110 protein-coding genes, 1 tRNA gene and 1 other RNA gene are annotated in these 105,393 nt (G+C 62.1%); 86 read left to right on the forward strand and 26 right to left on the reverse strand.

What is annotated here, in order from left to right:
* Positions 1-141: 141 nt before the first annotated feature.
* From ACYVRZ_RS09335 to ACYVRZ_RS09345, 3 genes are all read right to left on the reverse strand, one after another.
* Positions 142-1,185 carry a MucBP domain-containing protein gene (locus tag ACYVRZ_RS09335; RefSeq protein WP_461226350.1) on the reverse strand — a complete coding sequence of 348 codons (1,044 nt, stop codon included), beginning with the start codon at positions 1,183-1,185 and terminating at the stop codon, positions 142-144.
* Positions 1,186-1,230: 45 nt separating this feature from the next.
* The gene (locus tag ACYVRZ_RS09340; protein ID WP_262316121.1) at positions 1,231-1,512 is read right to left on the reverse strand and encodes a DUF1827 family protein; all 282 of its coding nucleotides are present in this window, start codon (positions 1,510-1,512) and stop codon (positions 1,231-1,233) included.
* A gap of 145 nt (positions 1,513-1,657) precedes the next feature.
* Positions 1,658-2,233, reverse strand: coding sequence for a sugar O-acetyltransferase (locus ACYVRZ_RS09345; protein WP_461226351.1), 576 nt, complete (start codon positions 2,231-2,233; stop codon positions 1,658-1,660).
* 174 nt (positions 2,234-2,407) lie between these two features.
* Between ACYVRZ_RS09345 and ACYVRZ_RS09350 the strand changes: the two genes are divergently transcribed.
* Positions 2,408-2,755 (forward strand): PadR family transcriptional regulator, encoded by a 348-nt coding sequence (locus ACYVRZ_RS09350; RefSeq protein ID WP_461226352.1) that lies wholly within the window; start codon positions 2,408-2,410, stop codon positions 2,753-2,755.
* Positions 2,752-3,537, forward strand: coding sequence for a hypothetical protein (locus tag ACYVRZ_RS09355; RefSeq protein WP_461226353.1), 786 nt, complete (start codon positions 2,752-2,754; stop codon positions 3,535-3,537). Before ACYVRZ_RS09350 ends, ACYVRZ_RS09355 begins: the two co-directional genes overlap by 4 nt.
* Positions 3,538-3,685: 148 nt before the next feature.
* Here the strand turns inward: ACYVRZ_RS09355 and ACYVRZ_RS09360 are convergent, their stop codons facing one another.
* Positions 3,686-5,881, reverse strand: coding sequence for an ATP-dependent Clp protease ATP-binding subunit (locus ACYVRZ_RS09360; protein ID WP_461226354.1), 2,196 nt, complete (start codon positions 5,879-5,881; stop codon positions 3,686-3,688).
* Positions 5,882-6,130: 249 nt separating this feature from the next.
* On the opposite strand from ACYVRZ_RS09360, the gene ACYVRZ_RS09365 reads away from it, so the two are divergent.
* The 17 genes from ACYVRZ_RS09365 to nrdG all read left to right on the forward strand — a co-directional run bounded on the left by ACYVRZ_RS09365 (position 6,131) and on the right by nrdG (position 22,819).
* A complete protein-coding gene (locus ACYVRZ_RS09365) occupies positions 6,131-6,322 on the forward strand; it encodes a hypothetical protein (RefSeq protein ID WP_262316116.1) in 192 nt (63 codons plus the stop codon).
* Positions 6,323-6,431: 109 nt separating this feature from the next.
* Positions 6,432-6,698, forward strand: a complete 267-nt coding sequence (locus ACYVRZ_RS09370) for a phosphocarrier protein HPr (RefSeq protein ID WP_262316115.1) — start codon at positions 6,432-6,434, stop codon at positions 6,696-6,698.
* Complete coding sequence (gene ptsP, locus ACYVRZ_RS09375; protein WP_461226355.1) at positions 6,698-8,419, forward strand: phosphoenolpyruvate--protein phosphotransferase; 1,722 nt, start codon at positions 6,698-6,700, stop codon at positions 8,417-8,419. The genes ACYVRZ_RS09370 and ptsP overlap by 1 nt, the downstream gene beginning before the upstream one ends.
* A gap of 630 nt (positions 8,420-9,049) precedes the next feature.
* Complete coding sequence (locus ACYVRZ_RS09380; RefSeq protein ID WP_461226356.1) at positions 9,050-9,682, forward strand: hypothetical protein; 633 nt, start codon at positions 9,050-9,052, stop codon at positions 9,680-9,682.
* Positions 9,683-9,802: 120 nt separating this feature from the next.
* Positions 9,803-10,669 carry an ROK family protein gene (locus tag ACYVRZ_RS09385; RefSeq protein ID WP_461226357.1) on the forward strand — a complete coding sequence of 289 codons (867 nt, stop codon included), beginning with the start codon at positions 9,803-9,805 and terminating at the stop codon, positions 10,667-10,669.
* 192 nt (positions 10,670-10,861) lie between these two features.
* A complete protein-coding gene (gene purE / locus ACYVRZ_RS09390) occupies positions 10,862-11,347 on the forward strand; it encodes a 5-(carboxyamino)imidazole ribonucleotide mutase (protein ID WP_461226358.1) in 486 nt (161 codons plus the stop codon).
* Positions 11,340-12,467 carry a 5-(carboxyamino)imidazole ribonucleotide synthase gene (gene purK, locus ACYVRZ_RS09395; protein ID WP_461226359.1) on the forward strand — a complete coding sequence of 376 codons (1,128 nt, stop codon included), beginning with the start codon at positions 11,340-11,342 and terminating at the stop codon, positions 12,465-12,467. The genes purE and purK overlap by 8 nt, the downstream gene beginning before the upstream one ends.
* On the forward strand, positions 12,454-13,173 hold the full coding sequence (gene purC, locus ACYVRZ_RS09400) for a phosphoribosylaminoimidazolesuccinocarboxamide synthase (RefSeq protein WP_461226486.1): 720 nt from the start codon (positions 12,454-12,456) through the stop codon (positions 13,171-13,173). Before purK ends, purC begins: the two co-directional genes overlap by 14 nt.
* Complete coding sequence (gene purS / locus ACYVRZ_RS09405; RefSeq protein WP_262314885.1) at positions 13,166-13,420, forward strand: phosphoribosylformylglycinamidine synthase subunit PurS; 255 nt, start codon at positions 13,166-13,168, stop codon at positions 13,418-13,420. Before purC ends, purS begins: the two co-directional genes overlap by 8 nt.
* Positions 13,417-14,103: a phosphoribosylformylglycinamidine synthase subunit PurQ gene (purQ, locus tag ACYVRZ_RS09410; RefSeq protein WP_461226360.1), complete on the forward strand. Its 687-nt coding sequence runs from the start codon at positions 13,417-13,419 to the stop codon at positions 14,101-14,103. Before purS ends, purQ begins: the two co-directional genes overlap by 4 nt.
* On the forward strand, positions 14,087-16,291 hold the full coding sequence (purL, locus tag ACYVRZ_RS09415) for a phosphoribosylformylglycinamidine synthase subunit PurL (RefSeq protein WP_461226361.1): 2,205 nt from the start codon (positions 14,087-14,089) through the stop codon (positions 16,289-16,291). Before purQ ends, purL begins: the two co-directional genes overlap by 17 nt.
* A complete protein-coding gene (purF, locus tag ACYVRZ_RS09420) occupies positions 16,276-17,739 on the forward strand; it encodes an amidophosphoribosyltransferase (RefSeq protein WP_461226362.1) in 1,464 nt (487 codons plus the stop codon). Before purL ends, purF begins: the two co-directional genes overlap by 16 nt.
* Positions 17,736-18,740, forward strand: a complete 1,005-nt coding sequence (purM, locus tag ACYVRZ_RS09425; RefSeq protein ID WP_461226363.1) for a phosphoribosylformylglycinamidine cyclo-ligase — start codon at positions 17,736-17,738, stop codon at positions 18,738-18,740. The genes purF and purM overlap by 4 nt, the downstream gene beginning before the upstream one ends.
* Positions 18,737-19,303 carry a phosphoribosylglycinamide formyltransferase gene (gene purN, locus ACYVRZ_RS09430; protein ID WP_461226364.1) on the forward strand — a complete coding sequence of 189 codons (567 nt, stop codon included), beginning with the start codon at positions 18,737-18,739 and terminating at the stop codon, positions 19,301-19,303. Before purM ends, purN begins: the two co-directional genes overlap by 4 nt.
* 1 nt (position 19,304) lies before the next feature.
* Positions 19,305-20,825, forward strand: coding sequence for a bifunctional phosphoribosylaminoimidazolecarboxamide formyltransferase/IMP cyclohydrolase (gene purH, locus ACYVRZ_RS09435; RefSeq protein ID WP_461226365.1), 1,521 nt, complete (start codon positions 19,305-19,307; stop codon positions 20,823-20,825).
* Between the two features lie 18 nt (positions 20,826-20,843).
* Positions 20,844-22,094: a phosphoribosylamine--glycine ligase gene (purD, locus tag ACYVRZ_RS09440; protein ID WP_461226366.1), complete on the forward strand. Its 1,251-nt coding sequence runs from the start codon at positions 20,844-20,846 to the stop codon at positions 22,092-22,094.
* Between the two features lie 182 nt (positions 22,095-22,276).
* Positions 22,277-22,819 carry an anaerobic ribonucleoside-triphosphate reductase activating protein gene (gene nrdG / locus ACYVRZ_RS09445; protein WP_461226487.1) on the forward strand — a complete coding sequence of 181 codons (543 nt, stop codon included), beginning with the start codon at positions 22,277-22,279 and terminating at the stop codon, positions 22,817-22,819.
* 130 nt (positions 22,820-22,949) lie between these two features.
* On the opposite strand, the gene ACYVRZ_RS09450 is transcribed toward nrdG, so the two are convergent.
* A complete protein-coding gene (locus ACYVRZ_RS09450; protein WP_461226367.1) occupies positions 22,950-24,002 on the reverse strand; it encodes a sensor histidine kinase in 1,053 nt (350 codons plus the stop codon).
* A 13-nt stretch (positions 24,003-24,015) separates the two neighbouring features.
* Positions 24,016-24,690 carry a response regulator transcription factor gene (locus ACYVRZ_RS09455; RefSeq protein WP_461226368.1) on the reverse strand — a complete coding sequence of 225 codons (675 nt, stop codon included), beginning with the start codon at positions 24,688-24,690 and terminating at the stop codon, positions 24,016-24,018.
* A 106-nt stretch (positions 24,691-24,796) separates the two neighbouring features.
* Between ACYVRZ_RS09455 and ACYVRZ_RS09460 the strand changes: the two genes are divergently transcribed.
* Together ACYVRZ_RS09460 and ACYVRZ_RS09465 are read left to right on the forward strand one after the other, a co-directional pair.
* Positions 24,797-25,573: an ABC transporter ATP-binding protein gene (locus ACYVRZ_RS09460; protein WP_461226369.1), complete on the forward strand. Its 777-nt coding sequence runs from the start codon at positions 24,797-24,799 to the stop codon at positions 25,571-25,573.
* A complete protein-coding gene (locus ACYVRZ_RS09465) occupies positions 25,551-27,563 on the forward strand; it encodes an FtsX-like permease family protein (RefSeq protein WP_461226370.1) in 2,013 nt (670 codons plus the stop codon). The genes ACYVRZ_RS09460 and ACYVRZ_RS09465 overlap by 23 nt, the downstream gene beginning before the upstream one ends.
* On the opposite strand, the gene ACYVRZ_RS09470 is transcribed toward ACYVRZ_RS09465, so the two are convergent.
* Positions 27,564-28,142 carry a hypothetical protein gene (locus ACYVRZ_RS09470; protein ID WP_461226371.1) on the reverse strand — a complete coding sequence of 193 codons (579 nt, stop codon included), beginning with the start codon at positions 28,140-28,142 and terminating at the stop codon, positions 27,564-27,566.
* Between the two features lie 59 nt (positions 28,143-28,201).
* On the opposite strand from ACYVRZ_RS09470, the gene ACYVRZ_RS09475 reads away from it, so the two are divergent.
* The 5 genes from ACYVRZ_RS09475 to sdaAA all read left to right on the forward strand — a co-directional run bounded on the left by ACYVRZ_RS09475 (position 28,202) and on the right by sdaAA (position 32,143).
* Entirely contained in the window at positions 28,202-28,939 is a 738-nt protein-coding gene (locus tag ACYVRZ_RS09475) for an MBL fold metallo-hydrolase (RefSeq protein ID WP_461226372.1), read from the forward strand.
* Between the two features lie 240 nt (positions 28,940-29,179).
* Positions 29,180-29,578, forward strand: a complete 399-nt coding sequence (gene spx / locus ACYVRZ_RS09480; protein ID WP_262314871.1) for a transcriptional regulator Spx — start codon at positions 29,180-29,182, stop codon at positions 29,576-29,578.
* A 188-nt stretch (positions 29,579-29,766) separates the two neighbouring features.
* Complete coding sequence (locus tag ACYVRZ_RS09485) at positions 29,767-30,453, forward strand: adaptor protein MecA (RefSeq protein ID WP_461226373.1); 687 nt, start codon at positions 29,767-29,769, stop codon at positions 30,451-30,453.
* Positions 30,454-30,598: 145 nt separating this feature from the next.
* Positions 30,599-31,267, forward strand: a complete 669-nt coding sequence (gene sdaAB, locus ACYVRZ_RS09490) for an L-serine ammonia-lyase, iron-sulfur-dependent subunit beta (protein ID WP_461226374.1) — start codon at positions 30,599-30,601, stop codon at positions 31,265-31,267.
* Between the two features lie 9 nt (positions 31,268-31,276).
* On the forward strand, positions 31,277-32,143 hold the full coding sequence (gene sdaAA, locus ACYVRZ_RS09495) for an L-serine ammonia-lyase, iron-sulfur-dependent, subunit alpha (protein ID WP_461226375.1): 867 nt from the start codon (positions 31,277-31,279) through the stop codon (positions 32,141-32,143).
* Between the two features lie 563 nt (positions 32,144-32,706).
* Here sdaAA and ACYVRZ_RS09500 read toward each other — a convergent pair.
* Positions 32,707-33,645: a dihydroorotate oxidase gene (locus ACYVRZ_RS09500; protein WP_461226376.1), complete on the reverse strand. Its 939-nt coding sequence runs from the start codon at positions 33,643-33,645 to the stop codon at positions 32,707-32,709.
* A 166-nt stretch (positions 33,646-33,811) separates the two neighbouring features.
* Positions 33,812-34,198: a hypothetical protein gene (locus tag ACYVRZ_RS09505; protein ID WP_262314866.1), complete on the reverse strand. Its 387-nt coding sequence runs from the start codon at positions 34,196-34,198 to the stop codon at positions 33,812-33,814.
* 154 nt (positions 34,199-34,352) lie between these two features.
* On the opposite strand from ACYVRZ_RS09505, the gene ACYVRZ_RS09510 reads away from it, so the two are divergent.
* From ACYVRZ_RS09510 to ACYVRZ_RS09520, 3 genes are all read left to right on the forward strand, one after another.
* Positions 34,353-34,423, forward strand: a tRNA-Gly gene (locus tag ACYVRZ_RS09510).
* A gap of 248 nt (positions 34,424-34,671) precedes the next feature.
* Positions 34,672-36,354: an arginine--tRNA ligase gene (argS, locus tag ACYVRZ_RS09515; RefSeq protein WP_461226377.1), complete on the forward strand. Its 1,683-nt coding sequence runs from the start codon at positions 34,672-34,674 to the stop codon at positions 36,352-36,354.
* A 12-nt stretch (positions 36,355-36,366) separates the two neighbouring features.
* Complete coding sequence (locus ACYVRZ_RS09520) at positions 36,367-36,819, forward strand: arginine repressor (RefSeq protein WP_262314864.1); 453 nt, start codon at positions 36,367-36,369, stop codon at positions 36,817-36,819.
* Between the two features lie 54 nt (positions 36,820-36,873).
* Here the strand turns inward: ACYVRZ_RS09520 and ACYVRZ_RS09525 are convergent, their stop codons facing one another.
* The gene (locus ACYVRZ_RS09525) at positions 36,874-37,713 is read right to left on the reverse strand and encodes an RluA family pseudouridine synthase (protein WP_461226378.1); all 840 of its coding nucleotides are present in this window, start codon (positions 37,711-37,713) and stop codon (positions 36,874-36,876) included.
* 102 nt (positions 37,714-37,815) lie between these two features.
* Here ACYVRZ_RS09525 and ACYVRZ_RS09530 point away from each other — a divergent pair, with 102 nt between their 5' ends.
* The 3 genes from ACYVRZ_RS09530 to ACYVRZ_RS09540 all read left to right on the forward strand — a co-directional run bounded on the left by ACYVRZ_RS09530 (position 37,816) and on the right by ACYVRZ_RS09540 (position 41,356).
* Positions 37,816-39,894, forward strand: coding sequence for a PBP1A family penicillin-binding protein (locus tag ACYVRZ_RS09530; RefSeq protein ID WP_461226379.1), 2,079 nt, complete (start codon positions 37,816-37,818; stop codon positions 39,892-39,894).
* 36 nt (positions 39,895-39,930) lie between these two features.
* Positions 39,931-40,278, forward strand: coding sequence for a YlbF family regulator (locus ACYVRZ_RS09535; RefSeq protein ID WP_262314862.1), 348 nt, complete (start codon positions 39,931-39,933; stop codon positions 40,276-40,278).
* A gap of 109 nt (positions 40,279-40,387) precedes the next feature.
* The gene (locus ACYVRZ_RS09540) at positions 40,388-41,356 is read left to right on the forward strand and encodes a 3'-5' exoribonuclease YhaM family protein (RefSeq protein WP_461226381.1); all 969 of its coding nucleotides are present in this window, start codon (positions 40,388-40,390) and stop codon (positions 41,354-41,356) included.
* Positions 41,357-41,452: 96 nt separating this feature from the next.
* Here the strand turns inward: ACYVRZ_RS09540 and ACYVRZ_RS09545 are convergent, their stop codons facing one another.
* The 3 genes from ACYVRZ_RS09545 to ACYVRZ_RS09555 form a co-directional block, all read right to left on the reverse strand.
* On the reverse strand, positions 41,453-42,370 hold the full coding sequence (locus ACYVRZ_RS09545; RefSeq protein ID WP_262314860.1) for a peptidylprolyl isomerase: 918 nt from the start codon (positions 42,368-42,370) through the stop codon (positions 41,453-41,455).
* An 84-nt stretch (positions 42,371-42,454) separates the two neighbouring features.
* Entirely contained in the window at positions 42,455-42,811 is a 357-nt protein-coding gene (locus ACYVRZ_RS09550) for a YtxH domain-containing protein (RefSeq protein WP_461226383.1), read from the reverse strand.
* A 1-nt stretch (position 42,812) separates the two neighbouring features.
* Entirely contained in the window at positions 42,813-43,241 is a 429-nt protein-coding gene (locus tag ACYVRZ_RS09555) for an HIT family protein (protein ID WP_461226385.1), read from the reverse strand.
* 102 nt (positions 43,242-43,343) lie between these two features.
* Here ACYVRZ_RS09555 and ACYVRZ_RS09560 point away from each other — a divergent pair, with 102 nt between their 5' ends.
* The 4 genes from ACYVRZ_RS09560 (at position 43,344) to trmB (ending at position 46,904) form a co-directional block, all read left to right on the forward strand.
* Positions 43,344-44,081 (forward strand): ABC transporter ATP-binding protein, encoded by a 738-nt coding sequence (locus ACYVRZ_RS09560; RefSeq protein WP_461226387.1) that lies wholly within the window; start codon positions 43,344-43,346, stop codon positions 44,079-44,081.
* The gene (locus ACYVRZ_RS09565; RefSeq protein WP_461226389.1) at positions 44,074-45,282 is read left to right on the forward strand and encodes an ABC transporter permease; all 1,209 of its coding nucleotides are present in this window, start codon (positions 44,074-44,076) and stop codon (positions 45,280-45,282) included. The genes ACYVRZ_RS09560 and ACYVRZ_RS09565 overlap by 8 nt, the downstream gene beginning before the upstream one ends.
* 140 nt (positions 45,283-45,422) lie before the next feature.
* Positions 45,423-46,196, forward strand: coding sequence for a phosphotransferase family protein (locus ACYVRZ_RS09570; RefSeq protein WP_461226391.1), 774 nt, complete (start codon positions 45,423-45,425; stop codon positions 46,194-46,196).
* Positions 46,197-46,256: 60 nt separating this feature from the next.
* Positions 46,257-46,904 carry a tRNA (guanosine(46)-N7)-methyltransferase TrmB gene (gene trmB / locus ACYVRZ_RS09575; protein WP_262314854.1) on the forward strand — a complete coding sequence of 216 codons (648 nt, stop codon included), beginning with the start codon at positions 46,257-46,259 and terminating at the stop codon, positions 46,902-46,904.
* Here the strand turns inward: trmB and ACYVRZ_RS09580 are convergent.
* Positions 46,891-47,196 (reverse strand): hypothetical protein, encoded by a 306-nt coding sequence (locus ACYVRZ_RS09580; protein WP_461226393.1) that lies wholly within the window; start codon positions 47,194-47,196, stop codon positions 46,891-46,893. The genes trmB and ACYVRZ_RS09580 overlap by 14 nt on opposite strands.
* A 120-nt stretch (positions 47,197-47,316) precedes the next feature.
* Here ACYVRZ_RS09580 and ACYVRZ_RS09585 point away from each other — a divergent pair, with 120 nt between their 5' ends.
* The 12 genes from ACYVRZ_RS09585 to thrS all read left to right on the forward strand — a co-directional run bounded on the left by ACYVRZ_RS09585 (position 47,317) and on the right by thrS (position 62,790).
* A complete protein-coding gene (locus tag ACYVRZ_RS09585) occupies positions 47,317-47,637 on the forward strand; it encodes a thioredoxin family protein (protein WP_225047006.1) in 321 nt (106 codons plus the stop codon).
* A 20-nt stretch (positions 47,638-47,657) separates the two neighbouring features.
* Entirely contained in the window at positions 47,658-48,296 is a 639-nt protein-coding gene (ytpR, locus tag ACYVRZ_RS09590) for a YtpR family tRNA-binding protein (RefSeq protein ID WP_461226395.1), read from the forward strand.
* 96 nt (positions 48,297-48,392) lie between these two features.
* On the forward strand, positions 48,393-51,005 hold the full coding sequence (locus ACYVRZ_RS09595; protein WP_461226397.1) for a DNA translocase FtsK: 2,613 nt from the start codon (positions 48,393-48,395) through the stop codon (positions 51,003-51,005).
* 26 nt (positions 51,006-51,031) lie between these two features.
* A complete protein-coding gene (murC, locus tag ACYVRZ_RS09600) occupies positions 51,032-52,357 on the forward strand; it encodes a UDP-N-acetylmuramate--L-alanine ligase (RefSeq protein ID WP_461226399.1) in 1,326 nt (441 codons plus the stop codon).
* Positions 52,358-52,561: 204 nt separating this feature from the next.
* On the forward strand, positions 52,562-53,272 hold the full coding sequence (locus tag ACYVRZ_RS09605; protein ID WP_461226401.1) for a Bax inhibitor-1/YccA family protein: 711 nt from the start codon (positions 52,562-52,564) through the stop codon (positions 53,270-53,272).
* A gap of 192 nt (positions 53,273-53,464) precedes the next feature.
* Positions 53,465-56,107: a DNA polymerase I gene (gene polA, locus ACYVRZ_RS09610; RefSeq protein WP_461226402.1), complete on the forward strand. Its 2,643-nt coding sequence runs from the start codon at positions 53,465-53,467 to the stop codon at positions 56,105-56,107.
* An 11-nt stretch (positions 56,108-56,118) separates the two neighbouring features.
* On the forward strand, positions 56,119-56,967 hold the full coding sequence (gene mutM / locus ACYVRZ_RS09615) for a DNA-formamidopyrimidine glycosylase (protein ID WP_461226404.1): 849 nt from the start codon (positions 56,119-56,121) through the stop codon (positions 56,965-56,967).
* Entirely contained in the window at positions 56,964-57,569 is a 606-nt protein-coding gene (gene coaE, locus ACYVRZ_RS09620) for a dephospho-CoA kinase (RefSeq protein ID WP_461226406.1), read from the forward strand. Before mutM ends, coaE begins: the two co-directional genes overlap by 4 nt.
* A gap of 93 nt (positions 57,570-57,662) precedes the next feature.
* Entirely contained in the window at positions 57,663-58,133 is a 471-nt protein-coding gene (gene nrdR / locus ACYVRZ_RS09625) for a transcriptional regulator NrdR (protein WP_262314844.1), read from the forward strand.
* 62 nt (positions 58,134-58,195) lie between these two features.
* A complete protein-coding gene (locus ACYVRZ_RS09630; RefSeq protein ID WP_461226407.1) occupies positions 58,196-59,563 on the forward strand; it encodes a replication initiation and membrane attachment family protein in 1,368 nt (455 codons plus the stop codon).
* Positions 59,560-60,477: a primosomal protein DnaI gene (gene dnaI, locus ACYVRZ_RS09635; RefSeq protein ID WP_461226409.1), complete on the forward strand. Its 918-nt coding sequence runs from the start codon at positions 59,560-59,562 to the stop codon at positions 60,475-60,477. The genes ACYVRZ_RS09630 and dnaI overlap by 4 nt, the downstream gene beginning before the upstream one ends.
* 342 nt (positions 60,478-60,819) lie before the next feature.
* Entirely contained in the window at positions 60,820-62,790 is a 1,971-nt protein-coding gene (gene thrS / locus ACYVRZ_RS09640) for a threonine--tRNA ligase (RefSeq protein ID WP_461226411.1), read from the forward strand.
* 78 nt (positions 62,791-62,868) lie between these two features.
* Here the strand turns inward: thrS and ACYVRZ_RS09645 are convergent, their stop codons facing one another.
* The gene (locus tag ACYVRZ_RS09645) at positions 62,869-63,402 is read right to left on the reverse strand and encodes a histidine phosphatase family protein (RefSeq protein ID WP_461226413.1); all 534 of its coding nucleotides are present in this window, start codon (positions 63,400-63,402) and stop codon (positions 62,869-62,871) included.
* Positions 63,403-63,520: 118 nt separating this feature from the next.
* On the opposite strand from ACYVRZ_RS09645, the gene ACYVRZ_RS09650 reads away from it, so the two are divergent.
* The 4 genes from ACYVRZ_RS09650 (at position 63,521) to rplT (ending at position 65,244) form a co-directional block, all read left to right on the forward strand.
* Positions 63,521-63,889: a hypothetical protein gene (locus tag ACYVRZ_RS09650; RefSeq protein WP_461226415.1), complete on the forward strand. Its 369-nt coding sequence runs from the start codon at positions 63,521-63,523 to the stop codon at positions 63,887-63,889.
* Between the two features lie 205 nt (positions 63,890-64,094).
* Positions 64,095-64,601: a translation initiation factor IF-3 gene (gene infC / locus ACYVRZ_RS09655; RefSeq protein WP_262314838.1), complete on the forward strand. Its 507-nt coding sequence runs from the start codon at positions 64,095-64,097 to the stop codon at positions 64,599-64,601.
* Positions 64,602-64,632: 31 nt separating this feature from the next.
* Positions 64,633-64,833 carry a 50S ribosomal protein L35 gene (gene rpmI / locus ACYVRZ_RS09660; protein ID WP_003565872.1) on the forward strand — a complete coding sequence of 67 codons (201 nt, stop codon included), beginning with the start codon at positions 64,633-64,635 and terminating at the stop codon, positions 64,831-64,833.
* Between the two features lie 54 nt (positions 64,834-64,887).
* Positions 64,888-65,244 (forward strand): 50S ribosomal protein L20, encoded by a 357-nt coding sequence (rplT, locus tag ACYVRZ_RS09665; protein ID WP_225047021.1) that lies wholly within the window; start codon positions 64,888-64,890, stop codon positions 65,242-65,244.
* A gap of 95 nt (positions 65,245-65,339) precedes the next feature.
* On the opposite strand, the gene ACYVRZ_RS09670 is transcribed toward rplT, so the two are convergent.
* Positions 65,340-66,050 carry a hypothetical protein gene (locus tag ACYVRZ_RS09670; RefSeq protein WP_461226417.1) on the reverse strand — a complete coding sequence of 237 codons (711 nt, stop codon included), beginning with the start codon at positions 66,048-66,050 and terminating at the stop codon, positions 65,340-65,342.
* Between the two features lie 642 nt (positions 66,051-66,692).
* On the opposite strand from ACYVRZ_RS09670, the gene ACYVRZ_RS09675 reads away from it, so the two are divergent.
* On the forward strand, positions 66,693-68,390 hold the full coding sequence (locus ACYVRZ_RS09675) for a M3 family oligoendopeptidase (RefSeq protein WP_461226419.1): 1,698 nt from the start codon (positions 66,693-66,695) through the stop codon (positions 68,388-68,390).
* A gap of 60 nt (positions 68,391-68,450) precedes the next feature.
* Here the strand turns inward: ACYVRZ_RS09675 and ACYVRZ_RS09680 are convergent, their stop codons facing one another.
* Positions 68,451-69,389, reverse strand: a complete 939-nt coding sequence (locus ACYVRZ_RS09680) for an NADP-dependent oxidoreductase (RefSeq protein WP_461226421.1) — start codon at positions 69,387-69,389, stop codon at positions 68,451-68,453.
* A 261-nt stretch (positions 69,390-69,650) separates the two neighbouring features.
* Here ACYVRZ_RS09680 and ACYVRZ_RS09685 point away from each other — a divergent pair, with 261 nt between their 5' ends.
* From ACYVRZ_RS09685 to ACYVRZ_RS09800, 24 genes are all read left to right on the forward strand, one after another.
* Positions 69,651-70,172 (forward strand): YqeG family HAD IIIA-type phosphatase, encoded by a 522-nt coding sequence (locus tag ACYVRZ_RS09685; protein ID WP_461226423.1) that lies wholly within the window; start codon positions 69,651-69,653, stop codon positions 70,170-70,172.
* Entirely contained in the window at positions 70,159-71,265 is a 1,107-nt protein-coding gene (gene yqeH / locus ACYVRZ_RS09690; protein ID WP_461226425.1) for a ribosome biogenesis GTPase YqeH, read from the forward strand. The genes ACYVRZ_RS09685 and yqeH overlap by 14 nt, the downstream gene beginning before the upstream one ends.
* A gap of 10 nt (positions 71,266-71,275) precedes the next feature.
* Positions 71,276-71,587, forward strand: coding sequence for a YhbY family RNA-binding protein (locus ACYVRZ_RS09695; RefSeq protein WP_461226427.1), 312 nt, complete (start codon positions 71,276-71,278; stop codon positions 71,585-71,587).
* A 20-nt stretch (positions 71,588-71,607) separates the two neighbouring features.
* Positions 71,608-72,249 (forward strand): nicotinate-nucleotide adenylyltransferase, encoded by a 642-nt coding sequence (locus tag ACYVRZ_RS09700; protein ID WP_461226429.1) that lies wholly within the window; start codon positions 71,608-71,610, stop codon positions 72,247-72,249.
* Positions 72,242-72,844 (forward strand): bis(5'-nucleosyl)-tetraphosphatase (symmetrical) YqeK, encoded by a 603-nt coding sequence (gene yqeK, locus ACYVRZ_RS09705; RefSeq protein WP_461226431.1) that lies wholly within the window; start codon positions 72,242-72,244, stop codon positions 72,842-72,844. Before ACYVRZ_RS09700 ends, yqeK begins: the two co-directional genes overlap by 8 nt.
* Before the next feature lie 16 nt (positions 72,845-72,860).
* Complete coding sequence (rsfS, locus tag ACYVRZ_RS09710) at positions 72,861-73,220, forward strand: ribosome silencing factor (RefSeq protein ID WP_461226489.1); 360 nt, start codon at positions 72,861-72,863, stop codon at positions 73,218-73,220.
* A complete protein-coding gene (locus ACYVRZ_RS09715; RefSeq protein WP_461226433.1) occupies positions 73,217-73,969 on the forward strand; it encodes a class I SAM-dependent DNA methyltransferase in 753 nt (250 codons plus the stop codon). Before rsfS ends, ACYVRZ_RS09715 begins: the two co-directional genes overlap by 4 nt.
* Positions 73,966-75,129, forward strand: a complete 1,164-nt coding sequence (locus ACYVRZ_RS09720; RefSeq protein WP_461226435.1) for a nucleotidyltransferase — start codon at positions 73,966-73,968, stop codon at positions 75,127-75,129. The genes ACYVRZ_RS09715 and ACYVRZ_RS09720 overlap by 4 nt, the downstream gene beginning before the upstream one ends.
* A complete protein-coding gene (locus tag ACYVRZ_RS09725) occupies positions 75,122-75,667 on the forward strand; it encodes a YceD family protein (RefSeq protein WP_461226437.1) in 546 nt (181 codons plus the stop codon). Before ACYVRZ_RS09720 ends, ACYVRZ_RS09725 begins: the two co-directional genes overlap by 8 nt.
* Positions 75,668-75,747: 80 nt before the next feature.
* Positions 75,748-77,172 carry an NADP-dependent phosphogluconate dehydrogenase gene (gene gndA, locus ACYVRZ_RS09730; RefSeq protein WP_262314827.1) on the forward strand — a complete coding sequence of 475 codons (1,425 nt, stop codon included), beginning with the start codon at positions 75,748-75,750 and terminating at the stop codon, positions 77,170-77,172.
* Between the two features lie 364 nt (positions 77,173-77,536).
* Positions 77,537-78,223: a response regulator transcription factor gene (locus tag ACYVRZ_RS09735; protein ID WP_262314826.1), complete on the forward strand. Its 687-nt coding sequence runs from the start codon at positions 77,537-77,539 to the stop codon at positions 78,221-78,223.
* Positions 78,223-79,797 carry a HAMP domain-containing sensor histidine kinase gene (locus ACYVRZ_RS09740; protein WP_262314825.1) on the forward strand — a complete coding sequence of 525 codons (1,575 nt, stop codon included), beginning with the start codon at positions 78,223-78,225 and terminating at the stop codon, positions 79,795-79,797. The genes ACYVRZ_RS09735 and ACYVRZ_RS09740 overlap by 1 nt, the downstream gene beginning before the upstream one ends.
* Positions 79,798-79,812: 15 nt before the next feature.
* On the forward strand, positions 79,813-80,244 hold the full coding sequence (locus ACYVRZ_RS09745; RefSeq protein WP_262314824.1) for a MarR family winged helix-turn-helix transcriptional regulator: 432 nt from the start codon (positions 79,813-79,815) through the stop codon (positions 80,242-80,244).
* Between the two features lie 107 nt (positions 80,245-80,351).
* A complete protein-coding gene (locus tag ACYVRZ_RS09750; protein ID WP_461226441.1) occupies positions 80,352-81,200 on the forward strand; it encodes an ATPase, T2SS/T4P/T4SS family in 849 nt (282 codons plus the stop codon).
* Positions 81,197-82,174: a type II secretion system F family protein gene (locus ACYVRZ_RS09755; protein WP_461226443.1), complete on the forward strand. Its 978-nt coding sequence runs from the start codon at positions 81,197-81,199 to the stop codon at positions 82,172-82,174. Before ACYVRZ_RS09750 ends, ACYVRZ_RS09755 begins: the two co-directional genes overlap by 4 nt.
* Complete coding sequence (locus tag ACYVRZ_RS09760) at positions 82,171-82,488, forward strand: prepilin-type N-terminal cleavage/methylation domain-containing protein (RefSeq protein WP_461226445.1); 318 nt, start codon at positions 82,171-82,173, stop codon at positions 82,486-82,488. Before ACYVRZ_RS09755 ends, ACYVRZ_RS09760 begins: the two co-directional genes overlap by 4 nt.
* Positions 82,485-82,934, forward strand: coding sequence for a prepilin-type N-terminal cleavage/methylation domain-containing protein (locus ACYVRZ_RS09765; RefSeq protein WP_461226447.1), 450 nt, complete (start codon positions 82,485-82,487; stop codon positions 82,932-82,934). The genes ACYVRZ_RS09760 and ACYVRZ_RS09765 overlap by 4 nt, the downstream gene beginning before the upstream one ends.
* Positions 82,935-82,972: 38 nt before the next feature.
* Positions 82,973-83,212 (forward strand): hypothetical protein, encoded by a 240-nt coding sequence (locus tag ACYVRZ_RS09770; RefSeq protein ID WP_461226449.1) that lies wholly within the window; start codon positions 82,973-82,975, stop codon positions 83,210-83,212.
* Positions 83,184-83,651: a hypothetical protein gene (locus ACYVRZ_RS09775; RefSeq protein WP_461226451.1), complete on the forward strand. Its 468-nt coding sequence runs from the start codon at positions 83,184-83,186 to the stop codon at positions 83,649-83,651. Before ACYVRZ_RS09770 ends, ACYVRZ_RS09775 begins: the two co-directional genes overlap by 29 nt.
* Complete coding sequence (locus ACYVRZ_RS09780) at positions 83,638-83,847, forward strand: hypothetical protein (protein WP_461226452.1); 210 nt, start codon at positions 83,638-83,640, stop codon at positions 83,845-83,847. Before ACYVRZ_RS09775 ends, ACYVRZ_RS09780 begins: the two co-directional genes overlap by 14 nt.
* A gap of 70 nt (positions 83,848-83,917) precedes the next feature.
* Positions 83,918-84,934: a class I SAM-dependent methyltransferase gene (locus ACYVRZ_RS09785; RefSeq protein WP_461226454.1), complete on the forward strand. Its 1,017-nt coding sequence runs from the start codon at positions 83,918-83,920 to the stop codon at positions 84,932-84,934.
* 2 nt (positions 84,935-84,936) lie between these two features.
* Positions 84,937-86,127 (forward strand): acetate/propionate family kinase, encoded by a 1,191-nt coding sequence (locus ACYVRZ_RS09790; RefSeq protein ID WP_262314815.1) that lies wholly within the window; start codon positions 84,937-84,939, stop codon positions 86,125-86,127.
* A gap of 97 nt (positions 86,128-86,224) precedes the next feature.
* Positions 86,225-86,680 (forward strand): hypothetical protein, encoded by a 456-nt coding sequence (locus ACYVRZ_RS09795; protein ID WP_461226457.1) that lies wholly within the window; start codon positions 86,225-86,227, stop codon positions 86,678-86,680.
* A 146-nt stretch (positions 86,681-86,826) separates the two neighbouring features.
* Positions 86,827-88,188 (forward strand): amino acid permease, encoded by a 1,362-nt coding sequence (locus tag ACYVRZ_RS09800; RefSeq protein ID WP_461226458.1) that lies wholly within the window; start codon positions 86,827-86,829, stop codon positions 88,186-88,188.
* 43 nt (positions 88,189-88,231) lie between these two features.
* Here the strand turns inward: ACYVRZ_RS09800 and ACYVRZ_RS09805 are convergent, their stop codons facing one another.
* Together ACYVRZ_RS09805 and ssrA are read right to left on the reverse strand one after the other, a co-directional pair.
* On the reverse strand, positions 88,232-88,570 hold the full coding sequence (locus ACYVRZ_RS09805; RefSeq protein WP_262314812.1) for a hypothetical protein: 339 nt from the start codon (positions 88,568-88,570) through the stop codon (positions 88,232-88,234).
* Between the two features lie 256 nt (positions 88,571-88,826).
* Positions 88,827-89,192: a transfer-messenger RNA gene (ssrA, locus tag ACYVRZ_RS09810) on the reverse strand.
* Positions 89,193-89,352: 160 nt separating this feature from the next.
* Between ssrA and ACYVRZ_RS09815 the strand changes: the two genes are divergently transcribed.
* From ACYVRZ_RS09815 to ACYVRZ_RS09835, 5 genes are all read left to right on the forward strand, one after another.
* The gene (locus ACYVRZ_RS09815; protein ID WP_461226461.1) at positions 89,353-90,081 is read left to right on the forward strand and encodes a response regulator transcription factor; all 729 of its coding nucleotides are present in this window, start codon (positions 89,353-89,355) and stop codon (positions 90,079-90,081) included.
* Positions 90,078-91,553: a sensor histidine kinase gene (locus ACYVRZ_RS09820; RefSeq protein ID WP_461226463.1), complete on the forward strand. Its 1,476-nt coding sequence runs from the start codon at positions 90,078-90,080 to the stop codon at positions 91,551-91,553. The genes ACYVRZ_RS09815 and ACYVRZ_RS09820 overlap by 4 nt, the downstream gene beginning before the upstream one ends.
* Positions 91,554-91,666: 113 nt before the next feature.
* Positions 91,667-92,011: a hypothetical protein gene (locus ACYVRZ_RS09825; protein WP_461226465.1), complete on the forward strand. Its 345-nt coding sequence runs from the start codon at positions 91,667-91,669 to the stop codon at positions 92,009-92,011.
* Positions 92,012-92,080: 69 nt separating this feature from the next.
* The gene (locus ACYVRZ_RS09830; protein ID WP_461226467.1) at positions 92,081-92,515 is read left to right on the forward strand and encodes an ACT domain-containing protein; all 435 of its coding nucleotides are present in this window, start codon (positions 92,081-92,083) and stop codon (positions 92,513-92,515) included.
* Between the two features lie 104 nt (positions 92,516-92,619).
* Positions 92,620-93,120: a hypothetical protein gene (locus ACYVRZ_RS09835; RefSeq protein ID WP_461226469.1), complete on the forward strand. Its 501-nt coding sequence runs from the start codon at positions 92,620-92,622 to the stop codon at positions 93,118-93,120.
* On the opposite strand, the gene ACYVRZ_RS09840 is transcribed toward ACYVRZ_RS09835, so the two are convergent.
* The 4 genes from ACYVRZ_RS09840 to ACYVRZ_RS09855 form a co-directional block, all read right to left on the reverse strand.
* A complete protein-coding gene (locus tag ACYVRZ_RS09840) occupies positions 93,121-94,419 on the reverse strand; it encodes a Y-family DNA polymerase (protein WP_461226491.1) in 1,299 nt (432 codons plus the stop codon).
* 148 nt (positions 94,420-94,567) lie between these two features.
* Positions 94,568-95,140: a hypothetical protein gene (locus ACYVRZ_RS09845; protein WP_461226471.1), complete on the reverse strand. Its 573-nt coding sequence runs from the start codon at positions 95,138-95,140 to the stop codon at positions 94,568-94,570.
* 30 nt (positions 95,141-95,170) lie between these two features.
* Positions 95,171-95,932, reverse strand: coding sequence for a hypothetical protein (locus ACYVRZ_RS09850; RefSeq protein WP_461226472.1), 762 nt, complete (start codon positions 95,930-95,932; stop codon positions 95,171-95,173).
* Between the two features lie 194 nt (positions 95,933-96,126).
* A complete protein-coding gene (locus ACYVRZ_RS09855) occupies positions 96,127-98,322 on the reverse strand; it encodes an LTA synthase family protein (RefSeq protein WP_461226493.1) in 2,196 nt (731 codons plus the stop codon).
* A gap of 178 nt (positions 98,323-98,500) precedes the next feature.
* Here ACYVRZ_RS09855 and ACYVRZ_RS09860 point away from each other — a divergent pair, with 178 nt between their 5' ends.
* From ACYVRZ_RS09860 to ACYVRZ_RS09870, 3 genes are all read left to right on the forward strand, one after another.
* Positions 98,501-99,097, forward strand: coding sequence for a VanZ family protein (locus ACYVRZ_RS09860; RefSeq protein WP_461226474.1), 597 nt, complete (start codon positions 98,501-98,503; stop codon positions 99,095-99,097).
* Between the two features lie 848 nt (positions 99,098-99,945).
* Positions 99,946-100,794, forward strand: a complete 849-nt coding sequence (locus ACYVRZ_RS09865; protein ID WP_461226476.1) for a GRP family sugar transporter — start codon at positions 99,946-99,948, stop codon at positions 100,792-100,794.
* A gap of 135 nt (positions 100,795-100,929) precedes the next feature.
* On the forward strand, positions 100,930-102,270 hold the full coding sequence (locus tag ACYVRZ_RS09870; protein ID WP_262314801.1) for a glucose-6-phosphate isomerase: 1,341 nt from the start codon (positions 100,930-100,932) through the stop codon (positions 102,268-102,270).
* Positions 102,271-102,469: 199 nt separating this feature from the next.
* Here ACYVRZ_RS09870 and ACYVRZ_RS09875 read toward each other — a convergent pair whose 3' ends face one another.
* Complete coding sequence (locus tag ACYVRZ_RS09875) at positions 102,470-103,360, reverse strand: DNA/RNA non-specific endonuclease (protein WP_461226478.1); 891 nt, start codon at positions 103,358-103,360, stop codon at positions 102,470-102,472.
* Positions 103,360-103,989 carry a sunset domain-containing protein gene (locus ACYVRZ_RS09880; protein WP_461226480.1) on the reverse strand — a complete coding sequence of 210 codons (630 nt, stop codon included), beginning with the start codon at positions 103,987-103,989 and terminating at the stop codon, positions 103,360-103,362. The genes ACYVRZ_RS09875 and ACYVRZ_RS09880 overlap by 1 nt, the downstream gene beginning before the upstream one ends.
* A 177-nt stretch (positions 103,990-104,166) precedes the next feature.
* Here ACYVRZ_RS09880 and ACYVRZ_RS09885 point away from each other — a divergent pair, with 177 nt between their 5' ends.
* A complete protein-coding gene (locus ACYVRZ_RS09885; RefSeq protein ID WP_461226482.1) occupies positions 104,167-105,075 on the forward strand; it encodes a Gfo/Idh/MocA family protein in 909 nt (302 codons plus the stop codon).
* Between the two features lie 45 nt (positions 105,076-105,120).
* Here the strand turns inward: ACYVRZ_RS09885 and ACYVRZ_RS09890 are convergent, their stop codons facing one another.
* Positions 105,121-105,249 carry a hypothetical protein gene (locus ACYVRZ_RS09890; protein ID WP_461226484.1) on the reverse strand — a complete coding sequence of 43 codons (129 nt, stop codon included), beginning with the start codon at positions 105,247-105,249 and terminating at the stop codon, positions 105,121-105,123.
* Positions 105,250-105,393: the final 144 nt, after the last annotated feature.

Below are 105,393 nucleotides of genomic sequence, written 5' to 3' on the forward strand. Positions count from 1 at the left end.
TCTTTGGTCGGGACGATGAACAGGAAGCCGTGTGGTGTCCTGTTTGTGTGCTGAAAACTAAATGGTATAGAAAAAGGAGCTGGCAGGCAAGTAGCCTATCAACTCCAAATATCGTAGCGCCTTTTTTGTCGTCTGGGCGGCTCAGTCGGCGTAACGCGCCTGGATGAACAGGTCGCCTTGCAGGCGCAGCCAGCGGCTGCCGTTGGCTGCGGTCACGCTGGCGACGGCCATCACCCGGTCGCCGTCGCTCAGCCGCAGCGGCGCGACGTCACCGTACGGCGCCAGCCACTGGGTGACGCCATGGGGGCCGCAGGTGATGGTCACGCCCTGCCGCGCGGTCGTTTCGGTGTAGGCGAACTTCGCTTCGGGCTGAGGCACCGGGGCCTGGGCCAGGCGGTAGGGGTTGGCGCTTTGCGGCCTGGTGTCAGCGGCGGTCAGCCACTGGGCGCCACCGATGTTGAGCCACACCTGGCCGCTGCTTTCTCTGGCCATCGCGAACACGCGCCAGAAGGTGTGGGCCGGCAGCTTCGTGGCCAGCGGCTGGTTGAAGTCGGGCTGGGCGAAGGTGGCCTTGGCCGACATCAGCTCGATGAAGGCCGCGGCCGGCGGGGTGCCGGGCGTCAGCCGGGCCAGGTCGTAGCCGAAGGTCACCTTCTGGCTGGTTTCGGTGAAGTGGCCGGTTTGGGTCTGGACATCGGCGTGAGCCGCGAGCTCGGGCAGCGCCTGCGTGGTGAAGACCGCGTTCAGCTTGCCAATCAAAATCTCGGGGTTGGCCAAGAGGCGACCGCCTTCGTCGCGGTGATACACCACCACCGGGGCCGCGACGCGAGGGAGGTAGCGGTAGCAGATGACGTGCGGCGCGGCCGGAAACTGGGTGATGAAGCCGTCGATGCCGGTCAGCACGAAGCCTGGAATCAGCGGCACGTCGATGGCGACGGGCTCGCCGCTGGCGCCGTGCAGCACTTGCGGCGGCGCCAGCGTCCGGCCCTCGCGATCTTCAAACCGCACGGTCAGCCGCACCCGCGCCGCGGTAGGGCCGGTCACCGCCGGCACCGCCGACCGTGGCGGTACTGGGGCCGCTGGCGCTGGTGCGGCCGGTTGCCGCCCCGGTAGTTTGGGTTTTTGCGTCGGGGCCAAAACCGGCGTCGGGCGCAGCCAGGCCCGTAACTTGGCGAATAATCCCATGCTTGCCTCCTTGAGAACAAACAACGCCGGCCGAAGCCGACGTCGTTAGTGCTTCGGCCGCAGCGTGACTTCGGCCAGCTTATCGCCGCGAATCACCGTGGCGTCGTTGAACGCGACGCCGCAAAGCTTCTCAAGCGCAAAGGCAATCTCGGCGTCCTTGATGTTGCGGGTGTCGCTGGTGAACAGCAGCTCGTCGTGCGTGGGGGCCTTGGTGAAAATGACCGTCACGTTGCCCAGCGAGTAGACCTTGATGTAGGTCGCATCGGTGTGGGCAAGCTGTTGGGTGACTAAGTGCGGGTAACTGTTGGTGATGTCGATCAAACGCATATCGTGTACCCCCGTTCTTTTATCTACTTTCATTATAAAAGACTTCGCCGCGAAATACTACATCTGCGGCGCCGGCCGGACAGTTTCTGTCACGGTTGGGGGCCAGACGGTGGGGTGTGCCGATCGCGGGCGTTATTTTGGCGGCTCAGGCGCGGTCCTCTGGGGCAACGGCGCGGATCACCTTGCAAGGGACGCCGGCGGCCATCACGTTGGCCGGGACGTCCTTGGTGACCACGCTGCCGGCGCCAATCACCGTGTTGCGGCCGATGGTGACGCCTGGCAGCACCTTGACGCCTGTGGCGATCCACACGTTGTCTTCGATGGTGATCGGGTGGGTAAACTCCAGCCCCTGGATGCGTTCCGGCACGTTTTGCGAGTGGGTCTCGGTAATCAAGGCGACGTCCGGGGCGATGAACACGTTGTCGCCGATGGTAATCTTGCCGCTGTCCATCAGCCGGCCGTTCACATTCATGAAGAAGTTGTCGCCGACTACGGTGTTGGTGCCATAGGTGGTGAACAGCGGCTGCTCGATCACGCAGTTGGCGCCGACGTGGCCCAAAAGCTCCCGCAAGGCCGCGGTGCGTTCGGCCTTTTGCAGCGGGTGGAGGTGGTTGTAATCGTACAACCGGCGGGTCGTCGCCTCGCGTTCGGCCGTCAGCGCGGCATCGTTGGGCTGGTACAGCTCACCGGCAAAGGACTTTTCTTTCTCGGACTTGGTCATGATGGACACTCCTTTGAATTGGCTTTCTTTTCGATTGTCGCACGTCTCAAAGTCAGCGACAAGGGCGTCGGACGGGTTCCTGGCAGGTCGCCGTAAGCCAACCACTATTTAGTTTGACAAACTAGCGGGACGGGCGTATTCTGCACTAGTCAGGCTGACTAACTAGGAGGCAACATGAAACAGACACAACTGCTGCGCGGGGTTTTGGAAGGCTGTGTGTTGGCCATCATCGCCAGGCGGTCGACTTACGGCTACGAGCTGATGCAGGCGCTGCACGACTACGGGTTCACCTCGATTGTCGGCGGGACGCTGTACCCCATGCTGGCCAAGCTCGAGGCCAGTGGGGACTTGCGTGGCGTCCAGCAGGCCTCGCCGGACGGCCCGATGCGCAAGTACTTCACGCTGACGACGCAAGGTGCAAAGACGCTGGCGGCTTTTCAGGCGGATTGGGCTAGCTTTGGGGCCCAGGTGGCCCGGGTGATGGCCGACACCAAGGAGGATCAAGATGACAAGACGAGATGACGAAGCGCAGCTCGATGCGCTGCAAAACGCACTGCACCCGCGACCGGGCCGCGGTGATGGCCCAGCTGCTGGCGCTGGCGCAGGACCTGCAGTCGGCTGAGGCGGCCGGCGAGTCGGCCCAAGCCTACTTCGGCCAGGATCCGCAGGGGATGACCAAGGCAATTTTGCGCGAGTTGCCCCTGCGGCCCTGGCGGTTTTGGCTGCGCGGTGGGGCCGTGGTCACCGGGCTGGGGTGGCTGATGATGCTGCTGGCTGCCGCCGGCCGCCAGCCGGTGCTTGCGCTGCACCTGGGGGCAGCCGGCGGGATGGTTGCCATCACGGTGGCCGTCGTCGCCTTGCTTGCGCGTTGGGCCGCGTCCGTCGCCTTCACCCAAGGCCATGGCTGGTTCGGAACGGGTGCCGCGCTGGCGGCGCTTGGCGGCGGCTGGCTGGGTGTGGCCGTGGCCCTGATGGTGTGGCAGCCAGGGCCAGCGGTGGCCGTCTTAGTGCCTTGGGACCTGGTGCTGATTGCCGTCAGCTGCGCGGTGGCGCTGGGGTGGCTCGGGTGGGTGGCCGTTCACCATCACATGCTGGGGGTGCTTGCGCCGGAGATGCTGTTGCTGGTGATGTTTGCCATCAACGCGCTGGTGCGGCAGTTCAACCAAGACCGCGGCACGGCGTTGACGGCTGGGCAGACGTTGTGGTTGGTGGGGGTGTGGGGGACGCTATTGATCGCCTACCTCGCCGCCAGCGCCTGGGTAGGGCGGCGGTCGCACCAGGCCGCCCGGCACGGCCGCAGGTGACAGACCAGTCGGCCACGCGAGACCGTTAGCGAGACTTGGCGCAACGGCCGAACCCGCTTGCAAGCGGCCGGCAATCGTTGGCCGAGTCTAGCCGAACGCCAAAAAAGCCGGCAGCCGTCTGATGACGGTTGTCGGCTTTCGCGTGGCGCTAGGCGCCGGCCTCTGAAATGGCGATTTCGCCGTTGTTGATGCGGGCCTCCAGTGCCTTGGCCTGCGGGTGGTCGAGGTAGAAATCGGCGACGCGGTCTTCAATCTGCTCCTGGATGACGCGGCGCAACGGCCGGGCCCCCATGGCGGGATCGTAGCCCAAGGTGACCAGCTTCTCCTTGACCGGGTCGGTGACGTGAATCGTCAGGCCCTGATCGTGGATATTGGCGTTGGTCTGGTCGATCATGAGCGACACAATCTTGAGCAGGGACTCCTTGGTCAGCGGCTTGAATTCGATGATATCGTCGAAGCGGTTCAGGAATTCAGGCTTGAAGTAGTTGCCCAGCTGGCCCAAGACGCTCTTGGTGGTGCCGTTCAAAGACGCTCCGAAGCCCACGTTGGCCTCGGCGTCGGTCGAGCCGGCGTTGGAGGTCATGATGATGATGGTGTCCTTGAAGGAAACGGTGCGACCCTGGCTGTCGGTCAGGCGGCCGTCGTCCAGAATCTGCAGGAACATGTTCATCACATCCGGGTGGGCCTTTTCGATTTCGTCCAGCAGAATCAGGCTGTACGGGTTGCGCCGCACCTGCTCGGTCAGCTGGCCGGCTTCTTCGTAGCCGACGTAGCCCGGAGGGGAACCGATCAGCTTAGACACGCTGAACTTTTCCATGTACTCCGACATGTCGAAGCGAATCATCGCTTCCTGGGAGCCGAAGAGTTCCTTGGCCAGCTGCTTGGCCAGCTCGGTCTTGCCGACGCCGGTGGGGCCGACGAACAGGAAGCTGCCGATCGGGCGGCCGGTCTTGTTGAAGCCGATGCGGTTGCGGCGAATGGCACGGGCGACCTTGTCGACGGCGTCGTCTTGGCCGATCACGTTGGCCTCGAGGTGCGGGGCCAGGTCCTTGAGCTGCTGGGCCTCTTGGTTGCGCAGCTCACCGACCGGGATGTTGGTCTTTTGCTCGACAATCTGCTCCATGTCCTTATCGGTCACGGTTGGGGTGTCGGCGTTGGCGTCCTGCTTTTGCTGGTCTTGCATCTTCTGAAGCTTGGTGACCTGGTCGCGGTAAAACGCGGCCTTTTCGTAGTCCTCTTGCTTCAGCGCGGCCTGCTTTTGCTTTTCGGCGTCGTCAATCTTGGCCTGCACGGTCTTGGGATCGGCCACGGTGATGGTCAGGTTCTTGCGCGAGCCGGCCTCATCCAGCAAGTCGATGGCCTTGTCGGGCAAGAAGCGGTCTTGAATGTAGCGGCTGGACAGGGTGACAGCGGCCTGAATCGCGGCCGGCGTGTAGGTGACGTGGTGGTAATCCTCGTAGCGCTTTTGGATGCCTTCGAGGATCTTGACGGTTTCGGCCTCGGTCGGCTCGTCGACGGTGACGGGCTGCAGGCGCCGGGCCAAGGCGCTGTCTTTTTCAATCTGGCGGTACTCGTTGTTGGTGGTGGCGCCGACCAGCTGCATCTCGCCACGCGCCAGCGCCGGCTTGATCACGTTACCGGCGTCCATGCCGCCTTCCGCGTTGCCGGCCCCGACGATTTCGTGAATCTCGTCGATGAACAAAATGACGTTGGGACTCTTCTTCAGCTCGGTCAACAGCTGCTGCATGCGCTGCTCGAACTGGCCGCGAATGCCGGTGCCTTGCACCAGCGACACGACGTCGAGCTGGATGACCTGGCGCTCTTGCAGCTTGGCCGGCACGTCACCGTTGGCGATCTTCAGGGCGAGCCCCTCGACCACCGCGGTCTTACCGACCCCGGCCTCACCGATCAGCACCGGGTTGTTCTTGGTGCGACGGTTCAGGATTTCGATCACCCGGGCGATTTCGGCGTCGCGGCCAATCACGGGATCAATCTCACCGTTTTTGGCCTTGTCGGTCAGGTTGACCCCGAACTGCGCGAGCACGCTGTTGCCGCCGCCGCGGTTGTTGTTGCCGCCGCGGCCGGCCTGCGTCGGCGGGGTCTGTGCGGTTGGGGATTCGGGCTGGCCCGAATTTTGCCCCTGGCTCATCGCCTTGAACAGGTCGTCAAGGCTGTTGAAGCCGAAGGGGTCGTTGCTTGCATTGGTTGGATTCATAGAACCTCCTGCTTGCGCCTTGAGCTGCTGGTAGCAGTTTTGGCACAGGTTGATCTCTTGGCGTTGACCATTCACGCTGGTGTACAGGTGAATGGTCGCTGGATTTTGATGGCAGTTCTCACAGAGCATCGCGATCACGACCTTTCTTTGTGGGGGGAGCCCCCCTTGTCAAAAAAAGCTTTGACCTTTATTGACCAAGGACTAGTATACAACAGCGGGTTAAATTTGCAAGCACTCTAATGCCGAGAGTGCTAAAAAATTTGACGAAACCCTTTTCTTATCGGTTTTGATTGCGGTTTCACTCGCATAATGCTAGCATAATCTTGTACGTCAAAGCGCGTCAACTTCAAAGGCTGGCGCTTTAAAGGAGGCAGGCGAATGGCACCGGACTACCAGCAGCTGATGGACGAGTTACGCGCAGGGTCGCGCAGCGAAATCGAGGTGACCCCGGAAACTTTCGGGGCGTTTCGGACCGCTTGGACCGACTATCCCAACCGCGACGAGATCGTGGGGCAGGCCAAACGCGGCGGTAACATCGTCTACCGTTACAAATCCGGGTCGGGAGATTAAAAAGCGACTTCAGACTTGCCGTGAAAACGGAATGATGGTAAGGTTTACAAGAGATAGAATTGTCCATTCTATTCGGAAAAGACTTTTTATGCGAAGGAGCAGATTACTCATGGAAAAACGCGAATTTAATGTCATTGCAGAAACAGGGATCCACGCACGTCCGGCTACCCTTTTGGTTCAGGCCGCAAGCAAGTTCAACTCCGACATCAACTTGGAATACAAGGGGAAGAGCGTCAACTTGAAGTCCATCATGGGCGTGATGTCCCTGGGCGTTGGCCAAGGTGCCGACGTGACCATCTCCGCTGAGGGTGCCGACGAAGCCGATGCCATCAACGCCATCGAAGAAACGATGAAAAAGGAAGGTCTGTCTGACTAATGACAAAGCAACTCAAAGGGATCGCTGCTAGTGACGGCATCGCAACTGCGAAGGCCTACATGTTAGTGCAACCCGATTTGTCATTTTCTCAGTCTACAATTGAAGATCCAGAAAAAGAAATCGACCGTTTGCACGACGCACTAGACCAAAGCAACGGCGAGCTGAAGATTATCCGCGAAAAGGCGGCGGAGTCACTGGGTGAGGAAGAGGCGCAAGTCTTCGACGCACACATGATGATTCTGGCAGATCCGGAGTTCACCGGCGCGATCGAATCGAAAATCAAAGACGACAAGGTCAATGCTGAAACCGCACTGAAGTCGGTTTCCGATATGTTCATCGCCACCTTCGAGGCGATGGTCGACAACCCGTACATGCAAGAACGCGCCGCGGACATCCGCGACGTGGCCACCCGTATCCTGGCCCACTTGCTTGGCCGGCCGCTGCCGAACCCGGCGCTGATCGACTCCGAGGTCATCGTGGTTGCCCACGACCTGACCCCATCCGACACGGCGCAGCTCAACAAGAAGTACGTCAAGGCGTTCGTCACCGACATCGGTGCCCGCACCGCCCACTCCGCGATTATGGCCCGCTCCCTTGAGATTCCAGCCGTTGTTGGGACTCAGGAGATCACGACCAGCGTCAAGGAAGGGCAGCTTTTGACCGTTGACGGCTTGACCGGCGACATCACCATCGACCCAAGCGAGGCGCAGGTCGCGGCATCCGAGAAGGAAGCCAAGGCATACGCGGATCAAAAGGCCGAATGGGCGCTGCTCAAAACCGCCAAGTCCGTGACCGCCGATGGCAAGCACTTCGACATCGCCGCTAACATCGGCACGCCCAAGGACCTCGATGGGGTTTTGGCCAACGGCGCCGAGGCGATCGGCTTGTACCGCACCGAATTCCTGTACATGGACTCCGCAGAACTGCCGACGGAAGACGATCAGTTCGAGGCCTACAAGAAGGTTCTCGAAACGATGAGCCCGAAGCCGGTGGTGGTGCGCACCATGGACATCGGTGGGGACAAGCACCTGCCGTACCTGCCGCTGCCAGAGGAGCAAAACCCATTCCTGGGTTACCGCGCGATTCGGATTTCGCTTGATAAGCAGGACATCTTCCGCACCCAGCTGCGCGCCTTGTTGCGCGCTTCCGCGTTCGGTGAACTGCGCATCATGTTCCCGATGATCGCCACGATTCAGGAATTCGAAGCCGCCAAGGCTATTTTCCTGGAAGAAAAGGGCAAGCTGGTGGCCGACGGCGTCAAGGTTTCCGACAGCATCCAACTGGGGATGATGATCGAAATCCCGGCTGCCGCGGTCCTGGCCGACCAATTCGCCAAGCACGTCGACTTCTTCTCCATCGGCACCAACGACCTGATCCAATACACCATGGCCGCTGACCGCGGGAACGAGCACGTGTCCTACCTGTACCAGCCTTACAACCCGTCCATCCTGCGCCTGATCAAGAACGTTATTGACGCGGCACACAAGGAAGGCAAGTGGGCCGGCATGTGTGGGGAAGCCGCCGGTGACCCGATCATGGTCCCAATCCTCTTGGGGATGGGCCTGGACGAGTACTCGATGTCTGCGACCTCTGTACTTAAGATTCGCAGCCTGATGAAGCGGCTGTCCACCGCGGACATGGCGGAGTTGGCCGACAAGGCGCTCAACGATTCCATTTCCAACGACGACAACAAGAAATTAGTCGAGGCCTACACCAAGTAGGTCGCGGTAAGAGCCCGGAGACGGGCTCTTTTTTTTGGATTCGCAGCGGTGAGCTTATAAATTGACGGCCGTGTTGGCAGGGCTTACACTGGGTTCAGATGATTATCCAAAGGGCGGGGAAGGCACTGCGTCGCAGCACCTGTCATGCCACTGCCTCGGGGGAAGGTCCGGAGCATAAGCATCTCCAGTACCCCCACTCATACCAAGTCGAACCCGACTTTCAACACACGTGTTTTCGCGTAACGGCGCCTTATGTGGGCCCGAATACCAGGGTGTGGACCACCATCCACCTGCCGCTAAGTGCCGCGCCTACCTGCAACGCGCAGGGTAGCTGCGGAGCGGCACTGACAGGGGGCTTGTTCGGATTGAGGCGGCGCCGTCTGACCGCGTCGCGAGCCGACCACAAGAAATTGCAACCAACATCCAAAATACCGAGGCTGCCGCGGGGGGAACCCCCAGCGGTGGCTTCGGCGCGTCCGGCGCCAGAGCGTGGCGTCGGTTTTTGCATCGCCAGGCTTATCCCGCAAATTCGCGAGTTTGCGACACATCATGTCACGGCCAACCGGTATTCTAAATCATGAACAGAGACGCACATCGCATGGTTGCCGCGCAACCGGAAAGGACCATCACATGACAGACTTCATCAAGCGTTTTAACCAAGAGGACTCCTTTGCCATCTGGCCGACGCCACCGGCCGGTACCGACCTGACCACCCAGGTCGCGCGTAACGCGGCCTTCAAAGCGGCCTATCAGCCGGGCTACCCGGCCGCCGAACTGGCCGCGCTCGATGCGCTGAGCGACGAGGCGTGGGCCGCCAAGATGGCCGCCGTGCGGTACGTGCTGGTCGGCCTGAACCCGGGCAACGCCGGCACGGCCGGCCACTTCAGCAATTTCCACGGCGCCGCCAAGAGCAACGACGCCAACCTCGCTGCTGTGGTGTCTGGTACCCCGGTGTGGGGGGCCTTCATGACCGACCTGTCGCAGACGGTAGAAAGCGACTCGAGCAAGGTCCGTGTCACGCCGGCCGACGTCGCCGCCTTGTACCAGCACCTCGATGCGCTGGGCATTCCCCAAGACGCGGTGGTGATCGCGCTGCACAGCGCGGTGGCCAAGGCGTTAGGCAAGGCCTCGGCCCAGGCGCTGCGGCCATTTGACGCCGCCACGCAGGTGATCCCGCACTACTCCTACCTGTATCATAACCCGATCACCTCCTCCCAAAAGGCGCGTCGCACCATCGAGGCGCTGAGCGGCATGGCCGACTGACGCGACCGCGGCGGGTTGGCGAGCCAAAAGCGTTTGACAGCGCATACAGGCCGGGCTACACTTGATTGGTGGGGTCGGCCGCAAGTTGTGCTGACCAATCAGACGCAGGAGGACACGAACATGGAATTAGCAGTGATTGATATCGGTGGGACGACCATCAAGTTTGCCCGCTGGGACGGCACGACGCTTCAGGACCGGCACGCCGCCGGCACCCCGGTCGACCTCGAAGGGTTTTACACCTTGCTGAGCACGGAGGTCGCGCAGATGAAAAAGCGGGGGCCGCTGGCCGGCGTCGCGATTTCCTCACCCGGGGCTGTCAACCAGGCGACCGGTGTGATTGAAGGCGCCAGCGCCTTGCCGTACATCCACAACTTCGAAATCGTGCCCGAGCTTGAGCGCCGCTTTGGGCTGAAGGTCGCGATCGAAAACGACGCGAACTGCGCGGCCCTGGCTGAGGTCGACAGCGGCGCGGCGGCCGGCAAGTCGCGCGTGGCGGTGCTGGTTTTGGGCACCGGCGTCGGTGGCGCCATCATCGCCGACGGTCACATTGAGCACGGCCACCACCTGCTGGGCGGGGAGTTCGGCTACATGATGCAAAACGGCCGCACCCTCAGCGAGCAGGGCACGGCGGTGTCCGTCGGCAAGGCCTACCGCGAGGAAAGCGGGGAGAACCTGTCGGGCAAGGACGTCTTTGACCGCGCAGACGACCACGACCCGCTGGCCGTCAAGCTGACCGAGGCCTTGTACCAAAGCCTGGCCGAGGCGATTTTCAATCTTCAGTACAGCTTTGACCCCGAAGTGTTCCTGATCGGCGGCGGCATTTCGCGCAACCCCGCGCTGCTGCCCGGGATTCGCCGGCACATCGCGCAGGTGATGGCCTATGTCAAAATTGCGGACGTCACCCCGCAGGTCGAAAGCTGCAAGTACCTGGAGGCGGCCAACCTGATGGGTGCGATTGCCAACTTCAAACAGCGCTACGCCGACTGAGCGTGGCAGAGCCGAGTGATCGGCTCTTTTTTTTACCTGCAATGGACTGTCGCGATACGGCACCACGACCGACTATCCATTTATAAACCCGAACATTAAAATCATTATTAAACCAAATCGTTCCTAAACAAGGTTGAAAACGCGAACCGTCCATGATAAACTCAAGGCAACTTATGAAAGCGGGTGACAGCTATGACCGTGGCGATTGTCATGGGGTCGGTGTCCGATTGGCCGACCATGAAGGAGACTGCAGCACTGCTCGATCAGCTTGGGATTACCTACGTCAAGCGGGTGATCTCGGCCCATCGAATGCCCGAGACGCTGGCGCAATTCGCGCAAGGTGCGCGGAAAGCCGGACTCTCGGCCATCGTCGCCGGAGCCGGCGGGGCGGCCCATCTGCCCGGGATGCTGGCGGCCAACACGACGCTGCCGGTGATCGGGGTTCCCATTAAAACCCGAACATTGAACGGCGTCGACTCCCTGCTGTCCATTGTCCAGATGCCAAGCGGGGTGCCGGTCGCGACCATGGCCATCGGTGAGGCGGGGGCCAAGAACGCCGCGCTGTTCGCCGCCAGTCTGCTCAGCGTCACCGACGCGGCGGTGGCTCAACGCCTGGCCGCCTTCCGGACCGCGCAGACCCAGGCGGCGGAAGAAAGCGAGGCGGCGATTCTTGACTAAGGTGATTGTGCCCCCGGCCACCATCGGCATTGTTGGTGGCGGTCAGCTCGGCCGGATGCTGGCCTTGGCCGCCAAGGCGATGGGTTACACGGTCGGCGTTTTGGACCCGACGCCGCAAGCGCCGGCCGGTCAGGTGGCGGATTTTCAGGTGACCGCCGATTTTGCCGACACCGCGGCGCTTGAGCGGCTCGCCCAGGCCAGCGATGTGCTGACCTACGAGTTTGAAAACGTCGACCTCGCGGCCCTGGAAGACGCCCAGCGCTTCGCCGCACTGCCGCAGGGGACCCGACTGTTGGCCATCACGCGCGACAGGCTGAGCGAGAAAACCTTTCTGCAGGAACACGGCATTCCTACCGCCAAGTTCGCCAGCGTCCCGAATGCCGCCGCCTTGATTCCGGCCATTCACCGGGTGGGGGTGCCAAGCATCCTCAAAACCGCGACCGGCGGCTATGACGGTCACGGCCAGGTCGACATCTTGGGCTTTGATCAGCTGGAGGCGGCCAAGGCCCTGGCGGCCGAGACGCCCTGCATTCTGGAGGAGCGCTTGGAGTTTCGCCGCGAGCTGTCCTTGATGGTGACGCGCGACGGTTCGGACCGGGTGCGGTGTTTCCCCATCGTCGAGAACCGCCACGCCCAGCACATTTTGCACGAGACCCTGGCGCCGGCGCCGGGACTGGCACCGGCCCTGGCCCAGCAGATTAACGGGCTTGCGACCACCATCGCCAACGCGCTGGACCTGCGCGGGGTGCTGGGCATCGAGCTGTTTGAAAGCACCACCGGAATCGTGGTCAACGAGCTGGCGCCGCGGCCGCACAACTCGGGGCACTACTCAATTGAGGCCTGCAACCTGTCGCAGTTTTCCGCCCACATCCTGAGCATCTGCGGCCTGCCGCTGCCGCAGATCACGCTGAACACCGAGTCGGTGATGCGCAACCTGCTGGGGGCCGACCTGGCGGCGGCGCGGCTGGCTTGGCCCAAGCACCCGGAGTGGCACCTGCACGATTACGGGAAGGCACAGGCGCGGCCCGGCCGAAAAATGGGTCATATCACGGTGTGTGGCGGAACGTTAGAGACGCGACTGAAGGCGGTGGCCTTCGAGGAGGACAATTGTGAAAACTGAGTTACTGTACAGCGGGAAGGCCAAGCAGATGTACGCGACGGAGGACCCGACGGTGCTTTGGGTCGAGTACATGGATCAGGCCACGGCCCTGAACGGGAAGAAGAAGGTTCAGATTGAAGGCAAGGGCGCCTTGAACCGCCAGATCTCAAGCCTGCTCTTTGAAGAGCTCAATGCCAACGGGTTTGCCACCCATTACCTCAAGACGCTGGATGCCAACACCATGCTGGTGCGGCGCGTTGAGATGGTGAAGCTGGAGGCCGTGGTGCGCAACTTTGCGTCGGGCAGCTTCGCCCGCAAGTTCCAGACGACCCCGCTGTTGCCGCTGCACCCGGCGGTTCACGAGTTTTACTACAAGTCCGACGCGTTGGACGATCCGTTCATCAACTCGGAGCAGGCGATCGCCTTGGGCCTGGCCGACGCGGCGACGATTGCCGAGATGCACCGCCAAAGCGACGCGGTCAACGCCTACCTGACGGCGCGATTCGATGGCATCGGCATCGACTTGGTCGACTTCAAGCTGGAGTTCGGCACCCTGCCGGACGGCACCCTGATCCTCGCCGACGAGCTGTCACCCGACAACTTCCGCCTGGTGGACCAGGCGACCGGCCAGTCGCTGGACAAGGATGTATTTCGCAAGGACCTCGGGCCGCTGCAGCCCGTTTACCAAGCCGTCTTGGACCGCCTGAAAGGAGCCCAACATGTATAAAGCTGAAATCGATGTGAGCTACAAGCCAAGCGTTCTGGATCCCAAGGCCGCGGTGATTCAAAACACCTTGCAGCGCCTGGGCCAGACCAACGTCCAAAGCGTGGTGGTGGGCAAGCACTTTGTCCTCACCCTGACGGCGGCCGATCAGGCGGCGGCCGAGGCGCAGGTCGATGCGATCTGCGACCAGATGCTCGCCAACGTGAACATGGAAAGCTACCGCTACACGGTGCAGGCGGTGACGGCATGAAGGCGGCGGTGGTCAGCTTTCCCGGCTCGAACTGCGACGACGACTTGATCTGGGCGCTTGAGACGGTTTGCCACCAAGCCGCGACTAAGGTCTTGGCCTCGGCCACGACGCTTGACGGCTTTGACCTGGTGCTGTTGCCCGGTGGCTTCTCTTACGGGGATTACCTGAGAAGCGGCGCCATTGCCAAGTTTGCGCCGATCATGGCCGCCGTGCGGGACTTCGCGGCGGCCGGCGGCTACGTGATCGGCATCTGCAACGGTTTTCAGATTCTGACCGAGGCGGGGTTGTTGCCCGGCGCCTTGCAGGCCAACACCTCACTTGAGTTTCGTTGCGCCCAGGCACCGTTGATCGTGGCCAACGCGGAGACGGCCTTTTCCAATGCCTACGCTGACGGCGCCACCATCACGCTGCCGATTGCCCACGGTGAAGGCAACTACTACGCCGACCCCGCCACGCTGGCCGCGCTTGAGGCCAACCACCAGGTGGTGTTTCGTTACGCCGATAACCCCAACGGTAGCCTGAACGACATCGCAGGCATCGTGAACGCCCAGGGGAATGTGCTGGGCATGATGCCGCACCCGGAACGGGCGGTGGAGGCGCTGCTCGGTGGCACCGATGGCCTGGGCGTATTCGACTCGCTGACGGCCGCAACGAAAGGAGAACCGCATGTCCAACACGCTTAGTCCAGAGGCGGTACAGGAACAAAAGCCATACTTGCAGTGGGGCCTGACCGAGGCGGAGTACAACCGTTACGCCGAGCTGCTTGGTCGACTGCCGACTTACACGGAAATCGGCCTGGCATCGGGCATGTGGAGCGAGCACTGCGCCTACAAGTACTCCAAGCCCGTGCTCAAGACCTTCTGGACCCACAACGACCGGGTGTTGATGGGTCCCGGCGAAGGCGCCGGGGTGATCGACATCGGCGAGGGCAAGGCCGTGGTGTTCAAGGCTGAAAGCCACAACCACCCGAGCGCCGTTGAGCCTTACGAAGGGGCGGCGACCGGTGTCGGTGGCATCATCCGCGACATTTTCTCCATCGGGGCCAAGCCGATTGCGGTGCTCGACGCGCTGGCCTTCGGCGACCCACAGGACCCGCACCAAAAACAGCTGATCGACGGCGTGGTCGCCGGCATCGGCGATTACGGCAACGCGATCGGCATCCCCAACCTCGGCGGCGAGGTTCGCTTCAGCGCCGCCTACACCCACAACCCGCTGGTCAACGCGATGTGCGTCGGCGTGATGGACAAGGCCAAGATCCAAAAGGGGAAGGCCGCCGGCGTCGGCAACGCCTTGATCTACGTCGGGGCCAAAACCGGCCGCGATGGCATCAATGGCGCAAGTTTTGCCTCGGCCGAGTTCTCCGCGGAGGAGGCGGCCGACCGCTCGGCGGTTCAGGTCGGCGATCCGTTCATGGAAAAACTCGTGATGGACGCCTGCCTGGAGGTGACCCGCGATTACCAAGATCAGCTGGTCGGAATGCAGGACATGGGCGCCGCCGGGCTGGTTTCCTCGACGGTTGAAATGGCGGGTAAGGCCAACTCCGGCATGGTGTTGGACCTCGACTTGATTCCCCAGCGCGAGCCGAACATGACGCCTTTTGAGATCATGCTCAGCGAGTCGCAGGAGCGCATGATGCTGTGCGTTCAAAGCGGGGCGGAAGACGCGATTATCGCGGTGTTCAAGCGCTACGACCTGGATGCCGTGGTTTGCGGCCACGTCGAGTCCGGCCACCGCTACCGCCTGCTGCACCACGGCGAGGTCGTGTGCGACGTGCCGGTCAGCGCCTTGACCACGGATGCCCCGGTATACCACCAAGAAAGCCGCCAGCCGGCGCGGTTGGCTGACCCGGCGCCGCACTGGCAGCCGGTGATTGACAACGCCCAGGCCACGCTCGAGGCGCTGCTTCAAGACCCTAACGTGGCCGACAAACGCTGCATTTTCCGCCGCTACGACGCGCAGGTGCAGACCAACACGGTGCTTGCGCCAGGCGCCGACGCCGGGGTGGTGCGGGTTCGCGGCACCCACCGGGCGCTTGCGATGACGGCCGACTCCAACGGGCGCTACCTGGCCTTGGATCCCGCAATCGGCGGGGCCATCACGGTGGCCGAGGCCGCCCGCAACCTGGTGGCGACCGGCGCAGAACCTTTGGGCATCACCGACTGCCTGAACTACGGCGACCCGACCAAGCCCGAGATGTTCTACGAGCTGGCCGAATCCGCCAAGGGCATCGTCGCGGCCACCAAGGCGCTGAACACACCGGTGATTTCCGGCAACGTCTCGCTTTACAACGAGACCTCGGGGGTGGCCATCGACCCGACGCCGATGATCGGCATGGTCGGACTGATCGAAGACCTCACCGCAATCGGCACCCCGGGCTTCAAGCAGGCCGGTGATGGGATCTACCTGATCGGCGAGACGCAAGCCGACTTCGACGGGTCGCTGCTGCAGGTGCTTGAAACCGGCAGCGTGGCCGGCAGTCTGCGGCCACTGGACCTGGTCGCCGAAAAGCGCAATCAGGACCTGGTGCTGGCCGCAATCCGCGCCCATCTGACCACCGCGTCGCACGACGTGGCCGACGGCGGGCTGCTGGTGACCCTGGCCGAAATGAGCTTCCCCGAAGGTATCGGCGCGACGCTCGACGTCGCGCTACCGCAGGCCCAGCTCTTTGCCGAAAGCCAGGGCCGCTTCCTGGTGACGGTGCCGCAACACCACCAGGCGGCCTTTGAGGCACTGGCCGGCACGCTGGCCACGCGCATCGGTACCACTGGTGACACCGACCTGGTGGTGCAGGCGCTGGACGGCCGCGTGGCGGCACCGGTCGCGGCCTTGAAACAACTCAACTTGGAGGGACTTGCATGCCAGCTGAAGTGACCGAAGTCAAGAGCCTGAACGAGGAATGCGGCGTCTTTGGCATTTGGGGTGATCCCCACGCCGCGGCCATCACCCACCTGGGGCTTCACACCCTGCAGCACCGCGGCCAGGAAGGCGCCGGCATCGTCGGCAAAACCCCGGCCGGGCTGCGGCGCCACTATGGCTTTGGCCTGGTGTCCGAGGTCTTCGCCGACCCGGCCGACCTCAAGCAGCTGACCGGCACCGCCGCGCTGGGTCACGTGCGTTACGCGACGGCCGGCGGCGCGATTCTCGAGAACATTCAGCCGCTGCTGTTTCGCTTCTCCGACACCGCGATGGCGCTGGCCCATAACGGCAACCTGACCAACGCCCAGAGCCTGCGAGCGGCGCTAGAGGCCGATGGGGCCATTTTTCAGTCGACCTCGGACACCGAGGTGCTGATGCACCTGCTGCGCAGAAGCCCTGCCAGCACGGTCAAAGACCAGCTCAAAGACGCCCTTAACCAGGTTCACGGCGGCTTCGCCTTCGTGCTGTTGACCGAACAGGCGATGTACGCGGCGGTGGATCCCAACGGCTTTCGGCCGCTGGTGGTCGGTCGCCGGCCCGACGGCGGGGTGATTGTCTGCTCCGAAACCGCGGCGCTGACGGCGGTGGGAGCCGAATTCCTGCAGGACGTCCAACCCGGCGAGCTGGTCACCATCACCGATGCCGGCTGGACCACCGAGCCCTACACTGACCACACACAGCTTGCGGTGTGCTCGATGGAGTACATCTACTTCGCCCGGCCGGACTCCGAGATTCACGGCGTCAACGTGCATCAGGCCAGAGTCGCGATGGGGCGGCGCCTGGCGCAGGAACAACCGGCGCAAGGCGACATCGTCGTCGGGGTGCCGAACTCGTCTTTGTCGGCCGCCATCGGTTACGCCAGAGAAAGCGGCATTCCCTACGAGCTGGGACTGGTCAAAAGCCAGTACGTCGCGCGAACCTTCATTCAGCCGACCCAGGCGCTGCGGGAACGCAGCGTTCGGCTGAAGCTGTCGGCGGTCAAGGCGGTGGTGGCCGGCAAGTCCGTCGTGCTGGTCGACGACTCGATTGTTCGCGGCACCACCGCGATTCAGCTGGTGCAGCTGCTCAAGGACGCCGGGGCGACCGCGGTTCACCTGCGCATCGCCAGCCCCCCGCTGCGCTTCCCGTGCTTTTACGGCATCGACATTCAGTCCACCAAGGAGCTGTTCGCGGCCAACCACAGCGTCGCCGAGATGAAGCAGGTGCTGGGTGTGGATTCGCTCGGGTTCCTGTCGGTGGCCGGGCTTGAGGACAGCGTGGCGCTTTCGACCACCGCGCCGAACGGCGGCCTGTGCGTCGCGTACTTCACCGGCGAGTACCCGACCGGGTTGGACGATTACGCCGCGAACCTGGCCAAAGAGCTGACGCACCTTTCGATCAACGTGAAGGAGGTTTTTGCATGAGCATCGATTACCGTCACGCCGGCGTCGACATCGACGCCGGGGCCGAGGTGGTCCGCCGCATCGCGCCGCTGGCCCGGGCCACGCAAAATGACAACGTCCTGGCCAACATCGGCGGCTTTGCCGCCGCTTACCGGCTGCCGACCGTGCCGGAGCCGGTGCTGGTGACGGCCACCGACGGGGTCGGCACGAAGCTCCTGCTGGCGCTACAGTGCGAGTCGCACGACACCATCGGCATCGACCTGGTGGCGATGGTCGCCAACGACCTGCTGGCCAGCGGCGCCAAGCCGCTGTTTTTCCTCGATTACCTGGCCACCGACGCCTTGTTGCCCGAGCGGGTCGAAACCATCGTGCGGGGCATCGCCTATGGCTGCAGTCAGGCCGGCATGGCCCTGATCGGCGGCGAAACCGCCGAGATGCCGGGGATGTACCCCCAGCAACACTACGACCTCGCCGGCTTCGCCGTCGGCCTGGCCAGCGCCGGTCGGCTGCTGCCGAGTCAAGTCGCGGCCGGCGACGTCTTGATCGGGCTGCCGTCCAGTGGGGTTCACAGCAACGGTTTTTCGCTGGTGCGTGAGCTTCTGGCGGAGACCAACCTGGGGAACCTGCCGCTGAGCGACGGGCGGGAGATGACCGCGGCGCTGTTGGCCCCGACCAAAATCTACGTCCAAGACGTCTGGCCGCTGATTGCCGCCGGACTGATCCACGGCGCCGCCCACATCACCGGCGGCGGCTTCACCGACAACGTGCCGCGGATGCTGCCCAGCCACCTGGCCGCCGCGCTCTCAGCCGGCGCCTGGCAGTGGCCGGAGCTGTTCTCGCGGCTTCAAGAGGCCGGCTCACTCAGCCTGGCGGAGATGCGCCGCACCTTCAATCTGGGCATCGGCATGGTGTTGGCGGTGGCGCCGCAAGACGCGAAGACGGTGCTGGCCCGGCTGCCCCATGCGGTGACCATCGGGCGCGTGGTGCCGCGCGACGGCCAGGGAGTGACGTGGACCGCATGAAAAAGCTGATCGTATTTGCCTCAGGCACCGGCAGCAACTTTCAGGCGCTGGCGGATCACCTGAGGACCCGCTCGGACGTCGCCATCGGTGCCTTGGTCTGCGACAAGCCCCACGCCGCGGTGATTGGCCGGGCCCAGGCGCTGGGCATTCCGGTGATTACTATCGACTACCGAGCCTACGCTAGCAAGGCGGCCGCCGAGCAGGCGCTGCTGTCGCGGCTGCCGGCCGCCGACTTGGTGGTGCTGGCCGGCTTCATGCGCATCGTCGGGCCGACGCTTTTGGCGGCCTTTCCCGACCGCATCATCAACCTCCACCCGGCGCTGTTGCCGAGCTTTCCCGGCCGCACCGGCATCGAAGACGCCTGGCGCTACGGCGTGAAGGTGACCGGCGTGACCGTGCATTACGTCGACGCCGGCATCGACTCGGGCCGCATCATTGCCCAGGCGCCGGTGGCGATTGCCGCTGGGGAGTCGCTGGCTCACCTGGAGGCGCGAATCCACGCGGTGGAGCACGACCTGCTGCCGCAGACTGTTGACCAACTCATTTTAAAAGGAGCGATTTGAATTGAAACGAGCCTTACTCAGTGTTTCCGACAAAACCGGCCTGGTGCCCTTCGCCCAGGGCCTACTAGACCGCGGCTTCACCCTGGTGTCCACGGGCGGCACCAAGCAGGCGCTGGCCGAGGCCGGACTTGCCGTGACCGCCGTTGAAGACGTCACCGGCTTCCCCGAAATGCTCGACGGGCGGGTCAAGACGCTCCACCCAAAGATTCACGCCGGTATTCTCGCCAAGCGCGACTCGGCCGCTCACATGGCGGCCTTGGCCGAGCATGACATCGCGCCGATCGACGTGGTCTGCGTCAACTTGTATCCCTTCGCCGAGACCATCCAGCGGCCCGGCGTGACGCGCGAACAGGCCATCGAGCAGATCGACATCGGCGGCCCGAGCGCCTTACGCGCGGCGGCCAAGAACGGCAACAGCGTCTGGGCGGTGGTGGATCCCGCGGATTACCCGGCGGTGCTGGCCGGGCTCGACGCAAAAGACGCCGAACTACGCGCCCAACTTGCCGCCAAGGTCTTTGCGGTGACGGCGGCCTACGACGCCCAGATTGCCGCCTACTTGAACCCAGAGCCGTTCCCGGCGCTGTATACCCCGACTTACCGCAAGCTCGAGGACTTGCGCTACGGGGAAAACAGCCACCAGCAGGCCGCCTTTTACGCCGCGCCGAACGCGCCTAAGGAATCGCTGGTCAACGCGGTGCAGCTGCACGGCAAGGCCTTGTCTTACAACAACATCCGCGATGCCGACGCGGCCCTGGCGATGCTCAACGAGTACCAGGCGCCGGCGGTGGTGGCGGTCAAGCACATGAACCCCTGCGGCATCGGGGTGGCCGAGACGATTGAGGCGGCCTGGGACAAAGCCTACGCGGCGGATCCCACCTCGATTTTCGGCGGCATCATCGCCTTGAACCGCACCGTCGACCTGGCGACGGCGACCAAAATGCACGCGCTGTTCCTGGAAATCGTGATGGCCCCGGCCTTTGACCCCGACGCCTTGGCGGTGCTGAGCAAAAAGAAGAACCTGCGCGTGATGACCGTTCAGCTGGCCGCGCCGGAGCCGTCTCACATCGAGGCCACGCCGGTCCTCGGCGGGGTGCTTTTGCAAACCACCGACGCTGCGGTTGAGGGGCCAGACGACGTGACCGTGGTGACCAAGGTGGCGCCAACGCCCGAGCAACTGCGGGCCCTCTTGTTTGGCCAGCAGGTGGTCAAGCACGTGAAGTCCAACGCCATCGTCGTGGTCAAAGACGGCCAGACGCTCGGCATCGGGGCCGGGCAGATGAATCGCATCGGCTCTGTTGAAATCGCGCTGAAGCAGGCGCAGGGCAACGCGAACTTCGCTGGTGCAGTGCTGGCCTCGGACGCGTTCTTCCCGATGGCCGACTGCGTGGAATACGCCGCCAAGCACGGCATCCGGGCGATTATTCAGCCCGGCGGCTCGATTCGCGATCAGGATTCGATCGATGCGGCCGACACGTACGGGATCGCGATGGTGGTGACCGGGGTGCGGCACTTCAGACACTAGGCGAAAGGACGGGCAAACATGGTCAACGTATTAGTCATCGGGTCCGGGGCGCGTGAGGCCGCCCTCGGTCGTGCGTACCTCGCCTCGCCTCAAGTCGATCGGGTCTACGTGGCCCCGGGCAATCCCGGCATGGCGCTGATCGGGCTGACGCCGGTGGCCATCGACGTCATGGCCTTCGACGCGCTGATTGCCTTTGCCAAGGCGCATGTGGCCCTGACCTTCGTCGGCCCCGAGCAGCCGCTGGCCGCCGGCATCGTCGACGCCTTTGAGGCCGCCGGACTGCCGGTGTTTGGCCCGACTCGGGCCCTGGCGCGACTGGAGAGCTCTAAGCAGTTCGCCAAGGCCTTCATGGCCCGGCATCACCTGCCAACCGCCAAGGCGACCGTCGTAGCGGAGCTGGCGGCCGGGCAGGCGGCGCTTGCCGGCCACGCCTTGCCGGTGGTGATTAAGGCCGACGGGCTGGCGGCCGGCAAGGGCGTCGTGGTGTGTGAGACCGAGGCGGCCGCCGTGGCGGCCCTGACCCACGCGCTGGCCGGCGGTGACCAGCCCGTGCTCATCGAGGATTACCTGGCGGGGCAGGAGGCGTCGGTGCTGGCGATGTTTAACGGCCGCACGCGCGTCTTGTTCCCACTGGCGCAAGACCACAAGCGCCGCCTAGCCGGTGACGCCGGCCCCAACACCGGCGGCATGGGCGCGATCAGCCCGGCCCCGCAGTTCACCGCCGCACAAAACGAGCAGGCGACGGCGCTGGTTGACGCGACGCTGGCCGGGATGGTCGAAGACGGCCTGAGCGGCTGCGGCGTGATCTACCTGGGGCTAATGTTCACGGCCGCCGGCCCCAAGCTGCTGGAGTACAACGTGCGGTTCGGTGACCCCGAGACCCAGGTGCTGCTGCCGCAGGTCCAAAACGATTTTTACGCGCTGACCCAAGACCTCCTGGCCGGTCGCGCCCAGCCGCTGCAGCTCGACGGTCGCACTTACTGCGGCGTGGTCGCCGTTCATCCGGCCTACCCAGGCGATGTCAGCGCGGCCCTGCCGGTGGTGACGCCACCGGCCGCGGCGCTTGACTACTGGCTGCCGGCGGGGGTGAGCGGCGCCGCCAACGCGCTTGAAACCGCCGGTGGCCGGGTGTTCACCGTGATCGGGGCTGGTCAGACGCTGGTCGCCGCCCAACTTCAGGCCTACGCCCGGCTGGCCCCGCTTTTGGGCCAGCTGGCGATGCGCCAAGACATCGGCGACAAGGGCCGCCACGTGGCCGGCAGGGCGTGAGGTGCCGACTTTTGATTCCGCAACCGGGTGGCGGTGGGCCACCCGGTTTTTGGCGTGTCATCCCCCACATTTTGTGTCTGCGTGGCGGTCAAGACTACATCTTGCGGTGAATCTGTGGTAGCATGGAACTCAGAAATGGAGTGAGTGCTGTGCCCAAAACATTACCGAATGATCCCAAGCCGATGGAGTGGCTGGCCTCCGACTGGTCGCAGGGCTACGTCGCCAGCTACAAGCCCTTCACCTTCGTCGACGGCGAAGGGGTGCGTTGCAGCATCTACGTGTCGGGCTGCAAGTTCGCCTGCCCGGGGTGTTACAACAAGGTTGCCCAAAACTTCCACTACGGCAGCCCCTACACCCAGGAGCTGGAGGATCGCATCATCGAAGACCTCGGCCAAAGCTACGTGCAGGGGCTGACGCTTCTGGGCGGCGAGCCGTTCTTGAACACCGCGGTGTGCCTGCAGCTGTGCCGCCGGGTGCGGGCCGAGTTCGGCCACACCAAGGACATTTGGAGCTGGACCGGCTACAAGTGGGACGAGCTGTTGCAGGATTCGCCGGACAAGCTGGCGCTGCTGGACCTGCTGGACATCTTAGTCGACGGCCGCTTTCTTGAGGCCCAAAAGGATCTGACCCTGCAGTTTCGCGGCAGCCGCAATCAGCGCATCATCGATGTGCCGGCGTCGCTTGCGGCCGGCACCGTCAAAATCTGGCCACGGCTGGTTCGCTGACCGGCCTGATCGTCGCAGCGTGACGGCGCCGTGCCGCGCCGTCACGCTGCGATTCCTCGCGCCAGCGCGGCAATCAAAAACCCGGCCCCCTCGTTGTGTCTTGACGAGGGGGCCGGGTTTTGGTGTTCGGTCAATGTTTCAGCTGGGGCTTGGTCAGGGTGCTGCCGCTTTCGCCGTAGTAGGCCAGGTGGGGGAAGTGGAGCGTCACCGTGGTGCCGGTGCCGACCGTCGAGGTGATGGTCAGGTGGTGGCCCAGCTTCTCGCTCAGCCGGGCCGCCAGGTACAGGCCCAGGCCCGTGGACTTTTGGTTGGCATTGCGGCCGTTGGTGCCGGTGAACCCTTTTTCAAACACGCGGTGCAGTTCGTCTTGGGGGATGCCGATGCCCGTGTCTTGCAGGGCCAAGGTGACCGCGTCGGTGCCGGCCGCGATGGTCGCCACCAGCTTGCCGCCCGAATCCGTGTACTTCAAGGCGTTGGAGATGATCTGGGCGAGAATGAAGCCCAGCCACTTGCTGTCGGTCACCACCGTCGCGTCGCCTTGGGCCTCAAAGCTGATGTGACGGGCGATGAAGCTGTTGCGCTGGGCGACAATCGCCGCGTCAAGCACCGGGCGCAGCCGGTACTCGCGCAGCAGGTAGTCCTTGGAGAAGCTGTCGAGGCGCGAGTAGTAAAGCACCTGCTCGACGTAGTGGTCAATCGCGTCCAGCTGCAGGGCCATGTCGTCCAGCGGCTTCTCCGGGGCCTGGCCATCTAGGCTGTCGACCAGCAGGGTGCTGGCGGCCAGCGGCACCTTGATTTCGTGAACCCAGGAGTCGATGAAGGCCTTTTGATCCGCCTGGGCGGCCAAAAGCGCCGAGCGGTCCTGCAGATGCGCCTGCAAGACGTGGTTGTAGGCCGTCACCACCGCCTGCTCGCGCCGGGTGCGGGCGGCCGGCAGCGGCCAGTCCAAGGCGTTTTGACCGGCGGCCGCGCGGTCTTCCAGCTGGCGCTTGAAGCGCCGCTCAAGCCGCGCTTGCCACCACACGGCAAAGGCGGCGGCGAGTAGCGCCAACGCCGCCATGTAGACCAAGGTGCTGGCATTCACCCGCTGGCCGGGATCAAGCCAGATGCCAAAGCAAAAGAGAATCAGGCCCAGCACAAACAACAGGAGCTGGCCGACGTGGTCCCGCAAGTAATCGCGCATGTTGACCTCCTTGTCAAGGGACGATGTAGCCCTGGCCGACCTTGGTTTCGATGTAGTCTGGCAGTCCGGCGTCAGCAATCTTGCGGCGCAGCCGGTTGATGTTGACCGTCAAGGTGTTGTCGTCGACGAAGCGCTCGTCTTGCCACAGGTCCTTGAGCAGCCGGGAGCGGCTGACCGTGGTGCCATGGGCCCGCATCAGAATTTGCAGCAGCTTGTACTCGTTTTTGGACAGGTTGATCTGCACGTCACCGACCGCGGCCATGCCATTTTGCAGGCTAAGGGTCAGCCCGTTGTGGGTCAAGGCGTCGCCGGCGGCATCGCCGTAGTTGTAGGTACGGCGCAGCAAGGCGTTGATCTTGGCGATCAGCACCTCGATGGCAAAGGGCTTGTTGACGAAGTCGTCGGCCCCGAGGTTCATCGCCATCACCATGTCCATGTTGGTGTTGCGGCTGGAGATGAAAATCACCGGCACTTGGCTGGTCGCACGAATCTGCTGGACCCAGTAGTACCCGTCGTAGACCGGCAGGTTGATGTCGAGCAGCACCAGATCCGGCTTGGCCGCGGCGAATTGCGTCCCGACGGTGTTGAAGTCGGTGACCGTGACCGCCTCAAACTGCCACTTCGTCAAGGCGTTGGCGATGAGCTCAGAAATGGTGTGGTCGTCCTCCACAATCATGATTTTAAACATTGGCTACCTCCGATTACCTCCATGTTACTGGTAAAACATGTTTCAAACAAGTCTGGTAAAATGAGGGGGACGCCTGCATTCGTCGCAGGCGGTGAAGGGAGCGCTTATGCGAGTCGTGCGTGTGGAACACCTCAGTAAAATCTACGGCCACCGGTTCAACCGAGTGGCGGCCTTGAACGACCTGAGCTTTGGCATCGATGCCGGGGAGTTCGTCGGCATCATGGGGCCCAGCGGCGCCGGCAAGTCCACGCTGTTGAACCTGTTGGCCACCATCGACACCCCGACCAGCGGCAGCGTCTGGGTGGCCGGCACGGAGCTTGCGACCATGAGCGAGTCTGCGATGGCCGCTTACCGCCGCGAGCAGCTCGGCTTTATCTTTCAGGAGTTCAACCTGCTGCCCGATCTGACGGTGGCCGACAACATCACGCTGCCGCAGACCTTCGTGCCGCCGCGGCCCAAGGACCTCGATGCCCGGCTGGCCCACATCGCCGACACCCTGGGGTTGACCCGGCTGCTCGGACGCTACCCGGATCAGCTTTCTGCCGGCCAGCGCCAGCGGGTGACGGCGGCCCGGGCGGTTTTGGGCAAGCCCAGCCTGATTCTGGCGGATGAGCCGACCGGCAGCCTGGATTCGATGGCGGCGACGGAGCTGTTGCAGTACCTGACCAAGCTGAACCTCGAGGAGGACGTGACCATTTTGATGGTGACCCACGACGCCTTCACCGCGAGCTTTTGCAACCGGATCATTTTCATCCGCGACGGGGCCTACTTCGCCGAGGTCACCCGGCGCGGCAGCCGGCAGCAGTTCTTCAACAGCATCATCGACATGGAAGCGACCATCAATGGGGGAGGGCGGCACCGTGCGGCAGTTGATCAGACGTGACTTGAGGCGCCACGCCACCACCACCTGGCTGTTTGCCTTGATGGCCGGGGCCATCATCGCGGTGCTTTACGCGGTGCTTGCGATGACCGAAGACCAGCGGCTGATGGCGCGGCTGGACGCCGGCGCCTTGACGCCGGACATGGTGCCGGCGTTTTTGGTGTTCACCGTCGTCGTGATCTTGCTGTTCACCATCGTGTTTCTGCTCTACATGAACGCGGTGCTGGTGGCCCGGCGCGACCGCGAAATCGGGGTCTACCGCCTGCTGGGGCTGTCGGCTCACCGGGTGGGGGTCAGCCTGGTCGTGCAGGCCCTGATCCAGGGGGCGGTGGCGCTTGGCGTCGGGCTGACCCTTGGGGTGTTATTGTCCAAGTTCTTCGTGATGGGGCTGGTGCGGCTGATGGGGCTTGGCATCACCACCGGGCTGTTGTGGTCGCCCCGGGCGGCCCTTGAGCTGGTCGCGCTGTTTGCGCTCGTCTACCTGGTGCTCGGGGTCATCAACGCGCTGTACGTCACCGCCAGCCCCCTGAAGCGGCCGCTGTGGCGAGCCGGCCAAAACCCCGTGCTTGAGCCCTTGACGGGGTGGCGCGTGGTGTGGGCGCTGCTCGGGGTGGTGCTGCTTTTCGGGGCGCATGTCGGGGCCTACAACCTGATCGGCTGGACGTACCGGCTGAACGACGCGCGAAGCCTTTTTCTGCTGTGGGGCGGCATCATCATGGCGGGGCTTGTCGGCACCGCCATGATGTTTCGCCACACGCTGCCGGTGGTGGTCGCAGCGCTGAGCCAGACGCGGCTCAAGCGCCGGGCCACCGCGCTCTTGGCGCTGGTGGATCTGCGCCGGCGGCTGCGCAACAACAGCCAGTCGCTGTTTTTGACCACGATGCTTGCGACGTTGACCATGACGGTGCTGGGGTCCGGGGCGATGCTGTACCAGTTCAGCCAGGCGACCGTGCAGCAGTCGATCGCCATGGACGCGGTGGTGTCCACCCACGGCCGCACCGCCTTCATGAAAAAGCTGCAGCCAAGCTGGGTGCAGCGACACGTGACGCTCGACACGAAGCTTGCGGCCGGTCAACTGGCCAGCGCAGCCGATCCGGACGGCGACCGCACGATTTACAACGTCATCGCCCAAAGCGCCTACCGCCGGGTGCAGCGCGACCAGCCCGACCTGCCGAACGTCGCCTTGAGCGGTGATCAGGCGCTGCTCGTCGTTTACGGCCGGGCCCTGATGCAAAACACCTGGCTGAAGCACCGCTCGGGCTGGCGGGTGCGGCTTTCTCGCACCAACACCGCGCTTGCGGTCACCCAGTTCACCAGCCGCTACCCGCTGGGGGCCGATGCCTACTTCGACCGGGCCTTGGTGGTGCCCGATGCCGTCTACAACGCCTTAGCGGCCCCCACGGATGTGCTGCACGGCTATGCGCTTCGGCACGAGGCCGCAGTGGGGCACTTCCTGGCGGCGCTTGATGCGGCCGACCCGGCGGATTACGTCTCCTTTGACCAAGCGGCTTTGAAGGGCAAAAAAGCACTGCGCCAAAGCAAGACGGCCAAAGAGGCCGCGCAACTCTCGCGCAGTGCGGTAAACTTGAGGCGGCCGATGGTCAAGGTGATGAACGCGACCTTTGGGCTGGGGCTCTTCATTGCGGTCTTGACCGGCTTCGTGTTCCTGGTCGCGACCGCCAGCATCTTGTTGATGAAGCAATTGCTGGTTAAGACCCAAACCGAAAGCGCCGGTGCCACGCTGCGCCAGCTGGGGATGCCCGAGGCGAGCCTGCGCCGGGTGCTGTGGCTTGAGACGCTGACGGTGTTTTTGCTGCCGCTGGCCTTTGGCACCGTCAACACCGGCCTGGTCGTGCGGCTGATCGGCATCATGCTGGACGACCCCGGCGTGGGCATGGTGGCGCTGGTCATCGCGGTGTTCGCAGGTGTCTACCTGGCCTTTGCCGGCCTGACGGTGCGGCTATCGCTGCTTGCGCCAGGCTCGCGCCGCTGATCAGGCGGTTGGCGTTTTTTTGAACAGATCGGCCAAGGTCAGCGGCCGCTTGTCCTCGCCCTCGTCTGGATCCGGCTGTGTGGCGTCAGGGTCGCTGATGCGGTAGGCGGCCTCGTGATAGCCGAGCCCCTGGCCGGCCAGCTTGACGAACGGTGTCAGCGGGGCCCAAAGCGGGCTGCCCTTGGCGGCGAACACGTCGAGGCGCCGCTGCCAGGCCGAAAGCAGCACGAATTCAAGAATCTTGCTTTGGGTCTGAAGCAGCCACATGCCCTCCAGGCCGCCTAAGCGGTCGGACTGCTCGACGAGCTTGCGTGCCTCGGCGGCAAAAATCGGCGCGTCGTCCTTGCTCAGCCGAAAGTAGGCGACGTGAACGTAGCCGGTCTCGGGCAATGCGCCTTGGGAAGCCAGCACCGTGCCGCGCATCGGCGCCGCGAAGTTGGCGGTGCCGCTGGGATCCAGCAACGCGCCGCTTTGACCCTGCACCAGGCCGTCCAACAGCAGCATGTGCTGCGGGTTTTGCCGCAGCAAACGCTTCAGGTAATACCGTGTCCCCAGCGTCATTTGTACTTTCTTGGTCATAAGACCACCTCCAAACCAAGTCTAACACGCTTTCATTCCGGAAAGGGGAAATTGAACCGATGAAATTAACAATTTTGGGTTATTACGGGGGCTACCCCGACCACGGGGTTGGCACCAGCGCCTACTTGGTCGAAAGCGGGGACTACCGCCTGCTGATGGACTGCGGCAGCGGGGCGCTGCTTGCGCTTGAACAGGTATGTCCCCCCGAGCTGCTGGATGGGGTGTTGCTGACCCACTACCACCACGACCACGCGGCCGACGTCGGGGTGCTGCAGTACTACTACCAGCTGCACCAAGACGACCAAAAAACGCTGCCGCTGCCGCTATACGGCCACACCAAGGACCCCCTGAACTTCGCCGCGTTGACCTTCGGCGACTTCACCCGTGGGGTCGGTTACACGGCCGACACCACGCTTCACCTCGGGCCGCTTGAGCTGACCTTCCTTGAAACCGAGCACCCGGTGCCGGCCTTTGCGGTGCGCATCCGTGAGGTCGCAACGAACAAGGTGCTGGTCAACACCTCAGACACACGGGCCTTCCCGGCGCTTGCGCCCTTCGCCCAAGGCGCCGATCTGTTGATGGCCGACACCAACTTCTTGGCCGATCATCCCGCACCGCTGTGGCACCTGACGGCCACGCAGGCCGGCGAGCTGGCTCAGGCCGCCGGGGCTAAGGCACTGCTTTTGACGCACCTGCCGCAGCAGGTGGCGCTGCCCAAGCTCCTGGCCGAGGCCCAGGAGGCGGCCGGTGCGGTACCGACATTACTGGCTTCAACCAAAAAAGTAATACACATTTAAGTTGAAAATTATTTTTCGGTTTTAGGCAAGAAGAGCGGGGTGGCAAGACGCCGGGCCTGGTAGGCCTTTTGCTCGATTCGGCCGGCCGTCACCGCGTCAACGATTGCCGGGACGAACGACTGTGCGAACAGCTTCCCACAAAAATAATTTTTCAAATGTGATTGTTTACGCTTACTTCAATCCTTTATAATTAACGGGTAGACAAGTTGGATTCGACCCGCACAGATTGGAGCGATAGCTATGATCCTGTTATTCACATCCCCGAGTTGCACGTCCTGTCGCAAGGCACGGCTGTGGTTGAACGCCCGGCACATTGCGTATCAGGAACGCAACGTGGTGGCGGATCCGCTGCAGCCGGAAGAACTCAAGCGGATCATGGCGATGACCGAAGAAGGCACCGCCGAGATCATCTCAACTAGGTCCAAGACGTTCATGGAGCTGAACCTCGATCTCGAGTCTTTGACCACCAACCAGCTCATTGCGCTGGTGGTCGCGCATCCCGGGCTGCTGCGGCGGCCGATCATCATGGATGAGAAGCGGCTGCAGGTGGGCTTCAATGAAGACGAGATGCGCCGCTTCCTGCCGCGCGAGGTTCGCGCCGTCGAGCTACAGCAGGCGCAGCTGCTCGCCGGTTTTTAGCCAGCACGACCTTCTAACAGCACCGGCTGGCGTCGGTGCTGTTTTGGTGCGGCGAGGGTGGCTGCCAGGCACAAACACTTGTATTTAGTCAGTGAGACGCTTGCATTCTGGCAAGGGGACGCGTAGAATGTCCAAGCGATGGGACTTTCACAGTCACCATATTTGCTGGCAAAGTGAGGTGCAATCATATGGAAATGGAACGCATCAACGACAACACGATTCGCGTCTTACTGGGCAACGAGGACCTTGCCGAACGCGGCATCACGGTTTTGGACCTGCTGGGCAACCACAAGCAGATTGAAAACTTCTTCTACAGTATTCTGGACGAGGTCGACCAGGACCACAGCTTCTCCACCGACGCGGCGGTCACCTTCCAGGTGATGCCAAGCCAGTCCGGGCTCGAGCTTCTGATCAGCCGCTCGCAGCAAGGTGCGGACGACGAAGACGGTGCGGACGACCAGGCAGAAGATGCACCGGACACGGATATCGGGGTGCCGGACTTCATCCGCTCGCAGCTCAACCAGCTGGACACCGCCGATGAGGATGCCTCGGACGAGGGTAGCTACATCTCCGTCAATGACGAGGGCAAAGAGGAACTGGTGCTTGAGCTCGGCGACTTCGAGGCCTTCATCGGCCTGGCGCAGGCGCTGAGGCTCGAGGGCGCGTCCAGCGACCTTTACAGCTACAATCACCACTACTACCTCGTGTTGACCTTCTACCCCAACCACGTCACGCCGGAAGACGCCAAGGATCAGATTGCGGTGGCCCTAGAGTACGGCGACAAGGTCGCGATTTCAAGCGCTGTGCTGTCCGAGTACGGCGAGCTTTTGATGCCGACCAGCGCCTTGGAAACCGGTCGGTACTACTTCAAGTAACCACCCGCGGCGAATCGATGATTCGCCGCTTTTTTTGACGCGGTGCTGACGGTTGACGCCGCCTTGTCAAAATGGTTAGATGAAGGCGGCGCCGCGATGGCGGCGTATTCCCGACCAGCAATTGGTCGAACAAAGGAAGACGAACATGGCAAAAGAAGTCCGGTTTCACAGCGTGTTTGACATTATCGGGCCGGTGATGGTGGGGCCCAGCTCCTCGCACACCGCCGGCGCCGCCAGGATTGGGAAGGTGGTGCGCAACATTTTCGGCGAGCAGCCGGAGCGCGTCGACATCTACCTGTATGAGTCCTTCGCCAAAACCTACCGCGGCCACGGCACCGACATCGCGCTGGTCGGCGGTCTCTTGGGCATGAACCCGGACGACCGGCGGCTGCCCGACTCGCTGCGTCTGGCGCATGAGGCCGGCATCAAGGTGACCTTCGTGCCCAAAAGCGACAAGGTCGACCACCCGAACACCGCGCGAATCGTTTTGAAGAAGGGCAATCGGCAGCTATCCGTCCTCGGGGTGTCGATCGGCGGTGGCAACATCCAGATCTCCGAGATCAACGGCTTCAAGATCACGCTGGCGATGGGGACGCCGACCTTCGTCACCGTTCACCAGGACGTGCCGGGAATGATCGCTGCGGTCACCAACGTCTTGAGCGCCGCCAACGTGAACATCGGCACGATGACTGTCACCCGCGAGGCCAAAGGCGACAAGGCGATCATGATTCTCGAGGTGGACGACCGCCGGCCCGACCTGGCCGCGGCGCTTCGCGCGTTGCCGCATGTCGATAACGTCACGTACTTTGAGTAGGAGGGTGCCATGTTTAACACAATCAAGGCGTTAGTTGAACAAAGCGCGGCCTACCCTTCGGTGGCCGCCTTCATGGTCGCGACCGAGGCGCAGACCAGCGGTCGCACCCCGGCGCAGATTCGCGCCATCATGGGGCGCAACCTCGACGTGATGGCCCAGTCGATCGATGAGGGGATTCAAGGGGTGAAGTCGGTCACCGGGTTGACCGGCGGCGATGCCAAAAGGCTGCACCAGTACCTCGAAAACGGCGACTTTTTCCTCGGGGACACCGTGCTTGAGGCGGTGCAAAACGCGGTGGCCGTCAACGAAGTCAATGCCAAAATGGGCCTGATCTGCGCCACCCCGACCGCCGGCAGTGCCGGGGTGGTGGCCGGCTGCCTGGTGGCGGTGACCCAAAAGCTTGCGCTGACCCGTGAGCAGCAGATCGACTTCCTGTTCACCGCCGGCGCCTTCGGGTTGGTGATTGCCAACAACGCCGGTATCGCCGGGGCGGAAGGCGGCTGTCAGGCCGAGGTCGGCTCGGCCAGCGCGATGGCCGCCGCGGCCTTAGTCTGCGCCAAGGGCGGGACCGCCGACATGGCCGCCCAGGCGGTCGCGATGTCGTTGGCCAACCTGATGGGCCTGGTCTGCGACCCGGTGGCCGGGCTGGTCGAGGTGCCTTGCGTCAAGCGCAACGCGATGGGGGCCAGCCAGGCCTTCGTCAGCGCCGACATGGCCCTGGCCGGCATGCGCTCGGTGATTCCCCCAGACGAGGTGATCGCCGCGATGGATCAAGTCGGCCGGCTGATGCCATCGGTGTTCAAGGAAACCGCGGAAGGCGGCCTGGCCGCGACGCCGACCGGCCAGAAGCTGCGCCACCAGATTTTCGGGGATTAGCCGGTCCAAGTGGTCGGCCCAACGCTGGCCCAGTCGCGGTGGTGGCCGAGCTTAAAAATTGACGGCTGCGGTGGCAGGGCTTACACTGGCTTTGGATGATTATTCTAGGACAGGGAGGCGGCCAAAGGCCTTGGTCGCTGTTACGTCCACTGCCCCAGGGGGAATGGCCGGGAGATAAGCATTCCCAGTACCCCCGCCCATACCAAGCCAATTCTGGCTTTCAACACACGTGTTTTCGCGTTACGGCTCCCCTCGATGGGACCGAATACCAGGGTGAACGCCACCACCCACGCGCAGTGTCACTGGCTCTCCTACTCGCTTGCGAGGTAGCTGCGGAGAGGCTCGGCGCGTGGCTTGTTCCAAGCGGCCGCAAGATACACCAGCGGCCTTGCACCAACCACCGGCTATCGTAGCCAGCCAATCAAAAGACCGAGGCTGCCGCGGGTTTTGGACCCGCGGTGGCTTCGGCGCGTCCGGCGCAGTCGCTGCGCCGGACTTTTTGGTGTCTGGCGCCAAAAAGACCCCTGCCGCAGATTGCGGCAGGGGCAGGGGGCGTGAAAGAATCAAAGGGTCTTCAGCTGGCCCTTGAAGTCCTGAATCGTGGCGTGACCCTTGGCGGTCATTTCGGCCTCAAGCTCCTGGGTCAACCGGGTGAAGGCTGGCAGGCCTTCTTTTTGCAGCACGGTGCCGAGTGACACCAGGCTGGCGCCGCACAGGATCAGCTCGTAGACGTCGCGGCCGGTGGTCACGCCGCCGGTGCCGATGATCGCGATGTCGTCGCGCAGGCGCTGGCGAAACGCGCGGACGTTGGCCAGCGCAATCGGCTTGGCGTAGGCGCCGCCGATGCCACCAAAGCCGCCCTTGGGCAGAATCAGTGCGGTGTCGGTCGAAGCATCGATGGCCAGGCCGTTGCCCAGCGAGTTGATCGAGTTGATGAAGGTCAGCGGGTAGCGGTTCAACAAGGCGGCCATCGCGTCGAACTGGGCGAGGTCAAAGAACGGCGGCAGCTTGATGCCGGCCGGCTTCTTGAAGACCTTGAACAGGTCGTCCAGGATGCGCTCGGTGGTGGTCAGGTCGTAGGCAATCTGCGGCTTGCCCGGCACGTTGGGGCAGCTGAGGTTGAATTCCGTCAGGCCGGTGAAGTCACTGGCCTGAATTACCGCGGCCATCTCGGCGTAATCGGCCGGGCCGGTGCCGGCGATGGAGAGAAAAATCGGCTGGTCGGGGTGGGCCGCCTGAAAGGCAATCGCGTAATCCAGGTAGTAGCGAAAGCCCTTGTTGGGCAGGCCCATCGAGTTGATGGAGCCCAACTCAAGGCTGGCGTAACGCGGGGCCGGGTTGCCGTCGCGCGGCTGCAAGGTGCCGCTTTTGGTAACCAGGGTGCCGGCCGGGCTCTGGGCGACCTCGTCCAGCTCCGCGGCGGTCATGCAATGCACCCCGCTGGCGTTCATCAAAACGTTGTTGAACTGAAAGTTTCCAATCGATGTGTGTAAGTTGACCACGGTATCGCTCCTTTGGGTGGGTTGACAGGTCCATTACCCGTCATTAAAGCACAAAAAAGCCGGTTTGACTAGTAAAAGCCGAACCGGCGCTGCAAAATCGCTGCAGAATAACGTTGGTGGCACGAAAAACCGATGAACTACGGGCAAAACGTTCGGAAACACGCGGCTACAGCGCCGCGAGGTCCCGTGCGTGGGCGACCAGGTGGGCCAGCCGGTCGCCCTGGCGGCGAATCTCGGCCGGGCCGGCCTGGGGCAGGGTGAAGTGCGTGGTCATTTTGTGCGGATCAAAGTCCGGCGTCGCGCTGACCAGCGAGTAAAAGACGTTCTCGTCTTCGCTTTCGGGAATCTGGCGCAGCGTGTAATCGCTCACCTTAGCGTCTTCCGGCAGGTGCAAGAGGAAATCGGCGAGGACGCGGTAGGCGTAGTAGACGGTTTCCTCGTAGGTGACGCCAACGGCCTGGGCGTGGGGGACGTTCACAAAGTTGATCTCGTAGCCGTGGGCGGTTTTGGCGTTGCGCGCGGCGAAGTAGAATCGTTGGGTCGTCTTAACCATTGGGGTCCCATCCTTTCATTACTCAACATTATAACGCGGTTAAAAAGTCTGTGCAAGTTATTAAGATTCTTTAATCAAATGACAGCGCCACCGGTTTTTTTCGGCGCAAGTCTTGCAAACGCGCGGTTGGTTCGGTATACTCGTTCTTGTTGTTGCGGTTGTAGTTTAGTGGTAAAACTCCAGCTTCCCAAGCTGGCGTCGCGAGTTCGATTCTCGTCAACCGCTTTTGGACTGGTGCGAAGGCGCCAGTTTTTTGTTACACGGGTCATCCCGGCCGTTGAGAGCGAGGATGCCGTGGCAGGGGTCCAGTGAGGTCGCGGTCGGTGCGAGCGGCCCTCCTGCGCGGCGGCGAGCGCTTGAGGCACAGCTGAATAATCGAGTGGGCTGAGGCCAACAAGAGTGGTACCGCGGGGTGACTCGTCTCTTTCAATTGAATTTGGAAGCGATGGGTCTTTTTTTGAGGAGGAGAACACATGGACTTTAAGCAAACAGTCAGCGCCGCCTTGCAGGCCGCGCTGGGCACGGATCTGGACGCCGCGACGATCGACGCGGCGATCGAAACGCCCAAGACGTCGGACCTCGGCGATTACGCCTTTCCGACCTTCGCCTTGGCCAAGCTGTACCACAAGGCACCCAAGGCAATCGCCGCCGAGCTTGCGGCCAAAATCGACGCCACCCCGTTCCAGGAGGTGCGAGCCGTCGGCGGCTACGTCAACTTCTTTTTGGACAAGGTCAGCTACGCCCATGCCGTGTTGACCACGATTGCCCAGGATCCGGCCCATTACGGTGAGCAGCGGCTGGGGACCGGCAACGTGCCGATCGACATGAGTAGCCCCAACATTGCCAAGCCGATGAGCATGGGTCACCTGCGCTCGACCGTGATCGGCAACGCCTTGGCCAACATCCTGACCAAGGTCGGCTACAGCCCAATCAAGATCAACCACCTCGGCGACTGGGGGACTCAGTTCGGCAAGCTGATCGTGGCCTACCGCAAGTGGGGTTCCGAGGCCGACGTCAAAAAAGACCCGATCCACTACCTGGTGCAGTACTACGTGCAGTTCCACGAGGAGGCCGAAAAAGACCCGAGCCTGGATGACCAGGCCCGGGCGGTGTTCAAGCAGTTGGAAGACGGCGATCCCGAGGTCCACGCCTTGTGGCAGTGGTTCCGCGACGAATCCCTCAAGGAATTCACCCGCATCTACGACATGCTCGGCGTGTCCTTTGACTCGTTCAACGGCGAGGCCTTCTACAACGACAAGATGGACGGGGTGGTGCAGGAGCTTGAAGACAAGCACCTGCTCAAGGCGAGTCAAGGCGCCGAAATCGTCGATCTCAGCGCCTACGACCTGAACCCGGCGCTGATCAAGAAGTCCGACGGCGCGACGCTTTACATGACCCGCGACCTGGCCGCCGCGTTTTACCGCCACCAGCAGTACAACTTCGTGCAGTCTTTGTACGTGGTCGGCGGCGAGCAGCGCGAGCACTTCGATCAGCTCAAGGCCGTGATTAAGGAGATGGGTTACGACTGGGCCGACGACATTCACCACATCCCATTTGGCCTGATCACCTCCGGCGGCAAGAAGCTGTCGACGCGCAAGGGTAACATCATCTTGCTGGAGCGGGTCTTGAACGACGCGATCGCGCTGGCCAAAAAGCAGATTGCCGAAAAGCACCCGGACCTCGCCAATGCCGACCAAGTCGCGCATGAGGTCGGCGTCGGTGCCGTGATTTTCCACGACCTCAAAAACGAGCGGCTGGACAGCTTCGACTTCAACCTGGAGGAAGTCGTGCGGTTCGAGGGCGAAACCGGGCCGTATGTCCAGTACACCAACGTCCGGGCCAACAGCATCCTGAACAAGACCGCGGTGCAGCCGGCCGCCGAAGTCGCCTTGACCGACGCCTCGGCCTGGGACGTCTTGAAGCTTCTGGGCGACTACCCGAACGTGATCGCTCGGGCGGCCAAGGCCTACGAGCCGTCGGTGGTGGCCAAGTATGCGCTGCGGCTGGCCAAGGCGTTCAACAAGTACTACGCCAACACCAAGGTGCTGGTTGACGACGCCGAGCTGCCGGCTCGCCTCGCCATGGTCAAGGCCACCTCGAGCGTTTTGACCGCCGCGCTGGCGCTTTTGGGCGTCGCCGCACCGGCCGAGATGTAAGGCGGTGAGCCGATGAACAAGACGGAGCGACAAACGGCCCTGGCGCGAATCATCAACCAAAAGGCCATCGGCACCCAAGACGAGCTCTTGACGGCGCTGCGCGAGGCCGGCATCGACGCCACTCAAGCGACGATCTCACGAGACATTCGCGAGATGCGCGTGATCAAGGCCCAAGATGCGACCGGCACCGTTCGCTACACGCTGTACCGCGGCGACTCGCAGTCGCAACTCGAGCGGCTGGGCGACTCCATCCGCGAGGTGGGGCTTGGCATCACCCGCGTCGAGTTCCTGAACGTGATCAAGACCCTGCCGAGCAACGGCAACCTGCTGGCGGCGATTCTCGATGAGATCAAGTTTCCCCAGGTGGTCGGCACCGTCGCCGGGCACGACACCATCGTGGTGATCAGCCCAAGCGTTGAGGCCGCCATCTGGTTCAACAAGCAGTACCAAAAGGCCTTCGCCTGACAAAACGCGGCCCCTTCCGGTTTCGGAAGGGGCCGCGTTTGGCATCGGCGGGGCTCAAAACGGCACGGGCATCGCAACGGTGCGGCGCAGGTCGCTCAGCGGCTGGGTGAAGCTCAGCGAATCGGCGTGAAGCATCAGCCGCGGCGTGACGTCATCGGCCGGACCGTACAGCGGGTCGCCCAGAATCGGGTAGCCAAGGCTGGCCAGGTGAACGCGTAGCTGGTGGGTGCGACCGGTTTCAAGCGTCAGCCGAACGCGGCAGGCGCTTACGCCGCGTTCAAGCACCCGGTAATGGGTGACGGCAGGCAGGCCGGTCGGCGTCACCAGGCGCTTGCGCTTGTCTTGGGGGTCAAGTCCGATCGGCGCCGTGATGGTGCCGGCGTCCGGCAGCCCCGGCCGCACCAGGGCGACGTAGCGCCGCGCCGCGGTTTTGTCACCCAGCTCCTGATTCAAGATGGCCTGCGTCAGCGGGTCCTTGGCAATTAAGGTCAATCCGGACGTCAGCATGTCCAGCCGGTGGGTGATGTAGGCCGGCGTCGGCGCCAGGTAGGCGGCCACCCGGTTCATCAAGGTGCCGGTTTCACCCGGCTGGTTGGGGTGGGGCTTCATGCCGGCGGGTTTGGCCACCACCAGCAGCTGGGCGTCCTCGTAGACCACCGCAAGCGGTCCGGGGTCCAGCTGGTACTGCGGTGCAGTCGGCGTCGTCAGGGTCAGGGTGACGCTGGCGCCGGCGGCAACGGGTTCGTTGAAGTTGCGGTAGGCCCCGTCGATTAGTACGGTTTTGGCCACCCGCAGCGCGTGGCGCGTGGTTTTGGGGACGCGCCAGGCACAGAGCATTGCGCGAACCGAGGCGGCCGGGGCAGTGGTGGTGGCGGCTAAGTGAAAGACTGGCATGGGGACTCCTTTATTGAGATTGTTAAAAATCGGCCTCAAGCACGACGGGGCCGGGCTTTGTCTGTGCTAGAATAGGCTCATTATGTGAAAGGGGGCGCGTGTGTGCTCAAGCAATTCTGGTCGGCGATCCGACCTTACCTCGCCAAGGCAGGCGGCGCAATCGCCTGGCTGTTTCGGCGCTTTCAGCTGATTCGCTGGGGCATTTTGATTGTGCTCCTGACTGTGCTCGGCCTGTCGACGTGGTTCACCTACAAGGCCAAAACCGCCGATGTGCAGGAGATCAAATCCAGCATGCAGACGCGAACCACCTATTACGATCAAGACGGCAAGCTCGCCGGCACCATGTACGGGCAAAAGGGCACGTACGTCGACCTCAAAGACATCTCGGTCAACGTCCAAAATGCGGTGATCGCCACCGAGGATCGCAGCTTCTATCACAACTGGGGCTTTGACATCAAGGGCATCTTACGGGCCGTCGTGGCGCTGGTCCTCAACCGCGGCCAGATCACCGGCGGCGGCAGCACCATCACCCAGCAGCTGGCCAAAAACACGCTGCTGTCGCAAAAGCAGACGTTTCTGCGCAAGGGCCAGGAGATTTTCCTGGCGGTTCAGCTAACCAAAGTGTACTCTAAGCAGGACATTTTGGCGATGTACCTGAACAACGCGTACTTCGGCAACGGCGTCTGGGGTGTTCAAGACGCGTCCAAGCGCTACTTTGGCAAGTCGGCCGCCGCCCTGTCGGCCAGCGAAGGCGCGACGCTGGCCGCCATGCTGCGCAGCCCCAGCTACTACAATCCCATCGATCACATGGACCACGCTGTCTCAAGGCGCAACCTGGTCTTGGACCTTGAGGTGGAAGCCGGCAAGCTGACCACCGCTCAGGCTGCGGCAGAGAAGCAAAAGGCGCTGACGCTCAAGGACACCTACACCACCGACAACGCGCAAAAGTACCCGTACTTCGTGGATTCGGTCATCGAAGAGGCCCGCAACAAGTACGGCATCGACGAGGACGCGATTGTCAACAAGGGCTACAAGATCTACACCACCTTGAACACCACCTACCAGACCCAGATGCAAGCGAGCTTCGACAACGGCTGGAACTTCCCGGCCAACGCCGCAGACGGCACCAAGGCCCAGGCCAGCTCCGTGGCCGTCGACCCCAACACCGGTGGTGTTTTGGCCGTGGTCGGCTCGCGGGGGCCGCACGTCTACCTGGGCTTCAACTACGCCACGCAGCTGCAGCGCTCGCCGGGTTCGACGCTCAAGCCGATGATGGTCTACACCACGGCGCTTGAAAACGGCTATTCCTACGACTCGACGTTGACCGACAAGAAGCTCAGCTACGGCAAAGACAACTACACGCCGACCAACGTCGATGGCATCTACCGCGGGTCGGTGCCGATGTATACGGCGCTGGCCGACTCGCTCAACGCGCCGGCGGTGTGGCTGATGAACCAGCTGGGCATCGACAAGGGGGTCGCCGAGCTGTCGCGCTTTGGCATCACGCTCAAAAAAGGGGACCAACACCAGCTGTCGACGGTGCTGGGCGGGGTGGCCAGCGGTTACTCGCCGCTGACCATGGCCCGGGCCTACAGCGTCTTTGCCAACGGCGGCAGCCTGCCGACCACGCACTTCATCACCCGCATCGTGGATGCCACCGGCCGCACCATCGTCGACAACACCAAGACGACCACCAAGCGCATCATCTCCAAGAGCGTCGCCAAGGAAATGACCAGCATGATGATCGGCACCTTCGCCGATGGCACCGGTCGCGCCGCCGCCCCGAGCGGCTACACGATCGCCGGCAAAACCGGCACGGTGGAGATTCCCAGCAGCTGGGGCTCTGGCACTCACGACAGCTGGGTGATCGGCTACACACCGGACGTCGTCGTCGCCACCTGGAGCGGGTTTGCCAACTCGGATGCCAAGCACTTCCTGGCACCTGGCAGCTCGAGTGCCACGCTGTTCAGGTCGCAGATGCAAAACATTTTGCCTTACACGCCAAAGACCGCCTTCAACACCAAGGACGCCAAGGCCCGAGCGACGCTGCAGACGCCGAATGCCGCAGACAGCGGCAGCGACGTGTGGGGGAGCCTGCAAGAAGGCATTCAAAATGGCATCGATTCGGCCAAAGATACCGTCAGCGGATGGTATAATGACATCAAGGGTTGGTTCAACTGACCCAAGCGGCTTGGCCGCGACAATGAGGAGGGCCTTATGGCAAACGTTTACGATACGGCGAACCAGCTGGCGGCGGATCTCCGCCAAAGCCAGCAGTTCCTGGACTTGAAGAAGTCCTACGACATGCTCAAGCTTGACGCGGTGGCTTACGCGCTGTTCAAGCAGTTCCAGGACCTGCAGACGGACCTGCAGCAAAAGCAGATGCAAGGCGTTGAGATCACCCAGGAGATGGTTCAACCGCTGCAAGACCTCGGCCAAAAGATGCAAAACATCCAGCCGATTCAGGACCTGATGGCTAAGGAACAGGCGCTGTCCGTCATGATGGACGACCTGAACCAGGTGATTGCCCAGCCAATCGCCGAGCTGTACCAAGACAAGCAGTAATCGCAAGCGCCAGGGCCTGATGGACCCGGGCGCTTTTGCGTTGCCCGTCAATTGTGGCCGCGCCGGGGAACTGGTAGAATAAGGGCAAGGCTTAAGAAAAGGTGACGACATGGCAAAACAAATTTTTGATTACCAAAACGGCGACGAGGTCAAGCTGGCGGTGCTGGTCAAGAGCGCAGACGTTCGCATGGCCAAAAGCGGCAAGAAATTCATTGCGTTCACGTTCCAGGACCCGTCCGGCCACATCACGGCCAAGTTCTGGGATGCAACCGAAGACGACATTCAGCAGTTCAAGCCGGGCGAGGTCGTGCTGTTGACCGGCAAGCGCGAGCTGTACCAGAACAACCCGCAGATCAAGCTGTACAGCCTGCGCCTGGCCACGCAGGAGGAGGGGAACGACCCGGCAGCCTACATGGAGCGGGCGCCCGAAACCGCCGCCGACATGGGCGAGGAGCTCAACAACTTCATCTTCGAGATCACCAACGCCAACTGGAACCGCGTGGTCAGAAAGCTGTTGGCCGACAACCGCCAGGCCTTTTTGACCTATCCGGCGGCCAAGTCCAACCACCACGCCTTCGCCGGCGGCCTGGCCTTCCACACGCTGAGCATCCTGCGCCTGGCCAAGGGCGTGGCGGCCCAGTACAAGGCGGTCAACAAGTCGCTGCTCTACGCCGGCGCGATTCTTCACGACCTGGGCAAAACCATTGAGCTCACAGGCCCCACCGCTACCGAGTACACCGTGGAAGGCAATCTGATCGGCCACATCGTGCTGGTCGACGAGGCGCTGGTTGAGGCCGCAACGCAGCTCAAAATCGACATCCACGCCGAGGACATGGTGCTGTTGCGCCACATGATTTTGGCCCATCACGGCCTGTTGGAGTACGGCAGCCCGGTGCGGCCGCAACTCTTGGAGGCGCAGATCTTGCACGACCTCGACGAGCTGGACGCGAGTGTCAACATGATGACTACGGTCTACCAGCACGTTGAACCCGGCACCTTCTCCGAGCGGCTGTTCGGCATGGACAACCGCCGCTTCTACCGCCCGACCAACGGGCAGACCTACCCAGACCCGCACTAAAGCCAAGCCAAAACCCCGGTCACAGCGACCGGGGTTTTTTGTCATCGGTTCAGTGGGGCAAACAAAAACCCCATCGCGGGATGGGGTTCAACGTGCTTAGTTGGAGGCAGCCGCGGAGGACGAGTTGCTCAGGTAGGTGGAGAGCACGTTCTTCAGGTCGCTGTCTTTGATGTTGACCTTGGCCTTGACCAGAACCTTCTTGATGATGCCGGTCATGACGGTTTCATCGCTTTGCCAAGTGGTGTAAAGCTGCTTGGTCAGCGTCTTCTTCAGGCTGGCTTCGGAACCCTTCTTCGGGGCCTTGATGGCGCGGATGATGTGGTAGCCGTAAGTCGTCTTGACCGGGGTGGTGGTGTACTCACCGGTCTTGAGCTTGATGGCGGCCGCCTTGAAGGTCGCATCCAGTTGGGTATCGGTGTTGTCAAAGGCGGTCAGCTTGCCGCCGTTGGACGCGGTCCCGGTATCCGTCGAGTACTTCTTGGCCAAGGTGGAGAAGTAAGCCGTGGTGTTCTTCTTCTTCAGCAGGTTGATGATCTCGGTGGCCTTGGACTTCTTGGCGACCAGGATGTGCTGAACGGTGATCTTCGGGTAGTAAGCCTTGTACTGCTTGTCCAGCTGCTTTTGGGTCGGCTTCTTGAGGTCCTTCAGCGCGACTTCGGACAGCAGGGAGGTCTTGATCTGATCCTTGAAGGACTTGGTGGTCAGGCTGGCCTGCGTCAGCGCGGCGGCGAAGTCTTGGCCCTGGGCCTCGTAGGACTTCTTCACCTTGTTGTACTGAGCGTTGACCTGCTTGGTCGTCACCTTCTTGCCGTACTGCTGCTCCAGGGCCTTTTGGACGATCATGTTCCGGAGGGTCGCTTCCCCGCCATCGCTAGAAGTCTTCATCTTCTCGTAGTACTCGTCCTTGGTGATCTTGGCGCCTTTCATGTTGGCAACCGTTGCGCTGCCGCTTGAGCAGCCCGCCAAGGCCGCTGCCAGAACTAAGCCAGCTAAGCCGGCGATCCATTTTTTCATCATGACACATCCTATATGTTTTGATTTTGCACGGTTTCAACTATAACACAAACGCCCAAAACGTGGGCTTTTTTCACAGAAGCTTCAAATTTGGCCGGCGGCATCCGAATCCGGCACCGCCTTTTCCAAGGTGTCGGTGATGGTGGCCAGGTGCTCGCCTAGGGCCTGGGTGTGGGCTTCGGTCTGAAACCCGAAGTCGGTCACCGCGTCCTCAATGGCCGCCACGTTGGGCTCAAGCGTGGTGTGAATCGTGGCTTGAAGCGCCGTTGCCGCCTTACCCAGGCGGGTGACGGCGGCGGCCACCGCGTCGGTGGCACCGGTGACGTCATCGACGTAGCCGGCGATGGCCTGCTGGCGATCCGGCCCCGTTTTCTTGGCCGTCAACAGCCCGTACAAGGTGCCGGCGGCGACGCCGAGTAAGAATCCCGTTGTGAATTTCATCTCACGCACCAACCTTTGCGCGGATGCCGGCGGCGATGGCCTCAAGCTGAGCCGACGTGTAATCCTTGGTGTGGTCGCCGAAGTGAATGCTGAAGTCATCGGCGGTCGAGTAGCGCGGAATCAGGTGAATGTGGGAGTGAAAGACGCTTTGGTAGGCGACTTCGCCGTTGTTGTTGAGGACGTTCAGCCCTTCGATCCGCGGGTCGCTGGCCTTGATCGCCCGGGCAATTTTGGGCAGCCGGGCGAACACCGCGGCGGCCAGGTCGGCGTCGTAGGCGAACAGATCCGGCACGTGAACCTTGGGTACCACCAGGGTGTGGCCAGGGGTGGCCTGGCTGATGTCCAGGAACGCCAGGACGGTGTCGTCTTCGTAGACCTTCACGCTGGGAATTTCGCCCGCGATGATTTTACAAAAAATGCAATCTGACATGCGTTTTCCTCTTTTCCTCGAATCACTGGCTGAGTGAGAATTTGATTTGATTTCATGCTATCATAAAAGTAACTGAAATCACAGACGAAAGCAGGTTCACACATGACCTTAACGCTGACAGACGTGACTGGCGGCTACGGCAACCTTCCAGTCCTCAAGCACCTGAGCTTCACCGTCCCGGATGGCCAGATTGTCGGGCTCATCGGCCTGAACGGGGCAGGGAAGTCCACCACCATCAAGCACATCATCGGGCTGTTGACCCCGACCGGGGGCAGCATCGCCATCGACGACACGACCCTGGCGCAGGACGCGGATACCTACCGCCGCGCGATCGCCTACGTGCCGGAGACGCCGGTGCTGTACCCGGAGCTCACGTTGCGCGAGCACCTGGAGCTGACCATGATGGCCTACGACCTGGAGCAGGCGGCGGCCTGGACTCGCGCCGACGCGATGCTGGCGAAGTTTCGCCTGGCCAACAAGCTGGATTGGTTCCCGGCCAAGTTCTCCAAGGGCATGAAGCAAAAGGTGATGATTGTCGCCGCCTTCATGGCCGAGGCCAAGCTGACCATCATCGATGAGCCCTTCACCGGCCTGGATCCGCTGGCCGTTCACGACCTCTTGGACCTGGTGGCGGCGCGGAAGGCGGCCGGCGGGGCGGTTTTGATGTCGACGCACATTCTGGCCACGGCCGAGCAGTACGCGGACGCCTTTGTGCTGCTCAAGGACGGCCAGGTTCGCGCCAGCGGCAGCAAGGCCGCGCTGCAGCAGGCCTTTGGCATGCCAGGGGCCAGCCTGGACGACCTGTACATGGCGATGACGAAAGAGGCAAGCAATGGGTGAACTGTGGCGCGGCCGGTTGCGCCGGCATCAAAAAACGCAATTCAAGTACCTGCAGTTCGTCTTTAACGACCACTTCGTCTTGGTGCTGGTGATTCTGGCCGGGGCACTGCTTTACGGCTACTCGCAGCTGGTTAAGACGCTGGCGGTGACCTGGTGGCTGCGGCCCTTGCTGGCCCTGATTCTCAGCGGCCTGCTGAGTCTGGGTAGCCTGGCGTCCTTGGCCCAGGCCGCCGATGCGACCTTCCTGCTACCGCAAACCGGGGCGTTCGCCAAGCTGCTGTTGAAGGCGCGGCACTACAGTCTGCTGTTGCCACTGGCGGTGTTGGCACTGGCCGCGGTGGCCACCGCCCCGATGCTTCAGGTGCTGGGACTTGAGCCGCTTGTGGGGGCAGGGTTGTTGGCCCTTGCACTTTGGGCCTTCAAGGACGTGGATCTGTGGCTGCAGCTGCTGCGCTTTTACCCCGCCTTTTTGCCGCGCTGGGCGAACCGCTGGCTGCTTTTGGCCATCGCCTTTGTTGCCAGTTGCGCCGGGCTGTGGCTGCACCCGGTGATCACCGCCGCGGTGGCGTTGATTTTGGACTTGGCGCTGCGCTGGCAGATTGGCGATCACTTCGAGGCCACCGGTCTGAACTGGCTGTCGCTGATTGGCTTTGAGGAGCGGCGGCAGGGGCGGCTGTACCGCTTCTACAACCTCTTCACCAACGTGCCGGGGTTGGGCGGCGGGGTTCGCCGCCGCCGCTACCTCGACGGGCTGTTGCGCCTGGTGCCCAAGACGCACGCCCACACCTGGGGATTTCTCTACCTGCGCGGCTTCCTGCGCCGCACCGAGTTCTCGGGGCTGGTGGTGCGGCTGTGGGTGATCGGCGCCGTGGTGTTGACCTTGGCCAAGCCGCTGTGGCTGGTGGCGCTTTTGGCCGCGTTGTTCGTCTACCTGGTCGGCTTTCAGCTGCTGCCTTTGGCCAAGGCCTCAGACGACATCGTGTTCACCCACCTGTACCCGGTCAGCCAGGCTGCGAAGACCGCGGCCTTTGGGCACCTGACGCTTGGCGTGTTGCTGCTGCTGGCGGTGGGCCAAAGCCTCGGGCTGCTGGCGCTTGGCCGCTGGGCCGCGGCCGGGGTGGCGCTTGGCGTCGGCGCGGCGTTGGCCTTTGCCTTTGCGGTGTGGTACGTGCCGCTGCGCCTGAGCAAGCAACCGCGCTAGCTTTTCGCGCGAAACGCCTTGACGTCGGGCGTTATTCGTGTAAGATTATTGTAGGAAATTAGTCAAACGACTCTTGTCGGGATACGCATTCTGCGCCGCGAGTAGGCCAGTCCTGCGGCACTCGAACCAAGGAGAAGCCTATGGATCTAGATTTGGAGCCCGGGTGGTCGCTGCAGCCAGTTGGCGGCACCACCGGCGGGGCCTTTATGGGCGTTTTTGCCCACGAGAAATTCTTTTTAAAACGCAATGCGTCCCCCTTCTTGGCGGCCTTATCCGTTGAGGGCATCACGCCCAAACTGATTTGGACCAAACGCATTTCAACCGGCGACGTGCTGACGGCGCAGGAGTGGCTCAACGGCCGCACCCTCACCCGCGAGCAGATGAATACCCCGATGGTGGCAGGGTTGTTGGCCAAGGTTCACCGCTCGACGCTTCTGAAGCGCATGCTTCAAAAAGTCGGCGGCCTGACCCAAACGCCCGAGCAGCTTCGCGCCCAGTACGTCGCGGACTTGCCCCAGGCGCTGCGCAAGCATCCCTTGGTGCTGGACGTGTCCAAGCGCCTGCGCCAGCTGCCGCCGCGGCCTCGGACCCTGTGGGTCTGCCACGGCGATCTCAACCACAAAAACTGGCTGTTGTCGGACGCCGAGAAGCTCTACTTGGTCGACTGGGACCAGGCCAGCTTGGGTGACATCGCCTTTGACCTCTCCGTGGTGCTGATTAACTACGTGCCTCGCGCCGAGTGGGGGGCGTGGCTGGCCGCATACGGCACACCGCTGTCGGCCGACCTGATGGCTCGCATCGAGTGGTACGGTCAGCTGCACCTGCTCAATGAGATCAAGCGCAACTACGAAAAGCAGCGCTACACCGAAATGAACCGCGCCTTGCTGCAGCTATCGCAGCTGGTGGCCAAATGAAACTCGCGGGCTGTGTCGTCTCGGCACAGCCCGTCTCTTATGTTCAGACTGGAGGACAACATGCGTTTACGAAACAAGCCCTGGGCGGCGCCTTTGATTGCGGCACATCCCGAGTACATCACCGTCGCCCCGGTTGGCATGCCGGGCAAGTGGCAGGCCAAGTTTGCGGTTAGCCAGCCGCTTTTTCTCGAGGTTGGCTCTGGCAAGGGCAAGTTCATTACGGACATGGCCCAGGCCCATCCCGACCAGAACTTCATCGCCCTTGAGATTCAGGAGGTGGCGATTGCCTACATCCTGCGCAAGCAAGTCGAGCTGAAACTGCCCAACCTGCAGCTGATTCTGGGCGACGGCGCGGATCTGACCGATTACTTCGCGCCGGCCGAGGTCGCCGGCGTCTTCTTGAACTTCTCCGATCCCTGGCCGAAGTCCAAGCACGTCAAAAGACGCCTGACCTACGCCAGCTTCTTGGCGCAGTACCAGGCGATTATGGCCCCAGGGGGCAGTCTTCAGTTCAAAACCGACAACCAGGGGTTCTTCGAGTACTCGCTGGTCAGCATGAACAACTTTGGCATGCAGTTCGACTTAGTGGCGCTTGACGTGCATCAGGATCCGCGCATCGTCGCGAACGTCGAAACCGAGTACGAGCACAAGTTCTCGGCCAAGGGCGGCCGCATCCACGAGCTGGTTGCACACTTCAAGAACGCTTGAGCGACAGCAGCTCACCGGATTGACTGACGGTGAAGGCGAAGGTGTTGTTGGCGGTGGTGATGCCGCCGCGATAGGTCGCCACCAGGTGGTCTTCCACCCAGCCGGCGTCCGGCGTCATGTTAATCCAGCCGCCGGTTCGCGTGGTCGAATCGGCAATCTGCGAACTGACCTTTTTGAACAGGCGGTTGGGCAGAAAGTGGTGCCAGTAATAGGCGTAAGCGCGGGTCGTCGCGAAGCTGGCGGCGGTGGCCACCAGCGCGGCGGCCGCGACGTAATGCAGACGTTTGGCCATGTGAGTCCCTCTTTTCTGTGGTTGCACTAATTATAATCCAGAAGTACACTGGCTGCATTGTCAAACGCGCCGAAATCGTGTATGATTCACTTGTAAAACGTAAGTGAAAGGACGAGGACTATGCAAAAATTTGATTCCAACGAGAAGATTCTGGCCGCGGCCAACGCCGCCGGCAAGAAGATGCTGTTCTTCAGCGCCGACTGGTGCCCAGATTGCACCTTCATCAAGCCGGCGATGCCGGCGATTGAGGCCGAGTACCCGGATTACCAGTTCATCTACGTCGATCGCGACGAGAACATCGAAATCGCCCAAGACAAGGGCGTCATGGGCATCCCCAGCTTCATCGCCATCGAAGACGGCAAGGAAATCGGCCGCTTCGTGAACGGCGACCGCAAGACCCGCCAGGAAGTTGAGACGTTCATCAACGGTCTGCCGGCTTAATTAAGGAGGAAACGACACTAATGTTGATCACCAGTGTGAACCAGTTGGCGTGGGGCGACACCCTCGTGGCCGTGCTTGGCCCGGACACCGCGGTCCAAACCACCCGGACGGCCAAGGACATCGTGGGCATTTACGATGAAACCGGCGCGGCCTTGGGCTTCAATTTTTTCCACGCCAGTCAGTGGGTTGGCCCGCTCGCCCAAGCCGGTCAGATTTTCCTGACCGAGGCCCAGGTTGCGGCGCTGAACCAGGCGCTGCAACAGGCGGGGCTCGATGGCACGCTTGCGGTCGACGGCTCGCACCTGGTGATCGGCAAGATTGTCGGCTTTGAGCCGCACCCGGATTCCGATCACCTGCACATCACGCAGGTGGATCTAGGCGACCGCACCGAACAGATTGTGTGCGGGGCCCCGAATGCGGCGCTTGGGCAAACCGTGGTTGCGGCGCTGCCTGGCACCATGATGCCGGACGGCAAGCTGATCTGGCCCGGTGAGCTGCGCGGGGTGGCCTCTGCAGGAATGCTTTGCGCCGCCCGGGAGCTCGCGATTCCCGGGGCGCCGACCCAGCGCGGCATCTTGATTATGCCCGACGATTTGGCCGCCGGCACCCCGTACGATGCGGCGCTGGCTTCGCAGGTCGTCGCCTCGCAGCAGCACTAGCTTCACCATACCGCCGACTGGTTTCGGCGGTTTTTTGATTGGGGCCGGGCAACCTATGTTAAAATTGGGTCATTAGTGAAAATGGGAGTTGATGAGATGCCGCACTACGATGGTCCGGCGTTCAACCGGGAACCACAAAAAATTGAGCCGGCGTATCCGCTGCCCAAGCGCATGCAACGGGAGCCGAAACCGCACCAGGCCAAGCCGGCGACCGCAAGCGAGCCGGCAGGGACGGCGGGCCGTCACTCGATTGACCCCTTGGCGGCCCTGATTGCGGTGCCCAAAAGCCACCACCGCACCAAGCGGCCGGCAATCGACTACGCCGCCATCGTGACGGCGCTGCGGCCGAGCGAAGCCGACCTGTTTTTGATTGAAACCGGCGCCGCGGATGCGACCATTCCGGCGGCACCCGCGGCCGGTGAAGCTGCCGCAAGGGTTGACGCGCTGGCCAGCGGCGGTGCGGCGTCGAACACTGGCTCAACGGCCCCAAGCGCCTCGGCTGCGGCCGGGCAAGCAGCGGTGACGACACGGCCGACTACCGTTGTGGTCGGGGAGGCAGCGCCGACCGCGCCGGCAGTCGAAACGTCGGCAGCCGAAACGCCGGCAGTCGAAACGCCGGCAGCCGCAACGTCGGCAGCCGAAACGCCGGTGACCGCAACGTCGGCAGCCGCAACGTCGGCAGTCGAAACGTCGGCAGCCGAAACGTCGGCAGCCGAAGCGCCGGCAGCCGAAACGCCGGTGACCGCAACGGTGACCGAGCTGCTTGCGGCGGGCCAGCCGCTGCCGACTGACCCGGAGCTGAAGTCACAGCAGCGGGAGCGCCCGCTTCAGCGGCCGTCCAAACTACCGAATCCCTACGCGGTGCGGAATTCCGTTCGCGACTACCTGAAGGCCAAGAAGGCGGCCAAAAAGGGCCAGGCGGCCGCTGGCCCAGCGCGGGAGCGACCGGCCGGCTCGCCGGCCTTTCAACCGCTGACGTCGCCGGTGGGGACCCCGGTTCAAGCCCAAACGCCGGTCAGTGACCACCCCCAGACGCCGCCAACGATCACGGCCGCCGGACGGCCGGCGGCCACCGGGGAAGAAACGAGCGCCGACGTCGCCACGCTGCCACCGAGTGCGGCCGCGGTGACGTCGCGCGAGCCTGCGCCAGCCAATCCGCAGTCTGATTTGCCGGCTCAACCGCAGCTTGAGCCACATCCCGCGGCCGAATCGTCAACGACTCTGGCCGCGCAGTCGCCACAACCCACGCCGGCTCAACCGCAGGCGGCTTCGGCCGGCGAAGCGGCGGCACAGGCGCCTTACCAGATGCCGCCGCTGAGCTTGCTGGCCGATCCGGTAGTTGAGGACCACGCGGCGCTTGAGGGCTGGGTTACGGCCAAGGCGGCCCAGCTGGACGAGACGCTGACCGCCTTTCACGTTGAGGCGCATACGGTGGCCCACACCGTCGGGCCGACCGTGACGCAGTTTCAGGTCGCGCTTGAGCCCGGGGTCAAGGTCAACAAGATCACCAACCTGACCGATGACCTGAAGCTCGCCCTGGCCGCCAAGGACATTCGCATCGAGGCGCCGATTCCTGGCAAGTCGACGGTTGGCATCGAAATTCCCAACCTGCACCCGCGGCCGGTGATGCTCAAGGAGGTCTTGAACTCGCCGCAGTTCCAAGACGCGGCGTCGCCCTTGACGGTGGCGCTTGGGGTTGACTTGTTCGGTCAGCCTCAGGTCACCACGCTGGACAAAATGCCGCACGGGCTGATTGCCGGGGCCACCGGCTCCGGGAAGTCCGTGTTCATCAACTCGCTTTTGACGTCGCTGTTGTACAAGGCGACGCCGCAGCAGGTGCGGCTGCTTTTGATCGACCCCAAGGCGGTGGAGCTTGCCGTCTACAACGGGTTGCCGCACCTGGTATCGCCGGTGGTGTCCGATCCCAAGGCCGCAAGCGCGGCTTTGAAGTGGGCGGTCGACGAGATGGAGGAACGCTACCAGAAGCTGGCTGCGGCCGGGGCCCGCAACCTCAAGCAGTTCAACGACATGGCGGTGGCTCACGGCGACTTTGGGCTGGTGCTGCCGCACATTGTGATCATCGTCGACGAGCTGGCCGACCTGATGATGGTGGCGGCCTCGGAGTTCCAGGACTACATCGCCCGGATCACGGCCAAGGCCCGGGCAGCCGGGATTCACCTGATTGTTGCGACCCAGCGGCCGTCCGTGGATGTGATCACCGGGACCATCAAGAACAACATTCCGACCCGCATCGCCTTCATGGTGGCCAGCCAGGTCGACTCACGGACCATCATCGACCACAACGGGGCCGAGCGTTTGCTGGGCAAAGGTGATATGCTATACCTTGGCAATGGCGCCAGTCAGCCGATTCGGCTGCAGGGAACGTTCGTCGACCGCGAAATCGAGGCCGTCGTCGACTTCGTCAAGCAGCAGCGAGCGCCGCAGTACCTGTTTTTGCCCGACAAGCTGGTCGCTCACGCCAACGCCGTAGAGGCGCAAGACGCGCTTTTCCCCGAGGTCTTGAAGTACCTGGTCGGGGAGAAAAACGTCTCGACATCGAAGCTGCAGCGCGTCTTTTCCATCGGGTATAACCGCGCCGCCAACCTGATCGACGAACTGGAGATGCGCCACTACATCTCGCCGGCCAACGGCTCCAAGCCGCGCGACGTCTACTTCAACAAGGAAGACCTGCCGGATCCAATCGATTAATCCGCACAGTAAGAGGGGAACACATTTTGACAGAAACTGATTACTTCATCGGCATCAAGGGCTCGGGCATGAGCGCCTTGGCCGAGATTTTGAACGACCTGGGCCACCACGTCCTGGGGTCCGACATCACCCAGTACACCTTCACCCAGCGCGGTCTGGCCGCGGCCGGCATCGAGATGCTGCCGTTCGATGCGGCCAACATCAAGCCGGGTTACACCATCATCTGCGGCAACTCCTTCACGGACGAGCACCCCGAAGTGCAGGCGGCCAAGCGCCTGGGCCTGCCGTTTTACCGCTACCACGAGTACCTCGGCAAGCTGCTGGCCAACTACACCAGCATCGGCGTCGCCGGGGCCCATGGCAAGACCAGCACCACCGGACTACTCGCCCACACCCTGAGCGGCATCGACAAGACCTCTTACCTGATCGGCGATGGCACCGGCAAGGGGACGCCGGACTCGAAGTTCTTCGTCTTTGAGGCCGACGAGTACCGCCGCCACTTTTTGGCCTACTCGCCGGATTACCTGATCATGACCAACATCGACTTCGATCACCCGGATTACTACACCGGCATCGAAGACGTCTACTCGGCCTTCGAGGCGGAAGGCAAGCAGGTCAAAAAGGCGATTTTCGCCTGGGGAGACGATCCTTGGCTGCGCAAGCTGGACGTCGATGTGCCGGTGTACTACTACGGCGAAAAGGACACGGACGACTTCGTGGCCAAAAACATCAGCCGCACCACCACGGGCTCAAGCTTCGACGCCTTCCACGAAGGCAAGCTGATCGGCCACTTCTTCGTGCCGCTGTTCGGCGACCACAGCGTGTTGAACGCGCTGGCCGTGGTCGCGGTCGGCTTCACCGAGCAGCTGGACGCCGATTACATTGCGCGGGAGCTGGCCAGCTTCGCCGGGGTTAAGCGCCGCTTCTCGGAAAAAACCATGGGTAACGCCGTGATCATCGACGACTACGCGCATCACCCAAGCGAGATCAAGGCGACGCTTGATGCCGCGCGGCAGAAGTACCCGGACAAGCAGGTCGTGGCGGTTTTCCAGCCGCACACCTTCTCGCGAACCATCGCCTACCTCGACGAGTTCGCTCAGACCCTGAGTGCCGCCGATGCCGTGTACGTCACGCCGATTTTCAGCTCCGCGCGTGAGCAGTCCGGCAGCGTCTCGGCCGAAGACCTCGCCGCCAAGATCAAGCAAGGCGGCCACGTCATTGAACTCGCCGACATGTCGCCGCTTTTGGACTACGACAACGCGGCCTTCGTCTTCATGGGGGCCGGCGACATCCAAAAATACGAGGTCGCCTTCGAAAACCTCCTGTCCGACGTCTCACCCAAGGCCAACTAGCGCCTGACCAAAAACCACCGCTGCGGTGGTTTTTTGAGTTCGCCGGAGGCGCTGCGAACCGGCGCGGCGTGGCCGAAGACCGCACCGGGTTCGGTTCTTGCAGTCGCCGGGCTTGTTGCGGGCAAAATCGGTCTAAGGTCCGGCTGACAAATTGGGGCAAGCTGGTATAATGGATGTTATAACAACGAAGAGAGGACTGATACGATGGAAGAACGTCGTGTTGTCAATGAAACTGGCGTGGCGGGCTTTTTCAACCGCGTGTACGCAACCGTGGGGATCGGCATCGGGGTCACCGGCCTGATCTCCTACCTGCTGGGCAGCGTGTTTCAGACCCAGTACCTGAACGCGATCAACCAGCATCCGGTGGTCTTTTACGTGCTGATGCTGCTGCCTTTGATCCTGTCGTTTGTGATCAATAACAAGGCGGCCCGCACCAACACCAGCTACGCCACGGTGGTGTACCTGCTGATCACCGCAGCGTTCGGCTTCACCTACGCGTCGATCTGGCTGATCTACCCGACGGCCAACATCACCGCCGCGCTGTTCACCACCGCCATCGTCTTCGTGTCGATGTCGGTGTTCAGCCGCATCACCAACCGTGACTTGAGCCGCCCCGGCGCCATCGCTGGCACCGCCTTGTGGGGCGTGATTCTGATGAGCCTGGCCAACATGTTCTTCATGCACTCAAGCGGCATGAGCCTGCTGATCGCCTACGCGATCTTGGTCATCTTCATCATCCTGACGGCCTGGGACAACCAGGCACTCAAGCGGATGTACCTGACCGCCGATGCCAGCGGCCAGGCGACCTATAGCATGGGGGCCCTGGCGGTTCAAGGCGCCTTGATGCTTTACCTGGACTTTCTCAACCTGTTTCTGGCGATTCTCCAGATTTTCGGCGGTTCCGACCGCAACTGATGCACAGACCCTGACCGCGCCGCCTCGGCGCGGTTTTTTGGTGTCCAAGCCCAGCGTCTGAATCGCTGCCGCCTGGAACGTGGTCGGTGAGGCTTCTTGTTGCGGGGCAATTAGACACCTGGATTTTGGCGGCGGCGAGCGGCCGCGCCTTGCCCGGCATGTTACAATGGCAGTAGACAGATGGAGGGACTTATGGCGAAAGAAAAATTACTGCTGATCGACGGAAGCTCGGTCGCATTCCGCGCGTTTTACGCGCTTTACAACCAACTCGATCGCTTCACCAACAGCGAGGGCCTGCACACCAACGCGGTTTTTGCGTTCAACAACATGCTGGACAACATCGTGAGCAAGGTCAAGCCCGACCGGATTTTGGTCGCCTTCGACAAAAGCGGCGGGACCTTTCGCACCAAAATGTTCGACGACTACAAGGGCAACCGCGACAAGGCGCCAAGCGAGCTTTTGGAGCAGCTGCCCCTGATCCACAAGATGATCGAAGACCATGGCATGGCCCATTACGCGCTTCAAGACTACGAGGCCGACGACATCATCGGCACCTTGGCCAAGCAGGCGGAAGAAGCCGGCATGACCACGGTGATCGTGACCGGCGACCGCGACTTGACGCAGCTGGCCACCGCTGCCGTGACGGTGCAGGTGACCAAAAAAGGCGTCGCCGAGCTTGAGGCCTACACCCCGGCTTACATGCAAGAGAAGCTGGGCATCACGCCGCGGCAGCTGATCGACCTCAAGGGGCTGATGGGCGACACCTCCGATAATTACCCCGGGGTCACCAAGGTGGGGGAGAAAACGGCGCTGAAGCTGCTCGACCAGTTCGGCTCCATCGAAAACCTCTACGCCAACCTGGACGAGCTCAAGCCCAGCAAGATGAAGGAGAACCTGATCAACGACCGGGACAACGCCTTTTTGAGCAAGCGGCTCGCCACCATCCTGCAGGATGCGCCGATTGCCATCGGCCTGGACGACATTCGCTACACCGGGCCGGACATCGAGGCGCTGCGCGGCCTGTTCACGCGGCTTGACATGCGCCAGGCTTTAGCCAAGTTGCCGGCCCCCGCTGGTGAGGCTGACCCCGCGGCCGCGGCGCCGGACTACGTCGTGCTGACCGACGCGAACCTCGATGTGCTGCCGACCACCGAAGGCCCGGTGGCCTTTGAGCTGGAGATGCTGACGGAGAACTACCACGTCGCCGATCCAATCGGCTTTGTCATCGCGGCCGAAGACCGAATCTGGGTCAGCAGCGACGCCACGCTGTTGACCACGCCGGCGCTTTGCGACTGGCTGGGCCGGCATGCCCTCACCGTGTTTGACGCCAAGCGCAACTTGGTCGCGGCGGCGCGGCTTGGGGTCACGCTTGGGCCCATCGACTTCGACGCGCTGTTGGCCTCGTACCTGCTGAACCCGGACCAAAACAGCAACGACTTCGGCCAGATTGCCCAGGACCACGACTACCAGCTGCCCTTCGACGCCGATGTTTACGGCACCGGCGCCAAGCGAGCGGTGCCGGAGGAGGCCGTGCTGTTCGGCCACCTGGCGCAAAAGGCCAAGGCCCTGCTGGCGCTTCGACCGCACCTCAGCCAGGACCTGGCGGATCAGGACGAGACCGCCTTGTTCACCGACTTGGAGCTGCCGCTGGCCAAGGTGCTCGCGCGAATGGAAATCGCCGGCATTCACTTGGATCAGCCGGTGCTGCGCAAGATGGGCGACGAATGGACCACCAGCATGCACGTGCTGGAGGAGAAAATCTACGGCGAGGCCGGGCTGACCTTCAACCTGAACTCGCCCAAGCAGCTCGGTGAGGTGTTGTTCGAAAAGCTCAAGCTGCCGGTGATTAAGAAAACCAAAACCGGCTACTCGACCTCCGTTGAGGTGCTGAAGCAGCTGCAAGACGCCAGCCCGATTGTTCAAGACATCTTGGACTACCGCACGGTGGCCAAGCTGCAGTCGACCTACGTCGCCGGCCTGATCAAGGCGGTGTTGCCGGACGGCAAGATTCACACCCGCTACCTGCAGACGCTGACGCAAACCGGGCGTCTCTCGTCGGTCGACCCGAATATGCAAAACATTCCGGCTCGCGGCATGGGCAAGCAGGTGCGTCAGGCCTTCGTGCCGTCGCACCCCGGCTGGGAGATTTTTTCAAGCGACTATTCCCAAATCGAGCTGCGGGTGCTGGCCCACATTTCCGGTGATGCCAACATGCAAGAGGCCTTCAAGGAAGACCGCGACATCCATGCCAACACCGCGATGAAAATCTTTGGGCTGACCAGCCCGGACCAGGTGACGCCGGACATGCGCCGGCAGGCCAAGGCGACCAACTTCGGGATTGTCTACGGCATCAGCGACTTCGGACTGGCCAAGAACATCGGCATCACCCGCAAGCAGGCCAAGGCCTTCATCGACGGGTACTTCGAGCAGTACCCGCAGGTTCACGACTACATGGCGCGAATGGTGGCGGTGGCGCGGGAGCAGGGTTACGTCGAGACGCTGTTTCACCGGCGGCGTTACCTGGCGCAGATTCACTCGAAGAACTTCAACCTGCGCCAGTTCGCCGAACGCACGGCGATGAACACGCCGATTCAAGGCAGCGCGGCCGACATCATCAAGGTCGCGATGATTCGGATGCAAAAGATGCTCGATGAGAACCACCTGCAGTCGCGCATGCTGCTGCAGGTTCACGATGAGCTGATCTTCGAGGGCCCGGCGGAAGAAATGCCCCGCCTGGCGGAGCTGGTGCCCAAGGTGATGGACTCGGCGGTTGCCTTGGCCGTGCCGCTGAAGGTGGAAAGCCACTACGGCGCCACCTGGTTTGACGCGAAGTAAAGGAGGACGCCTTGCCAGAATTACCAGAAGTTGAGAATGTTAGGCGGGGGCTGAGCGAGCTGATCGTCGGCCGCAAGGTTGAGGCGATCGGCACCGACTGGGCCAAGATTCTGGTCGGTGGCCTGGAAGCCTTCCAAACCGCCTTGATTGGCGCGACCATCACCGGTATCGACCGCCGCGGCAAGTACCTGCTGCTGCGCTTTGACAACGGCGTGACCCTGGTGTCGCACTTGCGCATGGAGGGCAAGTACCAGCTGGTCGCCGACCCCGCGGTGGTACACGACCGCTTCGTGCATGTCTGGTTCACCTTTGAAGATGGCCACGAGCTGCGCTACCACGACATGCGCAAGTTCGGCCGGATGCAGCTGGTTGAGACCGGCCGGGAGGAACAGGTGGTCGCCGGTCTGGCCAAAATGGGGCCGGAGCCGACCGCTGAAAGCTTTGACGCCGCGGCGTTTTACGCGACGGTCCACAAGCGTAAGGCCCCGATCAAGTCGGTGATCTTGGACCAAAGCGTGGTGGCCGGGGTCGGCAACATTTACGCCGACGAGACGCTGTGGCAAGGCCGGCTGAACCCGGCGCAGCCGGCCAACACGCTAACGCGAGCGGAAACCACGCGGCTGCACGACGCGATCATCGAGATTCTCGGCGCCGCCACCAGGCTTGGCGGCACCTCGGTTCACACGTTCCTGGATGCGACCGGCCAGCGCGGCGGCTTTCAGGCGCGGCTTCACGTCTATGACCGGGAGAACACCCCGTGCGATCGCTGCCAGACCACGATCGTCAAGACCAAAGTGGGCCAGCGCGGGACGCATTACTGTCCCCACTGCCAGCCCTTAAGGAAGCGAAAAGCACAATGACTTACTTGCTCGGTTTGACCGGCGGCATCGCCACCGGCAAAAGCACGGTGGCGGCCGTCTTCAGGCGGTTGGGCTGCCCGGTGGTCGATGCCGACGTGATCGCCCGAGAGATTGTCCTGCCGGGTCGCCCGGCGCTTGCGGCCATCGCCGCCGCATTCGGGGCCGACATGATTCGCCCGGATGGCACCTTGGACCGCCGGCGGCTCGGGGACCTGGTGTTCAACGACGCAGGCAAGCTCGCCCAGCTCAACGCCATCGACCACCCGTACCTGCGAGCGGCGATCAACGACGCGCTGGCCGAGGCCAAGGCGTCGGGCTGCCCGGTGGCGGTGGGGGAGATTCCCCTGCTTTACGAGACGCATTACGAAGACGCCTTCGACGGGGTGGCGGTGGTCACGCTGCCGCCGCACGTGCAGCTGGAGCGGCTGATGGCCCGGGATGGGCTGACCAAGGCGGCGGCGCTTGCGCGAATTAACGCGCAGATGCCGCTGGCGGAGAAAATCGCCCGGGCCGATTATTTGATCGACAACTCGCAAGGTGAGCTGATTCGCGGCCAGCAGGTTCGCCAGCTCTTGGCACAGCTCAGCCGGCCCGAGGCCTGAGTTGCCGGTGTTTCTGAACTGTTGTCCTGAAACAGGTGCCACACTACATGTGGCGTGTTATAATGTGGTATCAACTACAAAGAGGGTGACCTTTTGCAATGCCCACATTGTCATCACAACAGCTCGCGGGTCGTTGACTCGCGGCCCACTGACGGCGGCCGTGCGATTCGGCGGCGCCGCGAGTGCGAGAACTGCGGGTTTCGCTTCACCAGCTTCGAGCGGGTGGAGCAGACGCCGCTGTTGGTCATCAAGAAGAACGGCACCCGCGAGGAGTTCAACCGCGAGAAGATTCTCAAGGGCCTGATTCGCGCCGCCGAGAAGCGGCCGGTCACCATGGAACAGATGCAGTCGATTGTCGAAGGCGTGGAGAACAAGCTGCGGGCAATCGGGGAAAACGAGGTCTCAAGCCAGGCCATCGGCGAGTACGTGATGAAGCAGCTCGCCGACGTCGACGACGTGGCCTACATCCGCTTTGCCAGCGTGTACCGGCAGTTCAAGGACATGTCGGTGTTCATGCAGGAGCTGCAGGACATGATGAAGAAGGAAAAGCAGTCCAAAAAATAGGCGTTGGCGATTGCGCCGGCGCCTTTTTTACCCGGCGTGTCACGCCGAAAGGAGGAATCCGGATGAAAAGGCCGGCGAACTTCATGGCCCAAGATGATTACATCATCTCCACGGCCACGTACTTCAGCAACCTAGATCAAGACGTGGCCATCAGCCTGTACCAGCCGCTGATCGGCCCGACCGCCTTGGCGCTGTACCTCAGCTTGTGGCAGGTGGCGCCGGCTACGGTGGCGCTGCGCGAGCGGCAAAAGCAAACGGCCTTGCTGGACATGCTCGGCGTCAGCCTCGATGAGCTTTACGAGGCGCGGGTGCGGCTGGAGGCGGTCGCCTTGCTTCAGACCTACACCCAAGTCGATGACCTCGGCCGCTTTTACGCCTACGAGCTGCACCGGCCGGTCGAGCCCGATTCCTTCTTCCACGACCCGACGCTTGGGCTGTTGCTGTACGACCGCGTCGGCGAGCACCGCTACCACCAGCTGACCGAGCGCTACACGCTGCGCAACGTTCATAACGCCAATTGGACCAACATCTCAGCGCAGCTGCTCGATGTTTTCTCGCTGACGCGCGTCGCGCCAACCGCAGCGGCGGCGGCCGACAACGCCCAGGTTCGCCAAAAACCGACGCCTGCGGTCACCTTGGGGGATGGTCAGGGGTTTGACTGGGCTTTGGTGGCGCAGCTCTTGCGCCGCACCAATGTCGATGTCAGCGAACTCGAGCGCAACCGGGTGCGGCTGTACCAGATTGCCAAGTTTTACGGCCTGGCCCCGGTGGATCTGGCCCGGCTGATTGAGCCGGCGGTGGATTTTGTCACCGGTTCGATCGACCTGCGGCAGGTGCGGCTTTATGCCGAGCAGACTTATCAGGAGCAGGCACCGCACCTGGTGCCCAAGTCCGCGGCGGCGGCCACGCCCGAACCCGTCGCGGCGGCCACGGACAAGCTGAGTGCGGATGAGGCCGCCTTGGTCGAGCGGGCCAGCAAGCTGTCGGTTCGCGAGTTTCTCGAGGCGACCAAAAAGGCCAAGAATCCTAACATGTACGCGGCCCCCAACGAGATCGCCGCGCTGCGCAAGCTGGTGCAGCGCCACGTGCTGCCGGACGCGACGATCAACGTGCTGGTCGATTACATCCTGCAGACCAACGACTCGCTCAACCAGGCCTACTTGGACGCCATCGTCAACCGCTGGCTGAAGGCCGGTGTCACGGACCCGGCCAGTGCCTTGGCCGAGATCAAGGCCTTCGCCGAACGCAAGACCCGCCAGCCGGCGCGGCGTAACAACAGCCGCCCGGCGCGGCAGGAGCAGATGCCGGCCTGGAGCAAGGCCGACTACAAGCCCAAGGAGCAGGCGGTGTCAAGCTCCCAGCAGGCGGAAATCGCGGCCAGGTTGGCGGCGCTTCGCCAACTTGAAGAACACGGAGGAAGCGGCCAATGAAAACCATGAAAGACGAGCTGGCGCAGGTGATGGACAAGCGCCGGTTGAACCAGGCTTACACGACCATGATGCAGGCGGCGGTGGCGGATGAGGCGGTGCAGGCCTTCCTGCAGGCTAACGCCGACGCCTTGGCCCCGGATGCGGTCAACCGCGGCGCGGCCAAAATCTACGAGTACGTCAACGCCCGAGACGGCAAGGTGATCACCCCGATGCAGCAGGCCGGCTACACCCCCAAGCTGGTGGTGTCCAATCGCTTGATCGACATCACCTACGAGCCGACTCCGGCCAAACGCGCCCAGGACGCCCAGGCGTCGCAAAAGGCCTTGGTGACCTCGCTGAACATGCCCAAGGCGATTGCGGCCGCGCGGCTGGCCGACTACGATCCGACCAACCGCGGGGATGCGCTGGTTCAGGCGCTGACCTTCACCACCGAGCTGGCTAAGGCACCGCGGGACTTTCACAAGGGGCTTTACCTGACTGGGCCCTTCGGCGTCGGCAAGACCTACCTGATGGGCGCGATGGCCAACGACTTGGCCAAGCAGGGGCTGGCGTCGACGCTGGTGCATTGGCCGACCTTTGCGGTGGAGATGAAGGCGGCGATCGGCGACCAGACGGTGCTGCCCAAGCTCGATGCGATTAAGAAGGCGCCGGTGCTCATGATCGACGACATCGGGGCCGAAAGCCTCAGCCCCTGGATCCGCGACGATGTGCTGGGTATTTTGCTGCAGTACCGGATGCAAGAGGAGCTGCCGACGTTGTTCACCTCCAACAAAACCATGGCGGAGCTGACCGATTTTTTGGCCGGCGTCGAGGTCGGCAACAACGAGGGGCTCAAGGCCCAGCGCATCATGGAACGCATCCGTTTCCTGGCGACCGAGGTCGTGGTCGGCGGCCGCGACCGGCGCAACGGGTAGGCGCCTGGCGAACACCTGTCGGCAATTTTCAAACTTTTTCACCGCTTGGGCTTGCGCGGCCTGCCGGAACGTGCTTTAATCTAGGTATCGAAGACGAAAGCAATAAGGACCATGTTTCACCAGAGAGCCTCGACCGTGGCTGAAAGTCGAGCAGGACCTGATCCGCACCACTTTCCGAGAGTGCCTCGTTGAGGCCGGGTCGCGTCGTTATGCGCCAATCGAGAGGAAAGCAGTGCTTTCAAGTCGGGTGGAACCGCGTGTTTAGCGTCCCGGATGTCATATTGACGTCCGGGGCGTTTTGTTTTTCCGCCCCTGCTTTCACTACCAAAAGGAGAGATTTCTATGTCGATCAGCATCACATTCCCAGACAACAGCGTCAAGCCATTCGAGGCCGGCGCCACCATCTTGGACATCGCCAAGTCCATTTCCACGTCGCTGGCCAAAAAAGCCGTGGCCGGCAAGGTCGACGGCGCCTTGGTCAACCTTGACCACGCGCTGAACGCAGACGCCAGCATCGAAATCGTCACTAAGGATTCCGCGGATGGCCTGACCGTGCTGCGTCAGACCGGGGCCTTCGTCCTGGCCGCGGCCATCAAGGCCTTGCACCCGGAGACGCGCTTGGGCAAGGGCGCCGCGCAGGAAGACGGCTTCTTTTACGACACCGACCGCGACGACCGTCAGCTGACGATCGACGAGCTGCCGGCCATCGCCGACAAAATGGCCGAGATCGTCAAGGCCAATCCCGAAGTCAAGGCGGCCAGCCTGAGCCGCAGCGAGGCCGAGGCCTACTTTGCCAACGAGCCGTTCAAGCTGCAGCTGTTGGCCAAGATTGACGGCGACCAGATTGCGGGCTTCAAGCTCGGCGACTTCTTTGACTTCGAGCTCTCGGCCCTTTTGCCAAGCCTGAAGGACCTGAAGCACTTCTCCTTGCTGAGCGTCGCCGGCGCCTACTGGGAAGGCAAGTCCTCCAACCCGATGCTGCAGCGGATCTACGCGACGGCTTACTACAAGGCGGCCGAGCTTGAAGACGACGCCAAGCGCCGCCAGGAGGCCAAGGAGCGCGACCACCGCAACATCGGCCGCGACCTCGACTTGTTCTTCGTCGATCCCAAGGTCGGCGCCGGCCTGCCTTACTGGATGCCCAACGGCGCGACGATTCGCCGCGTGATCGAGCGCTACATCATCGACAAGGAGCTCGCCGATGGCTACGAGCACGTTTACACCCCAGTTTTGGCCAACCTGGACCTTTACAAGACCTCCGGCCACTGGGAGCACTACCGCGAAGACATGTTCCCGCCGATGGACATGGGCGACGGCGAAATGCTTGAGCTGCGGCCGATGAACTGCCCGAGCCACATCCAGGTCTACAAGCACCACATCCGCTCCTACAAGGAACTGCCGCTGCGGATTGCGGAGCTTGGCATGATGCACCGCTACGAGAAGTCCGGCGCCTTGTCCGGTCTGCAGCGCGTGCGTGAAATGACCCTGAACGACGGCCACACCTTCGTCGCCCTCGACCAGGTTCAAGAGGAATTCAAGAAGATCCTGCGCCTGATCATGAACGTCTACGAAGACTTCAACATCAACGACTACACCTTCCGCTTGTCCTACCGCGACCCGAAGAACACCGAAAAGTACTTCGACGACGAGGAAATGTGGACCCGCAGCCAGAGCATGCTCAAGGCCGCCATGGACGACTTGGGCCTGGACTACTACGAGGCCGAAGGCGAAGCCGCGTTCTACGGCCCGAAGCTCGACATCCAGACCAAGACCGCGCTTGGCAACGACGAAACCATGTCCACCATTCAGCTGGACTTCATGCTGCCTGAGCGCTTCGGCCTGACCTACGTCGGCAACGACAACCAAGAGCACCGCCCGGTCATGATCCACCGCGGCATCGTCGGCACCATGGAGCGCTTCATCGCCTACCTGACCGAAATCTACAAGGGTGCCTTCCCAACCTGGCTGGCCCCGACCCAGATTGCGATCATCCCGGTTTCCGACAAGCAGCTGGACTACGCCAAGAACCTGAAGACCGCGCTGCTTAAGGCCGGTCTGCGGCCAGAGCTTGACGCCCGCAACGAAAAGATGGGCTACAAGATTCGCGAGGCTCAGACCAACAAGATTCCTTACACCATCGTGGTGGGGGATGACGAAGTGAACGCGGCCAGCGTGTCCGTTCGCAAGTACGGCAAGTCCGACTCCGAGGAGATGCCAGCCAACATGTTCCTCGAATCCGTGCAGGCGGAAGTCAAGAACTTCTCCCGCGACGGCAAGCACAAGCGCGGCGAAGGCGCCAAGCTCGCCGACTAGGCACTCAAAAAGCGTTTCGCAGTCAGTTGTGAAACGCTTTTTTGCTACCGTCATACAGGTGTGAGGCCCGGCCGGTCGTTAGCGCCAGTCGATGGTGATGAACTCGCAGTATGCAATCTTGGCCTGCGGGTGGAATTGGCGCATCACCACGCCGTGGGTGACGCAGGCGATGCGGTGGTAACCCAGGTCGGCGTAGTGGTCGAACACCGCGGCGGCCCGGGCGCGAACTTGCGCGGCGGTTTCGTAGTCCCAGGGGCTGGCGGGGCTTGCTTGGCCGTGGTGGGCCAAAAAGGCGGCGTGGGCTTCGTCGGCCTCGACGGCGGTGCGAAGCCTAGTGCCCGTCATGTCGGGCCGCCACTCGTGCAGTCCAAGCTCCACCGCCACGGGAATCGTGGTGTGGCGGGTCAGCTCAAGCGCCGTCTGCAGGGCGCGGGTGTATGGGGAGCTGAGCATCAGCTCCACGTCTTGCAGCCGTGGGTCACGCGCCGCAGCCTGGGCGATGGCGATGCCGCGCGGGGTGAGCCGGCTGAAGTCCAGGCCGAAGCCGAAGTAGTCGGCGGCCCGGACCTGGCCGTAGTCGGGTTCGGAGTGGCGAATCAGGTCGATTTGCATGGTGGCCTCCCGTTTTTGGCCAGTGTACCGCTTGGGGGTGGTGGGTTCAAGGGGGCGGCGGTGCTTGCGCAGGCCTTGCGCGCGTGCTAAGCTGTCTCCTAGAAATGGAGGCGGTAGGGTGATCCTGCAACTTTGGGGCTCGTGGTTCCTGCTTTTTGGGGTGACCGAGCTGATTGCCATGGGGCTTTTGACCGGCAGCGTGTTGTTGCTCGCGGCCATCCCCGGGCGCCGCGACCGGCGGATGATGCGCTTGCTGGCCCACAATGGGCGGGGGGTCATCCTGATCTGGCTTTCGGTGATGGTCTTGGCGCTTGGGGCCGTCTACGGCATCGCCGGCTGGTGGTTCAGCCTGATTGCCTTTGAGCCGCACGGGGTTGCGGTGTTTGGCAGCGTCGGCATCGCGGCCGTGACCTGGCTGGCCAACCTGATTTTGAAGCGGCGCCAGTGGCTTGAGTCGCTGCATCGGTCGCAGTCCGGCGACGAATGAAACTTTCATTTGACACCCGGCCTGCGAGTCCGTATACTAGAGAACGTTGAGAAAACAAGCAGAAGTTCCCGCTTCTCACCTATGCCTCTGGCCGCTGGGTTGATATGATCGGTATTTAACGACGCGGCGGGGCTCATAGTGGGCTCTTCGGCGTCCTTGTTTTGTCACAAAATATTTTCGGAGGTGAACTGCCATAGCAAGAGATATGATGGTCAACGACGGGATTCGTTCCCGTGAAGTTCGACTGATTTCCCAGACTGGTGAACAACTCGGGGTCAAGAGTACGCACGAGGCACTCGAGCTTGCGCAATCGGTAAGCCTGGACCTGGTTCTGGTTTCCCCAACCGCCAAGCCGCCAGTTGCCCGGATCATGGATTACGGGAAGTTTCGCTTCGAGCTGCAAAAAAAGCAGCGTGAGGCGCGTAAGAAACAGAAAACCATCAGCATCAAGGAGATCCGCCTGAGCCCGACCATCGGCGAGGCAGACTTCAACACCCGGTTGAAAAACGCGTCCAAGTTCCTTGAAAAAGGGGACAAGGTCAAGGTGACCGTCCGCTTCCGCGGTCGTGCGATCACCCACAAGGACCTCGGACAAAAGGTTCTGGAGCAGATGGCCAAGGCCGTTGAGGAATTGGCTACTGTTGAAGCCCGCCCGAAGATGGACGGACGGAGCATGTTCATGATGCTCGCACCAAAAGCTGACAAGAAATAGTCAGACTAAGTCACTAGGAGGAATTATCGTCATGCCAAAATTCAAGACACACCGTGCATCTGCCAAGCGCTTCAAGAAGACCGCTAGTGGTGCTTTGAAGCGGGGTCACGCTTACACCAGCCACCGTTTCCACGGTAAGACCAAGAAGCAACGTCGTCAGTTGCGCAAGTCAGCATTGGTATCCCACTCCGATATGAAGCGGATCCGCCAGATGCTCAGCCAGATGAAGTAATTGCGCCTCGCGCACATTACTCAGTTCGCTTAATTATTAGAGGAGGAATTTCTAATGCCACGTGTTAAAGGTGGAACCGTAACTCGCAAACGTCGTAAGAAGGTCTTAAAGCTCGCCAAGGGCTACCGTGGGGCCAAGCACCTGCTGTTCAAGGCAGCCAATGCTCAGGTCATGGTATCCTACCGCTACGCATTCCGCGACCGTCGCGCTAAGAAGCGCAACTTCCGCTCCCTGTGGATTGCGCGGATCAACGCCGCAGCGCGTCTGAACGACATTTCTTACAGCAAGTTGATGCACGGCTTGAAAGTTGCCAACATCGACATGAACCGCAAGATGTTGGCCGACATCGCCATCGCAGATCCTGCAGGCTTCACGGCCCTTGCAGACGCTGCCAAGAAGGCTTTGGCTTAATCTGACTAGTGAGTCCCACCGCGATTGCGGTGGGATTTTTTGGCGTTTGGCCGTGCCTTGCGCCAGTGGGCGGCGAGCCAGTGCGGCCGGGGCGGTCAACGGGGCTTGATCAAGCCCACGAGCAGCTGATGGGTATAGTCGGGGTTACCGAGCCTCAACCGTTCGATGCGGGTGGCGAACCTGGGTGACGGCATCAGCCGATGCATGACGATGCGAGTCGGATGGGTGATCAGCGGACGACTTGGCGCCAGTCGCTCAAGCGTGGCGTTGAATTGGCGCATGCGGTCGGTCTGCTGGCGTTGAAGCTTGTACAGCCTGGTTTTGAGATTCGGCGCCAGTGGGGTGGCCTGCTGGCGCAACCGGTCTTGGCAGTCTGTAAAAGCGAGCCGGCCGCGTTGAAAGCGCTTGACGGTGGCGGCCAGGTTGCGCCGAACCGGCGAGTCGGGAAGCGTCTCGAGCCACCGGTTGGTTGGGTTGACCAGTGCGTGCCTGGTTTGCTGCCACTGCCGCACGAGTGTGGCGTATTGGTTGCGGCCGGGGACCGGCCGCGTGACGGCCAACTGACCGCTGACCTGCAGGACATCGCCCAGGCGCCACATGACGCCCAGCGTGGTGTGAGCCGGGTCGAACTCGAGCAGGCCCTGCACCGGTGGCATCGCAAAGGCCGTGCCATCCGGAAGAATCAAGGCGTCGAGGGTGACCGCCAGGAGCTCAGCGTGGTTGAGGTGGTAGTCGTCATCCAGCAAGCTGCCGATGAAGACACCGGTCAGGGTCAGATTGACGCGAATGGTGGGAGAGGAAGGCATGCGCAACACCGCCTGTTCTTTTTGAACTCAGTATAGCCCCTGGTGGCGGCGTTGTAACGCAATCTGCCTGGTGGCGTTAGGCCCGGCCGAAGCAGTTGCGGCGGCAAGTCAAAATGTTTGACACCCAATTGGTCCGGTGTTAAGCTATCCGCGAATGATTATTCTTGCACGGGGAGGCAGCAAAAGGCCACAGCTGCTTTGTTATCCACCGCGCGGGGCACATCCTGCGGCTCGCACCGCAGCCCCCACCCATGACAAGCCGCAGTGTATTGCCACACGGCTTTTAGCTCGAGAGCTTTAGTGCAACCCCGGAATCAAACGAGGGGAAACCAGGGACCCGGATTCGCACCACCCCACCGGCTGCAGGCCGGCCACCACCACTCCCAGACGAGTTAGCCGCGCGGATGACCGAAACCGTTGGGCGCAATGGCACCACCACGGTAAGACAAAGCCAGGAACGTAACCAAATAGGCCAAGGCCACCGGAATCACCGAGTCCGGTGGCTTCGGCGCGGCCGCCGCAACTCAATTGTTGCGGCGGCCATTTTTGCGCAGGTGCTGGTCAAAGTGGCCGCGCTGGTCGATAATAGGGGCACGAGCTTTGCTCGACTGGCGCCGCTTCGGCGTCTGAAGGAGGAAGAACATGGACTTTACCCAAGTGACTTACACCAGACCGGATCCGGCCGCGTTCCTGCGAGACATTGCGGCCGGTGCGGCGGCGCTTGAGGCGGCCACCGACGCTGACGCGGCGCTGGCCGTCGCCAAGCGGATCACGGCCTTGATCAACGACGTCGACTCGCAGGGCATGATCGCGCAGATTCGCCACACTATCGACACGCGCGATGCCTTTTACGCGCAAGAAGACGCCTTTTGGAACGATTTTGAACCCCAGGCCGAGGCGGCCAAGACCGACTACCTCAAGGCGGTTTTGGCCAGTCCCTACCAAGACGCGCTGAAGACCATCTACCCCAAGCCGTACTTTCTGAAGGCCAAGGACCTGCTTCGCACCAACAAGCCGGAGGTGATTGACCTGCAGCAAAAGGCCAACGCCTTGGCCTCCCGCTACACCGACCTGATTGCAAGCGCCCAGGTTGACTTTGACGGGCAGACCTACACGCTGGCGCAGCTTGGGCCGCTGCGCGACGACGCCGACCGGGCGGTGCGAAAGGCCGCCAACGCCGCTTACTGGGGCTTTTTTGCGGCGCATGAGGCCGAGTTCGACCAGCTGTACGACGACATGGTCCACACCCGCACGGCGATTGCGCAAAAGCTCGGCTTCAAGGACTTCTCCGAGATGAGCTACGTCTTCATGGACCGCTTCGATTACGACGAGGACATGGTGGCCGCCTACCGCCACGAGGTGCAGACCAAGGTCGTGCCGCTGGCCCAAAAGCAACGCGCCAAGCAAGCCCAGCGTCTGGGGTTGGATCACCTGGCCTACTACGACTTGGGCGTTCAGTTCAAGTCCGGCAACGCCAAGCCGGAGGGGACATCCACTCAACTGGTGCAGGCCGCCCGTGAGATGTACCACGAGATGTCGCCGGAGGCCGGGGCCTTTTTCGATCACATGATCGATTCGCACCTGCTGGACCTGCTGGCCAAGCCGGGCAAGGCCTCGGGCGGTTACGCCGAGTACATTCCCTCGATTCAGTCGCCGTTCATCTTTTCGAACTTCAACGGCACCTCGGGCGACGTCGATGTGCTGACCCATGAGGCCGGCCACGCCTTTCAGACTTACCTGGCCAAGTGGATTCAGCCCGGTGACTGCGTCTTTCCGACTTTTGAGGCGGCGGAGATCTTCTCCATGAGCATGGAGTTCATCGCGTATCCTTGGATGCCGAAGTTCTTCGGGACCCAAACCGCCAAGTACCGCTACGCGCATCTGCAGGCGGCCCTTGAGTTTTTGCCTTACGGGATTTTGGTCGATCACTTCCAGCATCAGGTCTACACCCATCCGGACTGGACGCCGGCCCAGCGCAAGGCCGAGTGGCGGCGCTTGGAGAAGCTGTACAACCCGGACAAGGACTACAGCGAAAACGCGGCGCTTGAGTCGGGCATCTACTGGATGCGCCAGGGGCACATTTTCGAGTCGCCGTTCTATTACATCGACTACACCATCGCCCAGGTGGTCGCCTACCAGTTCTGGAAGCGATTCAACGTCGATCACGACCCTAAGGCCTGGCAGGATTACGAAACCATGGCCAAGGCCGGCGGCAGCCAGACGCTGCTCGAGCTGCTAGCCACCGGGCACCTGCGTTCGCCCTTTGAACCCGGCGCCTTGGACGATACGCTGGTGGCCATTTCACAGGCGCTTGACGACGTGGATGATGCGGCCCTGTAGCCGCCATCCGACCACTCAAAAACGCGGTTGCCCAAGCGGTAACCGCGTTTTTGAGTGGCGCTAGAGGTCCTTCATCACCACCAACTTGCCGGCGGCGTGGTGCTGTTCCAAGGCAATGTGGCCGGCCTGAACGCCTGGCAGGGAGAAGGGGAAGGCCCGGGCAACCTGCAAGGTCAGCTGACCGGCTTCGGCCAGCTTCACCAGGGTTGGAAAGGCGTCTTGGGCCGGCACCAGCCCGTGGCTACCCAGCTGCAGCCGTGCGACATGGGGCTTGGGCGCCTTGGGTACCGCGGCAAAGGCGGTGGTCACCAAGGTCCCGGTCGGCTTGGTCAAGGCCAGCGCGACGCCGTTGTCGGCGCCGTCTTTGACCGCGTTGACCGCCGCATCGGCGGTGTCTTGGTAGTGGTGCCAGGCCGTGCCTTGATCGTAGGCCAAGGCGACGCTTGCGCCCAGGCTCTGCAGGTAGGCGCGGTTGGCTGCGCTGGCCACGGCGATGACCCGCAGGCCAGCCGCCCGAGCCAGCTGCACGGTCATCGCCCCGACGGCGCCGCTGGCCCCGACCACCGCCAGGGTCTGACCGGGCCGAAGCGACAGGGCCTGCAGCAGCGAAAAGGCGGCGATGCCGGCCTGGCTGAGCCCGGCCGCCACGTCCAGCGCAAGCGTTGCGGGAATGCGGGCGATTTTGTTGGTGCTGGCCGTCACGAACTCGCTGTAGCCGCCCAGCGGTCGGTAGTTGATCACGCGCTCGCCCAGCGCGAAGCCTTGGACCGCCGCGCCCAGCGCCGTGATCTCACCGACCAGCTCGGTGCCGGGCACAATCGGCAGCGGCAGCGGCCGGTTTTCGGCTTGCTCGCCGCGGCGCAGGCTGGCGTCGTAGGGGTTCAGCCCAAAGCCCAGCACCTTCAGCTGGACCTGGCCGGGCTTGGGCGTGGGTTGGGGTGCGTCGACGACGCGAAAGACGTCGGGGGCGCCGAACTGATCAAAGCCAAAACGAATCATGGTCATCCTCCTTGCGCGGGTTGGGCCGCACGGCACGAGTCGTTGCAATCGGCATCTAGTTTCAGTATACCGACCCCGGCGGTGAACGCAAGAAATCTGCCTCGCGGAAGCGTCCCAACCGTTTCGTGTCACCGCGGCCGCGACGGCTCGTGGCGGCGGCCAGCGGTGGGGTGGGTTGCAACTTCTCGGCCGACTAGCTATAACTTGACGCCCCTGGGTGCTATAATGAAGGGATATGACAACTTTGAAGGAGGCGCCTGCGTGGCTGTATTTACCCCTACCTGGGCGGTTGAGGCCATTTACGGTCTGACCGCGCAAAGCCTGAAGCAACAAGGCATCAAGGCCGTGTTGACCGACCTGGACAACACACTGATTGCCTGGAACAACCCGGACGGGACCCCTGAACTTCGCGCGTGGCTGACGGCGATGAAGACGGCCGGCATCACCGTGATGGTGGTGTCCAACAACAACCGCCAGCGCATCGGCCGGGCCGTAGCCAACCTCGACTTGCCCTTCGAGCCGCGGGCCCTCAAGCCGCTGCCGGTGGGCATCGACCGCGCGGTGCGTCGGCTGGGGCTGGCCAAAAGCGCGTGTGTGATGGTCGGCGATCAGCTTTTGACCGACGTCGTCGCCGGCAACGCCGCCGGGGTTCGCACCATCTTGGTGCGACCGTTGGTTGAGACCGACCAGTGGAACACCCGCATCAACCGCTTCTTTGAACGCCTGATTTTCAAGATGATGAGCCCACTGCACTACCTGGAGGAATTGAATGACAAACACTGAACTGGTTTGCATCGGCTGCGGCGCCAAGCTGCAGACCGAAGATCCGACCAAGGCCGGCTACCTGCCGGCGAGCACCCTGGCCAAGGCCGACCCGGAAGGCGACTTGTACTGCCAGCGCTGCTTTCGCCTGCGCCACTACAATGAAGTCGCAGACGTCGAGTTGACCGACGACGACTTTTTGCGCCTGTTGAACACGCTGGGCCAAAGCGACGCCTTAATCGTCAACGTGGTCGACCTGTTCGACTTCAACGGCAGCGTGATTCCGGGACTGCACCGCTTCGTCGGCGACAACCCGGTAATCCTGGTCGGCAATAAGGCCGATGTGCTGCCCAAGTCGATCAACCCGCGGCGCGTGACCAATTGGCTGACCCAAGCGGCGCATGCCCAGGGGTTGCGGCCGGTCAAAACCATTTTGACCAGCGCCAAGAAGGGAACCGCCGTCACCGACCTGCTTGAGGTGATCGAAGACCAGCGGCAGGGGCGCGACGTCTACGTGGTCGGCGTGACCAACACCGGCAAGTCGACGTTGATTAACCGCATCATCAGTCAGCTGACCGGGGTACGAGACCTCATCACGACCTCGAAGTTCCCCGGCACGACGCTTGATCGCATCGAGATTCCCCTGGACGACGGGCATTATCTGATCGACACGCCGGGGATCATCCACCGCAATCAGATGGCGCATGTGATCGACCCGCGCGACCTCAACTTGGTCGCGCCGACCAAGCCGATTCGCCCGACCGTCTTCCAACTGAACCCGGGCCAAACCGTGTTCCTGGCGGGGCTGGCGCGGTTTGACTTTTTGCGCGGTCGCAAGTCCGGCTTCACCTTCTACTGCGACAACCAGCTGCTGTTGCACCGCACCAAGCTTGAAAACGCCGATGACTTCTACGCCAAGCACAAGGGTGGCCTGCTGACCCCGCCGCGGCCTGGCGCCGACTTCCCGCCGCTTGCTCGCTTCGAGTTCACGGCCAAGGAGAAATCCGACCTGGTGTTCGCCGGGCTGGGCTGGGTCGTCGTGCCGGCCGGCCAGACGGTCGCCGGCTACGCCCCGCAAGGCGTGGATGTATTGATGCGCAAGGCGCTGATCTAAAGGAGAAAAGATGTTAACTGGAAAACAAAAACGTTACCTGCGCAGCCTGGCGATGACCCAGCGGCCGCTGATCAACCTGGGTAAAAACGGCCTGAGCACCACCTTCGTCGCCGGCGTGATCGCCGCGTTGAACACCCACGAGCTGATCAAAATCAGCCTGCTGCCGACCGCAGAAGTGACCGCCGCCCAAACCGGCGCCTACCTGAGCCAGGAAATCCCGGGCCTCGAGGTGGCGCAGGTGATCGGCCACAGCCTGGTGGTTTACCGCGAGGCGGAAAAAGCCACCGATCGCAAGCTGTCGGTGACGCTCAAGAAACTATAGCAACGAAACGGAGTGATCGTGTGTATTCAACGCAAACGTTAACGCAGCCGGTCATCACCGCGGCCGAAAGCGTCCAGATTCTGGGACCGCGCAAGAAGCAGGTCGGGCTGTTTGGCGGCACTTTCAACCCCGTGCATAACGGTCACCTGATCATGGCTGAGGCGGTCGGCACCCAGTTGGGGCTTGCCAAGGTCTTGTTCATGCCGGACAACCAGCCGCCACACGTCGATGCCAAGCAGGCGATCGACGCGGCCGACCGGGTGGCCATGCTGCGCCTGGCCATTGCGGGCAACCCCATGTTTGATCTGGAGCTGACCGAGATTCGCCGCGGCGGCGTCAGCTACACCATCGATACCATGCGGGCGCTCAAGAAGCTGCACCCGGATACCGATTACTTTTTCATCATCGGCGCCGACATGGTTAACTACCTGCCCAAGTGGCGGGACATCGACGCGCTGATGAAGCTGGTGACCTTCGTTGGCGTCCGGCGGCGCGGCTACGTGCCGGCGACCCCGTACCCGATCGTTTGGGTCGACGCACCGGTGATCGAGATCAGCTCGACGGCCCTGCGCGAGCGCATCCGCACCGGCGGCGACATTCGCTACCTGGTGCCGGATGCGGTTCGCACGTACATCCGGGAGAAAGGACTTTACCTTGACTGAAATCACGTACCCCAGCACCCTGACCCACGGCATGAGCCGCGCGGAGATCTTGAACCACCTGCAAAATCGGCTGGACGAGCCGCGCTACCAGCACTGCCTGCGCGTCGAGCAGACGGCGCGTGAGCTGGCCGAACGCTTTGACGCCGATGTCGACCGCGCCGGGCTGGCGGGGCTGCTACACGACTACGCCAAGCAGGTGCCGGTCAGCACCTACGAGGAGACCATTGTTCGCAATGGCTTTGACCCCGACCTGCTGAACTACAACCGCGGCGTGTGGCACGGCATCGTCGGCACCTGGTTCATCGAAACCGAGGTCGGCATCACCGATAAGCTGGTGCTGCAGGCGATCAGCCGCCACACCACCGGCGACCCCGAGATGACGCTTTTGGACGAGATCATCTTCGTCGCCGACTTCATCGAACCGGCCCGGGCCCTGCCCATCGAGCAAAAGGCGCGGGAGGCGGCGGCCACCGACATGACCGAGGCCACCCGCATCGAACTTGAAAACACGCTGACCTACCTGATTGCCAACCGCAAAGTGGTGTACCCGAAGACTTTGCTGACGTACAACGCGTTTGTGACAACGCGTGCCTAATAAAGGAGAAATCATTCTGAAAGCCGAAGAATTACTTGAAATCGCGGTTCGCGCCGCGGATGACAAACGGGCCACGGACATTGTGGCCTTGGATATGAAGGAAGTCAGCCTCCTGGCCGACTACTTCCTGATCATGACCGGCGGCTCCGATCGCCAGGTCCAGGCCATTGTCGACGCGATCGCCGACAAGGTCGCCGAAGCCGGTGGCCCCGCGGTTCGCATCGAGGGCAAGAAGGGCAGCAACTGGCTCTTGATGGACTTCGGCGACCTGGTGGTGGACGTCTTTGTGCCCGATGCCCGGGCCTTTTACAACCTGGAGAAGCTTTGGGCCCAGGCGCCGTTGGTCGACCTGTCGGCGTGGCTGACGGAAGCATGATTTACAGCACATTCGCGCAAGTCTACGACACGTTGATGGACGAGACGCTTTACACCCAGTGGCGCGACTACGTGGTCGCACGGGTGGCGCCCAAGGGCCAGCAGCTCCTGGAGCTGGCCGGCGGCTCGGGCAGCCTGGCGCTTTTGCTCGATGCAGCCGGGTTTGCTGTCACCGACTTCGACTTGTCCGGGGAGATGCTGGCCTTGGCCGAGCAGAAAATCGACCAAGCGGGCCGCGACATTCCGCTGATCATGGGCGACATGCAGGATCTTTCCGACATGCCGCAGTACGACGTGGTCACCTGCTTTGACGATTCGTTGTGCTACATGCCAAGCCTCGCGGCGGTCACCGCGGTGTTTCGGCAGGTCGCAAGCGTTTTGCCAGTCGGCGGCGACTTTTTCTTCGACGCGCATTCGCTCTACCAGATGGACCAGGTCTTTCCCGGCTACATGTACAACTACCAAACCGAGGACTACGCCTTCATGTGGAGCAGCTACGAAGGCGACGTGCCGCACAGCGTGGAGCACGACCTGACCTTCTTCGTGTACGACGAAAAGCTGGACGCCTACCACCCGCTGCTTGAGACCCACCACGAGCGGACCTACCCGCAGCGCGACTTTGAGCAGGCGCTGGCTGAGGCCGGCTTTACGCTGGTGTCTGCGACCGCCGAGTTCGGTACGGCGGCCATCGCCGACACCAGCACCCGCTGGTTCTTCCACGCCAGGAAGGCGCGGGAGGCCGGCGAATGAAGGCCGTTGGCATGATTGCGGAGTTCAATCCGCTTCATAACGGCCACCTGCACGCTTTGGCAGCGGCCCGGCGCCTGAGCCAGGCCGACGCGGTGGTGGTCGTGATGGCCGGCAACTTCGTGCAACGCGGGGCGCCGGCCATTGTCGACAAGTGGCAACGCACTCGCGCGGCCCTGGCTGGCGGGGCGGATCTAGTGGTCGAGCTGCCGGTGTTCGATGCCGTGCAGGCGGCCTCGGAATTTGCCGCCGGCGGGGTTGCGCTGCTGACCGCCTTGGGCGTGGAGACGCTGGCCTTTGGCACCGAGGCGCCGGACCTGGATTACGCGGCCCTGGCCGCCCAGCTGGCGGCGGCGCCACCGGCGCCTACGCATTTTGACGATTACACCCAGACCTACGCCACCCAGTTGAACCGCTACTTTGAAGGTGTCACCGGGGTCACTACGACGCAGCCCAACCTGATGCTTGGGCTCAGCTACGCCCAGGCCGTCCACCAGCAGGGGGCGGCGATGTCGCTTTTGCCCTTTGCTCGCGTCGGCGCCGAACACGATGCCGCCGCGCCTTGTGGCACCACGGCCTCTGGCAGCGCGATTCGCCAGGCGGTGGCCGCCGGGGCTGCGGTCAACACGCTGGTGCCACCGGCCACCCAAGCGGCGCTGGCGACGGCGCCGCACCTGACCTGGGACGCGCTGTTTCCGCTGCTGCGCTACCGGCTTCAAACCGCAGACTTGGCGGAGCTGCGGCGGGTGACGTCGATGGCCGAGGGGCTGGAGTACCGCTTCACCCAGCAGATTGACGCCGCCACCGATTTTGCCGATTTCATGGCGCGGGTCAAGTCCAAGCGCTACACCTACGCCAGGCTGCGCCGCCTGGCCCTGTGTACTTTGTTGAACCTGACCGAAGACCAGGTCCAGGCCGGCCGCGCCAGGCGCTACCTGCACGTACTGGGGTTCACGCCGGTCGGCCAGGCCTTTTTGCACGAGGTCAAAAAGCAGGTGGCTTTGCCGCTGGTGACCCGCGTCAGCGCCGCAATGCTGGCGCCGGATGGCCTGATGGCGGCCCAGCACCGCGCCGATCGCCTGATTGAAACGCTGACGCACCAGACACAAAATTACGGACGGATCCCCTTGAGCGGATCGGCCCAAGGAGGAACTCATGCTTAAGTGGTCTTTGGTAGACTTAATGAAACACCGCGCCGCGCCGCTGGCCTTCGCCGAGACGCTGGCGCTTGAACAGGAGCTGACAAGCCGCGACCCGGAGATTCTCTCGGTCAGCCCGATTCACGTGAGCGGCACGGTTCGCTTCACGGAAGGGGACTTCATCGCCACCGTTGCCGTGGCCGGCAAGCTGGTGGTGCCTTCCACGCGCAGCCTCAAGCCGGTCGACTGGCCGCTGGACTTCACCTTCAGTGAGGTCTATGTCTCCGAAACCTCGGACCGCGAGAAGTACGACGATGGCCAGCTTCTGATCGACTTGGACGGTGACGAACTCGACTTGATGCCGGCGATCACCGATCACATCCTGCTGGCGATTCCGATGCAGGTGCTGACGCCGGGCGAGGCCGCCGACGGGGAGATGCCGGCAGGGGAGGACTGGGCGGTGGTCAGCGAGGACGACTTCGCGGCGACGCACGCAGACGCCAAGCCAAACCCGGCCTTCGCCAAGCTGCAGGGGCTGTTCGACGACGATCAGGATAAGTGAGCCCGGCTTTAATTTTGCCCCTGAGTTTGCTAAAATAAGGCAGGAACGCTTAATTTCGCGTAAAAAGTAGGAGGCAGATTATGGATCAACCACAGATTGGTGTCATCGGAATGGCCGTCATGGGCAAGAACCTGGCACTGAACATTGAAAGCCGCGGTTACACGGTGGCGATTTACAACCGCACCGGCAGCAAGACCGAGGCCGTTGCCACCGAGCATGCCGACAAGCACCTGGTGCCGAGCTACACGATTGAGGACTTCGTGGCCAGCCTGGAAAAGCCGCGTCGCATCATCATGATGGTCAAGGCCGGCGCCGGCACCGACGCGGTCATCGCGCAGCTGCTGCCGCTTTTGGACAAAGGCGACGTCCTGATTGACGGCGGGAACACCTTCTTTGAAGACACCCGCCGGCGCAACGCCGAGCTGGACAAGTCCGGCATCAACTTCATCGGCATGGGCGTCTCCGGTGGTGAGCTCGGCGCCTTGCAGGGCCCATCCCTGATGCCGGGCGGCCAAAAAGCCGCCTACGACCTGGTGGCACCGATTCTCAACCAGATTGCGGCCAAGGCCGACGAAGACGGCGCGGCCTGTGTGACCTACATCGGCCCAGACGGCGCCGGCCACTACGTCAAGATGGTCCACAACGGCATCGAGTATGGCGACATGGAGCTGATCGCGGAGTCTTACAACGTGATGCGCAACATGCTGAACATGTCCGTTGACGAAATCGCCGCGACCTTCAAGGAATGGAGCGAAGGCGAGCTGTCCTCGTACCTGATCGACATCACCGCAGAAATCCTGACCCGCAAGGACGACTTGGGTTCCGGCAAGCCGATTGTCGACCTGATTCTCGACGCCGCCGGCAACAAGGGGACCGGCAAGTGGAGTTCCCAATCCGCCTTGGAGCTCGGGGTGCCGCAAAGCGTGATCACCGAGTCCGTCTACGCCCGTTACATCTCCGCGATGAAAGACGAGCGGGTGGCCGCAAGCAAGGTGCTGCCACGCCCGGTTGGCAACGTGACATTCGCCGACAAGAAGGCGACCATCGAGCTGATCAGAAAGGCGCTGTACTTCTCCAAGCTGATGAGCTACGCCCAAGGCTTCGAGCAGATGCGCGTGGCCTCGGAACACTTCGGCTGGGACCTGGACTACGGCACGATTGCCAAAATCTGGCGAGCCGGCTGCATCATCCGCGCCAAGTTCCTGCAAAACATCACCGACGCCTACACCAAGGACGCCGGGCTGAAGAACTTGCTCTTGGATGACTACTTCAAGGCCATCGCCAAGAACTACCAGGAAAGCGTTCGCGACCTGGTCGGCTTTGCGGTCAAGGCCGGGGTGCCGGTGCCGGGCTTCTCCGCCGCCATCGCCTACTACGATTCTTACCGCGCGGCGGTCCTGCCGGCCAACCTGACCCAGGCTCAGCGCGACTACTTCGGGGCTCACACGTACAACCGCACGGACCGCGAAGGCACCTTCCACTACACCTGGTACGAGGAACAATAAACCCGCGCAACATTGACGCGCAGCGACGCTCGGCTCAAGCATTGAGGCCGACGCGTTGTTGCGCGTTTTGCGTCTCGGACAGGCGACCACCATCCGGCCGCAAAATTGGAATAGACCAGTGATTATTTAATTAATATTTACAAGTTCAGGCCGTTATTGGACTAGCCCAAAAACGGCCTGACAATTAGTCTCGACCGGCCAAAAAAGGTCATGGTTAAAGCTTCGTGTGATAGTCAAAAAAACGTGACTGTGTTACACTAGGCAGGCAAGAAGTTGCATGAGAAAATTCACGTGTTCGGCCCCCGATAATGAGAGAATCGGCAGCGGCGGCTGAATCCAACTGAAATCGCGAAGGAGTAGAACGATGAGCCGAATTTTAATTATTGAAGATGAGAAAAACCTCGCCCGCTTCGTCGAGCTCGAGCTGAAACACGAAGGATACGAAACCGCGGTTCACTTCAACGGCCGCACTGGGCTTGAGGCGGCGCTGTCCGAGGACTGGGACGCGATCTTGCTCGACTTGATGCTGCCGGAGCTCAACGGGCTGGAGGTCTGCCGGCGGGTGCGGCAGGTCAAGAACACCCCGATCATCATGATGACGGCGCGGGATTCCGTGATCGACCGCGTCTCCGGGCTCGACCACGGCGCCGACGATTACATCGTCAAGCCGTTTGCCATCGAGGAGCTGCTCGCCCGGCTTCGCGCCTTGCTGCGGCGCATCAGCATCGAAGGCGAGCACAACGCGGCCAAGCAGACGACCATCACCTACCGCGACTTGACCATCGAAAAGGAGAACCGGGTTGTGCGGCGCGGCGACGACATCATCGAGTTGACCAAGCGCGAGTACGAGCTGCTGTTGACCTTGATGGAGAACATCAACGTCGTTTTGGCCCGTGATGTCCTGCTGTCCAAGGTCTGGGGCTACCACTCAGACGTCGAGACCAACGTGGTCGACGTGTACGTCCGCTACATTCGCAACAAGATCGACCGGCCGGGTGAGCCGAGCTACATTCAAACCGTGCGGGGAACCGGTTACGTCATGCGTTCCTAATGGTCGCCCCCAAAAAAACGACGACCCGCACCCACCGGCTGCCACTTGGCTTCAAGTGGACGGCCATCGTTGCTGCCGGCATTTTTGTCACGTTCACGGTGCTGTCTTTGGTGCTGGTCACCGTGATGCGGCAGATTCTGGTCGAGCAGGAACGCAACAGCGTGAGCGACACCTTAAGCGCGGTCGAGCAGCGATTATCCCCAGTCGCTTCGAACCTCTCCGTGTCAACGGTTGAGCCGCGGGTCAACGGCACCAGCAGCATGTCTGCACCGGCGTCCGACAGTGCCAAGAGTGCCAGCTCTAGCACCAGCATTTTCTCCGATTCCGTCATCCAAAAAATTTCGCGAGCCGACATCAGCGTGGCCGTGTACGACGAGCAGGGCATGATCGTGTTCTCCTCGCACCACCACGACGAGCCACTGGTCAAGGTCAACACGACGCGCATCGACATGCTCCAAAACAGCGAGTTTCGAGGGATGGTCGGCAGTGCCCCGATTGTCTCAACGGTCACGGGGCGGCACATCGGCTTCGTGCAGGTGACCGACCGCATGACCGCGTTTTACGCGACCATGCGCCAGATCTGGATTCTGATCGGCAGCCTGTTCGTCGCGGCGCTGCTTGTCTCTTTGGCCATCGGCTTCTTCTTGGCGCGAAACTTCGTCAAGCCGATCAAGCTGATCACCAAGACCATCGACGTGGTCAACGAAGAGCCCCAAAGCAGCGTGCGGATTCCCCAGCTGCGCCGGCGCGACGAGCTCGGCGACCTGGTCTTGGAGTTCAACGAGATGCTCGATCGCATCCAGCGCTTCATCGATCAGCAAAGCGAATTCGTGCAAGACGTCTCCCACGAGCTGCGAACGCCGGTGGCGATTTTGGAGGGGCACCTCCAGCTGCTGAACCGCTGGGGCAAAGATGACCCCGAGGTGCTCAACGAGTCCCTGGCGGCCAGTCTGCAGGAGGTCACGCGGATGAAGAGCCTGATTCAGGAAATGCTCGACCTCACCCGCGCAGATCAGGTCGACGTGCAGTTCCCGAACGCCGTGTGCGATCTCAACCAGATCATTGAGCAGGTGGTCAACGACTTTCGCATGATTCACGCCGATTTCGTGTTCACGCTGGACAACGACCTGGCCGGCAGCACCTTCATTCGCATGTACCGCAACCACCTTGAGCAGGTGCTGATTATTTTGCTCGACAACGCGGTCAAGTACTCGACGACGCGCAAGGAAATTCACGTCTCCGCCGCCGAGAACAGCGATGGGGTGGCGGTGGCCGTCCAAGACTTCGGCGAAGGCATCAGCCCCAAGGACCGCGACCGGGTGTTCAACCGCTTCTACCGCGTCGACAAGGCGCGAAGCCGCGAGAAAGGCGGCAACGGGTTGGGGCTGTCCATCGCCCAGCAGCTGGTCGAAAGCTATCACGGCGAGATCTCGGTCGACTCGGCCCTGGGTCACGGCTCGAGCTTTCGCATCGACCTGCCGGTGATCACACCGGAGCTGGCGGACAAGCTGCGAACCCAGGAGGCGGCCAAGGCGGCCGGCGAGCAGCCGACCACACTGCACAGTCAACTTTAGAAAGGAGTCGTGGCCATGGCCAAGCCGGACCTGCTAGACGATTACATCGAGGTGTACATGACCGGGTTCAAGTACGTCGGCGACCTAGTTTCCGCCCCGATGAAGCAGTACAAGCTGTCCTTTGAGCAGTTTTTGATCATGCGCGACCTGCACCGCGGCTCGAAGCTGTCGATTTCGGATGTCGCCAAGTCCCGCGGGGTGACCCGCGCCGCGATTTCGCGCCAGATTAAGACGTTACTTGAGAACGACTACATCATCCAGGAGCGCGATGCCACCGACCGGCGCCGCCTGTACCTGCGGCTGACCGAACGCGGCGAGCAGGTGACCACTGCGCTGAACGCGACCATCCACCAGCGCTTTTACGGGTGGGTCCAACAAATCGGGGATGAAGACGCCGAGGACCTGTTGCGCATCATGCGCCGAGTCGCCGCCGAAATCATTCACTGAGTCAAGCCACTGCCAAGAGGCGGTGGCTTTTTGCGTGGCGAAAAAAATCGGGGGTCGCGGGGGGGGATCGCCTCGCTTGGCGGAATCTCTAGTGAGGAGGTGAGGCGATGGAACCCCTGATGGCGATTCTCAAGGCGGCGGTGGCCGCCTGGGCCAGTGACCTGTACCTGCTGCCCAAGCCGGTCGGCTACCGCGTGGTGGTGCGAACCAGCACTGGCCTGGCCGGCGACCGCACGGTCAGCCAGGCTCAGGGCCGCCAGTGGCTGAACTACCTGAAGTATGCGGCGGGGATGAACGTGAGCGAACACCGGCGCGTCCAGCTGGGTGCGGTCACGCTGGACGGCCTGGCGACGCCGCTGCGCCTCAGCAGCGTGGGGGATTACGCCGGCCGCGAGACCCTGGTGATTCGTTTTCTCCACGGGGTGCCGGCTTTGGACGAGTGGAGTCGCCCGGTGGTGGCGACGCTGGTGGCGCTGGCCGCCCGGCGCGGTCTGATCGCGCTGAGCGGCCCGACCGGCAGCGGCAAGACCACGCTGCTGTACCAGGTGGCCGCGCAGCTGGCCGCCACGCAGATGGTGATGACCATTGAGGACCCGGTCGAAATCATTCAGCCGGCGTTTGTGCAGTTGCAGGTCAATCCGGAGGCCGATATGACCTACGCGGCCCTGCTCAAGGCTGCGCTGCGCCACCGCCCGGATGTGCTGGTGATCGGCGAGGTGCGAGACTTCGCCACCGCCCAGCAGGCCTGCGAGGCGGCGATCAGTGGCCACCTAGTGCTGACCACGGTGCATGCGCGCACGGCCGCGCTGGTGCCGCTTCGACTCCAGGCACTGGGGGTGGTCGACGCCTTAGTGCAGGCGGCCATGACCGCGGCGGCCGCGGTTACGCTGGTACCAAGGCCAGTGCCGCACCCGGTGTTGGACTTGGTTCGCTTCGCTGACGAGGGGTCAAAATGAACCGGCGGGGGCAACCGCGGCTGCCTGTCGGCGTCCAGCTGGCCGCCGGGCGCGATTTGATCAGCCTGCTGCAGGTGGGGTTCACCCTGGCCGAGGGGTTGGCCTACCTGGCCGCCAGCCAGCCCAAGTACCGCACCCACTGGCGGCGCATGGTCACCCAGTTGGAGGCCGGGGCCGGGGTCGCCACGGCGCTTGACGCCGCCGGCTTCGGCCAGGTGGTGGTCACCCAGGCTGCGCTGGCCGGGGCCCATGGGCAGCTGACGGCAGGGCTGGCGGCCGCGCTTGATTTTCTGCAGCTTCAGCAGGCCGGCTGGCGGCACCTGCGGCAGCTGCTGGTCTACCCCGTGGTGCTGTTGCTTTTTCTGGCTGGGATCCAAGGGGTGCTGTGGGTTCAGCTGTTGCCAGCGCTTGGCACCGGCAACGTCACCGGACTGCGGGTTCAGGCCGTGGTGGTCGGTGTGTTGGGGGCGGTGGCGGGGCTGTTGACCATAGGCTGGCACCGTCTGTCGCCGCGCCACCGCGGCCGGTTGCTACTGCGGCTGCCTGGGGTGGCCGCGATGGCGCGAGACTACTACCGCTACCAGTTCGTCAGCGGAGCGGCGCAGTTTCTGGCCGGGGGACTGCCGCTGACGGCCTACCTGGATCAGCTGGCGACGCTGGCCCCGGGGGTGTGGCGCCACACGGCCCAGGTCATGCAGGCACGGGTGGCGGCCGGCACCGCACTGGACGCGGTGCTGGATCACCCGCTGGTTTATCCGCCGGCCCGCAAGCTGCTGGGCATGGGGCAGACCCCGGCCCTGGTCAGCAGCGGGATGGCGCTGTTGGCCCGGGACCTGCTGGCGGCGCTGACGGCTCGCAGCGAGCGGTGGTTGGCACTGGTTCAGCCGGTGATGTTTCTGCTGATCGGGATTCAGATTGTGCTGATGTACCAGACGCTTTTGGGACCGCTGTACGGCGGGGGAGGTTTCGGATGAAACGACGCAAGGGTTTTACACTGATTGAGGTTTTGGCCGCGCTGGGGTTGATCATCGTCTTGACGCTGACGCTTGTGGTGACCATTCGCGCCCAGCTGGAGCAGGCCAACGCCAAGCAATTGGAGGCCACGGTGGCCAGCGTGAACACCCAAATTGAGGTCGCCTATGCCTCACCAAGCGCGACCACCAGCACGTTCGCCAGCGTCGATGCGCTAGTCAAGGCCAACATCATCACCGCGGCGCAGCAAAAAGCGCTGGCTAGCGGCGCGACCTACGTGGCCAGCGATACGCCGCCGCGCTTTGCCGTCAAATGAGGCGGCGGGGTTTCACCCTGATCGAGGTGACGGTTGCCCTGGCCGTCGCGCTGGCGCTGACCTTGATCGGGGTGCGGGTGGGGCGAGCCGAGCTCGAACGCCGCGAGCAGGTCCAATTTTTCGCCGCCTTGGTCGACGAGTGGGACCACCTGCGGCATGAGGTGCTACTGTCCAAGCAAGGCGGCTCGCTACTGTACAATCAGGAACGCATTGAGTTTCACGTGGTTGCGATACCGCCGCGCAGTTGGGCACTGCCGTTGCCGGCGAGTGTGATCCTAGTTGACGCGGAGGGCCAGCCGTTGAAGGGCGGTGGCGACATTCTGATGCCGATGTTTCCTGGTACCTTCAAGGAAGCGCAAAAACTATATTTCAGACTATCCCAAGGCGGTCAGGTCACGCTGACTTTCAACATCGGTGGGGGGATGATTACATCTTCAGAAGATTAGAGGCACTAGTTCTTGCCGAGCACCTTGCGGCCCTGAGTGTGATCGCCCTGATTGTAGCTGTGATCCTGCTGGTTCAGCATGGCTATCAGCAACAGGTGGTGACGGCTCGAATCGAAACCGCGTCTTGGTACGCCGCTCGCGTGGGGCTCGCATCGCTTGATCCGAATCAGGATGGGGAAGTGACCGTCACGGTTGGCGACAGCGATTACGTCGTCAAAAACCATGGCAAGCAACTGGAGGTGTGGCTGAATGGCACTTTGGTGGGGATTTGGCCGTGATCGCGCGGCCTTTACTTTGATTGAGGCGGTCGCCGCCTTGGCGCTACTGGCGGCGTCTGTCGAGTTGTGGGGCACCGCGGTGGCGTTCGGCCTGCGCGGCTGGGCGCATGAGCGGGAGACGCTCAATGCTTTGGACGCCGAGCGCATGATGGTCACGTTCACGGCCGGCAAGCCGCTGACCATTCTGGCCGAGGGCAGGCTGGCGATGCCACGACCGGCTGATGCGGAGGGCAATGCTAAGACGGACATCATCGAGGCATATGTCAAGTCCCCCAATCCCCCTCAACTGCGTCTGGTCACGGAGCTGGGAGGGTATCGGCCGCTAATAGAAGGGGCTAACGCGGTCAAATTCACCGCCCTGCCGCACGACAAGATTGGCTTTCGCCTATCGTTCGTCGACGGCGCCGCACTGTCGGGGGTGCTGAATGCGTTGCCGTAGCGCCAGCGCCTTGCTCAGTGCGTTGGCGCTTTTGGCCGTGGTGCTTCTGGTGGCCGCGGGATTGACGCGGCAGTTTGCGGTCTGGCATGATGAGTACAGCGTTCGGCTCAAGGTGGAACGGACCGACTTTGCGGCTGCCTATGCCGAATGGGTGGCCGAACACCAGGTGCCTGATACCAGCCAAACGCCGGAATAATGCGAAAGAAACCGCTTGATTATGATACAGTTGACCGGTAGAATTGGTCATGTACATTTAAGGAGGCACTATGTCAAACGCACATTTGAAGTCACTTTACACGGCGCTTGAGTCGGCGACAACGCAGCTGCACAAGCAGCTGGATGTCAGCTACCTGGATTGCGCGGTGGAGATTGGCGATGACCTCCTTGCAGGCAAGATCGCCCGAACCGACGGCCAGCCCAGCCAGGCCACCGTTGCGGCGCTGACTGCCTTGCTGGACCCCATCGACCTCAGCGCCTACACCGCAGAGGAGATTCGCGAGGCCTGGCAGCTGGTCTTGGTCAAGGCCATTCAGGTGGATGGCATCGAGCCTAACAAGCAGGTGACGCCGGACTTGATGGCGGGGCTGGCGACGTTTCTGGTCACGACCTTCATCAAAAACGCGAAGGGGCCGCTTGAAGTCGCGGATTTTGCGGCAGGGTCGGGCAACCTGATTTACGCCGTGATGAATCGCCTACATGCGGCGCTTGGCGTGGCCACGCGCGGCACCTTGGTTGATAACGACGAGTCCCTGCTGGCCTTCGCCGATATGAGCGGGCGCATGCAGCAGCTGGACGTCACGCTTTACCACCAGGACGCCTTGGCTCAGCTTGCGGCCATGGGGCGTGACCTCGTGGTGTCGGATTTGCCGGTGGGGTACTACCCGCTGGACGAGCGAGCCAAGCAGTTCGACACGGCGGCGACCACCGGCCACAGCTTCGCCCATCACCTGCTGATCGAGCAGAGCATGCGGGCGCTGCGGCCGGGCGGTCTGGGGCTGTTCTTCGTGCCAAGCGGGGTGTTTCAGTCTACCGAAGCCAATGGCCTGACCGCCTGGCTGACTGGGCACATGCACTTTCAAGGCTTGCTCAACCTGCCGGAATCGCTGTTTGCCACGGCGGCGGCTCGTAAGTCGCTGTTGGTGCTGCAAAAGCCCGGCCCAAACGCGCACCAGGCCAAGCAGGTGTTGCTGGGAACATTCCCGGCGCTTGAGGACCAGCAGGCATTCAGCGCCTTTTTGGCAGAGGTGCGGACATGGTCTGCAACTAATTTAGAGGAGATGTAACAATGTCAAAGATTCTTGCAATTAACGCCGGTAGCTCCACGCTGAAGTGGAAGCTGTTCGTCATGCCCGAGGAAACCGTGATCGCAAGCGGTATGGTCGACCGCATGGGCCTGACCGACTCCGAGTTCAAGGTCAAGTACGGCGATGGCCAAAAATACGTGGTGGTCAAAGACATTCCAACCGCCGACATGGCCGTCGACATGCTGCTGAAGGCCCTAATCGAGCTTGACATCATCAAGGATTACGCCGAAATCGAAGGCGTCGGCCACCGCATCGTTGCGGGGGGCGAGCGCTTCAAGGAATCCGAGCTGCTGACGCCTGAGTCCCTCAAGGAAGTGGATGACTTGGCGGAATACGCACCGTTACATAACCCGGCCGAGGCCAACGGCATCCGCGCCTTCATGAAGCTTCTGCCAGGCGTTCCGGAGGTCGGCGTGTTTGACACCTCCTTCCACACCACGATGCCGAAGATGAACTACCTGTACTCCATCTCGCAGGACTACTACAAGAAGTACGGGGCTCGCAAGTACGGCGCCCATGGCACCAGCCACCGCTACGTGTCCCACCGCGCTGCTGAGATTCTGGGCAAGGACCTCAAGGACCTGCGCATGGTCACCATGCACCTGGGCTCCGGCGTCTCCATCACGGCGGAAAAAGACGGCAAGTCCTTTGACACCTCGATGGGCTTCACGCCGCTGGCCGGCGTCACGATGAGCACCCGCAGCGGGGATATCGACGCGTCCTTGGTCGCTTACCTGATGCAAAAACTCAACTTGAGTGATCCGCAGGACATCATCGACATTTTGAACAAGCAATCCGGGTTGTACGGCATCTCCGGGCTGTCGCCTGACATGCGCGAAATCGAAAACTCCCGCGAGGAGCGGCCGGATTCCCAGCTGGCCATCGACATCTTCACCAACCGCATCGTGAAGTACGTCGCCGGCTACATCGCCGAAATGGGTGGCATCGATGTGCTGGTCTTCACCGCCGGCATGGGTGAAGGCGACAAGCGCGAACGCAAGCGCATCATCGAGGGCCTTTCCGTCTTCGGCGCCAAGATCGACGACGAGCGCAATGACGTGATGGCCAAGGAACGCATCATCTCAAGCGACGACTCTAAGGTCAAGGTGCTTTTGGTGCCGACCAACGAAGAGCTGATGATTGCGCGTGACGTGGTCCGGCTGAGCAAGTAATGTCAACGACAGGGGAAGGCCGCGGCCTCCTCCTGTTTTTTGGCTTGTGCGGAGTCAATCAAAAGTGTAAGGTAACGTCAATGAATGGAGGATGCGCATGAGTCTAATGAATTGGGCGCTACTGGTGGTGCTGGTGATCGCCGCTGGCGCCTTGCTGTACGTGCGACACACCCTGGTGTTCAAGGCCCGAATCCGGCGCGGCTGGCTGGCCTTTTACCTGACCGTGGCGGTCTTGATGGCCGGCCTCACGGGGGCCACCAGCCACACGCTGAACGATTACGTCAGCGGCTTGTTCATCGTGGGGATGTTGCTGGTGTTTGCAGCCTGGCGCCGCGGCATCAGCAGCATGGAGCTTGTCAACGGCTTTGGCAGCATGCGGCCCTTGGCGCAGCTGACACAAGTGCAGCTGAGTGCCGCCTCGCGCGGCACCCAGCTGGTTGCGACGGTTGGGCAGGTGACGGTGGTCAAGATGACGTTCAAGCAAGACGCCACGGAACTGGCCAAGTACCTGAAGCAGCAGATGCCGCCGCAGCGGGTGGTCATTATGAAGTGAATTAATTTCACGTCTTCGCCAATAAAGTGAACAAAACCGCGTGAGGTCGGGCCGGCCGCGCGGTTTTTTGGTGTGGTGTGGTGAGCGAACGCCTTTGTGGCGGCCGTTGGAACTGGTATACTGACGACATGTTTGGAGGAACACACATGTCTAAAACCACGGATCAACCCGAGCTTTCCCGCAGTCTCAAGAGCCGCCATATTCAGCTGATTGCCATCGGCGGCACCATCGGCACCGGCCTGTTCCTCGGGGCGGGGCAGTCGATTCACCAGGCGGGGCCCTCGATTCTGCTGGCCTACCTGCTGGCCGGTGGAATGTGCTTTTTTCTGATGCGAGCGATGGGGGAGCTTTTGCTGTCCGACCTGTCACAGCACAGCTTCGTCGACTTCATCGGCCGCTACCTCGGTCGCGGCGCCGCCTTTGTGACGGGCTGGACCTACTGGGTTTGCTGGCTGGCCATCGCAATGGCCGAGGTGACCGCCGTGGGGATGTACATTCGCTACTGGCTGCCGCAGGTGCCGCAGTGGGTGCCGGGGCTGGTGGCGCTGTTGATCCTGCTGCTGGTGAACCTGATCTCCGTCGGGCTGTTCGGTGAGGCCGAGTTCTGGTTCGCCTTGATCAAGGTCGTGGCCATCATCGCGCTGATCGTCGTCGGCGCCTGGATGATTATCGTGCATTACCGCACCGCGAGCGGCACGGCCGGGCTGAGCAACCTGGTTAGCCACGGCGGCTTGTTCCCCAAGGGCCTAGGCGGGTTTCTCGCGTCGCTTCAGATGGTCACCTTCAGCTTCGCCGGGGTGGAAATGGTGGGGTTGACCGCCAGTGAAACCGCCAACCCCAAGAAGGTGATTCCTGAGGCCATCAACGAGCTACCGGTGCGGATCATCCTGTTTTACATCGGGGCGTTGTTTGTGATCATGTGCATCTACCCCTGGTCTTCGGTCAGTCCGACCTCCAGCCCCTTTGTGCAGGTGTTTGACAGCGTCGGCATCCGGGCGGCGGCCGACATCATCAACTTCGTGGTCCTGACCGCCGCGGCCTCGGCCTGCAATTCCAGCCTTTTTTCGACCGGCCGGATGCTGTTTTCACTCACGCTGCACAGCCCCAATCCGCGGCTGTCGCGCTTCGGCAAGCTCTCGCGGCGGCAGGTGCCGGCCAACGCGATTCTGGCCTCGACTTTGATCATCGCCGTGGCCGTGGTGTTGAACATGCTGCTGCCGGGTGGGGTGTTCAAGCTGATCTCAAGCGTTGCGACCACCAGCTTCCTCTTTGTGTGGGGGGCCATCCTCGTCGCTCACCTCAAGTTTCGCAAGCTCAATCCGACGGCCAACACCTTCAAGGCGCCGTGGTTTCCACTCGGCGATTACCTGGCGCTGGCCTTTCTCGCCGTCACCGGCGTGGTGATGTTGGTTCACGTCGACACCGCGGTGCCGGCCCTGCTTTCTCTGGCCTGGCTGGCGGCAATCGCTGTGGGTTACCGGCTGCATCGCCGGCGGGTTCAACGCTGACGGTACTCAAAAGGCCAGTCCTCGATGACTGGCCTTTTTGGCGTCACTGTTTCAAGTCGGTGTAACTGATGATGTACGAACCCAGCATCGACGCGACCTTCTTCACCTTGACCGTCACCGTCGCGCCCTTCTTGACGCCTGGGTTCTTGGCAGAAGCGAAGTTCAGGTGCTTGCCGGCCTCGAGGTTGTAGCCAAAGGCACTCCTGGGTTCCACCTTCAGGACCTTGAACGTCACGGTTTTGCCTTCCAGCTTCTTGCCGGCGTTCAGGGCCGCCTCGGCCTTGGCCGCCGTCGGGTAGTCGGCCGCCTTGGCGCCGCCACACGCGGTCAGCACCAAAAGCACCGTCAAGGCGGTCAGCAGCGCTGCGATTACTTTCTTCATGTTTGCCCCCATCTCTTCCAGCTTTTCACGTCGATCCGGACTGGACGTCTGCGGCGGGTTGCCGCCACTGCTATTGCACCACCTTGGCTGCATCGTATTCAAGTTTGTTGCCTCGCTTGCAGGCGCGGTGTCCGGGAATCTCACCGCTTTTGACACAAAATGTTCACAGCTTTCGGGCATCATAGACTTACGGGTCATCGAAGCAAACAAAAACCGGCGACGCGGAAATCGCGTCGCCGGTTCATCGGGGATTGACCAATGGAGGTGAGGAGAATCGAACTCCTGTCCATCAGCCCCGCGAAGCGCAGCTCTACACTCATAGTGACCTCATTTGAAATTCGCGCAGGCGGTGCGCCAGGTCACAGGGCTGACCCGCAAGCGCTAGTCTGATGATCTCTTGTCACCGATTCAGACGGGAAAGGCGACCGTAGCTCAATTGATTTGAGACCCAGATCCGCCGCTTGAGCGACAACGGGAGGATCACGCTAAGGCGCTAATTAAGCAGCGAGAGCGTAAGAGTTTTCTTTGTTTGCAGTTAAATTAACTGTGTCCGTTGATGACGGAGACGGACTCCGGAGTGCACCACGGGTGCCAAGACCAATGTCGAGACCATTACACCCCCGATATGCAACCTATATGGTAGCACGGGCGATAATCGTTTGTCAAAGGGCCGGCGCCGTGCTACTCTGAAACATGAAGAAAGACCGCGCCGACCCGGCCGCACCGCGGTGTGTGGCTGCCGGCCGCGAATGCCTGCAACAAGCTAAACCGAGGAGTAAAATATGAAAATTCTGATGATTGAGGACAACGAGAGCGTTGCCCAAATGATGGACATGTTTTTTAAAAAAGAGAAGTGGGAGGTCGTCAACGGCTACGACGGCGAGGAGGGCCTGGCCCTGTTCAAGGCGGCGCCCGAGAGCTTCGACATCATCACGCTGGATCTGAACCTGCCGAAGATGGATGGCATGCAGGTGGCCCAGGAGATTCGCAAGCTGTCGGCCACGGTGCCTTTGATCATGCTGACGGCGCGTGACTCCGAAAGCGACCAGGTGCTTGGTCTCGAGCTTGGTGCCGACGATTACGTGACCAAGCCCTTCTCGCCGATCACGCTGGTGGCTCGGATCAAGGCGCTGCACCGCCGCGCCGAGGTCGAGGTCGCACCGGCCACAGACGCCGAGGCGGACAACGGCGACTTCGACGTGGTTACCGCCCACTTCAAGCTCAGCACCAAGACGCGCGAGGCCTACCTCGACTCGTCTTTGATCGAGGGGCTGACGCCCAAGGAGTTCGACCTGCTGCACACGCTGGCCAAAAACCCCAAGCAGGTCTTCTCGCGCGAGCAGCTTTTGCAGCTGGTGTGGGATTACGAGTACTACGGCGACGAGCGAACCGTCGATGCCCACATCAAGAAGTTGCGGCAGAAAATCGAGAAGGTCGGGCCGCAAATCATTCAAACCGTGTGGGGTGTCGGCTACAAGTTCGATGACTCCGCCTTGGACACGCAAGCATGAAGATGCTTTATCAGCAGATGCTGGCGATTTTCGGCGTCATTTTCGTCATGATGGCGATCGTGTCGGTGCTGTTCATCCGCTCGACCACCGCCAACGTCTGGTCCAACAGCTTCGATCAGCTGGAGGAGTACACCGACGTCTTGGCCGACAACGCCTTGCAGGTCAACGTCGCTCGCAGCGCCTTTGAGCCCAACGCGGCCTTCATCCAAAACTCCGAGAAAATCCTGCAAAACCAGCGCGTCCACTTCATGATCTACAACGCCGACAACGCCGCGGTTTACCCCAACAACCAGGCCAACATGGTCGTGAGCATCGAGGCGAAGACCTGGGCCAAGCTCAAGAAGGGGACTTCGGTGGCGCTGCCCGAGCTGACCACCAACCCCAGAAACGGCAAGCAGCAGAGCATGACCATCTACTACCGGCCGGTGTTCCTCAGCGACAAGCTGCTGTTCGTGGTCGCGGCCTATGCGCCGGTCGACAACATCCAAAGCTCGATTCGCAAAACCGAGTACAACCTGTTTATCGCCTTTCTGCTCTCGGCGCTGGTCGCCATCGTCGTGTCCTACTTCGTCGCCCGTTACCAGGTCAACCGGATCAACCGGCTGCGCCAGGTGACCCACCAGGTGGCCGAAGGCGATTACGACATCGATGTCCAGGTGCAAAGCAAGAGCCACGACGAGGTGTCGGATCTGGCCAATGATTTTCAAGACATGGTCCACTCGCTGCGCGACAGCCAGGCCGAGATTCACCGCCAAGAGGAGCGGCGCCGCCAGTTCATGGCCGATGCGGCGCATGAGATGCGAACCCCACTGACCACGATCAACGGGCTGCTCGAGGGCTTGGCCTACGACGCGATTCCCGAGGAGAGCAAGGGGCAATCGATCGAGCTGATGCGCAACGAGACCAAGCGCCTGATTCGCCTGGTCAACGAGAACCTCGACTACGAAAAAATTCGCACCAATCAGATTCTGCTCAAGAAGCAGACCTTCAACGCCGCGGAGGCGCTGGCCGGGATGGTGTCGCAGCTCAAGCAAAAGGCCGATGCCGCCGGCGACCAGCTGGTGCTTGACGCCGCGGCCGACGTGCCGGTTTACGCCGACCACGACCGCTTCGTGCAGGTGATGTTCAACATCGCCCAAAACGCAATCCAGTTCACGCAAAACGGCACCATCACGCTGAGTGCCAAGGCCGGCTACCACCAAACCGAGCTGGCGGTGTCGGACACCGGCATCGGCATGACCGAAGACCAGGTCCAAAACATCTGGGAACGCTACTACAAGGCCGATCCATCGCGCAAGAACACCAAGTACGGTGAGTCGGGGCTGGGGCTGGCGATCGTTCACCAGCTGGTGACGCTGCACGGCGGCAGCATCACCGTCGATTCCCAGCAGGGCGTGGGGACCACCTTCAAGGTCACCTTCCCGGATGAGGAAACCGCGCCGCAGCAGGCACCGATCACTCACACCAAGTAGAACTCCCATCAAAGGGCCAAGCCGCAACGGCTTGGCCCTTTGGCGTGGTCAGACCCAAGGCGGATGACGCGGCGGCTTGGTGGTGGCATAATCGGGTCAAAGGAGATGAGGGCATGGGGGATTTGTTGGGCGGCCTGCTGGAGTTTCTGTTGGAGCCGTTGGCCGAGTACCTGTTTGCGCCGCCTTACCGGCCGGGTCACGCGAGGCGCAACCGCGTGTTGTTCAGCCTGGCCGGGGTGGTCAACGGCGCCGGCCTGGGTCTTGGCGTCTGGCTGGCGCTGGCCAGCCTGCTGGGTAAGCGCGACTGGGGGCTGGTAGCCCTGGGTGGCCTGTTCATCGTGTTGTTCGGTGGCCTGCTGGTGCGGCTGGTGATTCGCGGGTTGCAGGGCCGCGCGGCGGCGCGAGCCCAGGCACCGCGGCCGGCGACCGGGTACCACGAGGAGCATCTCGAACCGTAAACATTCTGGAACACGTGTCTAGCTTTCGTGGTACAATGAAGGCAACATTTTGGCACGGGGGTCTTTCCCATGGAAAAGTATTACATCGTTGATAGCAGCATCCTGCCCGAGGTCGTCGACAAGGTGATCAAGGCGCGGAACCTGATCGAAAATGGCCAGGTGCGGCAGGTGTCCGAGGCGGTCAAGATGGTCGGCATCAGCCGCGGCACCTACTACAAGTACAAGGATTACGTGTTCATGCCAGACACCGGCCTGACGCAGCGCAAGGCCGTGATTTCGCTGATGCTGCACCACGACCGCGGCATTTTGTCCGAGGTGCTCAACACCATGTCGGCCGCGGATGCCAGCATCGTGACCATCAACCAGAACATCCCGATTCACGATTGGGCCAGCGTCGTGATCTCCTTTGACATCTCGAATCTCAAGGGATCCGTCGACGACCTGATGGCGTCTTTGAAGCGGTCGCGCGGGGTGACCGACGTGACGCTGATTTCGGTTGAGTAACGCGCAAAAGCGCAGCGAGGGCTGCGCTTTTTTGCTGCTTGAAAAATCGTAAAATGAGGGTTATTCTAACTGATATCTAATTTGATGTGAGGTGGCGACGACCCATGGGGCGTGTGGTGCGGCTGGTGTTTGTGATTTTCCTGGGGTTGGTGGTGTTGCTGCCGGCCCTCATGTTGGTGCTCGCGGTTTTGGTGGCCAGCGTCTGGCTGGCCGGGCTGCCGCTGGCGGCCGCCGGTGGGTTGCTGGCGGCGGTGGCGGTAGCGGCCTCGGTCGCGCTGGGATTGGCGGTGCTGCTGCTGGTCGCGGTGTGGTGTGCCCATTTTCGCGTGGCGGTGCTGCACTTCGATGATCACGAACGCAAGGGAACGCTGCGGGTACACATTGACCTGACCGGGCGGGTGATGTTCGCCCACACCTGGGCCAAGATTCGCGGCCTACGTCACCACGGGCTGGGCTTGTCCGCGGCGATTGAGCAGGGCGTGACGACCTACCTGACCGTGGACGTGCGGGATTACCTGCTGGCCCAGGTTCAAGAGCAACACGGGGTGGCGGTGGTTGACGCGATGCACCTAGCCGATGAAACCGCCTATCATTTTTCGCTGTAGTCAGTCGTAGGCGTTGCCGCCGTTGTGGCCGCCGACCAGCCCCGCCCGGGCGATGGCGGTGGCCCCTTGCAGCAGACTGGTGGCGTACACCAGGCGGGTGAAGCCGAAGCGGGTGCGGATGTCGTCCAAGGCGCGGTTGAGGTCGGTGCGGTGCAGCTGGGTTCGCACGGGCTCAAGCAGGTTCAGCTGCTCGCCGACGTCGGGGGTCAGGTGGCCGGTGCTGACGGCGACGTTACGCACCACCTGCCCGTGCCAGGCCTTGCGAAACAACCGCACCAAGGCGGCGGCCAGCGGTGCGTCCTGATTGGTCGGTGGAATGGTCGCGCTGTGGCTGAAGCCGCTGCGCTGCTCGGTCTCGCTTGCGGCGTAGGAGAAGCCGATGCTCAGGCTGATGCGACCGGCCTTGCGGTGGTGGTGGCGTAGCCTGGCCGCGACCTGCTGCGCGATTTCGGTGATCACCCGCTCGATTTCTTCTTGGGTGGCGTAGTCGCGCGGCAGCACCTGCGAGTTGCCGATGCTTGGGGCGCGAACGCGAATGCGCCGCGCCAACTCGCTGCGGTCGACGCCCCAGGCCAAGGCGAACAGCTGGGTGCCGATGATGCCGAATTCGGCCTTCAAGGCGGCCGGCGGCAGGTGGGCGAGGTCGTACATACTGGTGACGCCGAGGCGCTTGAGGCGCTTGGCGGTGCGAGCCCCGATGCTCCACACCGCGTCCAGCTCGGTGAGCGGCCAGATCCTGGCGGCGAAGGTGGCGTAGCTGAGCTTGCCGATCAAGTCGGGCGTGTGCTTGGCGAACAGATCCAGCGCAAGCTTCGCCTGCAGTGGATTCTCGCCGATGCCGATGGTCAGATACAGCCCGAGCTCGCGGTGAACAGTGGCCTGAATGCGCTTGGCCAAAGCGAGCGGCGAGGAACCGAACAGCCGCCACGAGCGGGTGACGTCGAGCACGGATTCGTCGATGGAGTAAGGCCAGCAGTCGCCGGCCGCGGTGAAGCGCTGAAAAATGGTGTTGATGGCGAGATTGCGCTTGATGTAAAGGTTCATGCGCGGCGGCACGACGATCAGTGCGGGGTCCTGCGGCAAATCGCGTTGCCGGCTGACGTTGGCCTGCAGCCCGTAGTTCGCCTTGGCGGTCGGCGAGGTGGCCAGGATTAGGCCGCCGTTGGTGTTTTTCTGTTCGGACATCACCACCAGCGGCGTTTTGAGCGGATTCAGGTGACGCGCGACGCACTCGACCGAGGCGTAAAAGGACTTGTTATCGATCAAAAACACCACGCGGTGGGGTTCTTGGGCATACATAGTGATCACCTCGCCCCTCATTATACAAACGTGTGTTCGCAAAAAGCAAGCGCGATGCCACAAGTGTCGTGCGGTAGCGTAGCGCAAAAAGGCCTTGCCACGGGTTTGCGGCAAGGCCTTTGGGCGTGTCAGACTGGGCGGCGGCAGGCTACTGCGCCGCGGCGGTTGGCTGCAGTTCGGGCGCTTCCCACCAGCTCGTGGCGGGATGGGCGGCGACCAGGTTGGTGTCGGTGGTCAGCACCAACAGGCTGGTGTTGGTCTGGCGAACGGCGGTGGTGGCGGTGTCCATGAACAAGCGCTTCTCCTGCAGGGTCATGGACGGAGGAAAGTCGGCCATGAGCAGGAACTGACGCCCGGCGAACAGGCCGCGAAACAGCTGCACGTACAGGCTTTGCGCCGGCGTCAGGTCCCGCGCCGGTTGATCGAGGAACACAAGGTCGCGGCGCAAGGCGGCGGGAATCAGGGCGAACGACTGGGTCTGGCCGTTGATCAGCAGGTTGGCCTGGACGCTGAGGTAGGGAATGATGCCGGCGTCGGTTTCGTCGATCAGGCCCAGCGCCTTTCGCGCCCCGTTGGCCAGGAATTGCTGGGTGTAAGTGTGGGTCGTGGTTTGCAGGGTTGCCTGGTCCGGTTGATAGATGAAGTAGAGGTCCGCCGGGCTGAACAGTTGGTGCAGTTGCGCTTGGAAGGCCTTGGCGGCGCGGTTGTGAAATAGTGGCATGGTGGCCCTCCTTTCTGATGAGGGAAAACATTAGGGTTGGCTTCGCCGCAGGTGCCAGCGCAGGCGCCCGAGGTGCAGCAGCCAGGCGCTGGCCTGGCCCAGGGCGACGGCACCGACGATGGCCACCAGGGTCCAGCCCTCGCCGCTGAGGGCAAGCGCTGGCCGGGCCCCAGGTGCCTGGTTGGGCACGAGGAGGCCGGGACCGCTGAAGGTGGTGACGTGTGAGTGCATCAGCGTCGTCAGGTCGCGCGAAATGGTGCCGGTCGCCAAAGTCCCTTGCAGCTGGTCGGAAAAGCCGGCGCGGGTCAGCTGACTCAGCCAGCCGGCCGCGTTCGCCCCAAACAACAGGCACAGCAGCCAGACGGCCAGGAAGCCGGCGCCGGCGACAATCAGGCTTTCAAGCAGGTACTGCGCGAGAATCGCGCCGGTGCTTTTGCCCACCATCAGGTAGGCCAGGCTCTCCTGGCGCCGGCGCCTTGCAAACAGCAGGGCGAACAAGAAGCTGACCAGCGCGGTGGCGCCGATCAAAAGCCCCCAGGCCCAAAGCAGCTGCGAATCCAGCTGGCTGTAGGCCCGTTGGACGCCGCCGATCAGCTGACCGGCCTTGGTGACGGCGCTTGGTGTGAACTGCGCCAGCCGGTCGCCGAAGTTCTGGCGCATGCCAAGCCCCTGGGCGCGAACCGTGAGCATCAGGATGCTGACGGCACAAAGCAGGAGGCTAGCGATGAACTCGGTCAGGTAGGCGGCACGGTGGTAGCGCAATGCACTGAAAGTTCGTTCGAGAAACCGCATGTCGTCACCTGCCTTGGCTGGCGGCACCCCGCCGGATTAAAGGCTTTCGCCCTTTACAATAACGAGTATAGCCGCCAGGTTTGAAAAATATATGAACTTCCCCGGAAGAAACGCCCGGCGAAAGGACCGCACCAAAAAGGCGCGTTCGTCAAAACGCGCCTCGGGGATGCGACAGTGTGGCCCAGGCAATCGCCTCAGTTGGCCAGAATGCTTGTGGCTTGGTTGCGAACCTTGGCCGGGAATTGGGTGATCACATCGCGGTTGCTTTGGACCTCGGGGGCATCGGTTTGGTAGTCGCCGATGCTTGGATGGGCCTGGTTTTGGCTGAACCAGGAGGTCGAGGCCTTGCCCTTCTTTTGTTCCACCTTCAGCATGTTGGCCAGGCTGCGGTTGAACGCGGCCTTGGCCGGGTTGACCGGGGTGAAGCCGCTTGGCACGTAGAAGCGCAGCAGGTTCTTGGTGGCCAGCGTGTCGGATAAGGTCAGCTTGGTGTCGACGTCTTGTTGAATCGCCGCCAGCTTTTTTTGTAGCGCGGCGGTCGGGGTGACCACCTCACCGGTGCCGTTTTTGTAGACGGTGCTGCCGAGCACCGTGTACTGCGGGGTCACGAAGTTGTGGTTGCGGAAGGCGACGACCTGGTTGTGCTTGGGTGCCAGCAGGTCGGTCCCGAACTGCACGAAGTTTTGGGTGTCGACGCCGGCGAGGTGCAAGAGCGTCGGTAGCACGTCGATTTCGCCGCCGTACGTATGGTTGAGGCCCCCCTGTAGGCCCGGCATGTGGAAAATCAGCGGGACCCGCTGCAGGTTGGTGTCGTCAAAGGCGGTCCAGTCGGCCGCGGTGTCGCCGGTGGAGTCGGAGGTGCTGGACGTCAGAACGCTTGACAGCGTCTGGTTGCGGTCGTTGGAGATGCCGTAGTGGTCGCCGTACATCATGACCAGACTGTTTTGCTCCAGGCCGCTTTGCTTGAGGTAGGTGAAGAACTCGCGCAACGCGGCGTCCAGGTAATGGGCGGTGCGAAAGTACCCGTTGATGTAGGGATCGGACGTGCCGGCATCCGGAAAGTCGGTGTCCGAGTCGGCGATGTAAAACGGGTAGTGGTTGGTGGTCGTGATGATTTTGGCGTAAAACGGCTGCTGCAGGTGGGTCAGGTACTTGCTGGTCTCGGCGAACATCAGCTTGTCTTTGATGCCGTACTCGGTGGTGGTGCCGTCCTCGTGGTTGTAAAAGTCGCCGTCGAAAAAGTAATCGTAGCCCAGACTCTTGTAAGTGTTGCTGCGGTTCCAGAAGGTGCCGTTGCCGCCGTGGAACACCGCGCTGGTGTAGCCGGCGTATTGGTCGAGCAGGGCCGGCGCGGCCTGAAAGGTATTGTCGGTGCCGAGGCTTGAAAACAGCGAGCCGGTCGACAGGCCGAAGGTGCTGGTCTCCAGCATGTTTTCGGCGTCCGAGGTTTTGCCCAGGCCGACCTCGTGGTAGAAGTTGTCGAAGCTCAGCGTGTCCTTCTCCTTGACCAGTGAGTTCAAAAACGGCGTGACCTCCTGACCGTCAATCTTGGCGCCGATCAGAAACTGCTGGAAGGACTCGAGGTGGATGATGATGATGTTTTTGCCCTTGGCCGCGCCAAAATAGCTTGGGCTGGGCTTGGCGTAGTGGGCCTTGGTGTAGGCCAGCACCTTGTCCATGTCGGCGCTGTCGGCGGTGGCGCGAACCTGATTGTTTTGAACCGTCTGAAAGGCGTCGTACACGGTGAACGGTGCCAGCCCCAGGTACTTGACGATGTAGTTGCGATCGAAGGTCCGGGTCAACAGCTGCGGCCGGTTCAGCTCGCTGATGGTCATGTTGAGGCCAAACAGCGCGACGGCCACGGCAGACACCGCCTGCGGGACGTGGTAGGGCATCGGCCGCGCGTCGAAGCGCAGGCCAAAGTGCGGCCAGCAAAGCGGCTGATGGTGGCTGTAGCGCCACAGGTTCCAGATGCTGTAGCCCAAAAAGCCGGCCAAAACCACCACAAAGTCGACGCCAAACACCAGGTCCTGCCAGATGATCATGTTGACAAACGAGCCACCCAGGCCGGACGAGACGTTCTTGACGCTCATCACGGTGCCGACGGTCATGAAGTCCGAAAACTCACGGTAGTACAAGACGTTGGTGAGCAGCAGGGCACACAGCAGGACGTATATCACGCCGCCCAGCCAGTAGCCAACCTTGGCCCGGCGCGGGTACAAGCCCAAAGACAGCAGCGCAGCCGACGCCCCCAGCGGATTGAAGAACAAGATAATCTGCTGGAGAAGGCCCGTTGCGCCGAGCTTGAAGTCAACGTAGTAGGCGAACAGGGTCTTCAGCCAGATCAATATCAATAGTAGGCTTAAGAAGCCGAGGCGCGTGGAACGCATGCGCTTGATCAGGTTTTTCACGGTATCCTCCCGTTCGTAAAGGTTCCGTTTCATTGTACCCGTAACGCCTGAGGGGGGCAAACGAAATGAGACCCGGCCGCCTTTTCGTAAGAATGCCTTAAACGGCGGCGGAAGCCTTCGGCGGTCTGGTAAAATGAGTGGGCGATTGGAGGCGCTTATGCTTTTTTTGGGTCCGGTGTACCAGGTGGTTCGCGAACACTTGGAGGGCCGCATCAACCACTTTCCGTTGGTGCGGCTGATGATGTACAGCCTAGACAAAACCATCCTGTACCTGCTGGTGTATTTGGCTTTGCGCCTGCTGTGGCGTGGCTTGCGGCACAAGCCGCTTGCAATCGGCCACGAGCTGAAGGTGGCGGTGTTTGCCGGCTACGTAATTTTGCTGTTGATGCTGACGGTGTTTCGCCAGTGGTACTACCCGTGGCAGCTGCACTTTTATTTCAACCACCCGCTGGCAGACATCAACTGGCAGCCGCTGGTCGAGACGCTGAAGCTGCGCAACGGGGCATCGCAGCTGGATTTTTGGTACCAGTCGCTGGGCAACGTCGTGTGGTTCGTCCCGTTTGGCTACGGGCTGGCGGGGCTTTTGCCAAAGCCTCGGCTGTGGCGCGTGCTGTTGGCCGGTGTCGGCCTGTCGGTTGCGATTGAGGGGCTGCAGTTTCTGCTGTACAGCGGGGTGGCCGACATCGACGACCTGATTTTCAACACGGTCGGGGCCGTCTTGGGGTACGCCTTGTTCAAGCTGATTCGCCGCTGAGTCCTGGCTCGGCGGTTATTTGATGCCGAGCTTAAAATTTGACGGCCGCCGTGGCAGGGCTTACATTATAGTCAGATGATTGTCAACGGGCAGGGAAAGCGCTGCGGCCGCAGCGATTGCAACTCTACTGCTTAGGGGGAAGGTCCGGGACATAAGCATTCCCAGTACCCCCACCCATGCCATGCCGAACCAGGCAACAACGTCGACGTTTTCGTGCAACGGCCCCCTCCGATTGAGGCCGACCACCAGGGTGTGGACCACCATCTTCCTGCCGCAAAGTCTGGCACCTACTCGCTTGCGAGGTAGCTGCGGTGCCGGCTGACAGGGGGCAAGCACCACTGCAAGACCGCTTTGAATTAGCAAAACACCAGTAAGAAGGCCAAGGCCGCCGTGGGGCTCCCTCACGGTGGCTTCGGCGCGGTCGAGGCGGCCTGTCTGCCTCGACCTTTTTTGCGCAAACCGCAAAGTGGCCACCCCGCCATTTTCATGCTACCCTGAAGCGGGTGAATTCAATAACGGCAGACCGTCATTTTGAAGCAATCAAATTTTCAGAAAAAAAGTAAGCCGTAAGCGACTTTGTGAAAACCACTTGGAAAAAGTGCGCGACATGCGCCAATCTCACAAAAAGATTGCAGAAACTTTTGCAAAAGTGGCCTTTTGCGCAAATCCCCACCCCCGGGCATTCGCCGAAGCGGGGGGCCGAGTGGTCGAGCCGTGCAACCGAATTCAGAATCCGTTTGCAGAAACATGACGCGGCCGCCCCGGGCTTGTGTTGAAAACGAAATCACGATAAAATAACTACTTGTGACTTTTGCAGAAAACAACCTGAGATGAAAAGAGGAAATTAAATGGCAATCATTATCGCGCTGATCCCGGCACTGGCCTGGGGATCAATCGGGCTTGTCAGTGCCAAATTAGGCGGTAACGCATACCAGCAGACGCTCGGCATGACGTTAGGGGCTTTGGTGTTCGGCATTGGGACGTGGCTGATTATGCGGCCGGTTCTCGACACGAAGGTCTGGGCGTTGGGCATTTTGTCCGGGCTGTTTTGGGCGCTGGGCCAAAGCCAGCAGTTCCAGACCATGAAGTACATCGGGGTGTCGATGACCGTCCCGATGTCCACCGGCATGCAACTGGTTGCCAACACCTTGGCCGGGGCCTTGCTGTTCCACGAATGGCAAAGCGGCAAGGACGTCGGCATGGGGCTTTTGGCGCTTTTGTTCCTGGTGCTGGGGGCCATCCTGACCTCCCGCAAGGAAAAAGACACCGCCGCGGCCGACACCAGGTTGGCCCAGGGGCTTAGGACCCTGCTCTTTTCGACGGCCGGGTACGCCGGCTACACGATCGTGGTCAACGCCGGCCACCTCGATGCCACGGCCGTGGTACTGCCACAGGCGGTCGGCATGGTGATCGGGGCCCTGCTGTTTTCAATCGGCCACGACGCCTTCAACAAGGAAACCGGCAAGAACGTGCTGACCGGGGTCTTGTGGGGGACCGGGAACGTGTTCATGCTGATGGCCATGGCGCAGGTCGGCCTGGCGATTGCCTACTCGATGTCTCAGATGGGCATCGTGATTTCGACGTTCGGGGCGATTTTCCTGCTCGGCGAACGCAAGACCCACAAGGAAATGACCTGGATCGCCTGGGGCTCGGTTTTGATCATCGCCGGCGGGGTGGTCTTGGGCATGATGAAGTAGTCCGGTGCTATAATATGTAGAGGTGTTACCGACTGGTGACTTTTCACAATCGCGGTGGTACACCTTGCTTTTGGGTGAAAACATGCTTAAAGTTGAAACCGACTACTGAACAAATCTTAGGAGGAACAGATTCTTATGGCTCACATTTCATTTGATTCATCCAAGTTGGGCAAGTTCGTTCACGACAACGAGCTTGGTCAGATGCAGGCGCTGGTGACGGCGGCTGACACGGAACTGCGCGAAGGCACCGGTGCCGGCAACGATTTCCGCGGCTTCATCGACCTGCCCGTTGACTACGACAAGGACGAATTCGCCCGCATCAAGGCCGCGGCCAAAAAGATCCAGGCAGACTCCGAAGTGTTCGTCGCCATCGGTATCGGTGGCTCGTACCTGGGCGCCCGGGCGGCCATCGACTTCTTGTCCCACACCTTCCGCAACGCGGAACCTGGGCGCAAGCTGCCGGAGGTCTACTTCGCCGGCAACTCGATTTCCAGCTCCTACCTGTCCGACCTGCTTGACGTGATCGGCGACCGCGACTTCTCCTTGAACGTGATTTCCAAGTCCGGGACCACCACGGAGCCTTCCATCGCGTTCCGCGTCCTGAAGGCCAAGCTGATTGCCAAGTACGGCAAGGAAGCCGCCAAGGATCGCATTTTCGCGACCACCGACCGGGCCAAGGGTGCCTTGAAGGATGAATCCGATGCCGAGGGCTACGAAGAATTCGTTGTGCCGGATGACATCGGCGGCCGCTTCTCCGTGCTGTCTGCCGTTGGGCTTTTGCCAATCGCCGTTGCCGGTGGCGACATCGACCAGCTGATGCAAGGGGCCGCAGACGCCCGCACCGAGTACGCTAGCGCCGACCTCGCCAAAAACGAGGCTTACCAGTACGCGGCTTACCGCAACATTTTGTACCGCAAGGGTTACACCACGGAGTTGCTCGAAAACTACGAGCCGACGCTTCAGTACCTGGGCGAATGGTGGAAGCAGCTGATGGGCGAATCCGAAGGCAAGGACCAAAAGGGCATCTACCCATCAAGTGCCAACTTCAGTACCGACCTGCACTCTTTGGGTCAATACATCCAAGAAGGCCTGCGCAACCTGATGGAAACCGTCGTTTGGGTTGAGCAGCCGAACCACGACTTGACCATTCCGGCGGAGCCAGGCTCCCTGGACGGCCTGAACTACCTGGAAGGCCGCTCCATGAGCGAAGTCAACCGCAAGGCCTACGAAGGCGTTGTGCTGGCCCACACCGATGGCGGGGTGCCGGTGATGACCGTCTCCATCCCAAAGCAAGACGCCTACACGCTGGGCTACCTGATCTACTTCTTCGAGGCCGCGGTTTCCATCTCCGGCTACCTGAACGGCATCAACCCGTTCAACCAGCCAGGGGTCGAAGCCTACAAGAAGAACATGTTTGCCCTGCTTGGCCGTCCCGGCTACGAGGACATGACCAAGGAACTGAACGCTCGCCTGTAACCGGACGCGCGACAGGCACCCCCGCTGAGAAGCGCGGGTGCTTTTTTGTGGTCGCCGGTTTTGCGGCGGCTGCTCGGCCGTGGCCTCCCCAAAAATGGTCGCGCCGCCAGCTGGCAAGGGGCGGCGGGTGGCCCCCAGCAGATTGCGCGTGTCGGCTGGGGCAACAAAAAAGCGCCGCGTGGCCGCGACGCTCGGTGAATCAGTTGGTGGTGCTGGTGCCGGTGGCGTAGTTGATGGTGTAGCCGTCCTCAACGTTGAAGATGTAGACGTTGAAGCGGATGGTGTTGTCGCCAACTGATTGGGCACGCATCTGAACGCCTCGGGCTACCAGCTCGTGGCCGCGGTAAATCGGTCGCACCTGGTAGCGAACGTAGCGCTTGCTGCTGCCCTTGAGGTAGGTGGCGATGTCCATTTCATGCGCCAGCATCAACGGGTTGTTCAAGGACTGAGTGCCGGTGATCAGGTTTTTGGGGTTGTTGTTCTCCCCGGAAAGCTGAAAACCGATCAGGTGGCTGCGGTTGTACAGCCAGCCATGGGCAGTGCGGCGGTTGTGCCAGCCGGTCGGATCCCAGGTCAGCGCCGTGCGATCGGCCGTCGGCATCAGGCTGGTGTTGAGCAGCGCGTCGGCCACCACCGCACGGTTGTCGGCGTCCAGGTTCGCGTAACGCTCCCAGGCCCCGCGGGCGGTGCTGAGCTCGCTTGCGGCAAAGCCTGGGGCGTTGTTGTCCACGGTCAGCTCCTGGTCGCCGGCGTAGGTCTTGGCCGCCAGCGTCGCGGGGCTGGTGGCCCCGCTGCCGGCGGCCTTTGGCTTGCCGCTGGTTGCGGCCTTGCTGCTAGTCTTGCTTGAGGCGGTGCTGCTTGAGTCGGCGAGGTCGGCCGTGAGTGCCGCGATGTCTTCGGTGGTTTGGCGAATCTCTTGGTCGGTATCGGCGATGGCCGCCTCAAGGCTGCTGTTGGCGGCCCGGGTGGCCTTGGCGCTGGATTGAAACTTGGTGTAGGCCGGATCGGCCTTTGGGGTCGGCGTCGCACTGCAGCCGGTCAAAAGCAGGATCCCGGCCAAAAGGGCGAGTCGCGTCATGGTTTTTGTCATCAGCGTTTCGCCTTTCTGTAACCGGCCGCTTGCGCCTCCGCCTCGGTGGCGAAGTAAACCGCGTTGGCCGAGTTCATGCGGTAGCTGGCCTGGCCCGGAACGTGATAGATTTTCGAGTTCACATTACCGACGATCGTCTTGGCGGCGCCGGTGTCGAGGTTGCCCTGCTTGCGGCTGCCACCGGTGGCCTTGCGGCTGGTCGCGGCCCGGTTCGCCGCCGCGACGCGAGCGGAACTGGCGGCGCGAGACGACGCTGCCGCTTTGGCCTGGCTCGCTGCGGCCGCCGCCTTGGCTTTGGCCGCGGCGGCTTCCTTCTCCTTGGCGAGTTGGTCGGCCTTCGCCTGCGCGACGCTTGATGCCTTGGCCGCGGCCTCATCGCGCTTTTCCTGCTCGGCCGCCAGTGCTTCCTTCTCCTTGTTGAGCTTGTCGGCCTTGGCCTGCTTTTCGGCGAGCGCCGCCGTCAGGGCCACCTTGGTTCGGTGCTGCTTAGCGGCCTCAGTTTTGGCCGCCTGCGTGATGCGCGGCGGCTCCGGTGCGGTGCTCGACGCGGCGCAACCGGTACCGGTGGCCACCAGCGCGGCAATTAGCAAGCCGACCAGGCCGCTGCGGCGCAACGTGTGTCGTTTCATCAATATTCCCCCCAATGAGTTGTCTCCACGGACCCCCTCATTATCCGGGAAGGGCGGGCGGATTTCTAGAGCTGAAAGCATTTTCATCATTGTTTCTAAATTTTTCCGTTCGGCTTTGACCCCGCCTGAAGGCTGTGTTAGCGTTAGTTTAACGACTAATGAAAAAAGGTGAGCAGTATGTTAAACATCGGTGTGATTGGCCTGGGCAACATCGCCCAAAAGGCCTACCTTCCGGTTTACGCCCAGATGCAAGATCAGGTGCAGTGGTACCTGGAAAGCCGTGACCTGGCCAAGGTCACCCGGCTGGCCAATCAGTTTCACATGGTGGCGGCGGGAACCGACGTCGCCGCCCTCGATCAGCTGAGCCTGGACGCGGTGATGATTCATTCCGCCACGGCGGTTCACTACGAGCTGGTCAAGCACTTCCTGGCCCGCGGTGTTAATGTATTCGTCGACAAGCCGCTGGCCACGACGCAGGCCCAGGTGACGGAGCTGTACCTACTGGCGGCCCAGCACCAAAAGCTGCTGACGGTCGGCTTCAACCGGCGCTTCGCCCCGCAGATTCAGGCCTTAGCGGCGCTTGCCGACAAGAACCTCGTGCAGGTGACGAAGAACCGCGCGGCCGATCCGCAGGCGCCGGAACACGCCATTTTCGATCTGTTGATTCACCCGCTGGACACGGCGCTTGCGCTGGCCGGCTTTCCCGAGGAACCCAAGGCGCGGTACAGCCTGCACCTCAACGATCAGGGGCTGCTCGAGCAGGCCAGCGTGACCTTTACGGCCGCCGGCTTGCGCGGGACGGCCGCCATCAATCTGGTAGCCGGCAGCAACCTAGAAGAGGCGACGGTCGCCACCACCGCCGGCATTTCGCGGGTTCAAGACCTCAGCCGGCTGCAGGTTTACACCGGCAGCCAGGTGCGAACGACTCAGGCACCGGACTGGCAGCCGATGCTCGAGACGCGCGGCTTTGCGCCGATGATCCGGGCCTTCGTGGCAGCGGTTGCGCAATCGGGGGCCAACCCGGTGGCACCACAAACAAGCCGCCTGACCCACGCCATCCTCACGGACATGGTCAAGCAGCTGTAGTGGGGCCTTAGGGGTGGCCGCCGGCTCGAGCCAGCGGTCGGCCGCTCAGCGCCGCTGGTCGCGGGTGGCGGCCAGGCCGACGATACCGCTGGCCAGTGTCACCGCCCCGCACAAGAGCGTGACGCCGCCGGCAACCGTGGTGACGATTGCGGCGGCAAGTGATAGTTTTTTCATGTGACCCTCCGGATTCTGGCGCTACGATATTTGGAGTTGATAGGCTACTTGCCTGCCAGCTCCTTTTTCTATACCATTTAGTTTTCAGCACACAAACAGGACACCACACGGCTTCCTGTTCATCGTCCCGACCAAAGAATTCAG

This window comes from Lacticaseibacillus suihuaensis (assembly GCF_054785075.1).

Bases quoted from the DNA above. Each gene is read 5' to 3' on its own strand.
- ACYVRZ_RS09335 (WP_461226350.1), bottom strand. From the start codon at position 1,185: ATGGGATTATTCGCCAAGTTACGGGCCTGGCTGCGCCCGACGCCGGTT.
- ACYVRZ_RS09340 (WP_262316121.1), bottom strand. From the start codon at position 1,512: ATGCGTTTGATCGACATCACCAACAGTTACCCGCACTTAGTCACCCAA.
- ACYVRZ_RS09345 (WP_461226351.1), bottom strand. From the start codon at position 2,233: ATGACCAAGTCCGAGAAAGAAAAGTCCTTTGCCGGTGAGCTGTACCAG.
- ACYVRZ_RS09350 (WP_461226352.1), top strand. From the start codon at position 2,408: ATGAAACAGACACAACTGCTGCGCGGGGTTTTGGAAGGCTGTGTGTTG.
- ACYVRZ_RS09355 (WP_461226353.1), top strand. From the start codon at position 2,752: ATGACGAAGCGCAGCTCGATGCGCTGCAAAACGCACTGCACCCGCGAC.
- ACYVRZ_RS09360 (WP_461226354.1), bottom strand. From the start codon at position 5,881: ATGCTCTGTGAGAACTGCCATCAAAATCCAGCGACCATTCACCTGTAC.
- ACYVRZ_RS09365 (WP_262316116.1), top strand. From the start codon at position 6,131: ATGGCACCGGACTACCAGCAGCTGATGGACGAGTTACGCGCAGGGTCG.
- ACYVRZ_RS09370 (WP_262316115.1), top strand. From the start codon at position 6,432: ATGGAAAAACGCGAATTTAATGTCATTGCAGAAACAGGGATCCACGCA.
- ptsP (WP_461226355.1), top strand. From the start codon at position 6,698: ATGACAAAGCAACTCAAAGGGATCGCTGCTAGTGACGGCATCGCAACT.
- ACYVRZ_RS09380 (WP_461226356.1), top strand. From the start codon at position 9,050: ATGACAGACTTCATCAAGCGTTTTAACCAAGAGGACTCCTTTGCCATC.
- ACYVRZ_RS09385 (WP_461226357.1), top strand. From the start codon at position 9,803: ATGGAATTAGCAGTGATTGATATCGGTGGGACGACCATCAAGTTTGCC.
- purE (WP_461226358.1), top strand. From the start codon at position 10,862: ATGACCGTGGCGATTGTCATGGGGTCGGTGTCCGATTGGCCGACCATG.
- purS (WP_262314885.1), top strand. From the start codon at position 13,166: ATGTATAAAGCTGAAATCGATGTGAGCTACAAGCCAAGCGTTCTGGAT.
- purQ (WP_461226360.1), top strand. From the start codon at position 13,417: ATGAAGGCGGCGGTGGTCAGCTTTCCCGGCTCGAACTGCGACGACGAC.
- purL (WP_461226361.1), top strand. From the start codon at position 14,087: ATGTCCAACACGCTTAGTCCAGAGGCGGTACAGGAACAAAAGCCATAC.
- purF (WP_461226362.1), top strand. From the start codon at position 16,276: ATGCCAGCTGAAGTGACCGAAGTCAAGAGCCTGAACGAGGAATGCGGC.
- purM (WP_461226363.1), top strand. From the start codon at position 17,736: ATGAGCATCGATTACCGTCACGCCGGCGTCGACATCGACGCCGGGGCC.
- purN (WP_461226364.1), top strand. From the start codon at position 18,737: ATGAAAAAGCTGATCGTATTTGCCTCAGGCACCGGCAGCAACTTTCAG.
- purD (WP_461226366.1), top strand. From the start codon at position 20,844: ATGGTCAACGTATTAGTCATCGGGTCCGGGGCGCGTGAGGCCGCCCTC.
- nrdG (WP_461226487.1), top strand. From the start codon at position 22,277: ATGGAGTGGCTGGCCTCCGACTGGTCGCAGGGCTACGTCGCCAGCTAC.
- ACYVRZ_RS09450 (WP_461226367.1), bottom strand. From the start codon at position 24,002: ATGCGCGATTACTTGCGGGACCACGTCGGCCAGCTCCTGTTGTTTGTG.
- ACYVRZ_RS09455 (WP_461226368.1), bottom strand. From the start codon at position 24,690: ATGTTTAAAATCATGATTGTGGAGGACGACCACACCATTTCTGAGCTC.
- ACYVRZ_RS09460 (WP_461226369.1), top strand. From the start codon at position 24,797: ATGCGAGTCGTGCGTGTGGAACACCTCAGTAAAATCTACGGCCACCGG.
- ACYVRZ_RS09470 (WP_461226371.1), bottom strand. From the start codon at position 28,142: ATGACCAAGAAAGTACAAATGACGCTGGGGACACGGTATTACCTGAAG.
- ACYVRZ_RS09475 (WP_461226372.1), top strand. From the start codon at position 28,202: ATGAAATTAACAATTTTGGGTTATTACGGGGGCTACCCCGACCACGGG.
- spx (WP_262314871.1), top strand. From the start codon at position 29,180: ATGATCCTGTTATTCACATCCCCGAGTTGCACGTCCTGTCGCAAGGCA.
- ACYVRZ_RS09485 (WP_461226373.1), top strand. From the start codon at position 29,767: ATGGAAATGGAACGCATCAACGACAACACGATTCGCGTCTTACTGGGC.
- sdaAB (WP_461226374.1), top strand. From the start codon at position 30,599: ATGGCAAAAGAAGTCCGGTTTCACAGCGTGTTTGACATTATCGGGCCG.
- sdaAA (WP_461226375.1), top strand. From the start codon at position 31,277: ATGTTTAACACAATCAAGGCGTTAGTTGAACAAAGCGCGGCCTACCCT.
- ACYVRZ_RS09505 (WP_262314866.1), bottom strand. From the start codon at position 34,198: ATGGTTAAGACGACCCAACGATTCTACTTCGCCGCGCGCAACGCCAAA.
- argS (WP_461226377.1), top strand. From the start codon at position 34,672: ATGGACTTTAAGCAAACAGTCAGCGCCGCCTTGCAGGCCGCGCTGGGC.
- ACYVRZ_RS09520 (WP_262314864.1), top strand. From the start codon at position 36,367: ATGAACAAGACGGAGCGACAAACGGCCCTGGCGCGAATCATCAACCAA.
- ACYVRZ_RS09525 (WP_461226378.1), bottom strand. From the start codon at position 37,713: ATGCCAGTCTTTCACTTAGCCGCCACCACCACTGCCCCGGCCGCCTCG.
- ACYVRZ_RS09535 (WP_262314862.1), top strand. From the start codon at position 39,931: ATGGCAAACGTTTACGATACGGCGAACCAGCTGGCGGCGGATCTCCGC.
- ACYVRZ_RS09540 (WP_461226381.1), top strand. From the start codon at position 40,388: ATGGCAAAACAAATTTTTGATTACCAAAACGGCGACGAGGTCAAGCTG.
- ACYVRZ_RS09545 (WP_262314860.1), bottom strand. From the start codon at position 42,370: ATGAAAAAATGGATCGCCGGCTTAGCTGGCTTAGTTCTGGCAGCGGCC.
- ACYVRZ_RS09550 (WP_461226383.1), bottom strand. From the start codon at position 42,811: ATGAAATTCACAACGGGATTCTTACTCGGCGTCGCCGCCGGCACCTTG.
- ACYVRZ_RS09555 (WP_461226385.1), bottom strand. From the start codon at position 43,241: ATGTCAGATTGCATTTTTTGTAAAATCATCGCGGGCGAAATTCCCAGC.
- ACYVRZ_RS09560 (WP_461226387.1), top strand. From the start codon at position 43,344: ATGACCTTAACGCTGACAGACGTGACTGGCGGCTACGGCAACCTTCCA.
- ACYVRZ_RS09565 (WP_461226389.1), top strand. From the start codon at position 44,074: ATGGGTGAACTGTGGCGCGGCCGGTTGCGCCGGCATCAAAAAACGCAA.
- ACYVRZ_RS09570 (WP_461226391.1), top strand. From the start codon at position 45,423: ATGGATCTAGATTTGGAGCCCGGGTGGTCGCTGCAGCCAGTTGGCGGC.
- trmB (WP_262314854.1), top strand. From the start codon at position 46,257: ATGCGTTTACGAAACAAGCCCTGGGCGGCGCCTTTGATTGCGGCACAT.
- ACYVRZ_RS09580 (WP_461226393.1), bottom strand. From the start codon at position 47,196: ATGGCCAAACGTCTGCATTACGTCGCGGCCGCCGCGCTGGTGGCCACC.
- ACYVRZ_RS09585 (WP_225047006.1), top strand. From the start codon at position 47,317: ATGCAAAAATTTGATTCCAACGAGAAGATTCTGGCCGCGGCCAACGCC.
- ytpR (WP_461226395.1), top strand. From the start codon at position 47,658: ATGTTGATCACCAGTGTGAACCAGTTGGCGTGGGGCGACACCCTCGTG.
- ACYVRZ_RS09595 (WP_461226397.1), top strand. From the start codon at position 48,393: ATGCCGCACTACGATGGTCCGGCGTTCAACCGGGAACCACAAAAAATT.
- ACYVRZ_RS09605 (WP_461226401.1), top strand. From the start codon at position 52,562: ATGGAAGAACGTCGTGTTGTCAATGAAACTGGCGTGGCGGGCTTTTTC.
- polA (WP_461226402.1), top strand. From the start codon at position 53,465: ATGGCGAAAGAAAAATTACTGCTGATCGACGGAAGCTCGGTCGCATTC.
- coaE (WP_461226406.1), top strand. From the start codon at position 56,964: ATGACTTACTTGCTCGGTTTGACCGGCGGCATCGCCACCGGCAAAAGC.
- ACYVRZ_RS09630 (WP_461226407.1), top strand. From the start codon at position 58,196: ATGAAAAGGCCGGCGAACTTCATGGCCCAAGATGATTACATCATCTCC.
- dnaI (WP_461226409.1), top strand. From the start codon at position 59,560: ATGAAAACCATGAAAGACGAGCTGGCGCAGGTGATGGACAAGCGCCGG.
- thrS (WP_461226411.1), top strand. From the start codon at position 60,820: ATGTCGATCAGCATCACATTCCCAGACAACAGCGTCAAGCCATTCGAG.
- ACYVRZ_RS09645 (WP_461226413.1), bottom strand. From the start codon at position 63,402: ATGCAAATCGACCTGATTCGCCACTCCGAACCCGACTACGGCCAGGTC.
- infC (WP_262314838.1), top strand. From the start codon at position 64,095: ATGATGGTCAACGACGGGATTCGTTCCCGTGAAGTTCGACTGATTTCC.
- rpmI (WP_003565872.1), top strand. From the start codon at position 64,633: ATGCCAAAATTCAAGACACACCGTGCATCTGCCAAGCGCTTCAAGAAG.
- rplT (WP_225047021.1), top strand. From the start codon at position 64,888: ATGCCACGTGTTAAAGGTGGAACCGTAACTCGCAAACGTCGTAAGAAG.
- ACYVRZ_RS09670 (WP_461226417.1), bottom strand. From the start codon at position 66,050: ATGCCTTCCTCTCCCACCATTCGCGTCAATCTGACCCTGACCGGTGTC.
- ACYVRZ_RS09675 (WP_461226419.1), top strand. From the start codon at position 66,693: ATGGACTTTACCCAAGTGACTTACACCAGACCGGATCCGGCCGCGTTC.
- ACYVRZ_RS09680 (WP_461226421.1), bottom strand. From the start codon at position 69,389: ATGATTCGTTTTGGCTTTGATCAGTTCGGCGCCCCCGACGTCTTTCGC.
- yqeH (WP_461226425.1), top strand. From the start codon at position 70,159: ATGACAAACACTGAACTGGTTTGCATCGGCTGCGGCGCCAAGCTGCAG.
- ACYVRZ_RS09695 (WP_461226427.1), top strand. From the start codon at position 71,276: ATGTTAACTGGAAAACAAAAACGTTACCTGCGCAGCCTGGCGATGACC.
- ACYVRZ_RS09715 (WP_461226433.1), top strand. From the start codon at position 73,217: ATGATTTACAGCACATTCGCGCAAGTCTACGACACGTTGATGGACGAG.
- ACYVRZ_RS09720 (WP_461226435.1), top strand. From the start codon at position 73,966: ATGAAGGCCGTTGGCATGATTGCGGAGTTCAATCCGCTTCATAACGGC.
- ACYVRZ_RS09725 (WP_461226437.1), top strand. From the start codon at position 75,122: ATGCTTAAGTGGTCTTTGGTAGACTTAATGAAACACCGCGCCGCGCCG.
- gndA (WP_262314827.1), top strand. From the start codon at position 75,748: ATGGATCAACCACAGATTGGTGTCATCGGAATGGCCGTCATGGGCAAG.
- ACYVRZ_RS09735 (WP_262314826.1), top strand. From the start codon at position 77,537: ATGAGCCGAATTTTAATTATTGAAGATGAGAAAAACCTCGCCCGCTTC.
- ACYVRZ_RS09740 (WP_262314825.1), top strand. From the start codon at position 78,223: ATGGTCGCCCCCAAAAAAACGACGACCCGCACCCACCGGCTGCCACTT.
- ACYVRZ_RS09745 (WP_262314824.1), top strand. From the start codon at position 79,813: ATGGCCAAGCCGGACCTGCTAGACGATTACATCGAGGTGTACATGACC.
- ACYVRZ_RS09750 (WP_461226441.1), top strand. From the start codon at position 80,352: ATGGAACCCCTGATGGCGATTCTCAAGGCGGCGGTGGCCGCCTGGGCC.
- ACYVRZ_RS09755 (WP_461226443.1), top strand. From the start codon at position 81,197: ATGAACCGGCGGGGGCAACCGCGGCTGCCTGTCGGCGTCCAGCTGGCC.
- ACYVRZ_RS09760 (WP_461226445.1), top strand. From the start codon at position 82,171: ATGAAACGACGCAAGGGTTTTACACTGATTGAGGTTTTGGCCGCGCTG.
- ACYVRZ_RS09765 (WP_461226447.1), top strand. From the start codon at position 82,485: ATGAGGCGGCGGGGTTTCACCCTGATCGAGGTGACGGTTGCCCTGGCC.
- ACYVRZ_RS09775 (WP_461226451.1), top strand. From the start codon at position 83,184: ATGGCACTTTGGTGGGGATTTGGCCGTGATCGCGCGGCCTTTACTTTG.
- ACYVRZ_RS09780 (WP_461226452.1), top strand. From the start codon at position 83,638: ATGCGTTGCCGTAGCGCCAGCGCCTTGCTCAGTGCGTTGGCGCTTTTG.
- ACYVRZ_RS09785 (WP_461226454.1), top strand. From the start codon at position 83,918: ATGTCAAACGCACATTTGAAGTCACTTTACACGGCGCTTGAGTCGGCG.
- ACYVRZ_RS09790 (WP_262314815.1), top strand. From the start codon at position 84,937: ATGTCAAAGATTCTTGCAATTAACGCCGGTAGCTCCACGCTGAAGTGG.
- ACYVRZ_RS09795 (WP_461226457.1), top strand. From the start codon at position 86,225: ATGAGTCTAATGAATTGGGCGCTACTGGTGGTGCTGGTGATCGCCGCT.
- ACYVRZ_RS09800 (WP_461226458.1), top strand. From the start codon at position 86,827: ATGTCTAAAACCACGGATCAACCCGAGCTTTCCCGCAGTCTCAAGAGC.
- ACYVRZ_RS09805 (WP_262314812.1), bottom strand. From the start codon at position 88,570: ATGAAGAAAGTAATCGCAGCGCTGCTGACCGCCTTGACGGTGCTTTTG.
- ACYVRZ_RS09815 (WP_461226461.1), top strand. From the start codon at position 89,353: ATGAAAATTCTGATGATTGAGGACAACGAGAGCGTTGCCCAAATGATG.
- ACYVRZ_RS09820 (WP_461226463.1), top strand. From the start codon at position 90,078: ATGAAGATGCTTTATCAGCAGATGCTGGCGATTTTCGGCGTCATTTTC.
- ACYVRZ_RS09825 (WP_461226465.1), top strand. From the start codon at position 91,667: ATGGGGGATTTGTTGGGCGGCCTGCTGGAGTTTCTGTTGGAGCCGTTG.
- ACYVRZ_RS09830 (WP_461226467.1), top strand. From the start codon at position 92,081: ATGGAAAAGTATTACATCGTTGATAGCAGCATCCTGCCCGAGGTCGTC.
- ACYVRZ_RS09835 (WP_461226469.1), top strand. From the start codon at position 92,620: ATGGGGCGTGTGGTGCGGCTGGTGTTTGTGATTTTCCTGGGGTTGGTG.
- ACYVRZ_RS09840 (WP_461226491.1), bottom strand. From the start codon at position 94,419: ATGTATGCCCAAGAACCCCACCGCGTGGTGTTTTTGATCGATAACAAG.
- ACYVRZ_RS09845 (WP_461226471.1), bottom strand. From the start codon at position 95,140: ATGCCACTATTTCACAACCGCGCCGCCAAGGCCTTCCAAGCGCAACTG.
- ACYVRZ_RS09850 (WP_461226472.1), bottom strand. From the start codon at position 95,932: ATGCGGTTTCTCGAACGAACTTTCAGTGCATTGCGCTACCACCGTGCC.
- ACYVRZ_RS09855 (WP_461226493.1), bottom strand. From the start codon at position 98,322: ATGCGTTCCACGCGCCTCGGCTTCTTAAGCCTACTATTGATATTGATC.
- ACYVRZ_RS09860 (WP_461226474.1), top strand. From the start codon at position 98,501: ATGCTTTTTTTGGGTCCGGTGTACCAGGTGGTTCGCGAACACTTGGAG.
- ACYVRZ_RS09865 (WP_461226476.1), top strand. From the start codon at position 99,946: ATGGCAATCATTATCGCGCTGATCCCGGCACTGGCCTGGGGATCAATC.
- ACYVRZ_RS09870 (WP_262314801.1), top strand. From the start codon at position 100,930: ATGGCTCACATTTCATTTGATTCATCCAAGTTGGGCAAGTTCGTTCAC.
- ACYVRZ_RS09875 (WP_461226478.1), bottom strand. From the start codon at position 103,360: ATGACAAAAACCATGACGCGACTCGCCCTTTTGGCCGGGATCCTGCTT.
- ACYVRZ_RS09880 (WP_461226480.1), bottom strand. From the start codon at position 103,989: ATGAAACGACACACGTTGCGCCGCAGCGGCCTGGTCGGCTTGCTAATT.
- ACYVRZ_RS09885 (WP_461226482.1), top strand. From the start codon at position 104,167: ATGTTAAACATCGGTGTGATTGGCCTGGGCAACATCGCCCAAAAGGCC.
- ACYVRZ_RS09890 (WP_461226484.1), bottom strand. From the start codon at position 105,249: ATGAAAAAACTATCACTTGCCGCCGCAATCGTCACCACGGTTGCCGGC.